109 protein-coding genes, 1 tRNA gene and 1 riboswitch (2 of these 111 only partly in view) are annotated in these 115,343 nt (G+C 69.9%); of the genes, 55 read left to right on the top strand and 55 right to left on the bottom strand.

Features of this window, described 5'->3' with window-relative positions:
- The 8 genes from G406_RS51890 to G406_RS51880 form a co-directional block, all read left to right on the top strand.
- On the top strand, positions 1-1,305 hold the 3' portion of the coding sequence (locus G406_RS51890) for an ABC transporter ATP-binding protein (RefSeq protein ID WP_051343120.1). 474 nt of this gene lie to the left of the window's left edge; only the last 1,305 of its 1,779 coding nucleotides appear in the window; the start codon falls outside the window, past its left edge; the stop codon is at positions 1,303-1,305.
- A gap of 64 nt (positions 1,306-1,369) precedes the next feature.
- Complete coding sequence (locus G406_RS0135230) at positions 1,370-2,602, top strand: cytochrome P450 family protein (protein WP_028937465.1); 1,233 nt, start codon at positions 1,370-1,372, stop codon at positions 2,600-2,602.
- Positions 2,603-3,059: 457 nt separating this feature from the next.
- Positions 3,060-3,608, top strand: a complete 549-nt coding sequence (locus tag G406_RS0135225; protein WP_028937464.1) for a hypothetical protein — start codon at positions 3,060-3,062, stop codon at positions 3,606-3,608.
- 12 nt (positions 3,609-3,620) lie between these two features.
- Positions 3,621-5,510 (top strand): flotillin family protein, encoded by a 1,890-nt coding sequence (locus G406_RS51885; protein WP_169736856.1) that lies wholly within the window; start codon positions 3,621-3,623, stop codon positions 5,508-5,510.
- Positions 5,507-10,336 carry a DNA repair ATPase gene (locus G406_RS0135215; protein WP_028937463.1) on the top strand — a complete coding sequence of 1,610 codons (4,830 nt, stop codon included), beginning with the start codon at positions 5,507-5,509 and terminating at the stop codon, positions 10,334-10,336. Before G406_RS51885 ends, G406_RS0135215 begins: the two co-directional genes overlap by 4 nt.
- 181 nt (positions 10,337-10,517) lie before the next feature.
- A complete protein-coding gene (locus G406_RS0135210) occupies positions 10,518-11,444 on the top strand; it encodes a zinc-binding dehydrogenase (RefSeq protein ID WP_028937462.1) in 927 nt (308 codons plus the stop codon).
- 2 nt (positions 11,445-11,446) lie between these two features.
- Positions 11,447-12,439, top strand: a complete 993-nt coding sequence (locus G406_RS0135205) for a quinone oxidoreductase family protein (RefSeq protein ID WP_037080212.1) — start codon at positions 11,447-11,449, stop codon at positions 12,437-12,439.
- 92 nt (positions 12,440-12,531) lie between these two features.
- On the top strand, positions 12,532-13,266 hold the full coding sequence (locus G406_RS51880; RefSeq protein ID WP_169736855.1) for a curculin domain-containing protein: 735 nt from the start codon (positions 12,532-12,534) through the stop codon (positions 13,264-13,266).
- A gap of 136 nt (positions 13,267-13,402) precedes the next feature.
- Here the strand turns inward: G406_RS51880 and G406_RS0135195 are convergent, their stop codons facing one another.
- From G406_RS0135195 to G406_RS51875, 6 genes are read right to left on the bottom strand one after another with little or no spacing between them, the layout of a single operon-like run.
- Positions 13,403-13,870, bottom strand: coding sequence for a nuclear transport factor 2 family protein (locus tag G406_RS0135195; RefSeq protein WP_028937460.1), 468 nt, complete (start codon positions 13,868-13,870; stop codon positions 13,403-13,405).
- Positions 13,871-13,884: 14 nt separating this feature from the next.
- Positions 13,885-15,528: an FAD-dependent oxidoreductase gene (locus G406_RS0135190; protein ID WP_028937459.1), complete on the bottom strand. Its 1,644-nt coding sequence runs from the start codon at positions 15,526-15,528 to the stop codon at positions 13,885-13,887.
- Position 15,529: 1 nt separating this feature from the next.
- On the bottom strand, positions 15,530-16,375 hold the full coding sequence (locus G406_RS0135185) for a mycofactocin-coupled SDR family oxidoreductase (protein ID WP_028937458.1): 846 nt from the start codon (positions 16,373-16,375) through the stop codon (positions 15,530-15,532).
- A 55-nt stretch (positions 16,376-16,430) separates the two neighbouring features.
- Complete coding sequence (locus tag G406_RS0135180) at positions 16,431-18,269, bottom strand: FAD-dependent oxidoreductase (RefSeq protein ID WP_084216618.1); 1,839 nt, start codon at positions 18,267-18,269, stop codon at positions 16,431-16,433.
- On the bottom strand, positions 18,269-19,168 hold the full coding sequence (locus G406_RS0135175; RefSeq protein ID WP_028937456.1) for an intradiol ring-cleavage dioxygenase: 900 nt from the start codon (positions 19,166-19,168) through the stop codon (positions 18,269-18,271). Before G406_RS0135175 ends, G406_RS0135180 begins: the two co-directional genes overlap by 1 nt.
- 2 nt (positions 19,169-19,170) lie before the next feature.
- Entirely contained in the window at positions 19,171-20,268 is a 1,098-nt protein-coding gene (locus G406_RS51875) for a maleylacetate reductase (protein WP_037080210.1), read from the bottom strand.
- Positions 20,269-20,364: 96 nt separating this feature from the next.
- Between G406_RS51875 and G406_RS51870 the strand changes: the two genes are divergently transcribed.
- Positions 20,365-21,306, top strand: coding sequence for a LysR family transcriptional regulator (locus G406_RS51870; protein ID WP_051343118.1), 942 nt, complete (start codon positions 20,365-20,367; stop codon positions 21,304-21,306).
- A gap of 151 nt (positions 21,307-21,457) precedes the next feature.
- Here G406_RS51870 and G406_RS51865 read toward each other — a convergent pair whose 3' ends face one another.
- Positions 21,458-22,789, bottom strand: a complete 1,332-nt coding sequence (locus tag G406_RS51865) for an MFS transporter (RefSeq protein WP_051343117.1) — start codon at positions 22,787-22,789, stop codon at positions 21,458-21,460.
- A gap of 58 nt (positions 22,790-22,847) precedes the next feature.
- Positions 22,848-24,482 carry an amidohydrolase gene (locus G406_RS0135155; protein ID WP_028937455.1) on the bottom strand — a complete coding sequence of 545 codons (1,635 nt, stop codon included), beginning with the start codon at positions 24,480-24,482 and terminating at the stop codon, positions 22,848-22,850.
- A gap of 180 nt (positions 24,483-24,662) precedes the next feature.
- On the opposite strand from G406_RS0135155, the gene G406_RS51860 reads away from it, so the two are divergent.
- Complete coding sequence (locus tag G406_RS51860) at positions 24,663-25,808, top strand: PucR family transcriptional regulator (RefSeq protein WP_051343116.1); 1,146 nt, start codon at positions 24,663-24,665, stop codon at positions 25,806-25,808.
- Positions 25,809-26,148: 340 nt separating this feature from the next.
- On the opposite strand, the gene G406_RS51855 is transcribed toward G406_RS51860, so the two are convergent.
- The 5 genes from G406_RS51855 to G406_RS0135125 form a co-directional block, all read right to left on the bottom strand.
- A complete protein-coding gene (locus G406_RS51855) occupies positions 26,149-27,132 on the bottom strand; it encodes a right-handed parallel beta-helix repeat-containing protein (RefSeq protein WP_169736854.1) in 984 nt (327 codons plus the stop codon).
- Positions 27,133-27,155: 23 nt separating this feature from the next.
- A complete protein-coding gene (locus tag G406_RS51850; RefSeq protein ID WP_245607325.1) occupies positions 27,156-28,625 on the bottom strand; it encodes an LCP family protein in 1,470 nt (489 codons plus the stop codon).
- A gap of 373 nt (positions 28,626-28,998) precedes the next feature.
- The gene (locus tag G406_RS0135135) at positions 28,999-29,700 is read right to left on the bottom strand and encodes an enoyl-CoA hydratase/isomerase family protein (protein WP_028937453.1); all 702 of its coding nucleotides are present in this window, start codon (positions 29,698-29,700) and stop codon (positions 28,999-29,001) included.
- A 17-nt stretch (positions 29,701-29,717) separates the two neighbouring features.
- Positions 29,718-30,383, bottom strand: coding sequence for a helix-turn-helix domain-containing protein (locus G406_RS0135130; RefSeq protein WP_028937452.1), 666 nt, complete (start codon positions 30,381-30,383; stop codon positions 29,718-29,720).
- The gene (locus G406_RS0135125) at positions 30,380-31,834 is read right to left on the bottom strand and encodes an APC family permease (RefSeq protein ID WP_028937451.1); all 1,455 of its coding nucleotides are present in this window, start codon (positions 31,832-31,834) and stop codon (positions 30,380-30,382) included. The genes G406_RS0135130 and G406_RS0135125 overlap by 4 nt, the downstream gene beginning before the upstream one ends.
- A 132-nt stretch (positions 31,835-31,966) precedes the next feature.
- Here G406_RS0135125 and G406_RS0135120 point away from each other — a divergent pair, with 132 nt between their 5' ends.
- The 3 genes from G406_RS0135120 (at position 31,967) to G406_RS0135110 (ending at position 37,251) form a co-directional block, all read left to right on the top strand.
- Positions 31,967-33,904 carry a primary-amine oxidase gene (locus G406_RS0135120; RefSeq protein ID WP_037080446.1) on the top strand — a complete coding sequence of 646 codons (1,938 nt, stop codon included), beginning with the start codon at positions 31,967-31,969 and terminating at the stop codon, positions 33,902-33,904.
- Positions 33,894-35,420 carry an APC family permease gene (locus G406_RS0135115; protein WP_169736853.1) on the top strand — a complete coding sequence of 509 codons (1,527 nt, stop codon included), beginning with the start codon at positions 33,894-33,896 and terminating at the stop codon, positions 35,418-35,420. Before G406_RS0135120 ends, G406_RS0135115 begins: the two co-directional genes overlap by 11 nt.
- Before the next feature lie 307 nt (positions 35,421-35,727).
- Positions 35,728-37,251: an HNH endonuclease signature motif containing protein gene (locus G406_RS0135110; RefSeq protein ID WP_156935321.1), complete on the top strand. Its 1,524-nt coding sequence runs from the start codon at positions 35,728-35,730 to the stop codon at positions 37,249-37,251.
- A 131-nt stretch (positions 37,252-37,382) separates the two neighbouring features.
- Here G406_RS0135110 and G406_RS0135105 read toward each other — a convergent pair whose 3' ends face one another.
- Complete coding sequence (locus G406_RS0135105) at positions 37,383-37,724, bottom strand: MmcQ/YjbR family DNA-binding protein (protein ID WP_028937447.1); 342 nt, start codon at positions 37,722-37,724, stop codon at positions 37,383-37,385.
- 2 nt (positions 37,725-37,726) lie between these two features.
- On the bottom strand, positions 37,727-38,251 hold the full coding sequence (locus G406_RS0135100) for a DUF309 domain-containing protein (protein ID WP_245607324.1): 525 nt from the start codon (positions 38,249-38,251) through the stop codon (positions 37,727-37,729).
- 49 nt (positions 38,252-38,300) lie between these two features.
- Here G406_RS0135100 and G406_RS0135095 point away from each other — a divergent pair, with 49 nt between their 5' ends.
- Complete coding sequence (locus G406_RS0135095; protein WP_028937445.1) at positions 38,301-39,932, top strand: flavin monoamine oxidase family protein; 1,632 nt, start codon at positions 38,301-38,303, stop codon at positions 39,930-39,932.
- Between the two features lie 9 nt (positions 39,933-39,941).
- Here G406_RS0135095 and G406_RS0135090 read toward each other — a convergent pair whose 3' ends face one another.
- Positions 39,942-40,385 carry a MarR family winged helix-turn-helix transcriptional regulator gene (locus tag G406_RS0135090; RefSeq protein ID WP_028937444.1) on the bottom strand — a complete coding sequence of 148 codons (444 nt, stop codon included), beginning with the start codon at positions 40,383-40,385 and terminating at the stop codon, positions 39,942-39,944.
- Positions 40,386-40,450: 65 nt separating this feature from the next.
- Here G406_RS0135090 and G406_RS0135085 point away from each other — a divergent pair, with 65 nt between their 5' ends.
- The 4 genes from G406_RS0135085 to G406_RS51845 all read left to right on the top strand — a co-directional run bounded on the left by G406_RS0135085 (position 40,451) and on the right by G406_RS51845 (position 43,686).
- A complete protein-coding gene (locus G406_RS0135085; protein WP_028937443.1) occupies positions 40,451-40,849 on the top strand; it encodes a DUF5313 family protein in 399 nt (132 codons plus the stop codon).
- A gap of 40 nt (positions 40,850-40,889) precedes the next feature.
- Positions 40,890-41,702 (top strand): crotonase/enoyl-CoA hydratase family protein, encoded by an 813-nt coding sequence (locus G406_RS0135080; RefSeq protein ID WP_028937442.1) that lies wholly within the window; start codon positions 40,890-40,892, stop codon positions 41,700-41,702.
- A gap of 139 nt (positions 41,703-41,841) precedes the next feature.
- Positions 41,842-42,945, top strand: coding sequence for an NAD(P)-dependent alcohol dehydrogenase (locus tag G406_RS0135075; RefSeq protein WP_028937441.1), 1,104 nt, complete (start codon positions 41,842-41,844; stop codon positions 42,943-42,945).
- Positions 42,946-43,686, top strand: coding sequence for an enoyl-CoA hydratase/isomerase family protein (locus G406_RS51845; RefSeq protein ID WP_051343114.1), 741 nt, complete (start codon positions 42,946-42,948; stop codon positions 43,684-43,686).
- Positions 43,687-43,735: 49 nt separating this feature from the next.
- On the opposite strand, the gene G406_RS51840 is transcribed toward G406_RS51845, so the two are convergent.
- Together G406_RS51840 and G406_RS0135060 are read right to left on the bottom strand one after the other, a co-directional pair.
- Complete coding sequence (locus tag G406_RS51840) at positions 43,736-44,674, bottom strand: hypothetical protein (protein ID WP_051343113.1); 939 nt, start codon at positions 44,672-44,674, stop codon at positions 43,736-43,738.
- Between the two features lie 9 nt (positions 44,675-44,683).
- Entirely contained in the window at positions 44,684-46,099 is a 1,416-nt protein-coding gene (locus G406_RS0135060; protein WP_028937440.1) for an APC family permease, read from the bottom strand.
- Between the two features lie 106 nt (positions 46,100-46,205).
- Between G406_RS0135060 and G406_RS55305 the strand changes: the two genes are divergently transcribed.
- The 3 genes from G406_RS55305 (at position 46,206) to G406_RS0135045 (ending at position 50,821) form a co-directional block, all read left to right on the top strand.
- On the top strand, positions 46,206-48,062 hold the full coding sequence (locus G406_RS55305) for an AAA family ATPase (protein ID WP_064743132.1): 1,857 nt from the start codon (positions 46,206-46,208) through the stop codon (positions 48,060-48,062).
- 442 nt (positions 48,063-48,504) lie between these two features.
- Complete coding sequence (locus G406_RS0135050) at positions 48,505-49,689, top strand: carboxylate--amine ligase (RefSeq protein ID WP_028937439.1); 1,185 nt, start codon at positions 48,505-48,507, stop codon at positions 49,687-49,689.
- A 340-nt stretch (positions 49,690-50,029) separates the two neighbouring features.
- Positions 50,030-50,821, top strand: coding sequence for a metallophosphoesterase family protein (locus G406_RS0135045; RefSeq protein ID WP_084216615.1), 792 nt, complete (start codon positions 50,030-50,032; stop codon positions 50,819-50,821).
- 176 nt (positions 50,822-50,997) lie between these two features.
- Here the strand turns inward: G406_RS0135045 and G406_RS0135040 are convergent, their stop codons facing one another.
- Both G406_RS0135040 and G406_RS0135035 read right to left on the bottom strand, forming a co-directional pair.
- A complete protein-coding gene (locus tag G406_RS0135040) occupies positions 50,998-52,269 on the bottom strand; it encodes a nucleotide sugar dehydrogenase (protein WP_028937437.1) in 1,272 nt (423 codons plus the stop codon).
- Positions 52,270-52,311: 42 nt separating this feature from the next.
- A complete protein-coding gene (locus tag G406_RS0135035) occupies positions 52,312-53,148 on the bottom strand; it encodes a lipid II:glycine glycyltransferase FemX (RefSeq protein ID WP_028937436.1) in 837 nt (278 codons plus the stop codon).
- A 367-nt stretch (positions 53,149-53,515) separates the two neighbouring features.
- On the opposite strand from G406_RS0135035, the gene G406_RS0135025 reads away from it, so the two are divergent.
- On the top strand, positions 53,516-54,598 hold the full coding sequence (locus G406_RS0135025) for a right-handed parallel beta-helix repeat-containing protein (protein WP_028937435.1): 1,083 nt from the start codon (positions 53,516-53,518) through the stop codon (positions 54,596-54,598).
- Here G406_RS0135025 and G406_RS0135020 read toward each other — a convergent pair.
- From G406_RS0135020 to G406_RS51820, 11 genes are all read right to left on the bottom strand, one after another.
- Positions 54,592-54,804 carry a hypothetical protein gene (locus G406_RS0135020; protein WP_028937434.1) on the bottom strand — a complete coding sequence of 71 codons (213 nt, stop codon included), beginning with the start codon at positions 54,802-54,804 and terminating at the stop codon, positions 54,592-54,594. The genes G406_RS0135025 and G406_RS0135020 overlap by 7 nt on opposite strands.
- Positions 54,805-54,908: 104 nt before the next feature.
- On the bottom strand, positions 54,909-56,021 hold the full coding sequence (locus G406_RS0135015; RefSeq protein WP_037080203.1) for a lipid II:glycine glycyltransferase FemX: 1,113 nt from the start codon (positions 56,019-56,021) through the stop codon (positions 54,909-54,911).
- 189 nt (positions 56,022-56,210) lie between these two features.
- Positions 56,211-57,191 (bottom strand): glycosyl transferase family 28, encoded by a 981-nt coding sequence (locus G406_RS0135010; protein ID WP_028937432.1) that lies wholly within the window; start codon positions 57,189-57,191, stop codon positions 56,211-56,213.
- Complete coding sequence (locus G406_RS51830) at positions 57,188-57,850, bottom strand: sugar transferase (protein WP_051343111.1); 663 nt, start codon at positions 57,848-57,850, stop codon at positions 57,188-57,190. The genes G406_RS0135010 and G406_RS51830 overlap by 4 nt, the downstream gene beginning before the upstream one ends.
- Entirely contained in the window at positions 57,831-59,303 is a 1,473-nt protein-coding gene (locus tag G406_RS51825; protein WP_051343110.1) for a hypothetical protein, read from the bottom strand. Before G406_RS51825 ends, G406_RS51830 begins: the two co-directional genes overlap by 20 nt.
- Positions 59,300-60,925, bottom strand: coding sequence for a murein biosynthesis integral membrane protein MurJ (gene murJ, locus G406_RS0134995; protein WP_028937431.1), 1,626 nt, complete (start codon positions 60,923-60,925; stop codon positions 59,300-59,302). Before murJ ends, G406_RS51825 begins: the two co-directional genes overlap by 4 nt.
- A gap of 9 nt (positions 60,926-60,934) precedes the next feature.
- Entirely contained in the window at positions 60,935-61,765 is an 831-nt protein-coding gene (locus G406_RS0134990; protein ID WP_084216613.1) for a polysaccharide deacetylase family protein, read from the bottom strand.
- Between the two features lie 40 nt (positions 61,766-61,805).
- Complete coding sequence (locus G406_RS57485; RefSeq protein WP_156935320.1) at positions 61,806-63,443, bottom strand: YveK family protein; 1,638 nt, start codon at positions 63,441-63,443, stop codon at positions 61,806-61,808.
- A gap of 94 nt (positions 63,444-63,537) precedes the next feature.
- Complete coding sequence (locus G406_RS0134980) at positions 63,538-64,191, bottom strand: YveK family protein (RefSeq protein WP_156935319.1); 654 nt, start codon at positions 64,189-64,191, stop codon at positions 63,538-63,540.
- Between the two features lie 185 nt (positions 64,192-64,376).
- The gene (locus G406_RS0134975) at positions 64,377-65,480 is read right to left on the bottom strand and encodes a DegT/DnrJ/EryC1/StrS family aminotransferase (RefSeq protein WP_028937427.1); all 1,104 of its coding nucleotides are present in this window, start codon (positions 65,478-65,480) and stop codon (positions 64,377-64,379) included.
- Positions 65,477-66,544, bottom strand: coding sequence for a Gfo/Idh/MocA family protein (locus G406_RS51820; RefSeq protein WP_037080197.1), 1,068 nt, complete (start codon positions 66,542-66,544; stop codon positions 65,477-65,479). The genes G406_RS0134975 and G406_RS51820 overlap by 4 nt, the downstream gene beginning before the upstream one ends.
- A 455-nt stretch (positions 66,545-66,999) precedes the next feature.
- Here G406_RS51820 and ctaD point away from each other — a divergent pair, with 455 nt between their 5' ends.
- The 3 genes from ctaD to G406_RS0134955 all read left to right on the top strand — a co-directional run bounded on the left by ctaD (position 67,000) and on the right by G406_RS0134955 (position 70,913).
- On the top strand, positions 67,000-68,757 hold the full coding sequence (gene ctaD, locus G406_RS0134965; RefSeq protein ID WP_028937426.1) for an aa3-type cytochrome oxidase subunit I: 1,758 nt from the start codon (positions 67,000-67,002) through the stop codon (positions 68,755-68,757).
- A gap of 148 nt (positions 68,758-68,905) precedes the next feature.
- Positions 68,906-70,168, top strand: a complete 1,263-nt coding sequence (gene serB, locus G406_RS0134960) for a phosphoserine phosphatase SerB (protein WP_028937425.1) — start codon at positions 68,906-68,908, stop codon at positions 70,166-70,168.
- 55 nt (positions 70,169-70,223) lie between these two features.
- The gene (locus G406_RS0134955) at positions 70,224-70,913 is read left to right on the top strand and encodes a peptidyl-tRNA hydrolase (RefSeq protein ID WP_084216655.1); all 690 of its coding nucleotides are present in this window, start codon (positions 70,224-70,226) and stop codon (positions 70,911-70,913) included.
- A 32-nt stretch (positions 70,914-70,945) separates the two neighbouring features.
- Here G406_RS0134955 and G406_RS0134950 read toward each other — a convergent pair whose 3' ends face one another.
- The 3 genes from G406_RS0134950 to G406_RS0134940 all read right to left on the bottom strand — a co-directional run bounded on the left by G406_RS0134950 (position 70,946) and on the right by G406_RS0134940 (position 75,208).
- On the bottom strand, positions 70,946-73,030 hold the full coding sequence (locus G406_RS0134950) for an ATP-dependent DNA helicase (protein WP_483826428.1): 2,085 nt from the start codon (positions 73,028-73,030) through the stop codon (positions 70,946-70,948).
- Positions 73,031-73,358: 328 nt separating this feature from the next.
- Complete coding sequence (locus G406_RS51815) at positions 73,359-73,910, bottom strand: nicotinamidase (RefSeq protein ID WP_037080194.1); 552 nt, start codon at positions 73,908-73,910, stop codon at positions 73,359-73,361.
- The gene (locus G406_RS0134940; RefSeq protein WP_028937422.1) at positions 73,910-75,208 is read right to left on the bottom strand and encodes a nicotinate phosphoribosyltransferase; all 1,299 of its coding nucleotides are present in this window, start codon (positions 75,206-75,208) and stop codon (positions 73,910-73,912) included. Before G406_RS0134940 ends, G406_RS51815 begins: the two co-directional genes overlap by 1 nt.
- A 97-nt stretch (positions 75,209-75,305) precedes the next feature.
- On the opposite strand from G406_RS0134940, the gene clpS reads away from it, so the two are divergent.
- Both clpS and G406_RS0134930 read left to right on the top strand, forming a co-directional pair.
- Positions 75,306-75,605 (top strand): ATP-dependent Clp protease adapter ClpS, encoded by a 300-nt coding sequence (gene clpS, locus G406_RS0134935; RefSeq protein ID WP_028937421.1) that lies wholly within the window; start codon positions 75,306-75,308, stop codon positions 75,603-75,605.
- A complete protein-coding gene (locus G406_RS0134930; protein WP_028937420.1) occupies positions 75,602-76,153 on the top strand; it encodes a DUF2017 domain-containing protein in 552 nt (183 codons plus the stop codon). The genes clpS and G406_RS0134930 overlap by 4 nt, the downstream gene beginning before the upstream one ends.
- Before the next feature lie 102 nt (positions 76,154-76,255).
- Here G406_RS0134930 and G406_RS51810 read toward each other — a convergent pair whose 3' ends face one another.
- Entirely contained in the window at positions 76,256-76,597 is a 342-nt protein-coding gene (locus G406_RS51810; RefSeq protein WP_051343109.1) for a DUF952 domain-containing protein, read from the bottom strand.
- Between the two features lie 32 nt (positions 76,598-76,629).
- Between G406_RS51810 and G406_RS0134920 the strand changes: the two genes are divergently transcribed.
- The 4 genes from G406_RS0134920 to G406_RS0134905 all read left to right on the top strand — a co-directional run bounded on the left by G406_RS0134920 (position 76,630) and on the right by G406_RS0134905 (position 80,104).
- A complete protein-coding gene (locus G406_RS0134920) occupies positions 76,630-77,694 on the top strand; it encodes a tartrate dehydrogenase (RefSeq protein WP_028937419.1) in 1,065 nt (354 codons plus the stop codon).
- Positions 77,695-77,718: 24 nt separating this feature from the next.
- Positions 77,719-77,788: riboswitch (guanidine-III (ykkC-III) riboswitch) on the top strand.
- Positions 77,755-78,072: a CBU_0592 family membrane protein gene (locus G406_RS0134915; RefSeq protein ID WP_211241366.1), complete on the top strand. Its 318-nt coding sequence runs from the start codon at positions 77,755-77,757 to the stop codon at positions 78,070-78,072. It overlaps the preceding riboswitch by 34 nt.
- 381 nt (positions 78,073-78,453) lie before the next feature.
- Positions 78,454-79,635, top strand: a complete 1,182-nt coding sequence (locus G406_RS0134910) for an MFS transporter (RefSeq protein ID WP_028937417.1) — start codon at positions 78,454-78,456, stop codon at positions 79,633-79,635.
- A gap of 13 nt (positions 79,636-79,648) precedes the next feature.
- Complete coding sequence (locus G406_RS0134905; protein ID WP_028937416.1) at positions 79,649-80,104, top strand: MarR family winged helix-turn-helix transcriptional regulator; 456 nt, start codon at positions 79,649-79,651, stop codon at positions 80,102-80,104.
- A gap of 32 nt (positions 80,105-80,136) precedes the next feature.
- On the opposite strand, the gene G406_RS51805 is transcribed toward G406_RS0134905, so the two are convergent.
- The gene (locus G406_RS51805) at positions 80,137-81,120 is read right to left on the bottom strand and encodes an asparaginase (RefSeq protein WP_051343108.1); all 984 of its coding nucleotides are present in this window, start codon (positions 81,118-81,120) and stop codon (positions 80,137-80,139) included.
- Positions 81,121-81,166: 46 nt separating this feature from the next.
- Positions 81,167-82,117: an NADP-dependent oxidoreductase gene (locus tag G406_RS0134895; protein ID WP_028937415.1), complete on the bottom strand. Its 951-nt coding sequence runs from the start codon at positions 82,115-82,117 to the stop codon at positions 81,167-81,169.
- A 102-nt stretch (positions 82,118-82,219) separates the two neighbouring features.
- On the opposite strand from G406_RS0134895, the gene G406_RS0134890 reads away from it, so the two are divergent.
- The 9 genes from G406_RS0134890 to G406_RS0134850 all read left to right on the top strand — a co-directional run bounded on the left by G406_RS0134890 (position 82,220) and on the right by G406_RS0134850 (position 87,677).
- On the top strand, positions 82,220-82,630 hold the full coding sequence (locus G406_RS0134890) for a winged helix-turn-helix transcriptional regulator (RefSeq protein ID WP_028937414.1): 411 nt from the start codon (positions 82,220-82,222) through the stop codon (positions 82,628-82,630).
- 52 nt (positions 82,631-82,682) lie between these two features.
- On the top strand, positions 82,683-83,147 hold the full coding sequence (locus tag G406_RS0134885; RefSeq protein ID WP_028937413.1) for a M67 family metallopeptidase: 465 nt from the start codon (positions 82,683-82,685) through the stop codon (positions 83,145-83,147).
- 88 nt (positions 83,148-83,235) lie between these two features.
- On the top strand, positions 83,236-83,511 hold the full coding sequence (locus G406_RS0134880; protein ID WP_028937412.1) for a MoaD/ThiS family protein: 276 nt from the start codon (positions 83,236-83,238) through the stop codon (positions 83,509-83,511).
- Between the two features lie 21 nt (positions 83,512-83,532).
- Positions 83,533-84,483: a PLP-dependent cysteine synthase family protein gene (locus tag G406_RS0134875; protein ID WP_028937411.1), complete on the top strand. Its 951-nt coding sequence runs from the start codon at positions 83,533-83,535 to the stop codon at positions 84,481-84,483.
- An 81-nt stretch (positions 84,484-84,564) separates the two neighbouring features.
- A complete protein-coding gene (locus G406_RS0134870; RefSeq protein WP_051343107.1) occupies positions 84,565-85,197 on the top strand; it encodes a rhomboid family intramembrane serine protease in 633 nt (210 codons plus the stop codon).
- Between the two features lie 59 nt (positions 85,198-85,256).
- Entirely contained in the window at positions 85,257-86,069 is an 813-nt protein-coding gene (gene murI / locus G406_RS0134865) for a glutamate racemase (RefSeq protein ID WP_037080426.1), read from the top strand.
- Positions 86,066-86,431, top strand: coding sequence for a hypothetical protein (locus G406_RS0134860; RefSeq protein ID WP_028937408.1), 366 nt, complete (start codon positions 86,066-86,068; stop codon positions 86,429-86,431). Before murI ends, G406_RS0134860 begins: the two co-directional genes overlap by 4 nt.
- Complete coding sequence (locus G406_RS0134855; protein ID WP_028937407.1) at positions 86,424-86,828, top strand: hypothetical protein; 405 nt, start codon at positions 86,424-86,426, stop codon at positions 86,826-86,828. Before G406_RS0134860 ends, G406_RS0134855 begins: the two co-directional genes overlap by 8 nt.
- A gap of 63 nt (positions 86,829-86,891) precedes the next feature.
- Positions 86,892-87,677 (top strand): MBL fold metallo-hydrolase, encoded by a 786-nt coding sequence (locus G406_RS0134850; protein ID WP_028937406.1) that lies wholly within the window; start codon positions 86,892-86,894, stop codon positions 87,675-87,677.
- Positions 87,678-87,756: 79 nt separating this feature from the next.
- Here G406_RS0134850 and G406_RS0134845 read toward each other — a convergent pair whose 3' ends face one another.
- Positions 87,757-88,221 carry a DUF2231 domain-containing protein gene (locus G406_RS0134845; protein WP_028937405.1) on the bottom strand — a complete coding sequence of 155 codons (465 nt, stop codon included), beginning with the start codon at positions 88,219-88,221 and terminating at the stop codon, positions 87,757-87,759.
- A gap of 65 nt (positions 88,222-88,286) precedes the next feature.
- Here G406_RS0134845 and rph point away from each other — a divergent pair, with 65 nt between their 5' ends.
- Together rph and rdgB are read left to right on the top strand one after the other, a co-directional pair.
- Positions 88,287-89,063 carry a ribonuclease PH gene (rph, locus tag G406_RS0134840; protein ID WP_028937404.1) on the top strand — a complete coding sequence of 259 codons (777 nt, stop codon included), beginning with the start codon at positions 88,287-88,289 and terminating at the stop codon, positions 89,061-89,063.
- Positions 89,060-89,659 carry an RdgB/HAM1 family non-canonical purine NTP pyrophosphatase gene (gene rdgB / locus G406_RS0134835; RefSeq protein ID WP_037080186.1) on the top strand — a complete coding sequence of 200 codons (600 nt, stop codon included), beginning with the start codon at positions 89,060-89,062 and terminating at the stop codon, positions 89,657-89,659. The genes rph and rdgB overlap by 4 nt, the downstream gene beginning before the upstream one ends.
- 148 nt (positions 89,660-89,807) lie before the next feature.
- On the opposite strand, the gene G406_RS0134830 is transcribed toward rdgB, so the two are convergent.
- The 3 genes from G406_RS0134830 to G406_RS0134820 form a co-directional block, all read right to left on the bottom strand.
- The gene (locus G406_RS0134830) at positions 89,808-90,179 is read right to left on the bottom strand and encodes a carboxymuconolactone decarboxylase family protein (RefSeq protein WP_028937402.1); all 372 of its coding nucleotides are present in this window, start codon (positions 90,177-90,179) and stop codon (positions 89,808-89,810) included.
- Positions 90,180-90,374: 195 nt separating this feature from the next.
- On the bottom strand, positions 90,375-91,655 hold the full coding sequence (pcaB, locus tag G406_RS0134825; RefSeq protein ID WP_028937401.1) for a 3-carboxy-cis,cis-muconate cycloisomerase: 1,281 nt from the start codon (positions 91,653-91,655) through the stop codon (positions 90,375-90,377).
- Positions 91,656-91,717: 62 nt separating this feature from the next.
- Positions 91,718-92,374 (bottom strand): LysE family translocator, encoded by a 657-nt coding sequence (locus G406_RS0134820; RefSeq protein ID WP_245607323.1) that lies wholly within the window; start codon positions 92,372-92,374, stop codon positions 91,718-91,720.
- A 311-nt stretch (positions 92,375-92,685) separates the two neighbouring features.
- Here G406_RS0134820 and G406_RS57480 point away from each other — a divergent pair, with 311 nt between their 5' ends.
- The gene (locus tag G406_RS57480) at positions 92,686-93,105 is read left to right on the top strand and encodes an HNH endonuclease signature motif containing protein (RefSeq protein WP_156935318.1); all 420 of its coding nucleotides are present in this window, start codon (positions 92,686-92,688) and stop codon (positions 93,103-93,105) included.
- Positions 93,096-93,173: transfer RNA gene (locus G406_RS0134810), tRNA-Leu, on the top strand. The genes G406_RS57480 and G406_RS0134810 overlap by 10 nt, the downstream gene beginning before the upstream one ends.
- Positions 93,174-93,178: 5 nt before the next feature.
- On the opposite strand, the gene bcp is transcribed toward G406_RS0134810, so the two are convergent.
- Both bcp and G406_RS0134800 read right to left on the bottom strand, forming a co-directional pair.
- A complete protein-coding gene (gene bcp / locus G406_RS0134805) occupies positions 93,179-93,646 on the bottom strand; it encodes a thioredoxin-dependent thiol peroxidase (RefSeq protein ID WP_028937399.1) in 468 nt (155 codons plus the stop codon).
- A gap of 26 nt (positions 93,647-93,672) precedes the next feature.
- Entirely contained in the window at positions 93,673-94,020 is a 348-nt protein-coding gene (locus G406_RS0134800; RefSeq protein ID WP_028937398.1) for an antitoxin, read from the bottom strand.
- 72 nt (positions 94,021-94,092) lie between these two features.
- On the opposite strand from G406_RS0134800, the gene G406_RS0134795 reads away from it, so the two are divergent.
- A complete protein-coding gene (locus tag G406_RS0134795; RefSeq protein ID WP_028937397.1) occupies positions 94,093-94,314 on the top strand; it encodes a DUF3618 domain-containing protein in 222 nt (73 codons plus the stop codon).
- Positions 94,315-94,329: 15 nt separating this feature from the next.
- Entirely contained in the window at positions 94,330-95,406 is a 1,077-nt protein-coding gene (locus G406_RS0134790) for an ABC transporter ATP-binding protein (RefSeq protein WP_028937396.1), read from the top strand.
- Between the two features lie 41 nt (positions 95,407-95,447).
- Here G406_RS0134790 and G406_RS0134785 read toward each other — a convergent pair whose 3' ends face one another.
- Positions 95,448-96,008, bottom strand: coding sequence for a hypothetical protein (locus G406_RS0134785; RefSeq protein ID WP_028937395.1), 561 nt, complete (start codon positions 96,006-96,008; stop codon positions 95,448-95,450).
- Between the two features lie 106 nt (positions 96,009-96,114).
- Positions 96,115-96,573, bottom strand: a complete 459-nt coding sequence (locus tag G406_RS0134780) for a limonene-1,2-epoxide hydrolase family protein (RefSeq protein WP_051343105.1) — start codon at positions 96,571-96,573, stop codon at positions 96,115-96,117.
- A 55-nt stretch (positions 96,574-96,628) separates the two neighbouring features.
- On the opposite strand from G406_RS0134780, the gene G406_RS0134775 reads away from it, so the two are divergent.
- Positions 96,629-97,465 (top strand): TrmH family RNA methyltransferase, encoded by an 837-nt coding sequence (locus tag G406_RS0134775; protein ID WP_051343104.1) that lies wholly within the window; start codon positions 96,629-96,631, stop codon positions 97,463-97,465.
- Positions 97,462-98,661, top strand: coding sequence for a DUF445 domain-containing protein (locus tag G406_RS0134770; RefSeq protein WP_028937392.1), 1,200 nt, complete (start codon positions 97,462-97,464; stop codon positions 98,659-98,661). Before G406_RS0134775 ends, G406_RS0134770 begins: the two co-directional genes overlap by 4 nt.
- A 102-nt stretch (positions 98,662-98,763) precedes the next feature.
- Here G406_RS0134770 and G406_RS0134765 read toward each other — a convergent pair whose 3' ends face one another.
- The gene (locus tag G406_RS0134765; protein ID WP_028937391.1) at positions 98,764-99,888 is read right to left on the bottom strand and encodes a methyltransferase; all 1,125 of its coding nucleotides are present in this window, start codon (positions 99,886-99,888) and stop codon (positions 98,764-98,766) included.
- An 801-nt stretch (positions 99,889-100,689) separates the two neighbouring features.
- Between G406_RS0134765 and G406_RS0134760 the strand changes: the two genes are divergently transcribed.
- Both G406_RS0134760 and G406_RS0134755 read left to right on the top strand, forming a co-directional pair.
- Positions 100,690-101,328: a LysE family translocator gene (locus tag G406_RS0134760; protein WP_028937390.1), complete on the top strand. Its 639-nt coding sequence runs from the start codon at positions 100,690-100,692 to the stop codon at positions 101,326-101,328.
- A gap of 59 nt (positions 101,329-101,387) precedes the next feature.
- Positions 101,388-101,933, top strand: a complete 546-nt coding sequence (locus tag G406_RS0134755) for a TetR/AcrR family transcriptional regulator (protein ID WP_342666266.1) — start codon at positions 101,388-101,390, stop codon at positions 101,931-101,933.
- A 57-nt stretch (positions 101,934-101,990) separates the two neighbouring features.
- Here G406_RS0134755 and G406_RS0134750 read toward each other — a convergent pair whose 3' ends face one another.
- From G406_RS0134750 to G406_RS51795, 7 genes are all read right to left on the bottom strand, one after another.
- Entirely contained in the window at positions 101,991-102,725 is a 735-nt protein-coding gene (locus G406_RS0134750; protein WP_211241365.1) for a VWA domain-containing protein, read from the bottom strand.
- Positions 102,726-102,947: 222 nt separating this feature from the next.
- Entirely contained in the window at positions 102,948-103,886 is a 939-nt protein-coding gene (locus tag G406_RS0134745) for an AAA family ATPase (protein WP_028937387.1), read from the bottom strand.
- Between the two features lie 7 nt (positions 103,887-103,893).
- Complete coding sequence (locus tag G406_RS0134740; protein ID WP_028937386.1) at positions 103,894-104,742, bottom strand: mycofactocin-coupled SDR family oxidoreductase; 849 nt, start codon at positions 104,740-104,742, stop codon at positions 103,894-103,896.
- A gap of 120 nt (positions 104,743-104,862) precedes the next feature.
- Positions 104,863-105,369, bottom strand: coding sequence for a LeuD/DmdB family oxidoreductase small subunit (locus tag G406_RS0134735; RefSeq protein ID WP_028937385.1), 507 nt, complete (start codon positions 105,367-105,369; stop codon positions 104,863-104,865).
- Positions 105,369-106,616 (bottom strand): 3-isopropylmalate dehydratase large subunit, encoded by a 1,248-nt coding sequence (locus G406_RS0134730; RefSeq protein WP_028937384.1) that lies wholly within the window; start codon positions 106,614-106,616, stop codon positions 105,369-105,371. The genes G406_RS0134735 and G406_RS0134730 overlap by 1 nt, the downstream gene beginning before the upstream one ends.
- Positions 106,613-107,476 (bottom strand): isocitrate lyase/PEP mutase family protein, encoded by an 864-nt coding sequence (locus G406_RS0134725; RefSeq protein ID WP_028937383.1) that lies wholly within the window; start codon positions 107,474-107,476, stop codon positions 106,613-106,615. Before G406_RS0134725 ends, G406_RS0134730 begins: the two co-directional genes overlap by 4 nt.
- A complete protein-coding gene (locus G406_RS51795) occupies positions 107,473-108,207 on the bottom strand; it encodes an IclR family transcriptional regulator (RefSeq protein WP_051343103.1) in 735 nt (244 codons plus the stop codon). The genes G406_RS0134725 and G406_RS51795 overlap by 4 nt, the downstream gene beginning before the upstream one ends.
- A gap of 291 nt (positions 108,208-108,498) precedes the next feature.
- Here G406_RS51795 and G406_RS54860 point away from each other — a divergent pair, with 291 nt between their 5' ends.
- The 4 genes from G406_RS54860 (at position 108,499) to G406_RS0134700 (ending at position 112,962) form a co-directional block, all read left to right on the top strand.
- A complete protein-coding gene (locus G406_RS54860) occupies positions 108,499-110,298 on the top strand; it encodes a hypothetical protein (protein WP_156935317.1) in 1,800 nt (599 codons plus the stop codon).
- 228 nt (positions 110,299-110,526) lie between these two features.
- Entirely contained in the window at positions 110,527-111,336 is an 810-nt protein-coding gene (gene folP / locus G406_RS0134710; protein WP_051343175.1) for a dihydropteroate synthase, read from the top strand.
- Entirely contained in the window at positions 111,336-112,085 is a 750-nt protein-coding gene (locus G406_RS0134705) for a pyrimidine reductase family protein (protein ID WP_156935316.1), read from the top strand. The genes folP and G406_RS0134705 overlap by 1 nt, the downstream gene beginning before the upstream one ends.
- Before the next feature lie 619 nt (positions 112,086-112,704).
- Positions 112,705-112,962, top strand: a complete 258-nt coding sequence (locus G406_RS0134700; RefSeq protein WP_028937379.1) for a hypothetical protein — start codon at positions 112,705-112,707, stop codon at positions 112,960-112,962.
- A gap of 91 nt (positions 112,963-113,053) precedes the next feature.
- Here the strand turns inward: G406_RS0134700 and G406_RS0134695 are convergent, their stop codons facing one another.
- On the bottom strand, positions 113,054-113,236 hold the full coding sequence (locus G406_RS0134695; RefSeq protein WP_028937378.1) for a hypothetical protein: 183 nt from the start codon (positions 113,234-113,236) through the stop codon (positions 113,054-113,056).
- 66 nt (positions 113,237-113,302) lie between these two features.
- On the bottom strand, positions 113,303-114,673 hold the full coding sequence (locus tag G406_RS0134690; protein ID WP_028937377.1) for a WS/DGAT/MGAT family O-acyltransferase: 1,371 nt from the start codon (positions 114,671-114,673) through the stop codon (positions 113,303-113,305).
- A gap of 415 nt (positions 114,674-115,088) precedes the next feature.
- On the opposite strand from G406_RS0134690, the gene G406_RS51780 reads away from it, so the two are divergent.
- Positions 115,089-115,343, top strand: the 5' end (the start) of a protein-coding gene (locus tag G406_RS51780; RefSeq protein WP_051343101.1) for an HNH endonuclease signature motif containing protein. Its footprint extends 1,041 nt past the window's final position; the window shows 255 of its 1,296 coding nt (coding positions 1-255); its start codon is at positions 115,089-115,091; the stop codon falls past the right edge of the window.

Below are 115,343 nucleotides of genomic sequence, written 5' to 3'. Positions count from 1 at the left end.
GGCACCGCGCTGCTGGTCCTGGACTGGCGGCTGGGGCTGATCGCGGTGCTCGCCGCCGTGCTCCTGACCGTGGTGACCGGCCGGGTCGGCAAGGAGCGGCGGGAGCTGACCCGACAGCGCCAGCGCGGTTACTCCACGCTCGGCGGGCTGATCGAGCAGTCCCTGTCGGCCTCCGCGGTACTGCTGGCCCGCACACTCGGGCGGGACGGCGACCAGCGCGATCGCTTCAGTCATGAGTCCCGCAGGCTGGCCGCGGTGCAGCTGCGGGCCGCGCTGGCCGGTCGGTGGCGGACGGCGGTGCGCGGCGCCGCGCTGATCACCCTGCCGGCGGCGGTCTACCTGGTCGCGGGTGTGCAGGTCGCCGCGGGCGCCACCCTGAGCCTCGGCACGATCGTCGCCTTCGCCACGACGCTCACCAGGGTCATCCGCCCGGTCACCGCCATGCAGAACGCGGGCCAGGGGCTGTCCGGTTCGCTCGCGCTGTTCGAGCGCATCTTCGGCGTCCTGGACATGCCGGCGCCGGTTCCGGTGCGGGCGGGCGCGTCGCGGCTGGTGGTCGGCGACGGTGCGGTCGAGGTCGACGGGGTCACCGTGACCTACGAGGGTGCCGAGCGGCCGGCGCTGGACGACGTGCGGCTGCGCGCCGAGCCCGGCGCGTTGACCGCGATCGTCGGCGCGTCCGGTGCCGGTAAGAGCACGCTCGCCCAGGTCCTGCTGGGGTTGCACCGCCCGGATCGCGGCAGGGTGCTCGTCGACGGTCAGGATCTGGCGCTGGTCGTGCCCGCATCGGTCGTCGACGCCATCGGGCTGGTCGCCCAGGACACCTACCTGTTCCACTCCTCGATCCGGGAGAACCTGCTGTTCGCCCGGCCCGACGCGACCGACGAGGAGCTGGTCGCGGCCTGTCGCGCGGCCAGGATCCACGACCTGATCGACGAGCTCCCGGACCGCTACGACACGGTCGTCGGCGACCGGGGCCACCGCTTCTCCGGCGGCGAACGTCAGCGTCTGTCGCTGGCCCGGCTGCTGCTGCGGGACCCGCCGATCGTCGTGTTGGACGAGGCGACCAGCGCTCTCGACACCCGCACGGAGGCGGCCATCCGCTCGACCCTCGCGCAACGGGCCAGTGCGCGGACCACGATCGTCATCGCGCACCGGCTGTCCACCGTGCGGGGCGCCGGCCAGATCGTGGTGCTGGACCGGGGCCGGATCGTCGAACGTGGCACGCACGACGAGCTGGTCGAGCGGGACGGCTACTACCAGCGGCTGGTGAAGGCGGGGGAGCACGCGTACTCGGAGAGCTGAGAATTCCGCTGCGGCGCCGCGCCGTGACGGCCGTACGGTGGGTTCGGGCGAAGGAGGCCAGCACATGACCGGAAGCGCGGTGCACGACGCCGACCAGGTGATCAGGCTCGACAAGACGTTCATGGCCGACCCGCACGCGGTGTACGAGCTGCTGCGGCGCGAACGCCCGGTCGCCCGCGCGAGGTCGGAGCAGGGACTGCCGGTGTGGCTGATCACCCGCTACGACGACGTACGGGCCGCGCTCGTCGACCCCCGGCTGGCGAAGGACAGCGCCGGCCTCGGCGCGGTGTTCGACCGGGTCGTGCCACCGGACAAACGGATGCCGTTCGGACCGGAGCTCACGGCCCACATGCTCAACTCGGACCCGCCGCAGCACACCCGGCTGCGGGCGCTGGTCAACCGGGGCTTCACCGGCAGGTCGATCGCCCTGATGCGACCCCGGATCGAGGCGATCGCGGCCGAGCTCGCGGAGGCGTTGGCAGCGCGTCTCGCGGCGGGCGAGGAGGTCGACCTGCTCGACGAGTTCGCGTTTCCACTGCCGATGACGGTCATCAGCGAAATCCTCGGGGTGCCGGGCGAACACCGGGACGAGTTCCGGGGGTGGTCGAACCACGCGTTGTCCTCCGCGCCGATCGAGGAGCGCGCGCCCAGCCTCATGGCGATGGCCGAGTTCCTCACCCGGCTGGTGGCGGACAAGCGCGCGCGACCGGGCGAGGACATGCTCTCGGCGGCGGTCGCGGCGAGCGAGGACACCGATCACCTGTCCGACAACGAGGCCGTGGCGATGGCCTTCCTGCTGCTGGTCGCCGGGCACGAGACGACGGTCAACCTGATCAGCAACGGCATGCTGGCCCTGCTGCGCAACCCCGACCAGCTCGTCCAGCTGCGCGCCGACCCGTCCCTCCTGCCCGGCGCGGTAGAGGAATTCTTGCGGTTCGACGGCCCGCTGAACCTGGCCACGATGCGTTTCACGGCAGAACCGGTGACGATCGCCGGCACCGACATCCCCCAGGGCGAGCTGGTGCTGGTCTCGCTGGCCAGCGCCAACCGCGACCCGGACCATTTCGAGCGGCCCGACGAGCTGGACCTGCGCAGAGGTGGCACCAACCTGGCCTTCGGCCACGGCATCCACCATTGCCTGGGCGCCGCCCTTGCCCGCCTGGAGGGCCAGATAGCCTTCCGCGCCCTGCTGGACCAGGTGCCCCCCTTCGAACTGGCCGGGAATCCCGAGGACCTGATCTGGCGGGACAGCACCCTGATCAGAGGCGTGAAGCGCCTGCACATCCGCCGAGCCTGACAACCTCGCAGACCCACACCACCCTCTGCAAAGCGCGACGGCTGTGACTGCTGTGGCGCCTCCCATGATCACCACCGCCTCACGGCGAATTTTCGGGCCAAAAACAGCCCTCACACGGTGGTGATCATGAAAACGGCCCGCGCGCGAGCAGGGGCGCGGCGCAGCCGTGGCCGTGGCCGAAAGGGCCCGCAGACTCCTCCGATCCCCGCGATCCCGACCACGCCAAGACACTCGCTGGCCAGCGGGGACGCCCCGCGCCCCAAACCCCGCGACTCGCGCTGACAAATCTCCCGACTCGCGCTGACGAAAAGCCCGACTCGCGCGGTGGAATCTGGCGACTCGCGCCGGAGGCGAATGGTGGAGGTCGGGGGTATTTCATGTAGCGAAGTTGTCCCGTTCCGCGATAGTAAGATCAGCGCGCGGCGGGAGTCCGCGTCCGGGGTGGGGGAGGGGCGCAGTGGGGGAGTTCGTCGACGCCGCGCTGTCCTTCCCCACGGTCCTGTTCAGCTTTCTGCTGGTCGTCGTCGTCGCGTACTGGCTGGTCGCCGCTTTCGGCGTCCTCGACGTGGACGACGGCGCACAGCTCGACTCCTTCGGCCTGCCGCTCCCGGTGGTCGCGACGGTCCTGATCGTCGTCACCTGGTTCGCCGCGCTGGTCGGCACGGTGCTGACCGGCGCCGGACTCATCCGGTGGGCGGTGCTGGGCAGCGCCGTCCTGATCGGCGTGGGGGCCACCGGGCTCGCGGCCATCCCGCTCCGGAAGCTGCTGAGCGGTGGCCGGCGGTCGACCCGCACCGACTTCGTCGGGCGCACCTGCGTGATCCGCACCGGCACCGTCTCCCAGACCTTCGGCCAGGCCGAGGTCACCGCGGCGGACGGCTCGTCCGCTGTCGTCCAGGTGCGCCAGCCCGGCCGCGACGAGCTGACCAACGGCAGCACCGCGGTCATTTTCGACTACGACAGCGACGGCGAGTTCTTCTGGGTCACGCCGCTCGACATCAAGTGAGGGGACAGTTTCGTGGGTGCCATCTCGGTCGGTCTCGGCGTGGTGATCGCCGTGATCGTGGTCGTCGCGATCGCCGTGGTCTTCATGGTCAGCCGCTTGTTCCACAAGATCGACCAGGGCAAGGCGCTGATCGTGTCGCGCGCCCGCTCGGTCGACGTGACCTTTACCGGGGCCGTGGTGCTGCCGGTGCTGCACCGCGCCGAGGTCATGGACATCTCGGTGAAGACCATCGAGATCGCCCGCGCCGGCCGTGAAGGGCTGATCTGCGCGGACAACATCCGCGCGGACATCCGGATCACCTTCTTCGTGCGGGTCAACAAGACCGTCGAGGACGTCATCAAGGTCGCGCAGGCCATCGGCACCGCGCGGGCCAGCGACGAGACGACGCTGCAGGTGCTGTTCAACGCGAAGTTCTCCGAGGCGCTCAAGACCGTCGGCAAGCAGCTGGACTTCGTCGACCTCTACACCAAACGCGACGAGTTCCGGGACCGGATCATCCGGGTCATCGGCACCGACCTCAACGGCTACAGCCTCGAGGACGCCGCGATCGACTACCTCGAACAGACCCCGATGGCGCAGCTCGACCCCGGCAACATCCTCGACGCGCAGGGCATCCGCAAGATCACCGAGCTGACCGCGATCGAGCACGTGCGCACCAACGAGTACCAGCGCAACGAGGAGAAGGAGACCACCCGGCAGAACGTCGACGCCCGGGAGGCGATCCTGGAGCTGGAACGCCGCCAGGCCGATGCGGAGATCAAGCAGCGCCGGGAGATCGAGACGGTGCGCGCCCGGCACGAGGCGGAGACCGCGAAGGTGCAGGCCGAAGAGCGGCTGCGGGCCAGTGCCGCGAACCTGCGCACCGATGAGCAGCTGGGCATCCAGCAGGAGAACAAGAACCGGGAGATCGCGGTCGCGGAGAAGAACCGCGAGCGGGTCATCGCGATCGAGAGCGAACGCATCGAGAAGGACCGCCAGCTGGAGGTCATCTCGCGTGAGCGGGAGACCGAGCTGCAGCGCATCGCCAAGGACAAGGAGTTGGAAGGTGAGAAGCGGGCCATCGCCGAGGTGATCCGGGAACGCATCGCGGTGGAGAAGACGGTCGCCGAGCAGGAGGAGAACATCAAGCGCCTGCGGATAGTCGAGGAGGCCGAGCGGACCCGCGAGGCCGCCGTGATCATGGCCGAGGGTGAGGCGCAGGAGGCGCTGGTCAAGGACATCAAGGCCGCCGAGGCCGCCGAGCAGGCCGCCAAGCACCGGGCCGGCGAGGCGCTGCTGCTCGCCGAGTCGCGCCAGCAGTCGGCCGAGCTGGACGCCCGCGCGAAGGTCCGGCTCGCCGAAGGCATCCAGGCCGAGGCCGCCGCCGAAGGGCTCGCCAAGGTCCAGGTCCGTGAACGGGACGCCGCCGCGATCGAGAAGGTCGGCCGCGCCGAGGCCGTCGTCGAGCGGGAGAAGGCGCTCGTGGCCGCCGAGTCGATCCGGGAGAAGCTCAAGGGCGAGGCGGAAGGCCTCGAACACAAGGCCAACGCCATGTCCGCGCTCGACGCCGCGACCCGCGAGCACGAGGAGTACCGGCTGCGGGTGGACACCGAGAAGGAGATCCGTCTCGCCGGGATCGACGTGCAGCGGCAGGTCGCCGAGTCGCAGGCCAAGGTGCTGGTTGCCGGGCTGGAGAAGGCGAACATCGACATCATCGGCGGCGAGAGCATGTTCTTCGACCGCATCGTCGGCGCGATCAGCGCGGGCAAGGGTGTGGAGGGCTTCGTGGAGAACACCGAGGCGACCCAAGTGCTCGCCGGCGGCCTGCTGGACAAGCTCGCCGGAGTCCTCGGCCCTCGGGACAACGGCGCCGCGCCCGTTCCGGTCAAGCCGTCGCCGCGCCCGCGCGGCGACCAGGCGTGACCACCACCGCGCCCGCCGAACCGACCAGCTCACTCGACACCGGCACCTACGAGGTACTGCGGCGCAGGCTCGGTGAGCAGGCGGCCGGGCTGGCCAGGGCCGCGGAGGCACTCAACACCCGGCGCCTTGAGGTGTTCGGCAGCAGCGAGCTGGCGCTCATCGGTACCGAGCGCATCCGCACCGAGCACAACTGCGTGCCGCGCGACGTCGTGTCCGTCGGCGGGCTCATGCTGTTCGGCTACAACGTGTTCATCGGGCTCAAGGCCGAGACGTCGGTGGCCGACGTGTTCTCCGCGTACAGCTTCGACCACGACGGGGAGGCGTTCCGGTTCGAACCCGCCGAGGCCGACTTTCTCGCCGACCCGACCTTCCAGCGCGACTTCGCCGAGCTGTACCGCTACTACCGCGACACCCGGCTGCTGCAGCTGCGTACCGTCGAGGGGCGGCTGCTCGCGGTGTTCCAGATCGGCGCGAACACCGAGGACATCCGGGTGCTGCGCTGGGAGGTCCGTACCGACGGTGCGGTGTCCTACCTCGACAACCTCGGTGAACGCGACCACGTCTTCCCGCCGTCGCACGACTTCGAGTGGACCGAGACGACCCGGGAACACCACGTGCTGGGCCGGCATCCGCACATCTCGATCGACGACGAGGTGTTCGTCGAAACGGTCGGCGGCGACCTCACCGTCAAGATCGAGAACAACACCGAGACCGGCGAGGGCATCTACGCCGAACCGGTGGACGCGCCGTCGCAGAGCCTCGCCGACGGCGACATCCACTACGCGCGCATCGGCACGTTGATCCTGCTGCGCATCCGCCCGTACAACGAGCAGGCCTGGCGGTACCTGGTGTTCAACACCCGGACCAGGACCGTCGTGCGGCTCGACGGCATCGGCCACGCGTGCCGGCAGCTGCCCGAGGACCAGGGCATCATCTTCCCCGGCGGGTACTACCTGGCCACCGGTGTGTCCAAGGTGTTCGACGGAGAGGTCGACGGCCTGGAGTTCGAGCGGGCGATCCGTTCGGCCAACGGCGAGGACGTGCTGTACGTCTTCTACTCCCGCGCCGAGGGCCGCACGCTGCTGCTGCCGTACAACGTCATCCGCAAGACCGTCGCCACTCCGCTGAGCTGCTTCGGCTACTCGCTGTTCGACGACGGCACGCTCGTGGTGTCCCGGGCGAACACCGACGAGCCGACCCGGGTGCACCCGATGCAGGTCTGGCGCACGCCGTACCTGTCCGACGCCGCGATCGCCGCCCAGCCGGCGGGCACCGGGCCGCTGGAGCGCATCGGCAACGCCGACCTCGTGCGCGGGGTCTCCGAGTGTCTCTCGGTGGCCGCGATGGTCGAGGAGATGGCACCCTCGGTCCCGGTGTTCGAGGGGCTCATCAGCACCTGTACCCGGGTGTTCGACCAGTTCCACTGGCTCGGCGAGCTCGAGCTGCGCGGACCGCTGTCCGACGTGCGTGCGACCGCCGAGCAGGTGCTCGACGAGTTCGAGACCGTCCAGGAACTCACCGACCAGGCCGCCGCGGCCCTCGAAGAGACCCGCGCGAAGGTCACCTCGCTCATCGGCCAGGCAGCCGGCGAGGCCCCGCGCAACGCCGACGCCTGGGTGCGGCTCCTCGCCGACCTCCGGGCGGCGCAGGGCAGGCTCGTGACGCTGCGCGACCTGCGGTACATGGATCTGGCCGGGGTCGACGATCTCGTCGAACGGCTCGGGGAGAGCCAGACCGACACCGCACGGCGCGCGGTTGCGTTCCTGTCCCGCGAGGACGCGTTCACCGACTACCACCGCGACATCGAAGCGCTCGCGTCCCGGTCGGAGGGCATCCGCACCGCCGCCGAGATGAAGCCGGTACTGGACCAGCTCGCCGAGCAGACCTCCGGGCTGGAGGTGCTCACCGAGGTGGTCAGCTCACTGGACACCGCCGACGCGACCGTGCGCACCGGCATCCTGGAACGCATCGGCGAGGTGCTCGCCGCGATCAACCGGGCCCGCGCCGGCATCGACGCGGCGCGCCGGCAGTTCCTCGCCACCGAGGGCCGCGCCGAGTTCGCCGCCGAGTTCGCACTGTTCGGGCAGGCCGTCACCGGCGCGCTCGCGGTCGCCGACACCCCGGAGAGCTGCGACGACCAGCTCGGACGGTTGATGCTGCGGCTGGAGAACCTCGAGTCCCGGTTCGGCGAGTTCGACGACTTCCTCACCGAGATCGGCGCCAAACGCACCGACGTCTACGAGGCGTTCTCCTCCCGCAAGCAGGCGCTGCTCGACGACCGGGCCCGCCGCGCGGACCGGCTCGTCACCTCGGCGGAACGGACCCTGGCCGGCGTGCGGCGCAGGGTCGCCACGCTCGGTTCGCCCGACGAGATCAACACGTACTTCGCGTCCGACCCGATGGTGGCCAAGGTCCGGTCGGTCGCCGAGGAGCTGCGGGCACTCGGCGACGTGCGCGCCGACGAGCTGGACGGCGCGGTGCTGGCCGCGCGGCAGGAGGCCGGCCGGTCGCTGCGGGACCGGCTCGACCTGTTCGACGGCGACACCATCCGGTTCGGCCGCCACCGCTTCACCGTCACCCAGGAGTCGCTCGACCTGACGTTGGTGCCGAAGAACGGCGAGATGTACTTCTCGCTCACCGGCACCGACTACCTCGACCCGGTGCGTGACTCCGCGTTCGCGCAGGCCCGGCCGTTCTGGGACCAGCTGATCGTGTCCGAGACCGCCGAGGTCTACCGGGCCGAGTACCTCGCGGCGTCGATCCTGGCCGGTCCGGAGCCGCTCGGCAGTGACCTGCTCGCCGTCGTGCGCACGGCCGCCGAGTCACGCTACGACGAGGGCTACGAGCGTGGCGTGCACGATCACGACGCCGCCGCGCTGCTGGACTGCCTGGTGCGGCTGACCGCGAGCGCGGGGGTGCTGCGGTTTCCGGCGTCGACCCGGGCCGCCGCGCAGCTGCACTGGGCCTACCGGCTCGACGACGGCCAGCGGGAGAGCTGGACACGGCGCTGCACGTCGCTGGCGCGGGCCCGGTCGGTCTTCGGACACGGTGTCGGGATCGACGAGGTGTGCGGCGAGCTGGCCTCGGCCGTCGGGGACGAGCTGGCGGGTGAGTACCTGTTCGAGGAGCTGTCCTCCGGTCCGCCAGGGTTCGCGGCGAGCGCCGGTGCCCGCGCTCTGCTCGACCGCTTCCACACCGCGCTCGTCGGACGCACCGAGTACGACGACGACCTGCGTTCCCTCGGTGACGACCTGGCGGCGCGCACACAGCTCGTCGAATCGTGGCTGGGCTCCTACCTGGCGAGCGTCGGTACGACCGAGGAGCAACGGGCGGTGCTGCCGGAGGCGATCGCCGTCGAGCTGTGCCCCGACCTGCCGCGCTACGACCTGTCGGCGACGCTGACCGGCACCGTCGAGGGACTGCTCGGGACGCATCCGCGCATCGTCGACCGGCGCATCGATGTGCGGATCGACGAGTTCCTCGCCAGGACGAGACGGTTCCGTCTCGAGCGGGTGCCGGCGTTCCGCACCTACCAGCGCCAACGGGATGCGCTGCTGACCGCGAAGCGTGATCAGCTGAAGCTGGACGAGTTCCGGCCGAAGGTGATGAGCGCGTTCGTCCGCAACCGGCTGCTCGACGAGGTGTACCTGCCGCTGATCGGTGACAACCTGGCCAAGCAGCTCGGTGCCGCCGGTGACGAGCGGCGCACCGACCAGATGGGTCTGCTGCTGCTGATCTCACCGCCGGGCTACGGCAAGACGACGCTCATGGAGTACGTCGCCAACCGGCTCGGGCTGGTGTTCGTCAAGGTCAACGGCCCGTCGCTCGGCCATGACGTCACGTCGCTGGACCCGGCGGAGGCGCCCAACGCCACCGCGCGCCACGAGGTCGAGAAGATCTCGCTCGCGTTGGAGATGGGCAACAACGTCCTGCTCTACCTGGACGACATCCAGCACACCTCGCCCGAGCTGCTGCAGAAGTTCATCTCGCTGTGCGACGCGCAACGGCGGATCGAGGGCGTGCGAGCGGGTGAGCCGCACACGTTCGACCTGCGCGGCAAACGGTTCGCGGTGTGCATGGCCGGAAACCCCTACACCGAGTCCGGGCAGCGCTTCCGCATCCCGGACATGCTCGCCAACCGTGCGGACGTGTGGAACCTGGGCGACGTGCTGTCCGGCCGGGAGGAGCTGTTTGCGCTCAGCTACATCGAGAACGCGTTGACGTCGAACCCGGTGCTGGCGCCGCTGTCCGGCGGCGACCGGGGTGACATCGAGCTGCTCGTGCGCCTCGCCGCCGGTGACTCCTCCGCGCGCGCCGATCGGCTGAGCAGGCCGTTCTCCGCGGCGGAGCTGGAGCAGCTGTTGTCGGTGCTGCGCAAGGTCCTCACCGTGCAGAAGGTCGTGCTGCGCAACAACCAGGCCTACATCGCCTCGGCCGCGCAGTCCGATGCCGGCCGCACCGAGCCGCCGTTCCTGCTGCAGGGCTCCTACCGCAACATGAACAAGCTGGCCGGGCGGATCGTGCCGGTGATGAACGACGCCGAGCTCGACGGCGTCATCGACGATCACTACCGGGGTGAGGCGCAGACGCTGACCTCCGGCGCGGAGGCCAACCTGCTGAAGCTGGCCGAGCTGCGCGGCCGCCTGACCCCCGAGCAGGCCCGGCGCTGGGCCGAGGTGAAGGCGGCCTTCGTCCGCGCCCAGACCCTCGGCGGCGCCGAGGACGACCCGATGAGCCGAGCCGTGGGCGCGGTGGGCCTCCTGGCCGACCGAGTGAGCACCGCGATCGACCGAGCCGCCGAACACCTGGGCCCCACAAGCTCGTGAGTGGTACGGGCGCCTATAGGCGCCCGTACCACTCACGAGCCACCTGCCCAGGCTGGACGTCCATACAAACTCATAGGAAGCAGCGGGTAGATATAACAGCGGCTCGCGCCTTCATCTCGGTAGCTTCGTCCGGTCACAGCGTCGCGGACCGCGAACAACGGGCGGGCCGAGGAGACACACGATGCGCGCATGGTTACCCACCGGCCGGGCGTCCGATCCGATCGAGCTGGCCGAGATCGACCGCCCCACGCCGGGGCCCGGTGAGCTGCTGGTCGAGGTCAGGGCGTACTCGATCAACCGGGGCGAGACGATCCTGCTGGGCAACCCCCGCCCGGGCTGGCGCCCCGGCAAGGACATCGCCGGCGTCGTCGCGGAGGTCGGATCGGGTGTCGAGGGCTGGCGGATCGGCGACCGGGTCGTCGCGCACCCGGACTCGGCCGGCTGGGCCGAGTTCGCCGTCGTCGCGGTGCACAACGTCGCGGCGCTGCCGGATTCCGTCGACGACCGGACCGCCGCCGCGCTACCGCTGGCCGGGCTGACCGCGCTGCGGCTGCTGCGGGTCGCCGGTCCGATCGCGGGCAAGCGCGTACTGCTCACCGGGGCCTCCGGCGGCCTCGGCCACTACCTCGTCGAGCTGGCCGCCGCGCAGGGCGCGATCATCACAGCCCTGACCTCGACACCCGCGAGGGGCGAACGGCTGCTGGAGCTCGGCGCCCACGAGGTACTCGCTTCGGTCGAGGACACCGAGGGCCACTTCGACGTGGTCTTCGAGTCGGTCGGTGGACCGACGCTCACCCGGGCGTGGGCGCGGTTGGACAAGCGCGGCCTGCTGATCTGGCTGGGGCAGGCCAGCGGTACCCCGATCACGCTGGACTTCTTCAACTGGTCCGGCGCGGAGAGCGGCACCCTGCGCAAGTTCAGCTACCACGACAGCGACATCCCGGACGGCACCGACCTGGCGACCCTGGTCCGCCTCGTGCACGGCGGCCATCTGCATCCGGAGATCGGCGACGTCCGGTCCTGGACCGAGACCCCGAAGGCGCTGCGTGCGCTGCTCGACCGCGCCGTGCGCGGAAACCTGGTGCTCACCGTCGACGAGGAGGTCTAGACATGCGCGCGGTGGTGATGACCGAGCCGTCGGACGGCCCGGACCGTACCGAGGTCCGTGACGTCGACGAACCCAACCCCGACTCCGGTCAGCTGACCGTCGAGGTCGAGCACGCCGGGGTCAACTTCATCGACGTCATGGCCCGGCGCGGCGACCCCGGCTACGCGAGCAGCTGGCCGTACGTCCCGGGCCTGGAGGTCGCCGGCACGGTGCGGGCGCTGGGTGACGACGTCACCGGGTTCTCCGTCGGGCAACGGGTGGCCGCGTTCACCAGGGGCGGCGGTCTCGCCGAGGTGGCGGTCGCGGACTCTCGGCTGGTGGTGCCGCTGCCGGAGCGGGTGGACACGGCGTCGGCCTCGGCGGCGCCGCTCATGCTGGCGACCGCGTACCTGCTGCTCACCGACGCCGGCCGCTTCCGGCCGGGTGACGCCGTGCTGATGTACTCCGCCGGTGGCGGCGTCGGCAGTGCGCTGGCGGCACTGGTACCGGTGCTGGGCGGTGGCCGGCTGATCGGCACCGTCACCCGCGCGGACAAGGTCGACGCGGTACGTCAGCTGGGCTGGGACGTCGTGCTCCCGCTCGAGGCGGACATGACCGACGCGATCCGGGCGGTCGCGCCGGACGGCGTCGACCTGATCCTCGACCCGACCGGCACCCGCATGCTGGACGTCGACCTGGATGTCGCCGCGCCCAGCGGCCGGATCGTGCTGTTCGGCAACGCCGGCGGCGGCACCCCCGACCCGCTGCCACCCGCCGGCAGGCTGATCGGCGGCAACCTGGCCATCGGCGGATTCAGCATGAGCTCGCTGACCGCGGCCGCTCCCGCCCGCGCCGCCTCGGCGCTCGGCACGGTCCTCGGGCTGCTCGCCGAAGGCACCGTGCGGCTGCCGATCACCGAGGTCGGCTCGCTCGACGAGGTGGCGGCGACGCACCAGCTGCTGGCCGAGGGGCGCGGCACAGGGAAGTACGTAGTGTCGGTCCAACGGACGAGGTGATCTCCGACCTAGGTCTGAACTGTGGGTGACTGCATCGATCCACCCGTCACCAGGATGAGCGTCGGTCGGTTAACCCGATTGTGTTCACCAAGTTGCTGATCAGCGCAGCCGTCGTGCTGTCCTCCGTTGTCGTGCCGGGAGTGGCGTCGGCCGCGCCCGCGACCGGCGTGCTCGCCTCCGGCGCGACGCTCACGGCCAACCAGTCCGTGCGCTCCGCGAACGGCCGGTACTCCCTCATCCACCAGTCGGACGGCAACCTGGTCTTCTACGCCGGACCCGGCAAGCCAGTGTGGAGCTCCCAGACGACCGGCAAGGGCGCGCGGACCGTCATGCAGACCGACGGGAACCTGGTCGTCTACTCGGCCGCCAACAAGCCGGTCTACGACACCTCGACCGGCGGCAACCCCGGTGCGACCCTGGCCGTCCAGGACGACGGCAACCTGGTGATCTACTCGGCGTCGAAGAAGGCGCTGTGGTCGCGCTCCCTGTCCATCGGCAAGCTGGCCGCCGGCCGCTCGCTCGGGGTGAACGAGAGCATCCGGTCGGCGAACAACAAGTGCCACCTGGACATGCAGGGTGACGGCAACCTGGTGCTGTACGCCGGTCGTGAGGCGCTGTGGTCCACGAAGACCACCGGCAAGGGCGGTCGGAAGGCCGTCATGCAGACCGACGGCAACCTGGTCGTGGTCAACGCCGCGAACCAGCCGCTGTGGGACACGAAGACCGGTGGCATGAATGGCGCGTGGCTGGCCGTCCAGGACGACTGCAATCTGGTCCTCTACCTGCCCGACAACCGGGTCGTCTGGTCTCCCGGTACCAGTCGCTAGGTGACGGAGGGTCGCGTGCTGGGGGCCTCGTGAGTGCTGAGGCCGCCTATAGCCGGTCTACGCACTCACGACGGAAGAGCTGTCGTGAGTGCGTAGAGCGGCTACGCTTCGCGCCCCTTCGGGGTAGACGGCCTCATCACTCACGAGGGGCGAGCCAGGGGTAGCGGGAGGTGTCGCTGCCGGAGTAGTCGGGGTCGAGGTAGATGAAGCAGCGGTGGATCTGGAAGTCCCGGATCTCGAAGACGTCGCACCAGCGGCCGGCGCCCCAGTCCGGGACGCCCGCGCGCCAGGGGCCGTCCTGGTGCTCGCCGTAGCTGGTGCCCTCCGCGACGATCGTGTCACCGCCGGAGAAGATCCAGTTGAACGTCGCGTAGTCGTGCTTGATCGACTTGAGGGTCGCGCCGACGTCGCCGAACATGCGGCCGATCTCGTCGCGGCCCTCGGCGATGCCCCACTTCGGGAAGTAGACCTGCGCGTCCTCGGCGAACAGGTCGAGGATGCTGCCGCCGGTGCTCGTGGTGCCGGCGTTGTCGAACGCCTTGAGGTACTCCAGCGCGACGGACTTGCGCTGCTCGTCGGTCATGCTCTGCCTGGCCACGGCCATGTGGGTCAGCTCCTTCAGCGGGACTCGGTGTGGGCGGCGTTGGCCGCGCGGTGGGCGAAGGCGATGATCGGGCCGAGCGTTGCACCACCCGCCCAGTAGGCCTGCGCGGAGGCCGACGCGACGCAGTTGCCCACGCCGTACAGGCCGGGGACGGGCGCGCCGGTGTCGTCGAGGACCCGGCCGTCCGGGTCGGTGCGGGGCCCGCCTTTCGTGTCCAGCGTTCCGCCGGTGACCAGCGCCGCGTAGTACGGGCCCTGTTCGGCGAGCGGCCACAGTGTCGGGTTCTCCCGCCCCGGCTCCTCCTTGACTGGACCGTTGAAGATCGCCTGGATGGCGGTCTCACCCCGGTGGAAGTCGGTGTCACGCCCGGCCGCCGCCTGCTCGTTGTAGCGCGCGACTGTGTCCTTGAGCGTCGCGCCGAAGCCCTCGGCCAGCCGCAGCCCGCCGGTCTTCGCGGCGACGGTCGCCAGGCGCTCGGCGATCGCGGTCGACAGCTCCTCGAGCGTCTCGCCCCGGATGACGTGTGAGTCGTCGGTGCCGGGCGGCACGATCAGTCGGCCGTACTCGGTGCTCGCGCTGTGCTCCTGGCTGCGCTGGTCCCAGATCTGGACCAGCACCAGGTTCGGGTACTCGCCCGAGGTGCCGTCCCAGCGGAAGAACGCCTGCGCCAGCTCGTTGTAGGGCAGCTTCTCGTTGACCGCGCGCCGCCCGGTCTTGTCGACGAACAGCATCGAGTCGCCCGCGACGGAGAACATGCCGACCAGGTCCGGCCGCCCGGAGCGCTCCAGGGGGACCGGGCACATCCACGCGTAGTTCATGTTGCGCAGCTGGGCGCCGACCGTCGTGCCGATCCGGACGAAGTCGCCCTCGTTGGTGGCCGCCGCGCAGCCCCGGTACGCGGGCACACCGAGGAAGTTGGTGCGCAGGTCGTCGTCGTGGGTGAACCCGCCGCTGGCGAAGATCACCGCCTTGCGCGCGCCGATCCGGTGGGTGGTGCCGTCCGTCGTCGAAGCCTCCACCCCGACCACCCGGCCGCCTTCGATGATGACCCGCTGCACCCGGTGTCCGGTTCGGACGTCGACGCAGTCGCGGGCGGCGGCGGCGGACAGCGTGCGGACCGCGTTCTCGCCACCGTCGGCCATCGACTCCGACGCATCCACCGGGACCAGCACCCGGCCGTAGGGCGCCTTGTCCTCCGGCAGCTCCGACCAGTAGTCGGGCACGGCGGGGCAGTGCCGGTAGGGCAGCGCGTCACGCGCGGCGAGCAGCTCGGTCGCGTCGCTCGCGCTGTCGTAGATCGCGGAGGCCATCGAGTGCTCCCACTCGCTGAGCCCGAGCGTGGGGCTGTCCGGGTCGTACCGGGTCGGACGCGACAGCCGCGCCACGTAGCGCAGGAAGTCGTCCTTCTCGTCGGTGAGCCCGGCCGCGCGCATCGCCGCGTTGTTCGGCACCCAGTACCAGAACGCGGCCTTCTTCGCGGTGCCGCCCAGCTCGGGGGCCTTCTCCAGCAGGATCACCTCGTTGCCGTGCCATCGGCTGAACAGGGCCGTAGGTAGGCCACCACCACCCCCACCGACCACGACGATGTCGGCCTCGCTGTCGAACGAACCGCCGGTCGCCGGCCGTGCGCTCTCTCGGGCAGCTATCTCTGGGCTCATCTCAGGCTCCCGAGTACTTCATGCTCATGCCGAGGTCGACCGGCAACGCGATTCCGGTGATGTAGCGCGACTCCTCGCAGGCCAGGAACAGCACCGCGTTGGCCACGTCGTCGACGTCCAGGTACGGGACGTCCCACATGTTGATGTTCGCCAGCGCGTCGAGTGAGTCCTCGAACGTCGGGCTCTCCAGGTCGGGGCGGTAGATCTTCGCGCTCGACGGGTTGTCGATCATCGTGGTGCGCACGTTGGTCGGGTGCACCGAGTTGACCCGGATGCGGTGCGGCGACAGCTCGTTGGCGAGTGTCCTGGCGAGGCCGAGCACGCCGTGCTTGGCCGCGTTGTAGTGCGCGATGTTCGGGATGCCGCGTAGGCCGGCCGTCGAGCTGATCAGGATGACCGAGCCGCCGGGGCCGCGTTCGATGAGGTGCGGGACGGCGGCCTTCGTGGCGTGCCAGACCCCGCTCAGGTTGATGTCGATCATGGTCTGCCAGTTGGCCTCGTCGAGCTCCCAGCTGGGCAGGACCGAGTTGATGATCCCGGCGTTGCCGACCAGCACGTCCAGCCCGCCGAGCTCGGCGACACCCTGGTCCAGACCGGCCTTCAGGCTGTCGAAGTCCCGGACGTCCGCGGTGAACGAGACGATGCGCCGGTCCAGCTCCTCGACCGCGCGGACGGTCTCCGCGAGGTCCTCGGGCGTCGCGGGCTCGTAGCTGACCGTGTCGACCGGCCCCGCGAGGTCGGTGGCGATGATGTCCGCGCCCTCGCCGGCCAGCCGGATCGCGTGCGCTCTGCCCTGGCCCCTGGCAGCTCCGGTGATGAAGGCGACTTTGCCTTCCATCCGTCCCATGGATCTCCTTCCCCAAGCCGTGAGTGGCGAGTGGTCCCCTGGGACCACTCGCCACTCACGGGGTTTGACGTGCGAGAACGGTGGTGAGCGCGTGCAGCAGGTCGGCGGCCGGGTCGTCGGACAGCTCGGCGGAGCGCCAGGCGACGTGCGCGTCCGGCCGGACCAGGACGCAGCCCGCCTCGCTCACCTCGCGGGCGCGTGCCCAGTCCTCGTAGACGTCGATGTGCTCGCGGCCCGGACCGATGACGTGGGCGTGCAGCTCGATGCCGAGCTTGTCCGCCACGGCCGGTGCCGCGTCGGCCCAGGCCTCCCCGGAGATGCCGGTCAGTAACGTGAACCGGCCCTTGCCACACAGGTCGTGGGTGCTCACCTTGTGCCCGGCGCGGTCGGCCAGCCAGGCATGCGGCAACCGAGCGCCCGGCCAGGTCGTCGGGTGGTAGTACAGCTCGGGGTCGCGGGTGAACTCCGGCGCCGACGTCCCGTCCGGCACGACCGCGCCGGAGGCGTACCGGTGCCCCAGCTCGACACCGTGCGCGTTGAACTCGTAGTCCTTCAGCTCCAACGCCGCGCGCAGCTCCGCGCGCTGCTGTGCCGCCTCGGGGGTGTTGTCCGAGCGCGCCGCGATCCGCCGACGCATCTCCTCGGGGTCCGAGGTGTCCGTGAGCCCGAGCGCGGCGAAGATCGGACCGAACTCCTCGATGCTCTTGTTGGCGCGCAGCACGATCTGCTTGCCGATCGGCGCGCGCTCGGCGTCGTAGGAGTCCAGCAGCTGCTCACCGGCGGTGCCGCGCAGCACGTAGGCGAGCTTCCAGGCCAGGTTGTAGGCGTCCTGGATCGAGGTGTTCGACCCGAGCCCGTTCGACGGCGGGTGCCGGTGCACGGCGTCGCCCATGCAGAACACCCGGCCGGACCGGTAGCTCGTGGCGTACATCTTGTTGTTGCCCCACAGCGACGTGGAGCGGATCGTCACCGGGATCGAGCTGTCACCGACCAGCTCGTGCACGATCCGGGTGGCCATCTCGTCGTCCATCTCGGGTGGCGGCTGGTTGATGTCGTAACCCCAGACGATCAGCCACTCGTTCCACGGCCGGACCATCCGCACCAGGCCCAGCCCGATGCCGCCGATGTCCGCGCCCGGCTGCAGCACCCAGTACAGGACGCTGGGCCGGTGCTCCACGTACGCCGAGAGGTCGGCGTGGAACACGATGTTCATGCTGCCCGCGACGTCCATCTGCCCCTCGAAGGGCAGCTCGACGTCGGCGGCGACCTGCGAGCGGCCGCCGTCCGCGCCGAGCACGTACTTGGCCCGGATGCGGAACTCCTGGTCGGTGACCCGGTCGCGCACCCGCACGGTCACCCCGGCCTCGTCCTGGGTGAGCCCCAGGTACTCGGTGTCGAACCGGATCCGGCTGCCCCGGGACGCCGCGTGCCCGATGAGGATCGGCTCCAGCATCGTCTGCGGGATGTCGCAGTTCGGCGACGGACTGGCCATCGTGTAGTCGGCCTCGCGCGCCGGGTGGGTGCCCCAGGTGCGGACCCGCCCGATCTCCTCACCCGCGAGGCTGGCGCAGAACACCGTGTCGCCCATGAGCGCGTGCTCGGTGCCCTGGGCCAGCACGTCGTCCTCGATGCCCAGATCGCGGAAGATCTCCACGGTGCGCTGGTTGGTGATGTGCGCCCTCGGCGTGTTCGCGGTCCACCGGTACTTCGTGATCACCAGGTGCGGCACGCCGAGGGTGGCCAGGGTCAGTGCGGCCGCCGCTCCCGCCGGACCGCTGCCGATGACCAGTACGTCGGTCTCCAGGTCACCGTCGGCACTGATGCCAAGGCGTGCCTGCGGTGCGTTGTCCAGGTCGGCGCCACCAGCGGCGTCGATGCCGGCGTCGAGACTCATCAGGGTTCCTCTCGTGCCAGTACCAGGTCGAACTCGACCTGGGTCCAGCGTCCGGTTGGCTGCGAACCATCGGGTGCGGTGCCGCCGTCGTGTTCGACGAAGTGGCCGATCAGGCTCTCCTTGACGCCGAACACGGCGTCTTGGTCCAGGTACTCGTCACCCGCGACGAACACGTGCGTGATCAACGGTTCGAAGCCGGGCGCCTCGACCTTGAAGTGCAGGTGCGCCGGACGCATCGGGCCGCGGCCGGCGGCCTTCATCAGCTCGCCGACCGGGCCGTCGTGCGGGATCGGGTACGCGGTCGGGGTGACCGACCAGAACCGGTATCCGCCGTCGTCGTCGGTCAGCAGCCAGCCCCGACCCGCGGTGACCTTGCCCTCGTACTGCGTGTCGTACAACCCGTCCTCGTCGGCTTCCCACGCGTCGACCCGCACACCGGCCAGCGGCGTGCCGTCGACCGCGCGCACCTGGCCGGAGACGTAGCAGGGGACGCCCTTGGCGCCCTGTGCGAGGTCGCCGCCCAGCTCGATACGGGGCGCGTCCTCCACGAAGAACGGGCCGAACACGGTGGACTCGGTGGCGCCCTCGACGGCCGGGGCGTTGATGCCGACGGTCAGCATGGACAGTCCGAGCACGTCCGACAGCAGGATGAACTCCTGGCGCCGGTCGTCGGAGATCTGCCCGGTACGGGTCAGGAAGTCGACCGCGGCGCTCCATTCCTCCTGGGACAGGCGCACGTCACGGGCGAACGAGTGCAGGTGACGGACCAGGCTCTGCATGACCTCGCGGAACCGGTCCGACTCGGCGAAGTCGAAACTCTCCACCACTTCCTCGGTGACGGCCTTCTCCCGGGCCTGCGTTTCGCGGGTCTCGACGCGCCGGCGCGTGCTGCGAGTCACGATCACTCCTTGCTCGTGGTGGTGGCTGCCAGCACGGCGGTGGTGTCCGTGCCGGCCCACGCGGCACGGATGAGCTCGCGCAGCGTGGCGCGGTCAGTCTTTCGCGGATTGCTCGGCGGCACACTCGTTTCGACCTGAGCAGCAGCCTCGTCGACCTGCTCCTCACGCAGGCCCAGGTCCCGCAGCCCGGCCGGTATGCCCAGGTGAGCGGACATCTCACGCAGCCGGACCACCGGGTCGGCGACACGCAACGCGTGTGCGATCCGGCGCGCCGCATCCGGCGCGTCCGGCGCGTTGAACGCCAACACGTGCGGCAGCACGATCGCATGCGTCTGGGCGTGCGGCAGGTCGAACGCGCCGCCGAGCACGTGACAGATCTTGTGGTGCAGACCGGAACCGGCGACCGCGAAAGCGCTCCCCGCGAGGTAGGCGCCGTAGAGCAGGTCGGAGCGGGCGCTCAGGCACGTCGGCGTGTCGTGGACGACGGGGAGCCCTGCGGCCAGCGCACGGATGCCCTCCTCGGCGGCCAGTGAGGAGATCGGGTTCCTTCCCGGTGCCCAGAACGCCTCGACGCAGTGCGCCATCGCGTTGAGCCCGCTCGCGGCGGACAGGTCGGCGGGCAGTGACAGGGTCAGTTCCGGGTCGTAGATCACCGTGCGCGGCAGAACTCTCGGGTCGACGCCGGTCGTCTTGCGGGCTCGCTCGGTCAGCCCCCACACCGGGGTGACCTCGGAGCCCGCGTAGGTCGTCGGCACCGCGACGATCGGCAGGCCGGTCGTCAGTGCGATCGCTTTCGCGGTGCCGGTGGTGGATCCGCCGCCGATGCTGAGCACCGCGTCCGCCGAGACCGACGTGGCCAGCGCTCGCGCCGCCTCGGCGATCGCGAGCGGCACGTGCTGGCGGACCGAGCTGAACACCGCGACGACCCGGTCACCCAACGGCGCGGCCAGCTCACGGGCGAGCGGCTCCTCTCGCTCGGTGGCGACCAGCAGCACCCGGTGCGCGTCCAGCAGGTCGAACTCGGCCACCAGCTCGCGCCGTGCGACGCCCGCGCCGAACACCACCCGGCCGGGCAACGCGGTGTAGTCGAACTGGAGCACGGGTCCTCCGGTCTCTCCTCGGTGAGCCCCCTTACACTCGTTCGATACCACCCATATGTCCAATACTTGTTTCGACTCTTAGCCATACGCTGAACCATGGATCTGAGGCAGCTGCGGTATTTCATGGTCGTCGCCGAGGAACGTTCGGTGACCCGGGCGGCCGCTCGGCTGCACCTGACCCAGCCGCCGCTGAGTGCGCAGCTCGCCCGGCTGGAGCACGAGCTGGGCGTCACGCTGCTGATCCGTCACCGTCGCGGCGTCGACCTGACCGAGGCCGGCGCGCACCTGCTGGACCAGGCGCGGCGGCTACTGGCCGACGTCGACGCGGCCACCGACTCGGTCCGGCGGCTCGGCGAAGGCAGGGTTGGGCGGTTGACCTGCGCGTTCGTCTCGGCGACCGCGTGGACCGTGCTCGCCCCGCTGCTGCGCCGCTACCACCAGGATCGGCCGGACGTGGCGATCGAGTTCCTGGAGGACCATCCGGACGGCGTCGTCGAACACGTCCGGGCCCGGCGCGCGGACCTCGGCGTCGTGCACCTGCCGCCGCCCGGCGTCGGGGCCTCGCACGATCCGGACCTGGACGTCGCGGTCGTGCACCGCGAACCGCTCGTGGCCGTGCTGCCCGCCCGGTCGGCCGCCGACGGGGTGCCGGACCGGGTCGACCTGGCGCGATGGGCGGGCGAGCCGTTCCTCAGCCCGGCGCGCGCGACCTGGGGTGGGCTGCGGCCGCACCTGCTGAACGCCTGCCGGCTGTCCGGTTTCGAACCGACGGTCTCCGAGGTGCAGCTCGTGCAGACGGTGATGTCGCTGGTCGGCGCCGGGCTCGGGGTGTCGGTGCTGCCTGCCTCGGTGCGTGCGTTGGCGGGGCCGGAGGTAGTCGTGCGGCCGTTGAACCGGCATGTGCCCGTGGTGGAGACCGCCGTACTGCGGCGGGGGGCCGACCAGGTCTCGCCGCAGCTGGCTCATTTCCTGCGGCTGGCGCTGGCCACCCCGGAGCCGGACGTGCTGCAGCCGGAGCATGCTCGTCGTGGCTCCTGAGTTCCCCCTTGCCCGGCTTAGCCCGTGCTCGGCTTAGCCCGTGCCCGGCTTCACGGCATCTCGGCTTCGCCGTCGACTCGTGAGTGGCAAGGGCGCCTATAGGCGCCCGGATCACTCACGACGGAAGAGCTGTCGTGAGTGATCCGAGCGCCTACGCCTTCGGCGCCCCTCCGGGGTAGACGCCCTTGCCACTCACGAGGAGGGACTGGTCCTGGGAGAGGGACAGGCGGGGGGCGAGGAGGCCGCCCAGCAGGGTGATCAGGGCTATCAGGATCAGGAGGGCCGCTGCCGACCAGGAGGCGCCGCCGGTTGCCGCCAGGAGAGCGGTGGCCACCAAGGGGACGAAGCCGCTCATGATTCCGGCGAAGTTCGAGGACAGTGCCAGGCCGCTGTAGCGAAGCCGCGCCGGGAACAGGTCGGCGAGGATGGGCCCGGACACCGCGTAGGAGATGGTCAGGAAGGCCACCCCGAGCGTCACACCCAGCACGACGAGCCCGGCGATCTTCGTGTCGATCAGCCAGAACATCGGGAACGCGACCAGCGCGGTGACCACACCGCCGAACACGGTGATCCGCGCCGGGCCGAACCGCTCGCACAGGCGCCCCGCGACGAGCAGCACCAGGATCTGGCTCGCCGCCGCGACCAGCGTGGCGGTGAGCACGAGCGACTTGGACAGGTGCAGCGTCCCGGTGCCGTAACTGATCACGAACGTCGTCGCCAGGTAGAACCCGCCGACGCCGAGCGAACAGGTGCAGGCGCCGACGAGCAGCTGACGCCACGCCCCGACGATGACCTCGCGCACCGGCGAGCTGGCCCGCTCGTCCTCTTTGAGGAGCTGCTCGAACAGCGGCGACTCACCGACCCGCCGACGAATCCACAGCGCGATGTACAGCAGCGGGAACGCCGCCAGGAACGGCAGCCGCCAACCCCACGAGTTGAAGCTCTCCGGCGGCAGCGTGGCGACCGCGAGGAATGCGCCGTTGGACAGCAGGGTTCCGATGGGGGAGCCGATCTGCGGCATCACCGCGTACCGGCCCCGGCGTTCGATCGGCGCGTGCTCGACGGCCAGCGTCACCGCGCCACCCCATTCGCCGCCGACCGCGACACCCTGCAGCAGCCGCAGCAGCGTCAGCAGGATCGGCGCGGCGAGCCCGATCGACAGGACGTCCGGCAGCAACCCGATCAGCCCGGTGACCACGCCGATCATGGTGACGGTGACGATCAGGCAGCGGCGTCTGCCGATGCGGTCACCGAGGTGACCGAAGATCACCGCGCCGATCGGTCGCGCGGCGAACCCGACCGCGAACGAGGCGAACGCGCCCATCGTCGCCAGCACCGTGTTGCTGCTGGAGAAGAACAGCGTGTTGAACACCAGCGACGCGGCCGTGCCGTAGAGGAAGAAGTCGTACCACTCCAGCGCGGTGCCGACGAACGAGCCGAGCGCGACCTTGCGTGCCTCGGCGTCGGTGACGATGACGGCCACGAGTCCTCCTAGGTCAAACCCCGTGAGTGAGTTCGGCTGCCCTGGCAGCCGAACTCACTCACGGGTTGGTGGTGCCGAAGATGCGGGAACCGGCGATGTAGGTGGCGAGTACCTCGGTGGTGCCGATGCGGTCGGGATCGATCGTGGTGATGTCGTCGCCGAGCAGGACGAAGTCGGCCAGTTTGCCAGGGGTGAGGCTGCCGCGCAGGTTCTCCTCGCCGGCGATCCAGGCCGTATCCAGGGTGTAGGCGCGCAGGGCGGTCCCCGCGTCGACTCGTTCGTCGGGACCCAGCACCGCGCCGCCGCTGGTGAGCCGCTGCACCATGGACTGCATGCCCAGCAGCGGCGCTCCGGCGGCGACCGGGCGGTCCGAGCTGCCCGGCACCCGCAGCCCGGCACGCAGGAACGACGCGTGCCGGTACAGCTCGTCGGCGCGGTCGTGACCGATCGCGGCGGCCATCGTGTCGCCGATCTCGTACAGGAACCGGGGCTGCGGCACCGGGGTGATGCCCAGCGCGGCCATACGCTCGATCTGCCCGGGGCCGGTCACGGCGGCGTGCTCGATGCGGTGCCGGACGTCCGGTCTGGGGCACTGTCGCTGTGCCTCGGCGAACACGTCGAGAGCCAGGTCGATCGCGCGGTCGCCGATGGCGTGCGCCGCGACCCGCCAGCCCGAGGCGTGCGCGTCCAGGATGTGGCCGCGCATCAGCTCCGGGTCGGCCTGCAGGTAACCGCAGCCGTGATGGTCGTGGAACGGCTCGCGCATCGCGGCGGTCCGAGCCACGAGCGAGCCGTCCAGGAAGATCTTGACCGGGCCGATGCGTAGCCGGTCGTCGCCGAAGCCGGTGCGCACACCCAGGTCCAGGCCGAAGCCGGAACGGCCGTCAGGCTGATCGCTCGCGTGTCCGTGCAGCGGGTGCAGGGCATCGACGACCGGCATGAGCTGCACCCGCACGGTGAGCGCACCGGAACCGCGCGCCGCCTGGTACGCGGCGAGCTCGGTGGGGGAACGGCCGATCCAGCCGCCGCCGATGCCGCACTCGGTTACGTGCGTCAGCCCCTCCGACGCGTACACCGCGCTGGCCCGGCCGAGCGCGTCGACCAGCTCCTCGGCGGGGAACGGGACGAGCAGCGTGTTGACCAGGTTCTGCGCCTGCTCCTCCAGCGTGCCGGTGGGATCGCCGTGCTCGTCGCGCACCACGACACCGCCGGGCGGCACCGCCGCGGTCCCGCTCAGCACGCCGAGCAGGTCGAGCACCGGGCTGTTCACCGTGGTCACGTGCTCGGAGCGGTGGGTCAGCACCACGGGACGGCCACCCGAGGCACGGTCGAGCGCGGCGCGGTGCGGATGCCCGCCGATCGCGGTGTCGTCGTAGCCGGCACCGAGGACGAACGCCTCCGGGGGCAGGGTCAGCGCGCGTTCCGCGACCTTCGAGTAGAGCTCGTCGAGGGTGTGCAGCCCGCGCAGGTCCACCGACAGCAGGTTCTGCCCGAAACCGGCCATGTGGTTGTGCGCGTCGCCGAAGCCCGGGACGAGCGTCGCGCCCTCGGCGTCGATCTCCTCACAGCCGCGCAGCCCTGGCTCGTCGAGCGCGAACACCCGGCCGTGGTGCACCGCCAGCGTATGCGCCCTGGGTCGCTGCTCGTCGACCGTGAGGATCGAGGCGTTCCGTACGACCAGATCGACGTCCATAGCCCACCTAACCTCGTGGGTGCGGGCTCCGCTGCCGACGGGCCGCACCCCTCCAGGCCCGTCGGCAGCCGCCGTACCGAACGGGGCGTCGATGGCCGTCCAGCATCCGCACAGCATTCGCCGAAGAGCGGCAGGCTGGTAGCCATATCTGCCACTGAATTACCGGGTTAGATTGTGCATATGCACAGCGCGGAGTGGTGGACTGATCTGCTGACCCAGCTGCGCGACGACGTGGACGGGGTGGTCGACGAGTTCGTCTCCCGGGTCCGTGCGATTCCGCCCTACCAGCGCGGCGCGGTCCCGGTCGACCGGCTGGTGACCGACGCGCGACTGACCTTCGAGTACCTGCTCCGCCGGATCGCGGGCCAGCCCGTCCCGGAGCTGCTCGCCGACATCGGACCGTCGATCGGCAGGGACAGGGCGCGGCGCGGTGTTCCACTCAACGACCTGCTCACCGCCGTGCGCATGGACTTCCGGGTGCTGTGGTCGGCGCTGCGTGAGCAGGTCCAGCCGAGGTTCGAGCCGCTGCTGGTGGAACACGTCGAGGACGTGTGGAACGCGGTCGAGGAGTACACCAACCAGATTCAGCTCAGCTACCAGGTCGAGGCGGCGCTGCTGGCCAGCGAGCGGCAGGGCGAACGCACGATGCTCGTCGCGGAGCTGCTCAACAGTCCGAACCCTGATGCGGACGACGTGCTGCGGGTCGCCACCGCGCTGGGCATCGACACGCACGCCGAGCTGCTCGTCGCCGCGGCGGCGGCCTCGAACGGGCGGATGCTGCGCCGCGCGGCCGACCTGCTGGCCACCGGGGGACGCGTGGTGCACGTGCAGTCCTCGGGGCGCTACAGCGTCCTGATCGCCCGCTGGGACGGCGGCGAGGGTGCACCGGTCCGCGCGGCGCTGGCCGGGGTGCCGTGCGGCGTGGGCCCGCTCGCGCACGGTCTGGCCCAGGTACCGCGCAGTGCCCGTCTGGCCAGGGAGATCGTCGATGCGCTACCGGATGCGGAGGGCCCCAAGGAGCTGGCCGACGCCTGGCTGCCGCTCGCCGGTTCCCGGCTCGCGGACGCCGCCGGTGAGCTGGTCGACTCGGTACTCGGCGGCCTCTCGGACGCTCCCGCCGTCGAGCACGCGAGGCTGCTGGAGACGGTGCGCTGCTACGCGGAATGCGGCTCGGTCGGTGAGGTGGCCACTCGCCTGTACTGCCACCGCAACACGGTCCTCAACCGGCTGCGCCGCTTCACCGAGCTGACCGGCCGAGACGTCACCGTCCCGATGGAATCGGCGACGGTCCTGCTAGCCCTCTCCTGCCGCCCCCCTCGTGAGTGATGAGGGCGTCTACCCCGCAGGGGCCGCGAAGCGGTAGCCGCTCTGGGCACTCACGACAGCTTTATCGTCGTGAGGGTCCAGGGCGGCTATAGGCGCCCTCAGCACTCACGAGAACCCCGAGGCAGCGCAACTCTGTGCACGCGGTCGGGACCAAAGACCCCGTACCCGGCTCCAAGGCATCTCGGCTTCGCCGTCGACTCGTGAGTGGCAAGGGCGCCTATAGGCGCCCGGATCACTCACGACGGAAAAGCTGTCGTGAGTGCTCCGAGCGCCTACGCCTTCGGCGCCCCTTCGGGGTAGACGCCCTTGCCACTCACGAGGGTCACGAGGGTCACGGGGGCTACGGCTTGCCGCCGGGGGGTGGGCCCTGGTAGCCGGGCTTCGACGTGTCGTCGATACCCACCTCGTAGGAGATCTCCGAGTTGAGCTTGTTGTTGCCGATCTGGGCGCCGGTCGTCTTGTTCTGCAGCGCGAACGCATGGTTGATCTTGCCGGCGATGTCGTTGTCGTGGACCTTCAGACCCTGGACGTCGTCGATCTGCAACGCTTCGTCCGCGTGGTTCTGGCAGTAGTTGTTGGTCCAGGTGACGTCGTTGGTCGCGCCGACGCCGCTGCCGTCACCGGCAAGGCTGTTCGGCCCCTCCATGATCAGGCAGGTGTTGGAGATGTCCTCGCACCGGTTGCTGTCGATCAGGATGTGCTGGCTCGCCGGGCTGTCGGAGTCGGTGGCGAAGGTCTGCATGCAGTCGGCGTGGGCCTTGTGTTTGTTGCTGGTGTGCTTGATCGTGTTGTGCCGGATCACGATGTTGCTGCCCCAGAAGCGGATGCCGTCGCCGTCGTCGCCGTGCGGACTGATCGACGTGGAGTTCTCCAGGGTGAGGTCGTTGCCGTGCAGCGAGATGCCCGGCGCGTGCGGCTCCAGCGCGTTGACGCCCGAGATCTGCACGAAGCTCGCGGTCACGTCGATGCCCTTGACGATGGTCTTGCCGTCGCCGACCACGTGGATGGGTGCCTGCGCGGTGCCGGACGTGGTGATCGTCAGGCGGGTGTCCAGATCGCCGAGAACACAGATCGTGGCGCCCGGTTTGGCCGCCGCGAGTGCCTGCTTCGCGGCGTCGGCGTCCTGAGCGGTCGTCGTGCACCCGGTCGGAGCGGCGAGCGGCCGGATGACGCCCCGGCCGTCCGCCGCCGTCTTGTCCGGGAGGTCAGAGTCCTCGTCCGGGCTCGGCTCCTCCGACTCCGAGGGTGCCGCCTGTGAGGTCGGTGGCGGTGGTGGTGGCTCGGCGTGACCGCACCCGGCCACCAGGGATAACAGAAGAACCACCAGCAGCGCTGGTACACCGGTTCTCACTTGACGCATGGAATGCCGCCTCCGTTGATGCTGCTGGCCGGCACCGCGGGAGCGGCCGCATGCGCGGCGCTGCCGGACGCCGAATCGTCCTGGGCGTTGCCGCTCGGATCGGACAGCCCCGCCGGCATGCTGAAGTCCGTCCCGATCACCAGACGCTCGTGCCCCTTGCGGAGCTCCGCGTCCTTCTTGACCGGTATACCACCGAGTAGGGCGGCGACGGCTGTGGCCGAATCGGCCGCGTCCGGAGCGTAGCTCAGCACCGTCTCGGACTCCGTCCGGTGCCGGGTGCTCGCGGTCCCCCTGGTCAGGCCCCGGTCGCCGAGCGCGGCCAGGACGGTGTTCGCCACCCCGTCCCGCCCCGAGGCGTTCACCACGTCCATCGTCGCGGGCGGCAGGGCGACGGGCGGCGCGCCCGGGGCTGCGCCTGCACCATCGCCGAGCAGCGTGCGCACCAACGACCGGATCTGATCGAGATCGACCAGGTTGACGTCCTGGCCGTCGACCTTCCCGAACGACTTGACCGGCAACGTCGTGAACGTGATGTTGCCCGCGACGAGCCCCTGGGACTGCTGCAGCATGCCGAGCAGGTCGAGGTCCTCGTCGATGACGACATCCTTCTTCGCCACGTCGATCAGCCCGCTCAGCCGCGACGGGTCGGTGAGCGTGCCGACGCTGCGCAGCTGGTGGGCGGCCGAGGCGAGGAACGCCTGCTGGCGGCGGGCCCGGTCGAGGTCGGTGAAGTTCAGCTCCGGGTGCACGTAGTCCCTGCGCTGCCGCACGAACGCGAGTGCCTGCGAGGCGTTCAGCTGCTGGTAGCCCTTGACGAACCGGGCGCCCGAGTAGCTGTCCTGCGTGGGTCCGGCAAGACACACGGTGACCGACCCCATCGCCTGCGCCAGGTCGTAGAAGCCGACCAGGGTCACCTCGACGAAGTTGTCGATCGGAACCCCACCCAGGAACTGCTGGACCGTGGCGATCGACTCGTGCCGACCGGCCTCCCTGCCCTGGTGCTCCAGCTCGACGGGATCGGTGACTCCCTGCTCGCGCAGCTCCCGCTCCCGCTGGTCCTTCGCCAGCCCGTAGGCCTGCTTGATCTTCTGCTTGGCGACCCCGTCCGGTCTCCCGGGGAACGACACGTAGTCGTCGCGCGGGATCGAGATCGCGGACGCCTTGCTGCCGTCCCCCGGCACGTGCAGCAGCATCAGCACGTTGGTGTTGTAACCACCGTCACTGCTGTCTCCGGCGTGCAACTGGTCCAGGACGTCCTTGGGCAACGGCCGGCCATCCTGGTCCAGCCGGCTGTCCAACCCCATGATCAGGATGTTCCGTGAGACGCCCGGGGCCGGGGCGCCACTGGTGAGCAGCCCGTCGAGCGCGTGCGACCGATCCAACCCACTGGTCAGCGCGTTGTACTGCCGCCACCCGTACCCGGTGACCACCAGAACCAGCGCGGACAGCAAAGCCACCACTGTCCGCCCGACAGCCCGGTGTCGCACACGCATCCCCCCAGCCTGCCCGCTCACCCCCGAAAGGCTGAAATCAGATCTCTCAGAATCGTTGGGCCTGTTTCGCGCGGAGCTTTTCTGTGACCACCCCGGCTCGCGTAAACGCTCGCTGGGGTACTCCCAGAAAAGCAAGCCTCGTTCCTCGGCCGAGCGCGCGCTTGCTGTCGGCCGGGGAGCCGCCCTGGTCGTTGGCGAGGTTGGTTGCGGACATTCAAGGCGCCGGCCTTCGCCGGAACTCCTTCGGAGACTCGCGGAGCCGGCTTAGCTGTCGCTGGGTTTGGTGTCGCTGGGTTTGGTGTCGCTGGGGTGGCCAGCGGGGACGCAACCCCGAACCTCAGAAGCCCTTCACCGTGGTGGCGTCGGCCTCCAGCGCGGCCAGGGCATCCCGGTGCAGCTCACGCTTGATGGCCTTCACCGCGTGACGCTGCTTGGCGGCGAGAGGCGCCACCAACGCAACCGACCGCGAGAGAACCTCGGCCTCGGCGACGACATGGTCGACCAACCCGAGAGCCAAGGCGTCGGAAGCCGCGAAGCGCTCGCCGAAGACCATCGCCCTAGTCGCGGTCGTGGGCGTCAGCCGACCACGCAGCAGGGCGTTCATGCCACCGGTGAACGGCAGGCCGAGATCCACCTCGGGCAGGCAGACGAACCCTCGATCGGCGCGCATCACCCGGAAGTCGCAGGCCAACGCCAGCATCGCGCCGGCGGCGAACGCGTGCCCGTTGATCGCGGCGACGGTCGCCGTCGGGAAGGCGAGCACCCGGCCGAGCAGTCCGTGGACCCGGCGCAGCACATCGGTGCGGCCATCGTCCGACGCCTCACCCAGCCAGGCGAGATCCAGACCGTTGGAGAAGAACTTGCCGTCACCGGTGATGACGAGCGCGGTCGGCGCCTCGGACTGCTCGACCTCGTCCAACGCGCCCTCGAGCGCGGAGAGGGTGTCCTGGTTGAACCGGTTCTCCCCGGCGGTGAACCGGAGAACCGATACGTCCCCGTCCCGCTCCAGGACGACCGGGCCTTGCACGATGCTGGTCATCCCATGGGTCTAGCAGATCAGGCGAGCAGCGGCGCGAGGCGGGCCGCATGTTCTCCCAGCAGGGAGACCAATTCGGTGTTCGGCTCGGCCACCCGGTTCGCCGGTCCGCTCAGTGCGAGGCCCGCGACCAGCGACGAGTCGCCAGGGGCGCGGATCGGCACGGCCAGACAGCCCAACGCCGGATGCAGCTCGCCGCACTGGCGGGCCAGTGACAGCTCGCCGCCGCGCTGCTCGGCGAGCAGCAGCTTGCCCAGCGCGGACAGCTCCGGGTGCCGGGCCAGCACGTGCGCCGGGCTCGGCGGGTGGTCCGGGTCGGGGTCGACCATCGTGACGTGGCCCGCCGCGTAGGACGCCAGGTGCACGCCCCACCGCACGCGGGTCCGCAGGTGCGCCACGATCGCCTTCGCCGCGGTACTCGGCCGGGGCACCTCCGGAACGCTGAGCCGCCCGGCCCGCGCCCCGAGCGCGAACCCGCGCAGGTCCGGCAGCCGCACCAGATACTCCTCGGCGACCAGCAGGTTCAGCAGCCGATACGTCGTCGCCCGGGGGAGCCGCAACGCCGCGCTGATCTCCTTCGCGGTCACGCCGGGGCCCGCGTCGACGACCTCGGCGAGCACGTCGAGTGCGTTGCGGACCGCGCGTGGTTGACGCCCCGGCACCTGAGGGGGCGGTGGCTGGCTCACAGGCGGGACCGCAGCAGGTCGGCGGCCGAGGTCTCGTCGTACAGCCCGATCGCGCGGATGCGATCCGGGTGACGCAGCCGCAACCACAGATAGCGCGCGACCGCAGCCAGCAGCACAGCGCCCGCGACGACCGGCGTGACCAGCGGCGGGGACGAGGCGGCGAACGCGATCAGTACCGCCAGCAGCACCGGGACGATGATCGACGTGGTGACCACGGCGGTGACGGTCAGCTCACCGATCCGGTGCAGGAAGACCGGCGCCGCGAGACACACCAGCAGGTAGGCGAGCAGATAACCGACGGCGGACGTGGTGAGCATCGTGCTCAGCAAGCGGTTCGGCGCGATCCCGCAGGCCAACAGCACGGCGGGGACCAGCGCGGTGATCGGGACGGTGGCCGCGATCGCCAGGTGCGGCGTGCGGAACCTAGGGTGGGTCCGCCCGAGCCAGGCCGGCACCACCCGTTCCCGCCCCGCGCTGAGCAGCAGCCGCACGAGTGCCGTCGTGGTGGCCAGCGCACACGCGAGGAACGAGGTCCCGACCCCGGCGTCCAGCACGATCGACAGCCATGGCAACTGCTGCGCGGCGGCCAACGTCGGCACCGGGTCCGGTTGCGCCGCGAGCCCACCAGGGACTCCCGCGAAGCCCGCTACCTGCGTGTATGCGGCGAACAGGCTGAGCACACCGGCCAGTGCCGCGGTCCGGGTCACCGCGCGCGGGATCGTCCGGAACGGTCGCCGCGCCTCCACCCCCATCGCGGTGGCCGTCTCGAACCCGATGAACGCGCCCAGCGCGGGCAGCACCCCGACCGCCACCGCGCCCAGGTCGATCGTCGTGGGCAGCAGCTGGCTGCTGTCGAGGATCCTGCCGTGGGAGACCAGCAGCGTACCGAAGACCACCAGCATCAGTCCGATGGACAGCGCCTCGACCAGCAGGATGACCGCGGCGGACAGGCGGACCCCGCGCACCGCGCACGCCGTGACCAGCGCGGCGACCGCGAGGAGGCCGGCGACCATGGTGGGCGTCGTGTACGCCGGTGGGACCCCGAACCGGCCGGCGAGCGTGCCGAGCATCATCGCCGCACCGGTGAACGAGGCCATGGTCAACAGGCCGTACCCGATCAACAGGCCGCTGCCGCACAGCAGCGCCGCGCGTGAGCCGAGGCCTTTCGCGGTGAGGCTGTACAGCGATCCGGCGACAGCCATCCGTTTGGTGAACCGGCCGATGCAGCTGGCGATCAGCAGCGCCAGCCCGATGGCGATGACGATCGACCAGATCGTGGCGACACCCGCGGCCGCCGCGACGATGGCCGGGATGACCGCCATGGCGGCGGCGGGCGCCGCCCCGGAGACCGACTGGGCGAAGACCTGCACCGGCGCCAGCTTGCGCCGGTCCAACCCGGACATCGGCGACTGACCGCGCAGCTGGTCCGCGACCCTCGTCGAGTAGGACACTCGGGAGAACCTCACTAGTGCCGGAGCCGGGCGCAAGATCCTGTCCCGGGTTGTGAGACAGGTTACAGATCGTCCTCTCCTGAGGCGGGAGCCCGGGTTGTCCCAGGCCGTGTGGACACGGACGGTCTTGCGATGACCCTCATCGACGTGACCCAGCACACGGGCACCCACCCACTGGCCATGACCACCGAAGCCGAGGTCGACGCGGTCCGGGAGGTGTTGACCGAGGCCGGCCAGCTGGGCGAACACACCCGCTGGGCGTTCTTCGCCCCCGAGGAACCGGCCAAGTCCGACGTGCTCGCGGGTGCCGCGACCGACCGCCGGTTCCGGGCCGTCCTGCTCGAACTGGACACCGGCCGCTCCCGCGACGTCGTGGTGTCGGTGACCCACCGGCGGGTCGACTCGGTGCACGAGATCGACCCGGCGCGCTCCGGTCAGCCGCCGATCATCGACACCGAGTTCGAGATGATCGAGGCGATCCTTCTGGAGAACGAGGAATGGTGCGCCGCGCTGCGTCGCCGCGACATCGACCCGGCCGCGGTGCGTGCGGTGCCGCTGTCCGCCGGCGTGTACGACTTCCCCGAGGAGGTCGGGCAGCGGGTCGTGCGCGCGTTCGCGTTCCTGCAGGACCACCCGGCCGACCACCCGTGGGCGCACCCGGTCGACGGCCTGGTCTGTTACGTCAATCTCACGACCCGCACGGTGAACAAGGTCATCGACGACCGGGTGTTCCCGGTGCCGACCGAAGCCGGCAACTTCGACGACCCCGCGCAGGTCGGACCGCAACGCACCGGTCTCAAGCCGATCGAGATCACCCAGCCCGAGGGCCCGTCGTTCACCGTCGAGGACAACCGGATCCGCTGGCAGAACTGGGACCTGCGGATCGGGTTCAACGAGCGTGAAGGCCTCACGCTGCACCAGCTGAGCTACGACGACCGGCCGATCATGTACCGGGCGTCGATCGCCGAGATGGTGGTTCCGTACGCGGAGCCGACCCCGGTGCGGTTCTGGCAGAACTACTTCGACTGCGGCGAGTACATGTTCGCCCGCTACGCGAACTCACTCGAGCTCGGCTGCGACTGTCTGGGCGAGATCCATTACCTGGACGCGGTCATCGCCGACGACCTCGGCACGCCCAAGACCATCCGCAACGCGATCTGCCTGCACGAAGAGGACTACGGCATCCTCTGGAAGCACAGCGACATGTTCACCGGCTCCGCCGAGACCCGCAGGCAGCGGCGCATGGTGATCTCCTACTTCACGCCGATCGGCAACTACGACTACGGCTTCTACTGGTACCTCTACCTCGACGGCACCATCCAGTTCGAGGCCAAGGCCACCGGCATCGTGTTCACCTCCGCCTACCCCGGATACGGGGAGGACGGGACGAAGTACTCGTCCGAGGTGGCTCCCGGTCTCGGCGCGCCGTATCACCAGCACCTGTTCTCGGCGCGGCTGGACATGATGCTCGACGGTCCGCGCAACGCGGTCGACGAGGTCGAGGCCGTGGCCGACCCGGTCGGGCCGAACAACCCGTACGGCCACGCGTTCCGCCAGCAGCGCACCCGGCTGACCAGCGAGTCTCATGCTCAGCGGATGGCCGACACCGGCCGAGGCCGTGCCTGGCACATCATCAACCCCGACGTCACCAACCGGCTCGGCAACCCGGTCGGCTACGTCCTCAACCCGGAGGGCAGGCCCGCGATGCTGGCCGACGAGTCCTCGTCGATCCGGGCACGGGCCACGTTCGCCACCAAACACCTGTGGGTCACCCGCTACGACGAGGCGCAGCGCTACCCGGCCGGAGACTTCGTGAACCAGAACCCCGGCGGTGACGGCCTCCCAGCATGGACCGCGCAGGACCGCCCGGTGGACGGCGAGGACATCGTCCTGTGGCACACCTTCGGCACGACCCACTTCCCGCGCCCGGAGGACTGGCCGGTCATGCCGGTCGACTACACCGGCTTCACCCTCAAGCCGGTCGGCTTCTTCGACCGCAACCCCGCCCTCGACGTCCCCGCGAGCACGAACGGACACTGCGCGAATGGACACCAGGGCCATGACAGCTGAGCTGGGTACGACCTCCGCTCAGGCCGGCGGCTTCCGCAAGTCCCTGGGGCTGCCGGACGTCATCGCGCAGAGCCTGTCGGTCATCGCGCCGGCGATGTCCGGCGCGTTCCTCACCTACCTGGCCTCGACGAAGGCGGGCGGCGCGACACCGCTGGCCTACCTGCTCGGCACCCTCGCGATGCTGTGCGTCGGTGCGACCGTGGCGCACTTCGCCAGGTCGCTGTCCTCGGCCGGTTCGATGTACACCTACCTGACCAGGGGAGCGAACCGCTGGATCGGCTTCCTCGGCGGCTGGTGCTACGCGGCGGCGTTCCTCATCCTGGGCGGCGCCGTGCTGTGCGGCTTCGGGTTCTTCGCGTCCACACTGGTGACACTGGTGAGCGGCGCCGAGGTGTCCTGGGCGTGGTTCTCACTGGTCGGCATGGTGATCATCGCGCTGATGAGCCTGTTCAACGTGCAGGCATCGACCCGGTCCCAGCTGGCGATCCTGCTGCTCAGCATGGCCGCGCTGCTGGTCGTCTCGGTCGTGGTGATCGTGCTCGGATCGCCGGCGGTGAGCGTACTCGACCACAAGACCGCGGTCGACTCAGCGGGGGCGAGCATCGACTTCGGCGCGTTCTGGCCGAGTGCCGCCGGGGTGCCGTGGACCGGGGTCCTGTTCGGGCTGAGCTTCGCCATGCTGTCGTTCACCGGGGCGGAAGCCAGCGCCGTGCTGTCCGAGGAGACCCGGGAGCCGCGCAAGGTCATCCCTCGCGCGGTCATCGGGTCGATCGTGCTGGCCGGACTGTTCTACCTGGTCATCACGTACGCGACCGCCATCGGGTTCGGGGTGCGGCAGGCGGCTGTCGACTGGCCGACGTCCGTCGCCGGACTCGCCGCTGTGGCACCGAACCACGTGTTCGCCGGGATCGTCCTCGCCTGTGCCGCTCTGGCCAGCCTGTTCTGCGCTCTCGGGGTGCACATGGCTGTGTCCCGGGTGCTGTTCGCCATGGGGCGGGAACGGGTGCTGCCGCCCTGGCTGGGGCATCTGCATCCTCGGTGGAACACGCCGTGGCGGGCGATCGGGCTGGACATCGTGGTGTGGGTCGTTCTCGCCGCCGGGTCTCTCCTGCTGACCAGTCACGCGACGCAGGTCGCCACGGCCGGTGGGGTCGACAACGCGACCACCGGCGGGGTGTACGTGTTCACCCTGCTCGCCGGGATCGGGGCGCCTCTGGTGATGTTCGTGTACCTGCTGCTCGGGATTGCCGGGACGTTGCAGGGGCGGCGTACCGGGCAGGTCGGGTTTCAGGTCGTCGCCGTTCTGGCCGGGTTGGTGGGGGCCTTGGCTGTGTTCGGGGGGCTCTACTACTCGTTCGTGCCCAGTTCGCCCGGGGCTTCCATTCCGACCGCTGTTGCTGTCGTGCCCTGGGTTTGTCTCCTGGTGGTCGTGGTCGGGCTTGTGATCGCTACCTGGATTCGGCGTACTCGGCCCGCTGCTTGGGCTGATATGGGGACTGTGTTCGACGAAGTTTGATGGGGGAGGGTTCTGTCCCCGCTGGCCATCGAGTGTGCTTGGCGTGGCCGCCCGCTATCAACCCCCGGCTGGCGCCGGCCTCGCGCGGGTTCTTGGTTGTACGTAGTTCGGGGGCGAGGTTTCAGGGTTGACAGCGGGCGGCCACGCCAAGTGCTGGCCAGGATCGCGGGGATGGGGGTGGTGTGCGTGCACGCCGCAGGCGGTTGCGCGGGCTGCTTTGGGTTGGCTTCCTGGCCTGGATATATCACCCTTTTGGCCTAGTCTGTGGGGCCGGTTTTTGTCGGGGGTTGCCCGTAGCGTCTGGGTTATGGCAGCGGCTGGTGTGGTTCCTGAAGGGTTGGCGTCGATGGCGCCAGGCCCGGAACTCGCTGCTGCCCTGGCCCGGGTTGATCGGTCCTCGGTGTCCAACGGTGACCTCGTCGAGGTGCTGAAAGCCCGCTATCGGTTGCAGGCGCATGTGGCTGCTCAGTTGGCGGCGGACATCGCGGCGTTGGGTGGGCGTGATCCGGAGGCTGATCCGTGTGAGGTCGCTCTTGTGACCGAGCCGGGCCGCTATGTGGCGGATGAGTTGCGGGTGGCGTTGTCCTGGACTCGGCGTGAGTCTGATGCGGAGCTGGATTTCTCCTGGCTGCTGCTCTCGCGCCTGCCCCTGGTCTTCGATGCTCTCGACACGGGATGGATCGACCTGCCCAAAGCCCGCATCTTCGCCACCTACCTGGCCGATCTACCCGAGGCCCAGCGCACCGAAATATGCGAAGCGGTGCTGCCCAAGACCCCGCCGTGGACGACCGGGAAGCTGGCCGCTTATCTGCGCAAGCTGGTCATCGGCTCCGACCCCGACCGCGCACAAGACCTGTACGAGAAGGCGTTCGAACGGCGGACCGTGGTCGGGTATCTGAATGAGGACGGCACCGCCACCCTTTCTGCCTCGAACATCGCCCCAGAAGACATGGTCGCCGCCTGCACCAGAGTCAGTGCTCTCGCCCGGGCGATCAAACGGGCTGGGTATCCGGCGCGGGTGGATCAGATTCGCGCGGACGTGTTCTGCGGGCTACTCGACGGCACCCTGCACGGCCTGGACCGCACCGGGATCGTCGCGCACTTCCGGGGCGAGGCATCGGCGGGAAAGCCCCAAGGGATCGAGATCCGCGCCGAACTCGCCACCCTGCTCGACCTCAGCGACCGCCCGGGCGAGCTACCGGGCTGGGGACCGATCCTGGCCGCCAACACCTGCCGCACCGTTCTCCAGCAACGGGGCGGGTCCTGGACGTTCGCCGTGTGCGACGAGCACGGCTACCTCCTGGTGCCCGGGGTCCTGCGTTCCCGTCCGACCCACGCCACCCGTGGGCGTGCCGGTGGCGCGGTGGAGCTGCAGCTCACCGCCGGTTTGTTGGCGGAACTGGTGAACAACCCGCCGCCGGGATGGGAGCGGGTGATCGCCGACATCGCCGCCCAAGTCGCCGCCTGGCCACGGACCCGAACCTCCATCAACTCCCGGCCCGGGCGCCGTTTCCCCGCCGCGGCGCTGCGTCTCTACAGCCAAATCCGCGACCGCAACTGTCTCGGCCCTGGTTGCCGACGCCCAGCCCGAGAGTCCGAGTTCGACCACACCATCGACTTCCACCACGGCGGCCCCACCACCGACACCAACGGCGGCCAACTCTGCGCCCACGACCACGACCTCAAAACCCGAGGCCGATGGCGCCTCCAACAACCCACACCGGGCCAGTTCCGGTGGACCAGCCCGTTCGGCCAGACCCACCGCACCCGGGGCGACCCGGTCATCACCCCACCACCCTCCGCGCCGGGCGACGACGTCCCACCCTTCTGACCTGCTGCCGATGCCGGTCAGAAGGGTGACCGGTCGCATCCCGCCGGACGCTCGTCAGCTGAGGAACCGCCGGTCGATGGTTCTGGCCGTGCGATCAGGTCGGAGGCATGGGACCGGTCCGGCCGCGGGGACTACTCGTCGTGGGCCTTGCGTAGCTTCGCGGACGCCTTGAGCCGCCATGCCTCGGTGAGCAGCTCGCGCAGCTGGTCAGGGTCCGCCTCGGCCAGATCGATGAGGATCGCGCCGTAGCCGTCGTAGTGCGGGGTCGTGTAGTACGCGGAGTCGCCGGAGGCAAGCAGCGCGTCCTTCTCCTCCAGCGAGCACATCACCACCAGCCCGCCCTCGGCCTCGTCCCGGAGCCTGGCGAACGACTTGCCGTTGACCTTCAGCGCGGGCGTCCGGTACGACGTCGATTCCTCGACTTCCGGCAGTGAGAGTCCGATCGCTACTACATCAGGCCAGGTCAACGGCATGGTCAGCTCCGAAGTCTCGGTTGCAGATCGGCTGTGGTCAGGTGGTCCAGCCCGTCTCGCTCGATGCGTGCCGCCAGCGCCGCCCCGTGGGCGACCAAGCCGGGCACGTCGATGCCGTGCGGTGCGTCGGGGCCGAACGGCTCGATTCGTTCCGTACCCCGCAGCAGCAGAGACACGGCGCCGGTTGCGTTGCCGCGCTGGGAGTGGGTCAGGCCGACGGCCAGCTGAGCGAGCCCCTGCCACAGCTGACGCTCAGCTTTCTCAGCGGCCTTCCACGCGCCTTCCAAGATCTCGTGGGCCTGGAACGGCAAGCCTTCGTCCAGGAGCCGTTGGGCCTCCGCGAGTGCTTCATCGGGAGGTAGGACCAGGTCTTCCGGCACTCGGTCCACGCCGGCCTCGCCGCGGGGCAGCGGACGGCCCGACGCATCCCTGGGGCGGGCGTTGCGCGCGCGCCCCGTGGGGTCGCGATCGCGGCCCTCGCTGTGCGATGCGCCTCGGTCCGGGATCGTTTCCTCGTTCATGGTCATCCGTTGATTCCTTGGTAAGGCAGAAGCCAACTCTAGCGGGGGTCTTTGCATGTCGGAGTCCGAAGGATCGGGCGTCACCCGGCGACGTTTCCTGCGTGCGGTCGGGGTCACCGGCGGTGCGGGAGCGATGTTCGCCACGATGGGTGCACTGGACCTCGCGGCGACTGATACGGCGCGGCCGCGGTTCGAAGAGCTGCGTCCGGCGGACTTTCACCTGAGTGGCAGGTCCGCGGCCAAGGTCGTCATCCTCGGTGGTGGGGTCGCCGGCCTCGCCTGTGCGTACGAGCTGGGCAAGGCAGGGTACGACTGCACGATCCTGGAGGCCCAGAACCGGTTCGGTGGCCGCAACTTCACCGTCCGGGGCGGCACGACGCACACCGAGATCGGCGGCATGTCGCAGCGCTCCGCCTTCTCCACCGACCAGTACCTCAACGCGGGGCCGGGCCGGATCGCGCAGTGGATGGTCACCATGGACTACTGCCGCGAGCTGGGTGTGCCGCTGGAGGTGTTCAACAACACCAACATCGACGCCTACATCTACCGGGAGAAGAACGGCGCGAAGCCGGGCTTCCCGGTTCGCCGCCGCGCCGCGAAGGCCGACGTCTACGGCTACGTGTCCGAGCTGCTGGCCAAGGCCACCGACCAGGGCGCGCTCGACAAGCAGCTCAACCCGGAGGACAAGGAGAAGCTGCTCGACTTCCTGCGCGACTGGGGCGACATCGGCAAGAAGGTCCCTGGCAACCCGGAGAAGAGCTGGATCTACGACGGCAGCAATCGGCGCGGGTACACCCAGTGGCCGGGGGCCACCGGCTCGCACGCGGTGCGGTCCGGTCCTGTCCCGACGCTGTCGCAGGTGTTGCATTCCGAGGTCGGGCTCGATCTGTCCTTCGAGAACGAGTACAAGGACGCCATGGTCATGATGCAGCCGGTCGGCGGCATGGACCAGATCCCGCAGGCACTCGCCAAGCGGGTCGGCGCCGACCGCATCAAGCTCGGGTGCGTCGTCACGAAGGTCAGCACCGGCGCGGACCACGTCCAGGTGTCCTACCGTGAGGGCGGCCAGGACAAGATGTTCGAGGCCGATTACTGCATCGCGACCCTGCCACCGAACCTCATGGTCAAGGTCCCGAACAACTTCGCACCCGGTGTGCAGCGCGCACTGAACGCGTACAAGCAGGTCAACGCCGGAAAGATCGGCCTCGAGTACCGCAGCCGCTGGTGGGAGATCACCGACCGGATCTACGGCGGGATCACCGAGACCGACCTGGACCTCGACCACATCTGGTACCCCTCGCACGGGTACCACTCCCCGCGCGGAGTGCTGGTCGGCTACTACAACCTCAACGACCGGGCCGCGAACTACAGCAAACTCACCGCGGCCGCGCGCGAGGCTCGCGCGGTGTCCCAAGGCGCCAAGATCCACGGGCCGAAGTACCGCACCGAGCTCGCCAGCTCGTTCTCCATCGACTGGTCACGCAGCCCGTACATCGAGGGTGCCTGGCAGAAAATCCAGGACGACGATCCCGAGCTGCCGATCTACGCGCCGCTGAGCGACGCGGCGGGCCGGGTGTACTTCTCCGGGGACTGGCTGAGCCACACGGTCTCCTGGCAGCACGGCGCGTTCCTGTCGGCGCAGAAGACCGTCACCCAGATTCACAAGCGGGCGCTGTCCGCCGCCTAGGACGGGGCACTAGCTCGTTGCGGCCGCGATGACCTGGGTCAGGGAGTCGCGGATCGCTTCGAGTTCGCTGATCGGCATGCCGAGGCGGGCGATGATCGCGGGTGGGATCCGTTCGGCCTGCTCGCGTAGCGCCCGGCCCTCGGGGGTCAGGGTGACGGCCAGTGAGCGTTCGTCGGCCGGGTCCCGGCGACGGGTGATGAAGCCACTGGCCTCCAGGCGCTTCAACAGCGGCGTCAGCGTGCCCGGGTCCAGCTGCAGCAGGCCCGCCAGTTCGCGACCGGACCTCGGGTCCTGCTCCCATAGCGCGAGCATGACCAGGTACTGCGGGTGCGTCAGCCCCATCGGCTCCAGCAGCGGGCGATAGAGCGCGATCACCGTGCGCGAGGCGACCGCCAGCGCGAAGCACACCTGCCGGTCGAGTGCGAGCAGGTTCACGTTCGTCTCGGTACTCACGTCAGTTAGTGTACCATCTGTTGGTGTACCAATCATTTGTGTACCTACGTGTGAGGTGAGCTTCGGTGAAGCGTCCTGGACCGTTCCGTTGGCTGTGGTACGCGTACGGCGGTGCACTGCCGGAGCGCAACCGGACCTGGGTCCTGCACGACCTGACCTGCCGCACCTGGCCGCTGCGCCACCTGATCCGCGCGACGGTGCAGGTCGCGCCGGTGATCGTGGTGCTGCTGCTGGTGGTTCCCGGGTCGCTCGCGATCCGGCTCGCCGCGGTCACCGCCGGCCTGCTGCTCGGGCTGTTCTACTCGTGCGCCTACATGCACGAGATCACCGAGCATCGCGCGGCGAAGGCCGGATACCCGGTGGGGACTGCGCGTGAGGTCCAGCTGGAGGCGAGCGCGGTCGAGCGGGAGGCGGACGCCGAGCGGTACGCGCGCATGTGGCGCCACGAACCCGGCGCCGAGTAGTCGTGTTGCCGCTGGGCCGTGACCGTGTTATCCATCGCGGGTGACGAACGAATTCAGCACGCTGACCCTGACCGTGGATGGCGGCGTCGCCGAGCTGCGGATGAACCGCCCGGAGCGGGCCAACTCGCTGAACCGCCCGATGTGGCACGAGCTGCGCGAGGCGGCGAACGCCCTGGACGCCGACCCGCAGGTCCGGGTGGTCGTGCTGAGCGGCAACGGTAAACACTTCTGCTCCGGCATCGACCTGGCGATGCTCGGCGAGTTCGGCGACGGGCCCAGTGACCGGGGCAGGGCGTCCGAAGCCATTCGCCGGACGATCCTCGACCTGCAGGACGTCCTCAGCTCGTTCGAACGGTGCCGGGTCCCGGTGCTGGCGGCGATCCACGGAGCCTGCGTGGGTGCCGGGCTCGACCTGGCCGTCGCCTGCGACCTGCGCTTCGCCTCCGAGGACGCGCAGTTCGTGCTGAAGGAGGTCGACATGGGCCTCGCGGCGGACGTCGGCGTGCTGCAGCGACTACCCCGCATCGTGGGGGAGGGTGTCGCCAGGGAGCTGGCCTACACGTGCCGCCCCGTGTCCGGCCGGGAAGCCGCCGAGCTGAGGCTGGTCAACCGCTGCTTCGCCACGGCCGACGAGATGACGAAGGGCGTGCTCGACCTGGCACGCGAGCTGGCCGCCAAGTCGCCGCTGGCCATGCGGGGGACCAAGCAGGCCATCACCTACGCCAGGGACCACACGATCGCCGACGGTCTCGACCAGATCGCCACCTGGAACGCCGGGATGCTGCTGTCGGTCGACCTCGAGGAGTCGGTCAAGGCGTTCACCGAGAAGCGGCCGGGGAACTACGTCGACTGATTGTCCATTCCGGAGAATAGGCTGGTCGATACCTGCCCGCACGCCCCGATGGGGGCAGATTTGCACCCCGCCAGGGCGATGCGCGGGTCGCATGCCTAGCGGAGACTTGGCCCTCATTTCATCGAAGAAAAGGAACGCCGTGGAGATCACCGCCGCCGTCGCGCACAAGCCGCATGCCGACTTCACCCTGGAGACGCTGACCCTGGACGGGCCCAAGGCGGGCGAGGTCCTGGTGAAGATCGCCTCGGTCGGGCTGTGCCACACCGACCTCGCGGCGCGTGAGGGCATCGTCCCGATCGCGATGCCGGCCGTGCTCGGCCACGAGGGTGCCGGCACCGTCGTCGAGGTCGGCGAAGGCGTGACCAAGGTGAAGGCGGGCGACAAGGTCGCGCTGACGTTCAACAGCTGCGGCCAGTGCCCGAACTGTCAGCGCGGCGAGCGGGCCTACTGCTACCAGTTCCTGCCGTTGAACTACATGGGCACACGGCTGGACGGCAGCGCGCCGATCAACTCGGCGACCGGGCCGGTCAACTCGGTGTTCTTCGGCCAGTCCTCGTTCGCCTCGCACTCGCTCGCCAACGAGCAGAACGTCGTCAAGCTCGCCGACGACGCCCCCCTGGACCTCGTCGGGCCGCTGGGCTGCGGTATCCAGACCGGCGCCGGCGCGGTGATGAACTCGATGGCGGCCCACGAGGGTTCCTCGCTGCTGGTGCTGGGCGGCGGCTCGGTCGGTCTGTCCGGCGTGATGGGCGGTGTCGTCCAGGGCTGCGAGACGATCATCGTGCTCGAACCGCACCAGAGCAGGCGCGAGCTGGCCCTGGAGCTGGGCGCGACGCACGCGCTCGACCCGGCCGCCGGTGACCTCGCGGAGCAGGTCCGCGCGATCGTGCCGACCGGCGTGCAGTACGTCTTCGACACCACCGGCATCCCGGCGGTCATCGAGTCCTCGCTCGGTGCGATGGCCCCGCACGCCTCGCTCGGGCTGGTGGGCGTGCCCACCGACCCCACAGCGGCGATCAACCTCAACCTGATCATGGCGATGACGATCGGGGTCAAGCTCTACGGCATCATCGAGGGCGACGCGGTGCCGGACGAGTTCATCCCGCGTCTGGCCGAGCTGCACAAGGCGGGCCGGTTCCCGTTCGACAAGATGATCACCAAGTACCCGTTCAGCCAGATCAACGAGGCGATCGAGGCGCAGCACAAGGGTGCGGCCGTCAAGATCGTGCTGGTCAACGACTGAGTGAACACACTCCGACTGGACGACAGCAGGCCCGGGGTGGTGCGGCTGACGCTGCACCGCCCCGACCGGCTCAACGCCATGACGGCGGAGATGTTCGTCGAGCTGGCCGAAGCCGCCGAGCGCATCCGGCTCGACGACTCGATCCGTGCCGTGGTGCTGTGCGGCGCCGGCGCGGGTTTCTGCGCCGGGTACGACGTCGAGGCGGCGAAGGACTTCGCGGCGACCAGCACCGCCCAGCTGCTCGACCTGCAGGACTCGGCGTGGCGCGCACTGCACGCGATCTATTCGCTGCCGAAGCCGGTCATCGCGGCCGTGCACGGGGCAGCGGTCGGCGGTGGGTTCAGCCTGTCGCTGGCCGCGGACATCCGGCTCGCCGGTGCGTCGGCGCGCTTCCAGGCGATCTTCATCCGGCGCGGCCTGTCCGGCGCGGACCTCGGCACGTCCTGGTTCCTGCCCCGGATGGTGGGGACCGGTCTCGCGGCGGAGCTGCTGTACACCGGGCGTCCGGTGTACGCGGAGGAAGCCGTGCGTATCGGCATCGCCAACCGGACGGTCGCCGACGAGGTACTGCTCGACGAGGCCGACGAGCTGGCCGGACGGATAGCCGAGCACGCACCGCTCGCCGTGGCACTGACGAAGCGGTCGCTGCGGGCCAACGTCGACGCACCGTCGCTGCTCACCGCGCTGGAGCTGGAGAGCCGCGCGCAGGTCTCACTGATGCACCAGCAGCTGAACTTCTAGTGAAACTCGGTCGCGGGTCCCCCGACGAGACCCGCGACCGAAGCCTGGCTCAGCTACCGGGCGGCGCCCACTCGCTCTCCGGGAGCGGACGCGCGCCGCTCTGGCTGTTCGGGTCGACCGTGAACTTGGCGATCCGCTGGTAGCCGTTCTTGTTCTGCAGCCCGCTCTTGCGGTAGGCGGCGGTCAGCCCGACCTTGGCCCAGAACGCGGCGCCGCTCGTCGCGGTCGAGCGCGGCGTCCAGCCGTACTGACGGAGCAGGCCGTTGCCGTAGTTCATCGCGTAGGTGCGACGGATGTCCGGCGTCCAGTGCTCGGTGGTCAGCGACACCGACAGCTCGTTGAAATTCTCGATCCGATGCGGACCGTTGAGCTGCCAGTGCAGCGCCTGCCCGGGCTCCAGGTCGTGCGGCGTGCCGTGCTCGTCGAACCAGGGCTGGTAGGACGCGACACCGTAGGTCGCCGAGCGGACCGCGTCCTCCAGCTCGGTCTGCTTCAGGAACGGCTCGGTGCTGGGGTAGATGATGAAACGCTTGCGCCCGCGCACCTGCCAGATCGCCTGGCCGGGGATGTCGACGTGGTAGTGCACCGTCGCCTTCGGCGAGGAGATCAGCACGCCGACCTTGCGCTTGACGATGTTCAGGCCGGGAACCTGCTGCTCGAACTCGGCGAAGATCTGGTCCGCCAGCTCGGCGAAGCGCGAGTCCCACTCGCTGATGCCGACCAGGTTCACCCAGAGCATGCCGTTCCGCACGGCGTCGAGCACCTGGGTGCCGGAGGCGTTACCCCGGGAGACGGACGGCCAGTTCGACGGGTCGGTGCCGCCCTCGGCGTGGATGGCGAGGCTGCGCGGGGCGGCCGTCTCGATCATCTTGGCGAGGTAGTCGTCGGAGAACAGGTCCAGACTGGGCAGGTTGTGCCGCAGGGTGATGGTCTGGTGACCCCACAGCTCGCGTTGTTTGGCTTCAAGAGGCTCGACGATGCGCTGCACCGGGAGACTCTACGACGGCTCACCTGAGGACTCGTCACCGACGCCGGACAGTCTCGGCGTACGTCCGGTGGCGGTGAACGCGACCAGGACGACCACCCCGACGGCCAGCCACGCGAAGCCAAGGACCTGCGCCGCGACCTTCGCGTTGATCACCACGTACAGCAGGATCGCGAAGCCCAGCACCGGGCAGACGAGGTGGCGGAACCAGTCGCGGCTGCGCTGTCGCACGACGAAGTGCACCACGACCGAGACGTGCAGGACCAGGAACGCGGTCATCGCGCCGAAGTTGACCAGGCTGCTCATCAGCGTGATGCCGTCGTCCCGGGTGGTCAGGTAGGCGCCGAGCACCAGCGAGACGACCGCGACCAGCAGCGTCGCGTTGACCGGCACCCGCCGGGTCGGGTGCACGACGGCCAGGAAGCGGGGCAGCTGACGGTCCCTGGCCATCGCGTACAGCAGCCGCGAGGTCGCCGCCTGCGCGACGAGCGAGTTGGCGAAACCCCAGGCGATCGCGGTGGTCAACGCGGTGAGCCCAGCCAGCCAGCCGCCGCCCGCGACACGCGCGGCGTCGTAGAACGCGGTACCCGCCGGGTCGCCGTCCTTGCGCAGGACCGCCGGGTCGGGGACCAGCAGCGACGCCACCCAGGTCTGGACGATGAACAGCAGCCCGGCCAGCAGCAGCGCCGCGATCATCGCCTTGCCGAGCGACCGCACCGACCCCTGGTTCTCCTCGGCCAGCATCGAGATGCCGTCGAACCCCAGGAAGGACAGCACCGCGATGGACACCGCGCCGAACACGACCGGCCAGGAGAAGGTGCCCGCGTTGAACAGCGGCGTCCAGTCGAACCCTCGGCCCCTGCCCTGGGCCAGCGCAACGATCCCGACCACGAGGAAGATCGCCAGCACGATCAGCTCACCGACGAGCATGACCTTGTTGACCCGCGCGGTCATCTCGATGCCCAGGTAGTTGACGACCGTGTTGAGCACGATGAACAGGACCAGCCACACCCACACCGGCACTGCCGGGACCAGCAGGTTCATCGCCACGCCCGCCACCAGGTAGAGCAGCGCGGGCACCAGGACGTAGTCCAGGATGATCACCCAGCCGGCCAGGAACCCGACCGGCGCCGCGATACCCCGGCCCGCGTAGGTGTACACCGAACCGGCCATCGGGAAGGCGCGCGACATCTGGGCGTAGGAGTTGGCGGTGAACATCATCGCCACCATGCCCACCAGGTAGGCCAGCGCGACCATGCCGCCGGACCCGGCGAAGACACTGCCGAAGATGCCGAACGGCGCGATCGGCACCATGAAGATCAGGCCGTAGACGAGCAGGTCACCGAATCGCAGCGAGCGTTTGAGCTCCTGCCGGTACCCGAACCGCTCGACCCCGTCCACCGAGCTCTCCGCCGCCGACTCAGTCATGTGCTCTCCCTCACCCGCAGAGAAATGAGGGTACTTAACAGCGCGTTGATAGTCTCTAATCAGTCTTAAATATGCTGGCTGTCCGACGACGTCGTTGGAGGGGTTCGTGGGTTCCGCACCACCCATCATCGGGTTGCGCCGGGAGCGCGAGGTGCTGACCGTGGCGCTCGCCACCGGGCGGCACGTCGTCATCGAGGGGCCGCCGGGTACCGGCAAGTCCACCCTGCTGCGCTCCATCGCCCGCGACGCCGGACAGGACGTGGTGTTCGTCGAGGGCAACGCGGAGCTCACCCCGGCTCGGCTCATCGGCGCGTTCGACCCGTCCCAGGTGCTCGCCGAGGGCTACGACCCGGCCAGTTTCATGGACGGTCCGCTGCTCACCGCGATGCGCGGCGGCGGCCTGCTGTACCTGGAGGAGCTGAACCGGGTTCCCGAGGAGACACTCAACGTCCTGATCACCGTGCTCACCGAGGGTGAGATCGCGGTCCCTCGGCTGGGCACCGTGTACGCGGGCAAGCGGTTCCGGCTGATCGCGGCGATGAACCCGTTCGACGCGGTGGGCACGGCCAGGGTCAGCCAGGCGATCGCGGACCGCATGTGCCGGGTGGTCCTCGGTTACCAGGACGAGCCGGCCGAGCGGTCCATCACGACCGCGATGACCGGTGTGAACGGCTCCGTCGTCGAGCTGTCCGTGGGGCTGACCAGGGCCACCAGGGAACACCGCGACGTGCGCATGGGCTCCTCGGTGCGTGGTGCCATCGACCTCGTTCACCTCATCACCGGGCTGCGTGAGCTGCGCGAGGAGCCGAAGCTGGCCCGCGACACCGCCAGGGACGCGGCCTATGCGGCGCTGTCCGGGCGCATCCGGGTGGCCGACGGCGTCGACCGTACCGCCGAGTCGATCATCGACGAGCTGCTCGACGGACTGTGGCCCTCGGACGCCGACGAGCTCCCGGACAGCGAGGACTCCCCGGACCGGGACGAGCAACCCTCGGGCGGCCAGGGAAAAGGTGACGGCCTGCCTCCCGGCGCCCCGGAGGCAGGCTCGCAGCCCAGATCGCGGCCGAAGCGCGACCAGTCAGCCCGTACCCACAGCAGGGTCGAGCTGGCCTCCCGGCACGAGGCGTTCGACCAGGTCTCGCCGGAGGCCGGACAGCTCGACGAGGACGCGTTCGCGGCCGCGATGGCGCGGGACCAGGACGCCGCCGCGGCTCTGCTGGCCGACCTGGCCAGGGCGAGCGACCGGGAACTGCGGGCAGCCGCCCGGCGACTCGCCGGACGGGTGTTCATCCAGCTGGGCCGGACCGGACCGGCACGGTCGCGGGGAACACGCAAGATCGGGCCGCGCCGAGGTGGGGAAGGCGACCTCGACCTGGACCGCACGTTGGACCGCTGGTCGGGTGGCTGGCCGCCGAGGGGTGAAGACCTCGTGGTCTCGTCGTGGACGGCGCACCGCAGGGCCGTCTGCCTGCTGGTGGACAGCAGCGGTTCGATGAGCGGGCTCGCCGTGGCGCTGGCCGCGGTCGCGGCGGCGGGTGTCGTGCTGGCCGCCGACCGGCGGCTCGAACCGAGCGTGCTCGCGTTCGGTGAGGACGTCCAGGTGCTCGGACCGCAGGGGGTGCACCGGCCCGCCGAAGACCTGGTGGCCGACCTCGTGGGTCTGCGCGGGCACGGCAGGACCGACATCGCGGCGGCGCTGCGCGAGGCGGGGCGTCAGCTCGCCGGCGCGGCCGCCGACGAACGCATCGTGGTGCTGCTGAGCGACTGCCTGCACACGTCCGGACCGGAACCCGCGACGGCGCTGGCCGGGATCGACCGACTGCACGTCCTGTGCCCGCTGCCCTCGGACGAGGCCACCCGAACGGCCAGCGCGCTGGCCACCGCCGGAGGCGGGCAGTACCAGCCGGTGCACCGGCTGACCGACATCGCGCCGGCGCTGAGCCGAGTCCTGGCGATGAGCTGATTATCACCCACGGTAGTCAACTGTGGGTGAGGTGAACCCTACGATCGTGGTGTTTGCCGCTCAGCTGCCGTCACACCGTGGATTGAGAACTACACGCGTGTCATTTCCTGAGAGAAACATGGGGCCGATCGGGTCTTTTGCGTGCGAGTGCAACTATTTCTGCTGGTCGGAGGCGCTTCCACCTGAGAGGCGAGCCGGGCACTCCGATGTGTGCACGCCACTCCGGGTGGGTCCATGCAGGTCAGCCGTGCGGGTGGTCCCTACGGGCCGATCAAGCCCCCCGGTCCCGTCCATCAGGGTGTCGCTGCGTAACGTCATGGGCTCCGCACGCGGGTAACGGTATGGAGACATTTGCCGGTCGTATGGGCGCATCCGACCGGCGGACGGGGGCAAGTTCGTGGTTCTTGGTCGCACCGCAGCCGAGGCGAGTAGTCGCACCGAGGTGGCTGCTGACCAATCGGCACCGACCGCCCTGGTGCTGGGCGGTGGAGCTGTCGAGGTCATCCGTTCGCTGCAGCTCGCCGGTATCCCGACCGCCGTCGTCTCGACCCCGAGCGACCCGTCGAAGCACTCGACCTATGCCCGGTCGATCTTCACCTGGGACTGGTCCCAGGAGCTCGACAAGCATGACGAAGCACTCGCCGACCGGCTCGTCGCCTGGGCACTGACCCAGCCGAAGGCGCCCGTCATCTTCTACAGCTCCGACCAGGCGCTGATCTTCGTCTCCCGGCACCGCGACCGCCTGTCCAGGGGATTCCGGTTCGCCATCCCCGACGCCGACCTCGTCGAAGCCATGGTCGACAAGGGCCTGTTCGCCAACCTCGCGGACCGGATGTCCCTGCCGGTCCCGGCCACCAAGCTCATCTCGCCGGAGCAGGCGGCCGCCGGCGTGCCCGACCTCTCCGACCTCGGCTACCCGCTCATCATCAAGCCGGAACGCCGCGACCGGTCCTGGCGGGACATCAAGGACACCGACGAGATCAAGGTCAAGGCACTGGTCGTCGAGTCGGCGGAGCGGCTGCGCGAGATGTGGCCGACCGTCGCCACCCTCGGGCACACCCTCGTCGCACAGCAGTACGTCCTCGGCGCGGAGAGCGAGATCGAGAGCTACCACGTCTACGCCGACGAGACCGGCGAGATCATCGCCGAGTTCACCGGCAAGAAGATCCGGACCTACCCGGTGTCCTGCGGTTTCACCACCGCGCTCGCCATCACCGACGTTCCCGACGTGCTCAACATGGGCCGCAAGCTGACCGAGCAGCTCGACCTGCGCGGCATCGCCAAGTTCGACTTCAAACGATCACCGGACGGCGAGCTGCTGCTGTTCGAGATCAACGCACGGACCAGCCTGTGGAACCACCCCGGCGCACGGGCCGGGGTCAACATCCCCGCCGTCGTGTACGCCGACCTGACCGGACGCCCCCGCCCGGTCATGGCCGCGCATCCCCGTCCGGTCACCTGGGTGCACCCCAAGGACATCCTCGCCGCCAGGGCGAGCGGCGAGTCGATGCGCAGCTGGGCGTGGTTCGCGCTGCGCTCCCAGGCCAAGGCGTTCTGGAACTGGCGCGACCCGGGCCCCTTCCTGGGCATGGCGATCTCCCGAGCGCGCAGCGGCGACTTCACCTGATTGTCTGGCTGTTTTTTTTGGGCCTGTTTCGCGCGGAGTTTTTCTGTGACCACCCCGGCTCGCGTAAACGCTCGCTGGGGTACTCCCAGAAAAACAAGCCGACTTCGTCGGCCGAGCGCGCGCTTGGGGCCGGCTGGGGAGCCGCCGATTAAGTCGGCGACATTGGTTGCGGACAATCACTGCCCGGCCTTCGCCGGAGCTTCTTCGGAGACTCGCGGAGCGGGCTTTGCTGTTGTTGGGCTGTGCTGCCTTCGCCGGAGCTTCTTCGGAGACTCGCGGAGCGGGCTTTGCTGTTGCTGGGTTGTGCGGTGTGCGCCGGTGAGGAGAGGGGTCATGTCCTGTGCGGTATGGGGTGCTGTCGGATGTTCATGGAAATCTTCCGGCTCTTCGGGCGGCTGTGGCGCGGCTTCGCTTCGAGGGGGTTGACCGGTGGTTGTGTGCCGGTGACATCGTCGACTACGGGCCGCAGCCCAACGAGTGTGTTGCCGAGATCGCCGCTCTTGACCCGGTGTGTATCGCGGGCAACCACGAGCTGGTGGCGCTCGACGAGCTGCCCAGCGATCGGTTCAGCTGGCGGGCCCGTCAGGCGTTGGAGTGGACCCGCACCGCGCTGAGCGAGGACTCCCGCCGGTATCTCACTGCTCTGCCCCGGATCGCATCGCTGCCGGGGCTCGTGATGGCGCACGGGTCGCTCGCCGATCCTGAGGAGTACATCCGGACCGAGGCGCACGCCCAGGCGCAGCTGGAGCAGCTGGGGCGCGAGCACGCTGATGCACGCGTGCTGGTCCTGGGCCACACGCACCGCTCCTTGTTGTACGGCTCCACCTCAGGACTGTTGGACGTGTCCTACACCGAGGCCATGCCGTTCGCGGCGGGGGAGCGCTACGTCGTCAACCCGGGCTCGGTGGGCCAGTCCCGGGACCGGGAACGGCAGCCGCGTGCCAGGTTCGCGCTGCTGGAGCTCCCGGACGATGGCCCGGGCAGCGTGCGGTTCTTCGCCGAGCACTACGACCACGGCGCGGTGACCGAAGCGCTGCGCGCGGCCCGGCTGCCCAAGGACAGCGTGCACGTCCGGCCGGGCAAGGTGGCCAGCATCCGCCGCAGGATCCGCCGCCTCCTCACCCCAGGCTGAGACCTGCCCGCGAGTCGGGATTCTCAGCACCCCGAGTCGGGCGTTCCAGCACACCGATCGCTAGGACGAGGTGTGCTGACGTCCCCGACTCGCTGTGCTCAGACGCCCGACTCGCGGAAGTGGCGGGCGCACACTCCGTGCGAGTCGGGCACGCCGGGCGAGTGGAGCCTCGCGGCTTAGAGCCGGTCCACGTCCTTGGACTTCAGGCGGTTGCGGGTGTCCAGGACCTTGCCCGCGTGGCGCTCCAGCAGGTCCCAGTCGACCGTGTCGTGGTCGGTCAGCACGATGACCAGGTCGGCGTCGGTGACCTCGGCCTCGGAGCCTTCGACGATCTGGATACCGGCCGGCACGTGGTCGGCGGGGATCAGCGGGTCGACCGCGCGCAGGTTCGCGCCAAGGTCGGCCAGCCGGTTGGCCACCGCGATCGCGGGGGACTCACGGGCGTCGCCCGAGTTCGGCTTGTACGCCAGCCCGATCAGCAGGATCGACGCGCCGTTGACGGCCTTGCGTGCCTTGTTCAGGTTCGAGGTGACGCGCGTGACCACGTAGTCGGGCATGTGGTCGTTGACGTCGTTGGCGATCTCGACGAACCGGAAGTTACGCCCCAGGGTGCGGCGCACCTGCCAGGACAGGTACGACGGGTCGATCGGCAGGCAGTGCCCGCCGACGCCGGGACCGGGGGTGAACTTCATGAAACCGAACGGCTTGCTCGCGGCCGCGTCGATGACCGACCACACGTCGATGCCGAGTCCGTCGCAGTACATCGCCAGCTCGTTGACCAGCGCGATGTTGACGTGCCGGAACGTGTTCTCCAGCAGCTTCGCCAGCTCCGCCTCGCGCGTGCCGCTCACCGGGACGACCTTGTCGACCAGTGCCGCGAAGAACTCCGACACCGCGTCCAACGACGCCTCGTCGATACCGGAGACGATCTTCGGGGTGTTCTGCAGGCCGTACACCGGGTCGCCCGGGTTGATCCGCTCCGGGCTGAAGCCGACCTTGAAGTCGGTGCCGGCGCGCAGCGAGCTACCCGCCTCCAGGCGGGGCACCACGACCTCCTCGGTCGTGCCAGGGTAGGTCGTCGACTCGAGGATCACACAGCAGCCGGGCCGCACGTGCGGAGCCAGCGTGTCGGAGGCCTTCTCGATGTAGGACAGGTCCGGCGCGCCGTCCCGCAGCGGCGTGGGCACCGAGATGACCGCGACGTCGAAGCCGGCCAGGTCCTCCGGGGCGTAGGTCGCGGTGTACCGGCCGGTGGCCAGCGCCGAGGCGATCTCGTCGTCGGTGATGTCGTCGATGAAGGTCTTACCGCTGCGCAGCCGCTCGACCTTGTCCTTGGCCACGTCGAAACCGACGACGTCGAAGCCGACCTGCACGGCGCGCATCGCGACCGGCAACCCGACGTAGCCCTGGCCGAGGATGACCACCCGGCCGCGTCCGTCCTGCGTCATTGATGGAACCCCTCTGGTCTGTGAGCTGGAATCAGGTGTGTGTCAGCAGAAATGCCGGTAGAGCAGCGCGCCGGCCTGCGTGCTGATGTCGTCCGGTACCGATTCCTCGGTGAACAACCTGGTCAGCTCGCCGAGCATGGCACCGACCTCGGTCTTCGGGATCGGGTCCGGGCCGCCGCGCAGGGTGACCACCCGGCGCTCCACGCTGGCCCATTTGCGCTTGAAGGACACCAGCCCGGGCTGGTCGAGGTCCGAGATGCCCAGGTCGATGCTGGTCAGACCCCTGGACAGCGCAAGCTTGCACGCGGCCCAGTACAACGCGTCGTTCGGCCGCATCGGCAGGTACTCCGACAGCGAGGCACCGAACTTGTAGTACAGCGTGTCGCCCCACACCAGGTACATGGCGCCCGCGACGACCTCGCCGTCGACCTCCGCGAGCAGCGTGACGACCGCGTCGTCGGCGGAGAACTGCTGCCAGATCCGCTCGAAGAACTCGCGGGGCTGGGCGAGCAGCCGGTACTTGTTCTTCCGTAGCCCCACGTGGAGCTTGTGGAACGCGTGCACCGCGTCGATCTCGGTGCTCGCCACGACCTGGACCTTGTTGCGGTCCGCCGCCTTCAGGTTGCGCCGTGACGTCGAGCTGATGCGTTTGTACAGCTCCTCCTCGGTGCAGTCGAGGGGGATGCCGTGCCACGCGGCCTCACCGACCTGGCGCAGCCGAGGGTCGCTGACCGCAGCGTTGTCCGAGAAACACCGCCCGGTGAACGGCGTGTTCGTGGCCAGCATGTCGTCGATCAGCCCGTCCCACCCGCCCGGTGCGGTCACGATCGGATCCGCCCGGTCGCAGAACGGCAGGCTGGAGATGCGCTCGCCGCGCATGTCCGAGATGGTGATCCAGGAGAATCCGCCGACCGGCTCGCCGTCGTCGGAAACGGAGATCCTCGCCTCGGGGGTGAAGTCGTAGCTTTCGCAGACGGCTCGGATCCACGGCGGAGAGGTGAACAGGCCACCGGCGGGCCCACTGGCCAGCTGGTGCCACCTCGAATCCGTGCGGGGATCGACCGGGTGAATCGCGTTGACGGTGCTCTCCTGAAGTCGGCTCTGGTGACGGACCGCTCACCGGGGCGGAATCGGGGCCGATAACAGCCGTGAGCAGCTCTCTCCCACGATACCTCGCGTCGAAACAGCGCTACTGTCGCGGGCGCGAGGAGCAGGTTCGAGTGATCGGTGAGGCGGTGTCGCGCGGGTGATCCGGAAGGTCGGACTGGTAGTGGTGCTGGTGAGCGTGCTGTCCGGGTGCGCGGGCACGGTGGAGAGCGGCGCGGCGGATCCCGGAGGCGGGGTCTCGGGGCCGCGCCCGATCCCACCCGCGCAGAACGCCCTGCCACCGGGCGGCTGCGCCACCACCGTCGGTGACCCGGCGGCCGCCCAGCACGCCCTCGACGCGGCTCGGCCCGGCGACCAGGTCTGTCTGAGCGGTCCGGAGCTGTCCTCCGCCGCGCTGAAGGTCACCAGAGGCGGCACACCGGCCGCGCCGGTGCGGGTGCTGTCCGACGGTGCGTCGGTCCTGGGCATCGACGTGCGCGCCGACCACGTCGTCGTGGCGGGGTTCACCATCCGCGACGGTGAGGGGCTGACCCTCAACGGGGCGGCGCTCAACGCGCACCACAACAACGTGCTGAACGCTCGGATGAACGGCATCAGCTGCATGTGTTCCGACACGGTCATCGACTCGAACGTGGTGGACGGCACGGACGGCACGGGCATCCGGGTCGAGGGCGACCGGATCACCATCGCGCACAACCAGGTCAGCGGGTCGGTGCGGCGCGCGGCGTCGGATGCCGACGGCGTGCGGTTCTTCGGCACCGACATCCGGATCAACGACAACACCGTACGGGACATCTCCGGGAAGGGCTATCCGGCCGACGGGGCGCCGCACACCGACTGCTTCCAGACCTACGACTCGGACGTCCCGCCGACCTACGGCGTCGTCATCTCCGGCAACCGGTGCCAGCAGGTCGACCAGCAGTGTCTGATCGCCACCGGCGAGCGGGCCAACCCCGGTGTGCCGGACGGCGTGCGGGCGATCGTCTTCGAGAACAACCTGTGTGACGTCGGCGGGTCACGGGCGATCGCCGTCGAGAACTATCCGCACGTCGAGATCCGGGGCAACACGATCAGCGGGCCGAACCTGCAGCGGGGTATCCAGCTGTCCTCCGGATCGGTCGACAGCGCCGTGCTGGACAACGTACTGGTGGGGGACAAGGCGGTCGTCGAGGCCGATCAGGTCTCACAGCCGGTGACCGCGAGCGGCAACCGCAATCAGTAGCTGTCCGGAGTGGTGCGCTGCGCCGGGACCATCGCCGCGACCGGGGTCAGCTGCCGGGGAGCGAAGTCGCCGAGGATCGCGTCGAGCGAACCGAGCTGTTCGGATGTCGAGGGCTGACGGGCGGACGCCACGGGGCGCCACGCGTCCAACCTCAGCTCACTGATCGCCGAGGCAGTCCGGGATGTCGTCGGGCCGTGTTGGAACATGGTCGACCACCTCCGTTTCGAGTGCGGCGACCCTTGCGGCCGCCGACATACCTCTTATCGTTCGTTTACCGTTCGGCGTTTCATCCGGCCCGCTCGGCGTCGATTCAAGCCCGCTTGGCGTGCCCGGTCCGCAGCACGGCCTTGGCGAGCTCGAGCGCGCGCCGGCCGGCAGGCCAGCGGCGGGACACGTCGTACAGTGCGCGCACCAGCCGCGAGGAGATGATCTCGACGGCGGGAGGGTAGTGGTACAGCTCGCCGCCGAAGCTGGCCTTGAACCGGTCGACGCCGCGAACCTCACCGCGTCCGCCGCCGCCCGACAGCACGGCGGCCGCCTCGGCGCCGACGCCGCCGAAGTCGAACCAGCGCACGCCGCTGTTCTTCGCCCAGTTGATGGCGTGCCACTGCACCGCGGCGGGCACGTTGCACTTCGAGGCCGCGTCGTCGCGGTTCATCCCGGCGAAACGCAGCTTCAGGACACCGGCGCAGCGGGTGAACAGGGCAGCGGCCACCGCGACGCCGTCCAGCTCGCCGACGAACAGCACGGCGTCGTCGCCGAGCTCGCGGTACAGCGTCTCCAGGTAGCCGAGGCCGACGGCGGCGAACCCCTGGTGCTCACCGGTGTCGGCGACCAGCTCGGCCAGCAGCGGCAGGTCGGCCCCGGTGCCGGTGCGGACGGTGACCCCACGCGCCTCCCACCGGTTAGTCCAGGTACGCAGGCGCTTGCTCAACCCGCCGCGCAGGGTGGCGACGTCCTGGCTCAGGTCCAGGCGCAGGGTCCTGCCGGGGGCGATGTCCGCATCGGAGGTGCGGAATCCTCTCGCAAGGAGGGCGCCGCTGACCTGTTCCGCGCCCGAAGGCGGCTGGATGAACAGCATCCGCAGCCGGCCGCCGAGTTCGGTGAGCGCATCGACGAGGGCCGTACGGACGCCTGAGTGGTCGGTGTAGGGCTCCGCGAGCAGCGGGCCGCACGGAATGTAGCCAACCGTCCCGAAGAGCGGCAGCGACCGCTCCAGGACCTGCGCGCCGCCCGCCAGCTCGCCGCCGACGTAGACCTGGACGTAATGCGCGGTGAAACCCACGGTGCCGCGCAGCGTCGCCCAGGCGGGCAACTGCGCCACGTCGCCGCCGATCGAGCTGGAGACGAGGTCGGCCCATGCCGGGTCCGGGGTGTCGCCGACGTGCACGGAGACGGCCGGTGCGATAGCTGAGAGGTTCACAGCACCAAGGCTAGGAACGCTACCTATGCGTTCCCTATGTACGGGATATCGAGAGTGGTGTTCCCGGTGGGCACTGTGCGCACCTTCGTGCTGCGTCGCACATGTCCGGACGTGTGCGACGCAGCACGTACGTGTGCAGAGTCGCCGGCGGCGCCCCATCGGACTCAGCCGTCACGGCTCGTAGTGCCGCTAGAAGAGCTCGAAGGGGGGTGGCGTGTCCGTTTTGACCACGTTTGTGTCCAACGTGGCGAGCAGGTCCTCGACCGTCAGGTCGGCTGGGTCGGGGATCGTTGCCGCCAGGCCCCTGCGGACCAGCTCGGCCGCCAGGTCCTGCTGGTGGTCGTCGCCCGCCTCGCCGAAGCGTTCCTTGCGCAGGGCCATCAGTGGGAAGCGGCCGCCGTCGAGCACGGCCATCGCCGAGCCGGTGCCCGCGTGGGCGACCACGAAGTCGGCCTCGGCCAGTGCCGCGTTCAGCTCGGCGGCGGGCAGGAACGGGCGCGGGGTGATGTCCAGGCCGTCGACCGGTGTGCAGCCGGTCTGCCACAGGACCTCCACCGGACGTTCGGTGGCCTTGCTGAGCGGGCCGTCCTCCGCGAACAGCGCCGCGAGTGGCTCGATCAGGCGACGGAACGGGAACTCGGCGGCGGTACCCACGGTAACCACAACCTTCACCACGTCACCGAGCGTGCGCGGCTCGCCGTGGCGCTCCGGGCGGTACACGTCGAAGCTGCTGCCGCCGTAGTGCCAGCCCGGGTCGTCCCAGTGCGGGTACTGCGTGTGGGTGTGCACGCCGGGGACCTTGCGCAGCAGCTTGCCGGTCGACGACGCGCCGGTCACCCTCGCCGCGCTCTCGATGTAGTGGCACTCGACGCCGCGCGCCGCCAGGTACGGCAGGTAGGCCAGCGCGATGCCGGAACCGGTCGAGATGGCGCGGGTGATCTTGCGCTGGGAGTACAGCTTGTGCGCGTGTGGCACGGCCTTCAACACCCCGGGAACGGAGTGGAAGCCGATGTACGGCACGTACTCGACGTCCCGGCCGGCGAGCAGCGAGGTGCTCTGTTCGTTGGAGTGCGTGACCCAGACCGAGTCGGGATCCTGCGGAATGCGTCGGGAGAGGCCGTCGAGCTGGGCCAGATGGCCACCGGTGGTGGCCACGAACAGGGTGGTCATCGAGCTCCGTTATCGCGCAGCATGGAGGGCACGGTGCGCGCCAGAATGGAAATGTCACTGAAGATGTTACGGGTCCGCACGTAGGTCAGGTCGAGGTGCAGCATCTCCAGCGTGCTCATCGTGGAGCGGCCGCTGACCTGCCACAGACCGGTCAGGCCGGGACGGACCTCGAAGCGGGCCTGGAACTCGGCCGGGAACATCCGGGCCTCCCACTCCAGGCACGGGCGCGGACCCACGAGCGACATGTCGCCGAACAGCACGTTGATCAGCTGCGGGAGCTCGTCGAGACTGGTCTTGCGCAGGAACGCCCCGATCGGCGTGACCCGAGGGTCGCCGTCGAGCTTGTAGCTGCCGTCCACCGAGGTGTCCTCGCCGCGCAGCTCCGCCGCGATCAGCTCCCGCAACATCTCGTCACCGACGCCGGTGCGCATGGTGCGGAACTTGTACATCGTGAACGACCTGCCGCCGTAGCCCACCCGCTGTTGCTGGAACAGGGCCGGGCCCACGCTGGTCCACCGGATCATCAAGCCGATGACGATCATCGGGATGGCCAGGACCAACAGTCCGAGGCCGGACGCCACAAGGTCCAGAGCGCGTCGGGCGACCGACTCCCATGTGGCTGCCTCAGGCAGCGCAGAGTCAAGTCCGACGTCGGGCATCGATCCCTCCAACGGTGATCGCCAGCAACGTGAAGATCAAATCTCCGGTGCCGCGCAGCTGAAGATGCGGGTCAATAAGAGTAAGAACGAGCAAGAAGAGCCAAACGATTTCCAAACTTGACGCACACGCACCGAAGGCACCCGGATGGCGGATTGCGGGGCGTACTGTGCGTAACACCCTGAGAGAAAGCCAAATGAACGCCGCGAGCAGCGGAATGCCGCCGGTCCAGAGGAACCAGAGGATCCCGGACTCCAGGTAGATGATCTCCCGCCAGACCTCGTGCGCCTCGACCACGGTGTTCGGCGAGACCCCCAGGAACAGGGTCGTCCAGTCGAAGTGCGGCAGGTACATGTAGGCGAGGTTGTCTATTCGGCCCAGCCAGCTCTCCGGCAGGATGCCGCCGAACTCACCCAGGCTCTCGAACCGCCCCAGGAACGCCGGGGCGCCGATCACCAGCGCCACCCCGCCCAGCGGCGCGAAGCGCTTCGCCTGGCGTCTCAGGTCCGGGAACCGCCAGGCGAGCAGCACCAGCCCGACGACGGCCGCGATCCAGGTGGAGAACTGCCCGGCGGCGAACACCCCGGTGCCGAGGATCATCGCCAGGATGAGCCGTTCACGGCGACCGAGCAGACCCCTGGCCACGCAGCACATCACCAGGATCAGGCTGATCATGATGACGTCGCCGGCCGCGATGGGGGAGCCGAGCGTCGCGCTGCCCCGCTCGGACAGTTCACTGGCCGACTCGAGGCTGGCGCCCTCCTCGCCGTTCCAGAACGTCTCCAGCAGCGCGATGACCGGGCTGAACTTCAACGTCTGCAGCGTGGCGATCAGCGCGACCGCGGCACCCGGCCAGACGATCAGCCGGATCACCCGCAGCGTCTCGTCCTCGGTCTTGACCGTGTAGCGGACCAGGAAGTAGACCGCGACGAGCTTCGGGAACGGCAGCGTCGCGGCGTACTCGGCGCCGGTCGGGACCTGACCGCGCAGCAGGAGCGAGGCCAGCGGCCACACGGTCGCCATCAGCAGGAAGACGGCGAGCGGGATGTCCACGGCCGGCATGAACCGGGGCCGGATGTCGTCGTTGCGGACGAACCGCAGGAACGCGCCGATGACCGCGCCGGCGACCACCACGGCGAGCAGCGCCTCGTTCGGCCGGATCAGCGGGATCACGGTGTCCCGGTCGATGCCGGCGATGATCGGCAGCGTGCCCAGGTACAGGTAGACGGCGAAGATCGGGTAGAGCCCGGAGAGCACCCCGACCAGGAGCCCGAGCAGACCACCGACGAAGCCGTAGGCGATGGCCGGACCGATGGCGGCGCCGAGGACCGACGCGGCGACCGTGCCCATCACGGCCAGCGCGATGATCCGGTTCGAGTCCCTGGTCTCCTTGGCCTTACGCGCGGCCTCTGCCGAGGCGACTCGTACGGCGGCCGGCGAGGCCGTCTGGGTCATACCTGCTCCGCGGTGACTTTGAGCCCGATGTAGCGCACAACCACAAAGAACACTCCGAGGGTCACCGCACCGCAGCCCAGTAGCAAGACCATTTCCATCAGGCGCTCAGGATCGAGCAGCCGCAGCAGCCAGTGACCGACCGCGATGACCGGCAGCATCGACACCGTCGCCAGCCCGAGGGTCAGCAGGTGACGGGACGTGGTGAACGCCTCCGGGCGGATGGACGCGCGGACGCGCACCATGACGGTGATCGCCGAGGCCGCCTCACCGGCGAGGACCGCCACCAGCAGACCGGCGAGCCGGGTGCCGTCCGGTGGCAGCAGCAGCGTGCTGAACGCCACCACGATGCCGACGAACAGGCCGATGAAGCTGGCGATCCTCGGGCCGTGGTCGTCGAGGCGGGAGAACAGCGCCTGTCTGCCGAAGTCGTGGATACCGCCGGCGAGCTGGGCGAACGCGGTGACCGCGAGGCAACCGGCGAGCTCGGCGATCAGGTTGGCCTCGCGCAGCTCGCCGTTGGCGAGCAGGTTCGCCGTCGGCGAGGCGAACGCGGCGAGCAGGCACAGCGCGGGCAGCCCGGCGAGCATGGCGAAGAACAGGCCCTGGCGCCAGGCGATGCCGAACCGGCGGGTGTCACCGGACGCCGAGGCCTCGGCCAGCCGGGGCAGCGCCGCCATGGACACCGCACGGGTGCCGAGGAAGGACAGCGCGTAGTAGACCTGGTAGGCCAGCTGCACCACCCAGACGCCACCGCCGCCGGCCGTGACGGCGATCGCGGTCAGCGTGTAGTTCGTCACCGAGGGGCACGCCGCGACCGGGATGGACCGCAGCACCCTGCGCACACCGTCACGGGCCTCCGGGTCCTGCTTCCAGCCGCGCCCCGGCATCGTCAGCAGGCCGACCTTGTGCACCCCGTACATCTGCAGCGCCAGGTGGAACAGGACCGAGATCGTCGTGCCGGCACCGAGCATGATCATCATGCCGATCGGTGCGTTGTCGACCTCGAGGCCGGTGCCGTAGATCCAGCAGGTCAGCAGAACAGTGATGATCGTGCCGACGTTCTCGGCGGCGGGCGCGGCGGCGGCGAGGCCGAACCGGCCGTTCGCCTGCTGCGCCGCGACGCCGAGCGCGCACGCCCCGTAGAGGACGACCTGCGGCGCGACGAACAGGATCAGGATGATCGTCAGGATCCAGGCCCGGTGCCGCAGCGGCTCGGGAATGCCGGCGGTGAAGCTCCAGGCCACCAGCGGTGACAGCAGCATCAGCGTGCCCGCGCCGGTCGCCGCGACCCCGAGGATCCGGCCGCCCATGCGGCTGAGCACTTCCTTGGCCCGGTCGACCCCGACGTGGTCCAGCGCGCGGACGATGGTCGGGATCAGCACCATCGCCAGGATCGGGCCGGCGATCGTGGAGTGGATCGTGTTCGGCAGTACGTAGCCGGCCTGGAAGATGTCCGCGAAGTGCGTCGGTCCCATCAGGGCGCCGATCACCAGCACGCGCAGCAGCCCGGCGACCCGGCTCAGCAGGGTCCAGACCACCACGGTGAGCGAGTTCTTCGCGGTGTTCTCCCGGCCGGCCCGGACAGCCTCCGCGTCGTGCGGTGCATGGGTCGGTTCGGCCATTGGGGGAGGTTACCCGCCCTTCTGGGAGACCTGACGGTCCGTACTCGGCTGCCGGACGCCCTTCACGAGCTGCAACACTGCGCGCACCTTGTGGCGCAGCCACGGCGTGCGGCCGCCGACCCGGGACGCGGCGCGATACGCCAGGCTCAGCTTGAACTGGAACATCGCCAGTGAGTCGTGGCTCTTGACGAAGATGCGGTCGACGGCGAAGCGGCCGTGTTCCCTGGCCACGGCGAAGCTGACCGCGTACCCGGCGTCGGCCATGGCGCGCCGGGCCGTGGCGTCGTGTGTCCCGAACGGGTAGGCGAACGACCGGGCCGGGTAGCCCATCATCTTCGCCACCTCGTCGCGGGCCCGGACCACGTGCAGGTCCAGCTCCTCGGTGTCCATGCCGAACATCCGGCTGTGGTCCCAGCTGTGGACCCCGACCTCCATGAGCGAGCCGGCGAGCGTGGCGATCTCGTCCTTGCTCGACAGCTGCTCGGCGGCGTACACCGGGTTCCAGGTGATCGGGCCGCCCAGCACCGAGGGCGGCACGAACAGCACCGAGGGGATCCCGGCCTCCTCGAGGATCGGCGCCGCGGTGCGCAGCACCGACTCGTGACCGTCGTCGATCGTGACCAGGTAGGACTTCCTCGGAGCCGGTGCGCCGTCCAGGGTCGCCAGGAACTCGTCGAGGGTCAGGGCCCGCCAGCCACGTCTGCGCAGTAACGCCAGCTGATCCCGGAACATCTGCTCGGTGATGAACAGGCTCTCCGGGTCTCCGGCGGCTGGTGCCTCGCCGAAGTTGTGGTACATCAGCACCCTGGGCATCCGCCAGGACATGCGCCGTTCTGTCATGTGTGGGTACTCAGCTCCGGGTCTCAGTGGTCGTGACCACTTAGCTGCGGGTCCAGCGTCGGGTCAGGGTCACCGCGGTCATCAGGGCGATCAGCAGGCCACACACGCCACCGGTGAAACCGGCCAGCGAGACGTTCGGGAACGCCGGAGCGTCCAGCGAGTACGCCTGGCTCAGCACGGTCGACTGGTTGGCGGTGATGTTCATGCCGTCCAGCTGGGCCTGCAGCGCGGCGGCACGGGCCGCGAGCGCGGCGGTGTCGGCCGGCGTTGCTCCAGGCTGCGGCGTGGCCTGCTGCTTCTTCACCGCATCCAGCTGGGTCTGGACGTAGCCCTTCGGGCTACTCGCGTTCGACACCGTCAGGTACTGCTTGGCGATGGCGTTCGCCAGGTTGACCCCGCCTTCGCGGGTGTCGTCCCTGACCTCGAGCTGGATGATGCTGCTCTTGTCCGGGTTGGTGACCGAGACCTTCTTGGCGAGGCTCTCGACCGTGATGCCGTTCGCGTCGGCCACCGGTTGCAGCACGTTGCGGCTGGTCAGCAGCACCTGCTGGGTGGTGAGGTTGCGATCGGTCTTCAGGAAGTCGCCGGTGTTCTGGTTGGCGATGTTGTACTGGATCGTGACCCGGGCCGCGTACTGCGTCGGCAGCACGAGCGCGACCAGGTAGCCCAGTGCGGCACCCAGCAGGAGCAGGACGACGAACAGCGACACGAGCTTGCTGCGCTGGCCGGCGGACAGCTGCTTCCTCGGCGGGGGCAGCGGGGCGTAGCGCGGACCGGCCGGCATGGGCGGGCCGGGCATCCGCATGCCGGGCGGGGGGCCGGGCAGCGGCTGACGGCCTCGCGGTGGCGCGCTGGCCGGCGTCGAGGTCCGAGGGGCCGGCGCCGAGCTGGACGAGGAGCCCGACGTCGCGGGCTTGCTGCTGCTGGACGCGAACTTGTTGCTCGTCGCGGGCTTGCTGCTGCTCGCGGGCTTGGCGCTGGTGGAGGGGGCGGCCGAGGACGCAGCGGGGGAGCCGCTGTCCTTGGAGCTGGGGGAACCGCTGGAGCTGCCGGAACCGCCCGACGACGAACCCGCCGAGCCGCTGGAGCCGGAGCTCTTCGTGGCCGGCCTGCTCGGCGCGGACGAACCACCCGAGCCCGAGCCGCTCGAACCGGAGCTGCCCGAACTCGGACCGCTCGAACTCGGACCGCTCGAACTCGGACCGCTCGAACTCGGACCGCTCGTGGCCGGCCTGCTCGCGGGCGGGGTGCTGGTGCCCGAGCCGCCGGTGGCGGGCCTGCTGGGTGAAGGGGTCCCGGAGCCGGACCCCGAGCCGCCGGTAGCGGGCCTGCTGGGGGCGGATGAGCTGCCGGAGCCGAAGTCCCCGGAACCCGAGCCGCCGGTGGACGACCTGCTGGGAGCGGGCCCGCCGGCGCCGGAGCCGCCGGTCGCCGGCCTGCTGGGGGTGGCGGGACCACCGGAGCCGGCGCCGTTGGGGCCTGCCGTGCTGGGCCTGTTGGGCGGTGTCGAGGGCCTGCCGGAGCTGCTTCCGCCCTGTGTGGGGGCGGGCGGCGGCGGGGTCTGCGGACGCCTCACCGGCAGCGGACCCGCGACGTTGCTCGGCGGCGGGTTCTTCGCGGGCCGCTGTTTGTCCGACGCTCGGTCGGTGTTGCGGGCCGCGTCTGAGGCGCGCGTCATGCTGAACTCCCTGGACGGACGGCACGGGCTTGCGGTCCATGGTGCCTGTCCGAGTGTGTTGCTGTCCCGTTCTGGTTGTCCGGCGCCATCGTCATCAACTCCGCGTCCAACGTCGGGACAGCCAGATGGCCACCAGTGCGGCGAGCACGATGCCACACAGGGCACCGGTGGCCGCGGTGAAGGCCGGGTTCGGGAAGACACGGTCGGTGACCGAGTAGGCCGGAGTCAGGATGCTCGCCTGGGTCCCCGCGATCGCCTCGGTGTCCAGCTGGCCCTGCAGCGACATGACGCGGGCCTGGATGCCCGCCGATGTCGCCGCGGTGGCGGTCGTGAGCTGCTTCTTCGCGTCGTCGAGCTGGCCCTGCAGGTACGTGGTGGGGCTGCCGGCCTGGACGACCTTCAGGTACTGCTTGCCGATCGCGTCGGCTAGCTGGACACCGGTCTCCCTGACCGGGTGGATCACGTCGACCTGGATGACACCGCTGGGCTGGACGTCCGGCCCGCCGTCACCGACGAGCGTCGCCTTGGTGTCCTTGGTCAGGTCGTCGACCGAGATGCCGTTCGCGTCGGCGACCGGACCGAGCACCGCGCGGCTGGTCACCACGACCAGCTGGGTGCTCAGGTCGCGGTTGGTCTTGAGGTTGTCGCTGGCGTCCTCGGCGGACACCTGGTAGAGCAGCTGCGTGCGCGCCGCGTAGAGCGACTGCATCGGCAGCGTCACGGCCATACCGGCGGCCGTGCCCAACATGATGATCACCAACGCGATCAGCCCCAGACGCGACCCCTGCGCCGGCGTCAGACTCCGCCTGGGCGGCGGCGGTGGCGCAAAGCGAGGGCCGGGCGGCCGGATCGGCGGACCGGGCCGAGCGCCGCTCTGAACGGAACTCGGGGAGCTACCGCTCCCCGAGTTCCGTGTCGCGTCTGAGGGACGCGTCATCCCGTGACACCTCTGAGTACCTCACACACCCGGCTGACCTGCTGCTCGGTCATGTTGGGCGACATCGGCAGCGACAGGATGCGCTCGGCGGCCGCCTCGACGACCGGGAGGCTCTCGGTGAACTGGGTGTACGCCGAGTCGAGGTGACACGGGGTCTTGTAGTGCAGACCCCAGCCGACCCCGGCCTCGTCCAACGCGGTGCAGACCTTGTCGCGGTTCTCCACCTCGACGACGGCCACGTGGTGCACGGCAGCCGCCTTGGGGTGCGTGGACACCGGGCGCACCGCGCTCGGCAGCTCCTCGACGTACTGCTTCCAGGCGCGCAGCCGTCCCGCGTTGGCCTTGTCCAGCCCGCGCAGCTTGATCGACAGACCGGCCGCGAGGACCGAGTCCATCCGGCTGTTCCGGCCCACCAGGTCGTGCAGGAACCGGCTCTCGGCGGATCGGCCGTGGTCGGCGATCCGACGGATCTTGTCGGCCAGCTCGGTGTCCTGGGTGACCACGGCACCGGCGTCGCCGAGCGCGCCGAGGTTCTTGCCCGGGTAGAAGCTGAACCCGGTCGCCACGCCCTGGCTGCCGGCGCGCTTGCCGTCGAACTCGGCGCCCTGGGCCTGCGCGGCGTCCTCGATGAACGCGATGCCGTGCCGGCGGGTCACCTCGAGCACGCGGTCGATGTCGACCATCTGCCCGAACAGGTGCACACCGATGACCGCGGCGGTGTTCTTGTTCACCGCGGCGTTGGCGGCGTCCGGGTCGATCAGCAGCGTGTCCGGCAGCACATCGACGAACCGGGGGCGAGCGCCCACGTAGAGCACGGCCTCGACGGTAGCGATGAACGTGTTCGCCGGCACGATGACCTCGTCGCCGGGGCCGATGCCCAGGCCCTTGAGGATCAGCTCCAGCGCGTCGGTGCCGTTGCCGCAGCCGACGGCCGCGCGGGCCTGGCAGTACTCGGCGAACTCGGCCTCGAACTTGCCGACCTCGGGACCGCCGATGAACTTGCCGTGGCCGAGCACGGTGCTGAACGCGGCCTCGTACTCCGCGCGCAGGTCACCGTTGACCGACGCCAGGTCGAGGAACGGGACGGGCTGCTCGCTCATGACCGCACCATCCGGTGGCCGTTGCCGACGGAGGCGAGGTCGAGGTTGCCCGACAGGTGCGCCGGTGCCCCGGTCGCGCCCGCGACGTCGGTCGCGGCCAGCACCTTGACGATGTCCAGACCGCGCTGGCCCGGCGTGCGGGGCTCGGCGCCGGTGCGGACGCACTCGATGAAGTGGCTGTCCTGGACCAGCAGCGGCTCCTGGAACGGCACGAACGGCGAGACGATGTCGCCGGTCCGGTAGCTGACCGGGAAGCCGTGCGAGGCGTCGTCGTCGACCTTCTTCGGGTCGACACCGACGTCGTAGATCCGGATCCGCTCGTTGTCGGACATGTCGTTGTAGACGGCCATCTTCTTCTCGCCGACCACGGTGACCCGGCGGGTCTTCTCCGGGTGCAGCCAGGAGAGGTGCACGAACGCCGGTGCGCCGGACTTCTCGAACTCCAGCTTCAGGTACGCGACGTCGGCGTGCTCGGTGCCGATGTTGTGCTGCGCCCAGACCGACACGGTCTGCGGCACCTCGTCCAGCAGGTACGACACGATCGAGATGTCGTGCGGCGCCAGGTCCCAGATGACGTTGCAGTCGGTCTGGTAGCGGCCCAGGCTCAGCCGGGCGGCGTCGATGTAGAGGACGCGCCCGAGCTCACCGGAGCTGATGATCTCCTTCAGCTTCCAGACGGCCGGGTTGTACTCGAAGGTGTGCCCCACCATCAGGCGGGCGCCGGACTTCTCCGAGGCGGCGACGAGCGCCTCGGCCTCCTCGATGGAGTTGGCCAGCGGCTTCTCGATCAGCGTGTGCAGGCCGGCTTCCAGTGCCTGGAGCCCGACGTTCGCGTGGATACCCGGCGGGGTCGCCACGACGACGGCGTCCTGCGACTCGAGTTCCTCGGAGAGGTCGGTTGCGATCCGGCACGACGGGAAGCTGGCCATCGCCTCGCGCAGCCGTTGCTGGTCGTTGTCGATCACGGTGACCTCGACATCGGGCAGGCTGTTGAGCACACGTACGTGCTTCGAACCCCAGTACCCGTAACCGACCACCCCGACGCGCGTGGGTGTGCGACCCATCAATTGACCTCCGTTGCTTCAGTCTCTGGTCGGGTGTTCCTCGTAACCCGGACCAGACCGGATCTCCGTGACCCCCCGCGATGCCCCCGATATGTTCTCGGTGCGTTTCCGCGGGTCGTTACGGGCTCCATCTTCAGTAGGTTCGGATGTAGCGTCAAAGTCATAGGCGTCATAACGGCGCCCGGCCTTACGGGGCCGTAGGCCTTGCTCGTCGGGTCAGACCCCGTCAACGACCGTACCCGCGTCCTCAGGAACGCCCGCGGGTGCACCCTCGGGTGATCTCAGAATGCTGTCAGACGCACCCGGGCCCGAGTGGGCATCACCACATCGCCGGCACGCGTCGGCTGGTCGGGGCCACATGACGTGCCCGTCCGGGTACCGCCGCTTAGGCCGAGTGGGCGGCCGCGGTTAGGATTCCGCCAGGCCAACCCAGCGCCGGAGTGCAGGAGGCAGTCGTGACCGCCGTTAGTCCCACGCCGATTTCGCCGCAGCCGTATCCGGCGCGGCGTGCGGTCAAGGGCACGTCCCTGGTGCGTTTCTTGCACACCACGGACCCGAAGGACATCGGGATTCTCTACCTGGTGACCTCGTTCGCCTTCTTCATGGCGGGCGGAGCGATGGCGCTGCTGATGCGCGCCGAGCTCGCTCGACCGGGTACCCAGTTCCTCTCGCCAGAGCAGTTCAACCAGCTGTTCACCATGCACGGCACGATCATGCTGCTGCTGTACGCGACGCCGATCCTGTTCGGTTTCGCGAACTACATCATGCCGTTGCAGATCGGCTCGCCGGACGTGGCTTTCCCCCGGTTGAACGCCTTCTCCTACTGGCTGTTCCTGTTCGGTGGCATCACCGTGCTGTCCGGGTTCCTGACCCCCGGTGGTGCCGCGGACTTCGGCTGGTTCGCCTACACCCCGCTGTCGAACGCGACGCACTCCCCGGGTGTCGGCGCGGACCTGTGGATCATGGGTCTGGTCGTCGCCGGTCTGGGCACGATCCTGGGTGGGGTGAACATGCTCACCACCGTGATCTGCCTGCGCGCACCCGGTATGACCATGTTCCGGATGCCGGTGTTCACCTGGAACATCTTCATCACCACGATCCTGATCCTGATCGCGTTCCCGGTGCTGACCGCCGCGCTGCTGGGGCTGGAGGTCGACCGCCACCTCGGTGGCCACGTGTTCGACCCGGCCAACGGTGGCGTGATCCTGTGGCAGCACCTGTTCTGGTTCTTCGGCCACCCCGAGGTCTACATCGTCGCCCTGCCGTTCTTCGGCATCGTGACCGAGGTCTTCCCGGTGTTCAGCCGTAAGCCGCTGTTCGGCTACAAGGCCCTGGTCTACGCGACGATCTCGATCGCGGCGCTGTCCGTGGCGGTGTGGGCGCACCACATGTACGCCACCGGCGCGGTGCTGCTCGCGTTCTTCTCGTTCACCACGTTCCTGATCGCCATCCCGACCGGCATCAAGTTCTTCAACTGGATCGGCACCATGTGGAAGGGGCAGCTGACCTTCGAGACGCCGATGCTGTTCGCGGTCGGCTTCCTGGTCACGTTCCTGTTCGGTGGTCTGACCGGCATTCTGCTGGCCTCGCCGCCGGTCGACTTCCACGTGTCGGACACGTACTTCGTGGTGGCGCACTTCCACTACGTGCTGTTCGGCACGATCGTGTTCGCCACCTACTCCGGCATCTACTTCTGGTTCCCGAAGATGACCGGCCGGATGATGGACGAGACGCTGGGCAAGGTGCACTTCTGGCTCACCTTCTTCGGCTTCCACGCCACCTTCCTGGTCCAGCACTGGGTCGGCGCCGAAGGCATGCCCCGCCGCTACATCGACTACCTGCCCTCCGACGGGTTCACCACGCTGAACACGATCTCCTCGATCGGCGCGTTCATCCTGGGCACCTCGACCCTGCCGTTCATCTGGAACGTCTTCCGCAGCTACCGCTACGGGCGCGTGGTCACGGTCGACGACCCGTGGGGCTACGGCAACTCGCTGGAGTGGGCGACCACCTGCCCGCCGCCCCGGCACAACTTCACCGAGCTGCCCCGCATCCGCTCCGAGCGCCCCGCGTTCGAGCTGCACTACCCGCACCTGGTCCAGCGGCTGCGCGACGAGGCGCACACCGGCAAGAAGCACGCCACGCCGTCGGAGCTGGCCTCGGCGAAGACCGGGCCGGAGATTTTGCCCAACGGCGACCCGAAGGACAACTGAGTCCTCCCTCTGTGAGGGGTAAGTGGTTCTACCCCGAAGGGGCGCCGAAGGCGTAGCGCCACTCAGCACTCACGACACGTTCTTCGTCGTGAGTGCTGAGTGGCGCTATAGGACCACTTACCACTCACAGGTTTGTCGAGGAGGCTGCGTGAGCGGCGATGTCACGGTCCTGATCACTGTCACCGGGCCGGACCGGCCCGGGGTGAGCTCGGTGCTGTTCACCGCGCTGACCCGCCATGGGGTCGAGCTGCTCGACGTCGAGCAGGTGGTGATCCAGGGGCGGCTGACCCTGGGAACCCTGGTCGCGACCGACCGGGACCCGGAGGGTCTGCAGGAAGCGATCGAGCAGTCGATGGCGACCGTCGGGATGAGCGTGCACATCACCGTGCAGCGGGCCTCGCAGGCGGACCGGGAATCGGAGCTGCGGCGCGCCTCCACCCACGTCGTCGTGGTGCTCGGACAGCCCATCACGGCGCGTGCGTTCGGTGAGGTGGCCCGTGCGCTCGCCGAGGTCGGCGCCAACATCGACTCCATCCGCCGGGTCGCCGACTACCCGGTCACCGGCCTGGAGCTGATGGTCTCGCCGGACCCGAACGACCACGTCGACTACCCGCACGGCGCTCTGCGCGCGAAGCTCGTCGAGGTCGCGGCCTCCGTGGGTGTCGACGTGGCGGTGGAACGGGTCGGTCTCGCCCGCCGCAGCAAGCGGCTGATCGTGTTCGACGTCGACTCGACGCTCATCACCGGTGAGGTCATCGAGATGCTCGCGGCGAAGGCCGGTGACGAGGCGCAGGAGGAGGTCCGCGCGGTCACCGAGGCCGCGATGCGCGGCGAGCTGGACTTCACCGAGTCACTGCGCCGCCGGGTGTCGGTGCTGGCCGGGCTGCCGGTGTCGGTGCTCGACGAGGTCGCGGACAGCCTCGAGCTCACCCCCGGCGCGCGCACCACGATCCGGACGCTCAAGCGGCTGGGTTACCGGTGCGGCGTCGTGTCCGGTGGTTTCACCACGGTCGTGCGGCGGCTCGTGGACGAGCTGGGCCTGGACTTCTGCGCGGCGAACGAGCTGGAAGTGGTCGACGGGAAGCTGACCGGCCAGGTGGTCGGCTCGGACGGCGAGATCATCGACCGCGCAGGCAAGGCGGTCGCGCTGCGCCGGTTCGCCCAGGAGTACGACATCCCGCTGGAGCAGTGCGTCGCGGTCGGTGACGGCGCGAACGACATCGACATGCTGTCCACCGCCGGGCTGGGTGTGGCGTTCAACGCCAAGCCCGCGCTGCGTGAGGTGGCCGACACCGCGCTGTCGGTGCCCTACCTCGACGTCGTGCTGTTCGTGCTGGGCATCACCCGCGACGAGGTCGAGGTGGCGGACGCCGCCGAGGGTCTGCTGCGGCGGGTTCCGCTTGTCCCGTGACCTGCTGGCGCCGCTGGCCGCGCGCTACGTGCACTGGTTGCGGCTGCCCGAGGAGATGACCTCGGACACCTCCGACGAGGACCCGGCGCTGGTCCGTGCAATGCCGATGGTCCTGCGCATCGAACGTGCCGAGCCGCCGTCACGGACCGCGCTGCTGGAAGCGGCCGCCGCGTCAGCGCTGGCGGTGTGCCTCGACGAGCGTGCCGCGCCCGGTGGGGAGTGGCACCCGGACGTGTCGACCTGGGTGGCCGGGCGCATCCGGAAGGTGTCCCGGCGGGCCAGGGGAGCGCACTGGGCGGCCGTGCAGGAGCTTCCCGGGGTGACCGTGACGGTCGACGGGGCCTCGGTGCGTTCGCTGGTGCCCGGGCTGGTCACGGAGCTTCCGCGTGAGGTGTCCCGGCTGCAGATCTCCGGCACCGAGCTGCCGGCGGACTCACCGGGCGTGCCGGCTCCCGGGCTCCCGATGGTGTGGCTGAACCCCGGCGTCGAACTGACGGTCGGCAAGGCCGCCGCGCAGGTCGGTCACGCGACGATGATCCTGGCCGCCGCCCTGCCGCCCGAGGCGTTGGACTCCTGGCGGGCGAACGGTCTGCGCACCGCGGTCCGTACCGCGTCCCCCGGGCAGTGGTCCGAGCTGATGGCCGCGGGTTCAGGCGCGGACCGCTCGACGGTCCTGGTCCGCGACGCGGGCTTCACCGAGGTCACCCCCGGCACCGTCACCTGCGCGGCCCACTTCCCCTCGTGAGTGTTGAGTGTGGCTATAGCCACACTCAACACTCACGAGGGTTTGGTGGCCAGACGGCGGAGGGCGGCCCTGACGACCTCGGGATCGGTGGTCGGCCAGAACGGCGGCAGTGACGCGCGCAGGAAGCCGCCGTAGCGGGCCGTCGCCAGGCGCGGATCCAGGATCGCCACCACGCCCCGGTCGTCCATGCCGCGCAGCAGACGGCCGGCGCCCTGCGCCAGCAAGAGTGCGGCGTGGGTGGCCGACACGGTCAGGAAGCCGTTACCTCCACGGGAGTCGACCGCGCGCTGCCTCGCCGACACCAGCGGGTCGTCCGGGCGCGGGAACGGGATGCGGTCGATCAGCACCAGCCGCAGTGACCGGCCCGGCACGTCGACGCCCTGCCACAGCGACAGTGTGCCGAACAGACACGTCGCGTCGTCCTCGGCGAACCGCTTCACCAGCAGCCCGGTCGAGTCGTCGCCCTGGCACAGGATCGGCTGCTCCAGGCGGGGCCGCAGCGCCTCGGTCGCCTGCTTCGCCGCGCGCATCGAGGAGAACAGGCCCAGCGTGCCGCCCTCGGCGGCGGTGACCAGCTCGGCGATCTCGTCCAGGTACGCCTTGGGCAGCCCGTCGCGGCCCGGGGTTGGCAGGTGTTTGGCGACGTACAGGATGCCGGCGCGCTCGTGCTGGAACGGCGAGCCGACGTCCAGCCCCGACCACTTCGGCACGTCGGCGTCCGCGATCGGGTCGACTTCCTCCTTGCCGTCCTTCAGCTCGGCGCCCTCCGGCTTCGGCTTCTCCGCCGGTAGACCCCACTGGCGGGCCAGCGCGTCGAACGAGCCGCCGAGGGTCAGCGTCGCCGACGTCAGCACCACGGTGCGCGGGCCGAACAGCCGCTCCCGCAGCAACCCACCGACCGACAGCGGCGCGACCCGCAGCACCCGGCCCCTGGAGGCGTCCGGACCCTGCTCGGCCAGCCACACGACGTCGTAGCGCTTGGCCGGGTCCTCCTCGACGAACGCCGCCAACAGCCGCGCCGACGTCTCGTTGACCTCGTCGAGCAGCGCCAGCGCCAGCTTGCGGGAAGTCGCGTGGTCCGGGTCCTCCTTGCGCTCAGGGCCCAGCCCCGTGCGGCACGCCGACGTGGCATCCCTGACCGCGGTCAACGCACCGGCGACCGGCGCGGGCAGCGTCGACTCCCACCGGCCCAGCGGGGCGTCGGTGAGCACCATGTCCAAGCCCTCGGACGCCTCTTCGAGACGGTCCGCGACGGCCTGGTCGATGAGCTTGCCGCAGCGCCGGGCCGCCGTGGCGACCATCGCGGAGGTCAGCTCGGCGGTGGCGACCCCGGTGACCCGGTCGACCAGATCGTGCGCCTCGTCGACGACGACCACGTCGTGCTCGGGCAGGATCGTGCTGTTCTCCAACGCGTCGATCGCCAGCAGCGCGTGGTTCGTGACCACGATGTCCGCCCGCCCGGCCTCGTGGCGGGCCCGCTCGGCGAAACAGTCCGTGCCGACCGGGCAGCGCGACACCCCGAGGCACTCCCGCGCGGTCACCGACACCTGCCGCCACGCCGAGTCCGGAACCCCCGGCACCAGCTCGTCCCGATCGCCCGTGTCGGTGTCCGACGACCACTCGTGCAACCGCTTCACGTGCCGCCCCATCGCGGAGATGGCAAACGGGTCGAACAGCTGGTCGGCATCGTCCACCGGGTCCGGACCGCTCAACCGGTGCAGACACAGGTAGTTGCGCCGCCCCTTGAGGATGGCGAACGTGGGCTTGCGGCCCAGCACCGGCTTGAGCGCCTCGGCCAGCCGAGGCAGGTCCCGGTCGACCAGCTGACGCTGCAACGCGATGGTCGCGGTCGAGATCACCACGGTCGTGTCGTTGGCGATCGCGTGCCGGATCGACGGAACCAGGTAGGCCAGCGACTTGCCGGTGCCGGTGCCGGCCTGAACGGCCAGGTGCCGGCCCTTGACCAGCGAGTCACGGACCGCGCGCACCATCTGCTGCTGCCCCTCCCGGGGCGCGCCCCCGACGGCGTCCACCGCGGCGCTGAGCAGCTCATCCACTCCCGGCAGATCGATGCCGCTGGGAGTGGGTGGGGTGAGTTTCGCGGTAACGCTCGGCACGCCGAGTGACGCTACTAGGCGGCACCGACAGCCTGGCCCTTCGGGCCTGCTGTGTCTCCGGCGGCTTCCGCGCGGAGTTTTTCTGTGACCACCCCGGCTCGCGCGAGCGCTCGCTGGGGTACTCCCAGAAAAACAAGCTCCTTCGTCGCCGGGCGCGCGCTTGTGCCCACCTGGGGAGCCGCCCTGGCAGTTGGCGACATTGGTTGCCGACATTCACTACGCCGGCCTTCGCCGGAACTCCTTCGGAGCTCTCGCGGAGCCAACTTTCACCGCGCCGCTGCCTCTGGCTCATACCTTGCGGTGTCACCAGGGGGACTAGCTCGCACGCTCAGACCACCGCGACTCCGTTGGTCTCCAGGTCGGTCAGGGTTGCGCGGGTGGACTCGGGGGCCACGCCGGCGGTCAGGTCGGTCAGGACCGTCGTGGTGAAACCTTCCCTGGCCGCGTCCAGGGCGGTGGCCCTGACGCAGTAGTCCGTGGCTATGCCGACCACGTCCACCTCGGTGATGTTCCTGGTCCGCAGCCAGTCGGCCAAGCCGGTTCCGCCGGGTTCGGCGCCCTCGAAACCCGAGTAGGCGGCGGTGTACTCGCCCTTGGAGAACACCGCGCGGATCGGGGCCACGTCGAGCGCCGGATGGAACGCGGCACCGGGGGTTCCGGCACGGCAGTGGACCGGCCACGAGTTCACGTAGTCGGGCGTCTCGCTGAAGTGGTCACCGGGATCGACGTGGTAGTCCCTCGTGGCCACCACCTGGTCGTAGCCGCCGCCGAGAGCGTGGGCGTTGATCCGCTCGGCGACCGAGGCGCCGCCCCGCACCGCCAGCGAGCCGCCTTCGCAGAAGTCGATCTGCACGTCGACGATGATCAGCGCCCGGCCCATCAGCGGCCGCCCTGGTCGAAGACGGTCGGGATCGCCGGTTCACCCCGGGACAGCTTGAGGCCCTCCCACGGCACCGAGATCAAGGCCGCGCGCAGGCGCTCGCGGGACTGTTCGAGAGTCTCCAGCCCGTCAACCGGGTCGCCGCCGACCACCAGCGGCACCGGCAGCACCCGGTCGTGCTGGCCGGGAGTGATCGGGTCGGCCGTCTGGAACACGTGCTCCTCCAGCGCGGTGCCCGTCGGCTTGAAACGGCGCAGCGCCGACTTGCGCCCGCCCCGCGACTCCTTCGCCGAGCTGCGCTTGGCCACCGGGCGGCCGTCCACCTCGACGAGCTTGTAGACCATGCCCGCTGTCGGCGCGCCGGAACCGGTCACCAGCGAGGTCCCCACCCCGTAGGCGTCGACCGGCTCGGCGCGCAGCGCGGCGATCGCGTACTCGTCCAGGTCGCCGGACAGCACGACCCTGGTGGCCTTCGCGCCGAGTGAGTCGAGCTGCTCGCGGGCCTGGCGGGCCAGCTCACCGAGGTCGCCGGAGTCGATCCGGATGGCGCCCAGCTCCGTCCCGGCCGCCGCGACCGCCCGCTCGATGCCGGCGGTGATGTCGTAGGTGTCCACCAGCAGCGTCGTCTTGACCCCCGCGCTGGCGATCTGGCTGGTGAACGCCTGCTGCTCGTCGTCGTGCAGCAACACGTAGGCGTGAGCGGCCGTGCCGGTGGTCGGGATGCCGTAACGCCTGCCCGCCTCCAGGTTGGAGGTGCTGGCGAAACCGGCCAGGTAGGCGGCCCGCGCGGCGGCCACCGCGCTCTCCTCGTGGGTGCGCCGGGAACCCATCTCGATCAACGGCCGGCCGGCGGCCGCCGCGACCATCCTGGCCGCCGCCGACGCGATCGCGCAGTCGTGGTTGAAGATCGACAGTGCCAGCGTCTCGAGGATCACGGCCTCGCCGAACGTCCCGGTGACGGTCAGGACCGGGGAGCCGGGGAAGTACAGCTCACCCTCGCGGTAGCCGTGGACGTCCCCGGTGAACCGGTAGTCGGCCAGCCAGTCGAGCGTCTCCCTGCTGATCGCGCCGGACTCGGCGAGCGAGTCCAGCTCGGCGTCACCGAAGCGGAACCGGGAGATGGCCTCCAGCAGCCGCGCCGTCCCGGCGACGACGCCGTAGCGGCGGCCGTCCGGCAGACGTCGCGCGAACAACTCGAACGTGCACCGTCGAGACGCCGTGCCGTCGGCCAGCGCGGCGGCCAGCATGGTCAGCTCGTAGCGGTCGGTGAGCAGCCCGGTGCTGCCGTCGAAGCTCATAACAGCAGAGGGTAGGCGACGCACCGCGCGTGTCGGTCAGGTTTCGGATGGTGACCGGGCGTGCGCGACACTTGTCGGTGATGTCACCATAGGGGTCATGGCAGCCGCACCACTTCCCTCGCCGACCCAAGAGGTCGAGCAGGTCGCGGACGAGACCACCGCCGTCGAGGTGCCGTGGCAGACGATCGTGTGGAACGACCCGGTCAACCTGATGTCCTACGTGACGCTGGTTTTCCAGAAGCTGTTCGGCTACGACAGGGCCAAGGCGACGAAGCTCATGCTCGACGTGCACCAGCTCGGCCGGGCCACCGTGTCCTCGGGCAGCCGGGAGAAGGTCGAGGGTGACGTGGCGAAGCTGCACGCCGCCGGCCTCTGGGCCACCATGCAGCGCTCGTGAACGGTTGGCGCAAACACGGCCGCGGCACGAAGGTGCGGCTGGTCGGGCTCTTCGACGAGAACGAGGCACGCCTGCTGCGCGGCCTCATCACGCAGGTCCGCGACATGCTGCAGGAACGCCACGGCGAGGTCCCGCAGGACGAGCTCGCGCTGCTGACCGGCATTTCCTCGGGCCACTCCAGCCCACCGGAGGACGCGGTGCTGGCCCGGTTGCTCCCGGACTTCCACCGGGAGGACTCCGAGATGGCCAGCATGCTGCGTTCGGTGCGTGAGCCGGAGCTGATCCAGGCCAAGACCGAGGCCGCCGAGACGATTCTGGAGACCTGCCCGCCCGAGGGCGGCAAGGTGGAGCTGACCGTCGACCAGGCCGACTCGTGGCTCGCGGCGCTCAACGACATCCGTCTGGCACTGGGCACCACGCTGGGTGTGACCGAGGACATGCCGGAAGAACCGCCCGAGGACGAGTCGGCGGCGGCCCACCTCGGCGTATACCAGTGGCTGACGTTCGTCCAGGACGCCCTGGTCCAGACACGCGCGGTCCTGCTCTAGCCACTCCGCCGGTTCCAGACACTCCGCGAGTCGGGGTTCTCAGCACACCGAGCCGGTGGTTTCGGCACATGTGGGTGTGCCGAAACGCCCGACTCGGTGTGCTCACACGCCCGACTCGCGGGTTGGCGGAGGCGCCAGCGGGCGGGTGTGGACGACCGCGCCGGTGTTCAGGGGGCCGTAGATGTGCGGGAAGAGTTCGTCGGTACCGGGGGCGGGTTCGTACTTGATCTCCGGCTCCACCAGGTCCTCGTCGATCTCCAGGACGATCAGGCCCGGCTCGCCCGCGTAGAAACGGCTGGCGGTCCCCGCTACCTGGGCAGCGGTGCTGGCGTGGATGAAGCCCTGCTCGGCGAGCGTCACACCGCGCGTCGACATCGTGTAGCTACCGGCGGCGAGAGCCTTGTCCCACTCCGTCGCGTAGGTGATGTGGTAGATCAGTCCCACGGATGCTCCAGGTGTTTGGTCTGATGTAGGGCATGGCTACCACGCATCGCATCGCGCTGATCCCCGGGGACGGGATCGGCAAGGAGGTACTGCCCGCCGCCCGTGAGGTCCTGGACGTCGTCGGGCGCAGGCACGGCCTGACCCTGGCCTACGACGAGTTCGACTGGTCCTGCGAACGCTACGCACGCGAAGGCGCGATGATGCCGGAGGACGGCGTCGAGCAGGTCCGAGGCCATGACGCGATCTTCCTCGGCGCCGTCGGGTTCCCCGGCGTCCCGGACCACATCTCGCTGTGGGGGCTGCTGATCCCGTTCCGCCGCGCGTTCCAGCAGTACGTGAACCTGCGGCCGATCCGCGTGTTCGAGGGCGTGCCCAGCCCGTTGCGCAATGCCACCCCCGCCGATGTGGACCTCGTCGTCGTGCGGGAGAACGTCGAAGGCGAGTACAGCGAGGTCGGCGGCCGGTTCGCGCGCGGGTTCCCGGAGGAGATGGCGGTCCAGGAGGCCGTGTTCACCCGCGCCGGTGTGACCCGCATCGCCGACTACGCGTTCGACCTCGCCACCCGCCGTGGCGGTGGCCTGACCTCGGCGACCAAGTCCAACGGCATCGTGCACACCATGCCGTTCTGGGACCAGGTCGTCGCGGAACGAGCCGCCGAGCACCCGAGCGTCACCTGGAACTCCGAACACATCGACGCACTGTGCGCGAAGCTCGTGCTCGACCCGGCACGGTTCGACGTCATCGTCGCCTCCAACCTGTTCGGCGACATCCTCAGCGACCTGGCGGCGGCCCTGGCCGGCAGCATCGGCATGGCGCCCGCGGGCAACATCAACCCCGAGCACGACCACCCCTCGATGTTCGAGCCGGTGCACGGCTCCGCACCGGACATCGCGGGCAAGGGCATCGCCAACCCGATCGGTGCGATCTGGACCGGCGCCATGATGCTGGAGCATCTCGGTCACCCCGAAGCCGCGCGGGAGGTCCTTGCCGCCGTCACCCGGGTGCTCGCCGAGACCGAGGCCCGTACCGCCGACCTCGGCGGCAAGGCGACCACCTCGGAGTTCACCGCACAGGTGACGGAGTTCATCGGCCGCTGATGAATCTTCAGATATAATAGCGAACGGTGGGCGCGTTCTGTGCCCGCTCCGGACGAGAGCGTGACCGTACCCGGCCTGGACAAGACGGCGCGCGACTACGCCATGACTCTTGTTGATCTCATCGAAATCGGCGGCTCACTGCTCGTGCTCGCCGCCTTCGCCGCAGCGCAGCTGAACCGGCTGGACTCGCACTCGCTGGTCTACCTGGTGCTGAACCTCGTCGGTTCGGCTGTGCTGGCCACCATCGCGCTGATGCAGTCTTCCTGGGGCTTCCTGCTGCTGGAAGGCACGTGGGCGATCGTGTCGGCGATCTCTCTCCTGTTGGGCCTGTTCCGCGCTCACAATCCTCAAGAGGCCCCCTCCGGGGGCCGTCTTTAGGATTTTCGGCTGTCTTGTCGGGCCTGTTCCGCGCGGAGTTTTTCTGTGACCACCCCCTCGGCTTCGCCGTCGGGGGTACTCCCAGAAAAACAAGCCGACTTCGTCGGCCGGGCGCGCGCTTGTTGTCGCCTGGGGAGCCGCCCTGGTAGCGGGGTGGGGTGTTGCGGACATTCAGTACGCCGGCCTTCGCCGGAACTCCTTCGGAGACTCGCGGAGCCGACTTAGCTGTGGCTGGGTTCGCTCTGGCCGGCTTGGCTGTGGCTGGCTTCGGGCGGGGTGTGGTTCAGGTCTCTTGGACTGTGCTTGCGCGGGTATGCCGCGTCTGCAATCGTTGCAGACGCGGGATAAATGCGTGTGCATCTTCAGGGAGGTGTGAGTGACATGCCGGTAGGTCTCATCGCGCTGGCACTGGGTGGGTTCGGTATCGGGTTGACCGAGTTCGTGATCATGGGGTTGCTGCCTGAGATCGCGGCGGACTTCGCGGTCAGTGAGCCGGTCGCCGGTTACCTGATCTCCGGGTACGCGCTCGCCGTCGCGGTCGGCGGTATCGGGCTGACCGCGGCGGTCACCCGGTTCGACCGCAAACGCGTACTGATGGCCCTCATGGGGTTGTTCATCGCGGGCAACCTGCTCTCGGCGCTCGCGCCGTCCTACGCGCTGCTCATGACCGGACGCATCGTCGCGGCGCTGTGTCACGGGGCGTTCTTCGGCGTCGGCGCGGTCGTCGCGGCCGATATGGTCGACAGCAACAAGCGGGCCGGCGCCATCGCCATGATGTTCACCGGGCTCACCCTGGCCAACGTGCTCGGTGTGCCGTTCGGCACGTTCCTCGGTCAGCAGCTCGGCTGGCGCTCCACGTTCTGGGCGATCACCGTGATCGGCGTGATCGCGCTCGCCGGCATCAGGTTCCTGGTGCCGACCACACCGGCGGCGGAAGGTGCGAGCCTGCGCGCCGAGATGCGGGTCTTCCGTCGTCCCCAGGTCTGGGCGTCGATCGTGGTGACCGTGCTGGGCTTCGGCGGCATGTTCGGCGGCTTCACCTACATCGCGTTCACCCTGACCAGGGTCAGCGGGTTCGCCGACAGCACCGTGCCGTGGCTGCTCATTCTGTTCGGCGTCGGCCTGTTCGTCGGTAACGTCGTCGGCGGCAAGGCCGCCGACCGGGCGCTGACCGGGTCGCTGGTGGTCATCCTGGCGCTGCTCACCGTGGTGCTCGTGGTGTTCTCGCTGACGGCGCACAGTCAGGTCATGACGGTCATCTCGTTGCTGCTGATGGGTGCGACCGGCTTCGCCACCGTGCCCGGTCTGCAGCTGCGGATCATGGGGTACGCCCAGGACGCCCCGACCATGGCCTCGGGCAGCAACATCGCCGCGTTCAACATCGGCAACGCGCTCGGCGCGTGGCTCGGTGGGCTCGCCATCGCCGCTGGTCTGGGGTTCGCCGCTCCGCTGTGGGTCGGTGCGATCGTCACCGTCGCCGGCCTCGTCGTGCTGATCGTCGCGTCGGTGGCTGCTCGTCGTCACCCGTCCGAGCGGGATACCGTGATGGCGGGGACGGTCTGAGAGAGGTGGACTCGTGTCGCTGGCGGATGACGAGGTCGAGGCCCAGGTACACGGCTGGCGGCTGCTCGCGGTCCTGCACGCCCGGATCGAGTCGCGGCTGGAGCGCGTCCTCGGCGCCGAGCACGACCTGAGCGTCAGTGAGTACGGCGTGCTGGAGCTGCTGTCCCGGCAGGAGGAGCACCACCTGCGGATGAACCAGCTGGCCACCGCGATGGCGCTGAGCCAGAGCGCCACCACCCGGCTGGTGAACCGCCTGGAGGACCGGGGGCTGCTGGCCCGCTACCTGTGTCCGACCGACCGGCGCGGCATCTACAGCGAGGTCACGGCGGCCGGTTTCGAGCTGCTGACGCTGGCCCGGCCGACGCACAACGCGACCCTGGCCGCCGAGCTGGCCGAGGCGTCCCAGAATCCCGAGATGGCCCACCTGGTCGCCGCGATCGGCGTCGTCGAGGGCGCGGTCACCTCGTGAGTGGTACGGGCGCCTCCAGGCGCCCGTACCACTCACGAGAGCTGTTCGAACGTATCGGCGAAGGTTGCCCGGTCCGCGCCTGAGGCCAGCAACAGGTGCAGCAGGACGCGGGACTTGTAGGGGTCGAGCGAGCCCGCGCTGATCAGGCCACGCCGGGCCAGGTCGCGGTCCGAGCCGGGGAAGCTGTAGGTGGTGCGCAGGATCGGGCCCGCGCCGGTGCGTGAGGCGATCACGACCGGCATCCGGGCGGTCAGCCGGTCTATCCGGTCCAGCAGCGGCCCCGGCACGTGCCCGCCGCCCAGCCCCGCGATGACCAGGCCCTGGTAGCGCTCGTCGATCGCGTCGAGCACACCGCCGTCGTCGCCGAGGTAGGTCGTCACCACGGCGACGTTGGCGGGCGGAGTGGGGGTGACCGGCCGGATCGTCGGCGCGGGGGACAGACGCCGGTGCAATCGGACGACGTTCTCCGACACCCGCCCCAGTGGCCCGGCGTCCGGCGAGACGAACGCGGCGGTGCTGGTGGTGTGGGCCTTGCGGACCGAGCGGGCGGCGTGGATCTCGTCGTTGAAGACCACCAGCGCGCCCAGGCCCCTGGCCTGCTCGTTCGTGGCGACCTGGATCGCGGCGAGCAGGTTGGCGGGTCCGTCGGGGCCGGCGAGGGTCGGGTTGCGCATCGCGCCGGTCAACACGAGCGGCACCGCCGGATCGGTGACCAGGTCCAGGTAGAACGAGCTCTCCTCGAGCGTGTCGGTCCCCTGGGTGATCACGATCCCGTCGTGGCGCGGTGCTTCGGCGGCGATCAGGTCGCTGAGCTGGGCCAGGTCGTCGAGGGTCAGCGACGCGCTGGACACCGAGCGGAACGTGCTGGCCGAGACCTCGACGCCGGAGCTGTCGAGCCCGGGGACGGCGGCCAGCAGCGTGGCGGCGTCGAGGTTCGGCAGTACGCCGCCCTTGCCGTCGCTCGCCGATGCGATGGTTCCGCCGAGCGCGAGTACACAAACGGTTGGGTTGGCCACCCGTCGACGTTAACAGTGCGGCGGTTCGTCGACGGATGGCCGCCGGTCACGGGACGAGGACCAGGCGCCCGCGCAGGCCGCCCTCGGCGAACCTCTGGTGCGCCAGGACGGCTTTGTCCAGCGGGAACGTCTCGGCGACCCTCGGGGTCAGCCGCCCGGCCTCGGCGTGGGCGACCAGCTCGGCGAGCTGGCGCCCGTCCGCGTCGACGTACTGGTGACGGACCGTCGTGCCGCGCAGCGGGAACACGGTCGCGGCCGCGACGACCGTGACGAACGAGCCACCGTTGCGCAGTGCGTCGTGCGCTGCCATGTCCAGTACCGCGGCGTCGAGGACACCGTCCACGCCGCCCGGGACCAGCGCGCGGACCGCCTGGCCGAGTGCCACGCCTGCGTCGGTCTCCTCACGGGGGACGAACCATTCCGCGCCGAAGCCCCGGACGAGCTCCTCGTCGGCGGCGGCGGCGGTGCCCACCACCCGCAGCCCTCGGATGACCGCCAGCTCGACGGCGTAGCCGCCCACCGCGCCCGCCGCCCCGGTGACCAGCACCGTCGCCCCGGCGTCCAGGTCGAGCAGATCGAGTGCCTGAACGGCGGTGAGTGCGTTGAGCGGCAGGGTCGCCGCCTGCTCCGGTGACAGTCCGCGTGGCGCGACGGCCACCGCCCGGGTGTCCAGCACGATCTGCTCGGCGTAACCGGAGGTCGGTAGGTTCAGGCGGTCCGACAGCCCGATCACCGCATCACCGGGCGCGAGCTCGGTGACGCCGGCGCCGACCTCCTCGACGACCCCGGCCACGTCCCAGCCGATGCCGATCGAGCCGCGGCTCGGGGTCATGCCGATCTGGGCCGCGCCTCCGCTACGTACGAACCCGTCGACCGGGTTCACTCCCGCCGCCCGCACCCTGATGCGCACCTGACCCGGCCCGGGCGTCGGTACGGGAACGTCGACGATCTCCAGGGCCTCGGGGCCACCCGGGTTGCGTACCACCACTGCTCGCATGTCCATCTCCTCCTCGGGAACTCGCGGAGGTCACCGTATGAACTGCTACTCTCCATCAGGAAGTAGGCACCTGGAAGTGCGTAGGTCACCTGAAGGAGAGTCATGGCGACCCAGACGGCCGTGCAGCGACGCCAGCTCGACGCAGTCGCCTACAACGCCTTCCTGCGGGACTGCCCCACGCAGAAGCTGCTCGACCGGATCAGTGACAAGTGGGTGAGCCTCGTGCTGGTGGCGCTCGCCGGCGGGTCCCAGCGCTACAGCGAGCTGCTGCGCACGATGCCCGGGGTGAGCCAGAAGATGCTCACCCAGACACTGCGCAGCCTGGAACGGGACGGTCTGGTCTCGCGCCGGGTCACCGCGAGCGTGCCGGTTCGGGTCGACTACGAGCTGACCGAGCTGGGCACCACGCTGCTGCCGGTGATGCGCGCGATCAAGGACTGGGCCGAGTGCTACATCGAGGACGTGGACGCCGCGCGGGAACGCTACGACTCCCAGGTCAACGCTTCGGTGTGAGAAGTACCGACATTAGATGCGCACCGTCAGAAGCAGCCCGTAGGCTGTAGCGGTGCTGGTGATCCGAAAAGATCTCGTGGACGAGATCGTTGCGCATGCTCGGCGGGATCATCCCGACGAGTGCTGCGGTGTGATCGCTGGACCGGAAGGCACGGACCGCCCCGAGCGGTTCATCCCGATGATCAACGCTGCTCGGTCACCGACGTTCTACGAGTTCGAGTCCGGTGACCTGCTCCGGCTGTATCGGGAGATGGACGCCAATGACGAGGTGCCCGTGGTGATCTACCACTCGCACACCGCCACCCAGGCGTACCCGTCGCGCACCGATGTGTCCTACGCGTCCGAACCGGAGGCGCACTACGTGCTGGTCTCCACGCGGGACGACCAGGACACCGAGGAGCCCGAGTTCCGGTCCTATCGCATCGTGGACGGTGAGATTTCCGAAGAGTCGGTCGAGGTGGTCGAGAGCTACATGTTCTCCCACACCGGCGCCGACGACGTCCCTGATTGTCGCTGAGCTCCGCCGCGCGGGCGGAATCATCCGATCCGTCGCGATGTTTTCCCACTAGACAATTCCCGGCTCGGCCGCACCATCAGGAGGACACATGGCCGTCACTGTCTCGATTCCCACCATCCTGCGCACGCACACCGGCGGCGAGAAGTCCGTCCAGGCGAACGGCAGCACCGTCGACGAGGTCATCACCGACCTGGACAACAACCACGGCGGCATCAAGGCCCGCCTGGTCAAGGACGGTTCACTGCACCGCTTCGTGAACATCTACGTCAACGACGAGGACGTCCGTTTCTCCGGTGGCCTCGAGGCTCCCGTTGCCGACGGCGACTCGCTGACCATCCTGCCGGCGGTAGCCGGCGGGGTCTGATCCGGCGGGGGAGGACGACCAGTGGCTCGCTATGACTCCCTGCTGCACGCGGTAGGGGACACCCCGCTGGTCGGACTGCCGTCCTTCTCGTCCGCCGAGCACGTACGGCTGTGGGCGAAGCTGGAGGATCGCAACCCGACCGGTTCGATCAAGGATCGCCCCGCGCTCGCCATGATCGAGGCGGCCGAAGCGGACGGGCGGCTGCGTCCCGGCTGCACGGTGCTGGAGCCGACCTCGGGCAACACCGGCATCTCGCTGGCGATGGCCGCGAAGCTCAAGGGCTACAAGCTGGTCTGCGTCATGCCGGAGAACACCTCGGAGGAGCGGCGCCAGCTGCTCACCATGTACGGCGCGCGGATCATCTCCTCGCCCGCCGCCGGTGGTTCCAACCAGGCGGTGGCGGTGGCCAAGAAACTGGCCGCCGAGAACCCCGACTGGGTGATGCTCTACCAGTACGGCAACCCGGAGAACGCCCGCGCGCACTACCGCACGACCGGGCCGGAGATCCTGCGTGACCTGCCGAGCGTCACGCACTTCGTCGCCGGGCTGGGCACGACCGGCACGCTCGTCGGCACCGGCCGGTTCCTGCGTGAGCACAAGCCGGACGTGCAGATCATCGCCGCCGAGCCGCGCTACGGCGAGCTCGTGTACGGGCTGCGCAACCTCGACGAGGGTTTCGTGCCCGAGCTGTACGACCCCTCGGTGCTGACCGGCCGCTACTCGGTCGGCAGTTTCGACGCGCTGCGGCGCACCCGCGAGCTGGTGGAGAAGGAAGGCATCTTCGCCGGCATCTCCACCGGTGGCGTCCTGCACGCCGCGCTGGCGCTGGCCGAGAAGGCGGCGGGCAGCGCGGAACCGGCCGACATCGTGCTCGTGGTGGCCGACGCGGGCTGGAAGTACCTCTCGACGGGCGCCTACGCGGGCGACCTGGAGGAGAGCGCCGAAGCCCTCGACGGCCAACTCTGGGCCTAACTGACCCGTGAGTGTTTTGGGCTGCCATGGCAACCCAAAACACTCACGGGCTCTGACGTGGGCTCGCGTAATGTCGAAGGCATGGTGACTCCCGCCCGGCCCAGGTCGGCAGCCAGGGTTCTGCCGGTGCGGCCGTTCAGCGCCGCCGCGACGATGTTGCTGTTCACCTTCGCGCTGTACGTGATCGAGGCCTACGACGTCAGCACCGGGCTGCGGCTCGACGCGGAGGACGGGATCGTCGCGGGCGACCCGGACCACCTGGTGGGCGTGCTGTGGGCGCCGCTGCTGCACGCCGGATGGCTGCACCTGTGGTCGAACACGCTGCCCTTCCTGATCTTCGGGTTCCTCGCGATGGCGGGTGGTCTCCGGCAGTTCCTGTTCGTCACCGCGGTCATCTGGGTGATCAGCGGCCTGGGGGTCTGGCTGCTGTCGCCGCAGGGCTCGGTGACGGTCGGCGCGTCCGGGGTGATCTTCGGCTGGCTGATGTTCCTGCTGTTCCGCGGTTTCTTCGCCGGCAGCGTGAAGCAGATCCTGCTGGCCGTGGTGTTGTTCTTCTTCTGGGGCGGTGTGCTGTTCGGGGTGATCCCCGGTCAGCCGGGCATCTCCTGGCAGGCGCATCTGTTCGGCGCGCTGGCCGGGATACTGTGCGCTCGGATGGTGGCTCGCGCCGACCGGCAACGGCGGCTCTCGCAGGAACCGGTGATGCCTCGGTGAAACCCTGGGTTCGTACGTCCGACAGCTTTCGCGGGCTGCCGGTGGATGCGCCGATCGGCATGTTCGACTCCGGTGTCGGCGGGCTGACCGTGGCCCGCGCGGTCATCGACCAGCTGCCGGCCGAGAAACTGATCTACGTCGGCGACACCGCGCACAGCCCGTACGGGCCGAAGTCGACCGCCGAGGTGCGGCGCCACGCCTTGGACATGGCCGACGACCTGGTCGAACGCGGCGTGAAGATGCTCGTCATCGCGTGCAACTCGGCGTCCTCGGCGTGCCTGGTCGACGCCCGCGAGCGCTACCCGGTTCCGGTCGTCGAGGTGATCCGCCCCGCGGTGCGCCGCGCGGTGGCCGCCACCCGCAACGGACGGATCGGGGTACTCGCCACCGAGGTCACCATCCGTTCCGGCGCCTACACCGACACGTTCGCCGCCGCGCGGGACGTCGAGGTGGTCCCGGTCGCCTGCCCGAGGTTCGTCGACTTCGTGGAACGCGGCATGACCAGCGGCCGGCAGGTCCTCGGGCTGGCGCAGAGCTACCTCGAACCGTTGCAGCGCGCGCAGGTCGACACGGTGATCCTGGGTTGCACGCACTACCCGCTGCTGTCCGGCGTCCTGCAGCTCGCGCTCGGTCCCGAGGTCATGCTGGTGTCCAGCGCCGAGGAGACCGCAAAGGACGTGCTGAGGGTCCTCTCCGAGCTGGACCTGCTGCGCGAGCCGCTCACGGCCGACGCGCCGCCCGTCCGGCACGAGTTCCTGGCGACCGGTGAGCCGGAGCCGTTCCGCAAGCTCGGCCGCCGTTTCCTCGGCCCCGAGATCGAGTCGGTGGCGTCCCTGCCGCTCCCGGCGCAGGCGGTATCGTCCGGCAGGTGATCCACGGGCTGGCTGTACTGCTGCTGGTGCTGACCGGTGTGCTGGCGATCTTCGGGATCGTCACCACCCTGCTGAAGCGCCCCGTCGAGCAGCCGATGGTGCGCGCGGTCGGCGTGGTCGAGGTGCTGCTGATCGTGCAGGCGGTGATCGGCGCGGCGCGCGTGTTCGGTGGGATGCGGCCGGTCGAGACGTCCACGTTCCTGATCTACCTGCTGGTCTCGGTCGGGGTCCTGCCGATCGGGCTGCAGTTCGCCCGCGCCGAACCGAGCCGCTGGGGCGGCACGGTCGTCGCCGTGGCCTCGGTCGCCGTGGGTGTCGCGGTGCTGCGGCTGCTCCTGCTGTGGGGCAACACCGGTGCCTGAGGAGACTCGACCGACCGCGACCGGTCCCGGCCGGGTCCTGATCGCTGTCTACGCGGTGTTCGCGCTCTCGGCGACCGCACGCGCGGGTGTCCAGCTGGTCACCCGCTTCCACGAGGCGCCGATCGCCTACCTGCTGTCCGCGTTCGCCGGGGTGGTGTACATCCTGGCGACCGTCGGGCTCGCGATGACCGGGCCGGGCGCCCGCCGGCTCGCGTGGATCGCGGTGTCGATCGAGCTGACCGGCGTGCTCGTCGTCGGCACGCTGAGCCTCGCCGACCGCGCGGCGTTCCCGAAGGCGACGGTGTGGTCGGACTACGGCTCCGGTTACGGCTGGGTGCCGCTGGTGTTGCCGATCATCGGGATGGTGTGGCTGTACCGAACCGGCCGACGGAACTGATTCAGCTCCTGAAATATGCCGCTTGACCCGGCCGAACAGCGTTAAAAAAGGCAAGATGTCGCCATGGAACTCACGGTGCTGGGGTGCTCGGGCAGCGGACCAGGGCCGAATTCACCGTCATCGGGTTACCTGGTCCGGATCGGCGACCGCACCCTGGCCCTGGATCTCGGCAACGGCGTCCTGGGCGCGATGCACCGTGAGCTGGACCCGTTCGACCTGGACGGGCTGTTCCTGTCGCACCTGCACCCCGACCACTGCTCGGACGTCTCGTCGCTCGTGGTCTACCGGCGCTACCACCCGGCGCCGCCGTACCCGCCCGCCAGCAGGCGGCTGCCGGTCTACGGTCCCGCCGAGACGGCGGACCGGCTGGTCGCCCAGTACGGCACCTGCGCGTACGAGCGGGACACCGAGGACCTCACCGACGTCCTGGACATCCGAAGCGTCGGCGATGGCGATCGGATCGACTTCGCCGGTGCGGTTCTGCGTACGCGCCGCGTCGTGCACCCCTGCGAGTCCTACGCGATCCGGGTCGAGTACGAGGGCCGCAGCCTGGTCTACAGCGGCGACACCGCGGCAAGCCCCGCGCTGGTCGAGCTGTCCCGGGGCGCCGACGTGATGCTGTGCGAGGCGACCTGGCCGCACACCGGGCCGAACGGCGAGTTACCCCCGCCCGGAATCCACCTGTCCGGAACCGAGGCGGGCGAACACGCGGCAGCGGCCGGAGTGGGGCGCCTGCTGATCACCCACGTGGCGGTCTGGCACGACGCGGCGATCCTCCTGGCCGAGGCGAAAGCGACGTTCAACGGCCCCGTGGAACTGGTGTCAGCGGGCGCCCACTACAAAATCTGAGCTCGCACAGAGGTTCTGCACGCCGCGCAGAGGCTCCGGCCTCTGTGTGGCGTACGGAAGGTCTGTGCGAGCTACGCGGTTACTGGCCGGTGCCCTCCCAGACCGCTAGAGCGCCCGCGTGGCCGATCCAGATCACCAGGTACGTCACCACCAGGCCCAGGATCGCCGCCAGCACCGCCACACCGACGGTCACCTTGGTCAGGACCCCGGGAGACCGGTCCGCGCGCCGGCCCAGCAGCAGCGCGGCCAGCAGCACCACGGCGTACAGGACGACGAACGGCAGCAGCTTGTCGGCGCGGCCCTCGTGGACCTCGACCAGCGGACCGCCGCCGCCCATGGCCTCCTTGAGCTGGTCACCGGTCGTCGTGGCGAGTGGCACGGCGAGCGTGCCGACCAGGGCGATCAGGAAGACCCACGGGCCCAGGGTCCGCCGCCACACGGGACGTGCCGCGACCAGCAGTGTGCCCAGCGCCGCCAGCGGAAGCAGGACCACGACCGCGTGAATGATCAGAGGGTGAGCCGGTAGGCCACCGAAGGTAATCATGGCCGTATTTCTAGTCGGTCCAACCACCGGCGGTACCGGCACGGGGGTGGTCGTAGGGTGGCCCGGTGACGCGAGGAGACGGCAGGGCGGACGATGAACTCCGCCCGGTGGAGATCGCCAGGGGGTTCCAGCGGCATCCGGCAGGGTCGGTGCTGGTGTCCTACGGACAGACCAAGGTGCTGTGCGCCGCGAGCGTGACGGCGGGCGTGCCCCGGTGGCGCAAGGGTTCCGGGCTCGGGTGGGTGACCGCCGAGTACGCGATGCTGCCGTCGGCGACGCACACCCGCAGCGACCGCGAGTCGGTCAAGGGACGGGTCGGAGGTAGGACGCACGAGATCAGCAGGCTGGTCGGCCGTTCGCTGCGTGCCTGCATCGACCTCGCCGCGATCGGTGAGAACACCATCGCGATCGACTGCGACGTGCTGCAGGCCGACGGTGGCACCCGTACCGCCGCGATCACCGGCGCCTACGTGGCGCTCGCCGATGCCATCACCTGGCTGGGCGCCGCCGGCAGGCTGAACGACCCCAAGCCGCTGTCGTGCCAGATCGTCGCGGTGAGCGTCGGCGTCGTCGACGGGCGGGTCCGGCTGGACCTGCCCTATGACGAGGACTCCCGCGCCGAGGTCGACATGAACGTGGTCGCCACCGACGTGGGCACCCTGGTCGAGGTGCAGGGCACCGCCGAGGGCGCCACGTTCCCGCGCTCCACGCTCGACTCGATGCTGGACATGGCGCTCGCCGGGTGCGCCCAGCTCGCCGAGGCACAGACCGCCGCGCTGGCCGCGCCGTACCCGTACGAGCTGCCGAGCAAGTCGGGCGGCAAATCGGGCGGCAAGGAGTGAAGCTCCTGCTCGCCACCCGCAACCCGGGCAAGCTCGCCGAGCTGCGCCGGATCGTCTCCGAGCTGGACGCCGGCATCGAGGTGCTCGGCCTTGCCGACGTCGCCGAGTACCCTGAAGCACCCGAGACCGGCGCGACCTTCGCGGAGAACGCGCTGGCCAAGGCCAGGGACGCGGTCGCGGCGACCGGGCTGGCCTCGGTCGCCGACGACTCGGGTATCGCGGTGGACGCGCTCAACGGAATGCCCGGGGTGCTGTCCGCGCGCTGGATCGGCCGCCACGGCGACGACCAGGGCAACCTCGACCTCGTGCTCGGTCAGCTGGCCGACACCCCCGACGAACGCAGAGGAGCCGCGTTCGTGTGCGCCGCCGCGCTCGTCACCCCGGACGGAACCGAGACCGTCGAGCACGGCGAATGGCGCGGCCGGCTGATCCGCGCGCCGCGCGGCACGAACGGCTTCGGCTACGACCCGATCTTCGTTCCCGAGGGCGAGCAGCGCACGTCGGCCGAGCTGTCGCCGGAGGAGAAGGACGCCGCGTCGCACCGCGGCCTAGCCTTCCGCGCGCTCGCTCCCGCGCTGCGCGCACTCGTTTCCTGAGCAGAGGGAACCGGACGGGCCCGGCGTGCGTCTGTACTCGGTAACCGGGCAGCGACATCGAACCGGTTGATGGCGTCCGGCGGGCACGAGCCGGAGGACCATCGCGTGCGGCTCGGCCCCGTGGGCGCGGGGCCGGGCCGTACGCTCGTCAGCCGGTCTCCTCCGCGATCACCTTCTGCGCGACCGCGAACGCCGAGTTCGCGGCGGGCACCCCGCAGTAGATCGCGGTCTGCATCAGCACCTCGGCGATCTCCTCCGCGCTCAGCCCGTTGCGCAGCGCGCCCCGAACGTGCGCGGCCAGCTCGCCGTGATGCCCGCCGGCCACCAGCGCGGTCAACGTGATCGCGCTGCGCATCCGCCGGTCCAGGCCGGGCCGGGTCCAGATACCGCCCCACGCGTAGCGGGTGATCATCTCCTGGAACTCGCCGGTGAACTCGTCCGCGCGCTCCAGCGCCGCGTCCACGTACTCACTGCCCAGCACCTCACGCCGTACCGCGATGCCGTCGGGGTCGAGATTCATGTTCTCCGGCCTGTCCTCGCGCTCAAAATCCCAAAGGGGCACCCTCCGGGCGCCGCCTTTGAGATTTTCGGCCTTCGGCCCCGGGCGCGCTTGTTGTCACCCTGAGAGCCGCCCCTCGGCTACGAGGGTTCTTGTTGACATTCACTACGCCGGCCTTCGCCGGAACTCCCTGCGGGAGACTTGCGGAGCCAGTTTTCACGATAGTCGCTCGTTCGGCGGAGTCGTAGCCAACACCCGATCGACGAAGGCAGGCGCGGACCCCAGATAGCCCGCGGGATCGGCGATGCCGTGCTCGGCGAGCAGCTCGGGCAGCCGTCCGGCGAAAGCGGCCTCCCGGACCGCCGCCGCTGCCCCCGTGCCCAGCTCGGCGCGCAGCACCCCGGACAGGCGCTCGGCCAGCAGCGACGGGTCGACCGCGGTGGCCGCCATCGCCTCGACGTCCGGCTGTAGGTCGGTGAGCAGCCGTCCGGTTGCCTCGGCCGCGCCACCCGCCACCCGCAGCAGGGTGCGCCACGGTTGCCACTCCGCGTGCCAGGCGCCGGAGGGACGCTCGTTCTCGGCGAGCAGACCGAGGTGCAGCGCGCTCGCCTCACCGGGCGCCTGCCGCGCGGCCGCGACGATCAACGCGGCCGTCACCGGGTTGCGTTTCTGCGGCATCGCGGACGACTCGCCGCCCGCGTCGCCCAGGACCTCACCCAGCTCGGTCTGGGCCAGCACCGTGACGTCCAGCGCGGCCTTGCCGCAGGCCCCGGCACTTAGCGCCAGCGCGGCGCCCAGCTCGGCGACCGGGGTGCGCACGGTGTGCCACGGCGACGGCCGTGCGGCGAGACCGCACTCGGCGGCGAACGCGTCCGCGACGGCGACACCGTCGGTGCCCAGCGCGGCGAGGGTGCCGGCCGCGCCGCCCAGCTGCGCGGGCAGCTCACGCCGGACCTGGCCGCACCGGCGCCCGGCGTCGGCGAGGCCGGACAGCCAGCCGGCGACCTTGACGCCGAACGTCGTGGGCACGGCGTGCTGGCTCAACGTCCGGCCCGCCATCGGCGTGCTCCGATGCTCGCGCGCCAACCGAGCCGCCGCTGTACTCGCCACGGACAGCCCGGCGAGCACGGAGGAGTCCAACACCCGCGCGCTGACGAGCATCAACGCGGTGTCGAGGACATCCTGGCTCGTCGTTCCCCGGTGAACCCATTCGGCCGAGCCCTCGCTCACCGCCGCGCGCAGCTGCTTGACCAGCGGGATCACCGGGTTGCCACCGCTGCGCGCTGCCAGCGCCAGTGCGCGGACGTCGACGGTGAGCTCCGCGCACACCTCGGTGACCTCGCGCGCCGCTGCCTCGGGCGCCAGGCCGACGGCCGCCAGCGCGCGGCTCAGCGCCGCCTCGGCGTCGAGCATCGCGCGGACCACGGCCGCGTCTCCGGTCAGCTCCTCGGCGACACTTCCGGCCCACCCGGGCGCGAGCAGTCCCTGATCGAACACGGACTCACTCTAGGAGGGTGCTGGGCAACTCCGGCGGTAGGCCCGAGTCGCGCAGGACCCTCCTAGGAGCGTTCGAGCGCGACCCGCAGACCGAGCCCGATCAGCACCACGCCGGTCACCCGTTCCAGCACGAGACCCACCCGGGGGCGGGCGAGCAGACCGGCGAGACCGCCGACCGCGAGCGAGAACAACCGCCACCACAGGACCGCGATGGCCAGGAACAGCACGGCCAGCACCGCCGACGTGGCGGTGCGCGGTTCGCCCGCCGCCACGAACTGCGGCAGCAGGGTGAGGAACAGCAGCGCGATCTTCGGGTTCAGCAGGTTCGTCAGCAGTCCCTGGCGGTAGCAGCCGCGCCTGGTGAGCTCGGCGGTCGCCGCACCCGGGCCTTGCCGGGCGGTGTCCTCGGCGGGACGGACACTCTTGCGGCTGTGCCACAGTGCGGTGATCCCGAGCCACGCCAGATAGGCCGCACCGACGAGCTTCACCACGGTGAACGCCACCGCCGACGCCGCGAGCAGCGCGGACAGCCCCACTACGGCGGCCGTCGCGTGCACGGCGATGCCGCTGCAGCACCCGAGGCCGGTGTACCAGGCGAGCCGCGAGCCGCCGCGCGCGCCGTTGCGCAGGACCAGCGCCATGTCAGGGCCCGGCGTGACGGTCAGTACCGCGACCACGAGGAGGAACGGCACCAGCAGGCTCGGCACGACGATGCTCACGGAGAACAGGCTAAGGGATATGTCGTGATATCGAATATATGTTCGAGTAGGATGAGTGCATGCCTCGCACTCCTCGATGGACCGACGAGCAGCTCACCGCCGCGGTCGCGGAGAGCACCTCGCTGGCTCAGGTGTGTCGCAAGCTCGGCCTGGTCCCGGGCCGCTACGACACCTTGCGCCGGCACATCGCGAGACTGGAGCTCGACATCTCTCACTTACCAGTGGCGTCGCCTTCGGCGCCGCCACGGCCGGGGGGACGGCGTGGGTGGAGGGTGTCAGAGCACCAGCTGGCGCAAGCAGTACGAGAGAACGTGACGGTCTCCGATGTGCTTCGCAGCCTTGGTTATGAGCCGAATGGCGGCATGCACCGGATGATCGTCAAGAAGATCAGGACTCGCGGGTTGGACACCGGTCACTTCCTTGGGCAAGGCTGGTCGCGGGGGCAGAAACGACCGCCGAAGCCAAGGATTCCGTTGGAGAAGATCCTCGTGGAGGACTCGCCTTATCAGAGTACGGGCCATCTTCGGCGCAGGCTGATCGCGGCTGGGCTGAAGCAACCCGAGTGCGAGGAGTGTGGCCTGCGAGAGTGGCGTGGCAAGCCACTCCCGCTGGCGCTTGATCACATCAACGGCAACCACTCGGACAACCGGTTGGAGAACCTGCGTATTCTGTGTCCGAACTGCCACGCGTTGACGGACACCTGGTGTGTCAGCAACCGGAAGCCGGCGTAGCCCAACTGGCAGGAGGCATGATCTTTAGGTGGTCAACAGTGCGGGTTCGAATCCCGTCGCCGGCACCAGCTAGCTAGACCTTGATGTCCTTGCGGAGCTTGGCCACGTGGCCGGTGGCGCGCACGTTGTACTGGGCCACCTCGATCTTGCCGTCCGCGTCGATGACGAACGTCGAGCGGATCACGCCGGTCACGGTCTTGCCGTACATCTGCTTCTCGCCGAACGCGCCGTACTCGGTGAGCACGGCCTTGTCCGGGTCGGACACCAGCGGGAACGTGAGGCCCTCGGCGTCGCGGAACTTGGCGAGCTTGGCCGGCTTGTCGGGGGAGATCCCGATGACGTCGATCCCGGCGCCGCCCAGCTCGGCGAGGCTGTCGCGGAAGTCGCAGGCTTGCTTGGTGCAGCCGGGCGTGCTGGCGGCCGGGTAGGCGTAGAGGATCACCCGACGGCCCCGGTAGTCGGCGAGCGATACCGGGTTGCCGTCGGCGTCGGGCAGTGTGAAGTCGGGGGCCGGGTCACCGGGCTCGAGGCGCGAGGTCATGGGCGTGACGGTACCGGCCCCGCTGGTCAGGCGGTCGGCGGCTCCGGGGTGTCCGTCCGGTTGCCGGGTGGCGGAGGGGTGGAGTTGCCGGGCGGGGGCGGCGTGGAGTTGCCCGGGGGCGGCGGCGTCGAGTTGCCGGGCGTGTCCTCGGTGCGGTTGGCGCCCGCGAGCTGGTCGACGCCCTGCTCGACGTAGCCCGCGACCTTGCCGACCTGGTCCGCGTACTTGCCGCCGGTCTTGTCGTTGACGAAGCCGACGACCTTGCCGAGTACGCCCTTGATCTGCTCCTCGTGTTGGGCGGCCTGTTCGCTCGCGCCGTCGCGGAGCTTGCCGGCGAGCGCTTTGCCTTGCTTGATGATGTCCTCGGAGTCCATTACCCAAGCGTATCGCTGTGAGCGAGTCGTCTACGGTTTCGCGCAGGAGCTGTCCCTATCAGAGGAGGACCCGTGGCGCGCGACCCGGACACCATTCAGCGTGAGATCGAGCAGGCACAGCAGGCACTGGCCGACACGGTCAACGTGCTCGCCGAGCGGGCGAACCCGAAGAAGCTGGTCGACGGCGGTAAGGCGTCCATCCAGGACAAGCTCGCCGAGCCGAAGGTCAAGTACACCCTGATCGGGGTGGGCGCGATCGTGGCGGTGCTGTTGGTCCGGAAGCTGCTGCGCTGACCTTCGGGGTATCACGTGGCTGAGGTGAGCTTTGCGGGGGCATCGCGGCTGTTCCCCGGGACGCCGCCGGTGCGCGCGGTCGACAAGCTCGACCTGCGGGTCGCCGACGGCGAGTTCCTGGTGCTGGTCGGCCCGTCCGGTTCGGGCAAGTCGACCGCGCTGCGCATGCTCGCCGGGTTGGAGGACGTCGACGAGGGGTCGGTCCTGATCGGCGGCAGGGACGTCACGACGGAGGCCCCCAAGGACCGGGACATCGCGATGGTGTTCCAGTCCTACGCGCTGTACCCGCACATGACGGTCGCCGAGAACATGGGCTTCGCGCTGAAGCTGCAGCGGTTGCCGAAGGCTCGGATCGCCGAGCGGGTCGCCGAGGCGGCGCGGCTGCTCGACCTGACGCCCTACCTTGACCGGCGGCCCCGCGCCTTGTCCGGTGGCCAGCGCCAGCGGGTGGCGATGGGGCGGGCGATCGTGCGTGAACCGTCGGTGTTCCTGATGGACGAGCCGCTGTCGAACCTGGATGCCAAGCTGCGGGTGGAGACCAGGGCGAACATCACCGCGCTGCAGTCCCGCCTCGGCACCACGACGCTCTACGTGACGCACGACCAGGTCGAGGCGATGACGATGGGGCACCGGGTCGCGGTGCTGCGGGACGGGGTGTTGCAGCAGTGCGCGACGCCCCGGGAGCTGTACGACCGGCCGGGCAACACGTTCGTGGCGGGTTTCATCGGGTCGCCCGCGATGAACCTGGTGACCGTGACGGTCGGGGACGACGGTGCCCTGCTGGCCGACGACCTGGTGGTTCCGCTGCCCAGGGGTGCCGTGAGCGGCCCGGAGGTCGTGCTGGGCGTGCGCCCCGAGGGGTTACGGCTGGTGGGCGAGGGTGGGCTGGCGATGACCGTCCAGCTCGTCGAGGAGCTGGGCGCGGATGCCTTCGTCTACGGCGAGGCGATGATCAACGGCGCCGCGAAGCGGATCGTCGTGCGCGTCTCCGACGGTGCGCTGCCGGCGTTCGGTGAGACGGTCCGGGTCGCGCTGCGCGAGCCCCACCGCGTCCACCTGTTCGACCCGGCCACCGGCGTACGCAACCCGTGAGTGCCGCGGCCACCTATAGGCGGCCGCGGCACTCACGGGTTCTAGGCGGTGGCTCCGGTCTGGGTGGCGGCGGTGGGCTCGGCGGAGCCGTTGCGGCCGATCGAGCGGGTCGCCCAGCGGGCGGGGCCGGACAGCGCGCGGCTGGCCAGGCCGTTGCTCGGCTGGCCCTGCGCCTCCGGCGACTCCGCCGCGGCCGGATCGACGGGTGTGGGCTGCCGCGCGGCGTGCGCGGCCAGGTCCCGGTCCTTCTCCCTGCGCAGCAGGTCGGCGAGCACCGCGCGGTCGTACTTGGCCTCCGCCACCTCGGCGCGCCTGCGTGCCTCGGTGTGGTCCTGGCGGGCGTCCTTGCGCGCGGACCGCAGCTTCGTGCGTCGCTTCTCGGCGGACTTGATCGCCTTCTTCAGCTCGGCGATGCGGATCAGGGCCTCGCTGAGGCTCGCCTCGTCGTCACGCTTCCGCTGCGAGGTGGCTCGCAGCTCCTCCTCCAGCGTGCTCAGCTTCGTGGCGGACTCGTCGGCCGCGCTCGTCCTGGCCAGCAGGGTCTCGCGGCGGCGGTCCAGGGTCGAGGCGGCGTTCTTACCGGACTTGGTCTTACGGGACATCGTGATTCCTCTTCGTCGGCACACCGGGTGCCCAGGGGGAGCGGCGCACCCGCGCGGTGGTCAACTATTCGTTGACCTTCCCCCTCAACCTAGCAGCCGGTGTCCGTCACTTGCGTCGCAGGTTCCTCGCCATCCCGACCAGCGCCTTTCCCGCGCCCTTCGCCGCCGCGCCCAGCAGGTTGGCCCAGTCGAAGTAGTCGCGCCACAGCACGATCCGGCCGTCGCGGACCTCGAACGTGCCGCACACCCAGAACTCCGAGCGAATCTTGCCGACCTCGATGATGTCGGTCCGCTCGGTCAGCACGGTGTTCCCGTCGCCGACGATGCGGTGGTTGATCGCCTCGAACGCGGTGCAGTACTTGCCCATCAGCGCGAGCTGCTTGGCCACCGCCTCCTTGCCCTGTGCCTTCGGCAGCGAGACGTTCTGGTAGACGATGTCCTCGGCGAGCAGCGCGAGCGCGGCGTCGATGTCGAGGCGGCCGAGCGCGTCGAGGAACGCGGTGACGAGATCCGACGCTGCGATCGAGTCCGTCGTCGCGGTGAGGTCGGTGCCGGGCTTGGTCATGACGTCCTCCGGAGTGGCTACGGGACATGGGTTTACCCGACAGTAGATTGCACGCGTGACACAAGCCAACGAGGTGATCACCAGCGCGGCCAATCCGCTGGTCAAACGCATTCGATCGTTGGCGGACCGCAAACATCGGCGCCGCGAGGGCGCGTTCGTCGTCGAGGGCGTTCAGCCGGTGTGGCGCGCGGTCGAGGCGGGCTGGACGGTCGAGACGCTGGTGGTGGCCTCGGAGCTGCTGCCCGACTCGGCCGCCGACATGGTGACGGCACAGCGTGCGCGGGGAGTGCGGGTCGCCGAGGTGAGCGCCGAGCTGGCCGGACGGCTGACCGAGCGCGACCGCTCGCCGGGGCTGTTCGCGGTGGTGCGGATCAGGACGACCGCCTCGGACTCGCTGGACGTGCCGGCGGACGGGGTGTTCGTTGCGCTGCACGACGTGGCCAACCCGGGCAACCTCGGCACGATCATCCGCACCGCGGACGCGGCCGGGGCAGCGGGTGTCCTCCTGGTCGGCGACACCGCCGACCAGTTCGCGCCCTCGGCGGTGAAGGCGAGCATGGGTTCACTGTTCGCTGTGCCCGTCGTGCGCCTGCCCGACCTGCCCACGTTCTTCGGCTGGGCGCGAGACCGTTCGGTCTCGGTGGTCGCCACCTCGGGGTATGCCGAGCGGGAGTACTGGTCGGGCGAGCAGTCGACCCCGTCGGCGATCCTGCTGGGCAGCGAGGGCGACGGGCTGCCGGACGTTGCGCTGGAAGGCGCCGACCGGGTGGTCCGGATTCCGATGGTCGGTACGGCCGAGTCGCTGAACCTCGCGGTCGCGGCCGGCCTGATGCTCTACGAGGCGCGACGGCACCGGATCGGGAGCCCGGACTCCAGGGGTACAGCCGAATGAGCTGGCTGACCTACCTGTCGATGCCGCTGTTAGCGGCGTTCATCGGATACACGACGAAGCTGGTCGCCATCGAGATGATGTTCCGGCCGATCGAGTTCGTCGGCAAACCGCCGCTGCTCGGCTGGCAGGGCATCATCCCCCGGCACGCGGGCCGGATGGGCAGCATCTCGATGAGCCTGTTGCTCGGCCGTCTGATCGACGTGAACCAGATTCTCGGCCGGCTCGACCCGAAGGCGCTCGGGGAGCACCTGCGGGAGCCGATGACGAAGGCGGTCACCGAGATCGGCACCGAGCTGATGGCGAAGTACCAACCGCAGCTGTGGGAGATGCTCCCGGAGGAAGCGCAGCGGCGGATTCTGGCGCAGATCGCCGCGCGGGCGCCGAAGGCGGTCGAGGAGCTGATCGCCGACCTGTCCCGCAACCCGGACGCCTACCTGGACGTGTGGGACATGGCGCTGCGCAACCTGATCGCCGACCGGGGCGCGCTGAACCGGCTGTTCCGCGACATCGGTGCGCCGGAGCTGAAGTTCATCGCGCGCAGCGGTCTGTACTTCGGGCTGGTGATCGGTCTGTTGCAGGCCGGCGTGTGGGCGCTGACGCACAACCCGCTGGTGATGCCGGTCTTCGGTGCGATCGTCGGGCTGACCACCGACTGGATCGCCCTGAAGATGATCTTCTTTCCGCGTGAGGAACGCCGCTACCTGGGGATTCGCTGGCAGGGCATGTTCCAGCGTCGGCGCCACGAGGTCATGGGCGACTACGCCAAGATGGTCGCCGACGAGGTGCTGACCGTGCCCGCGATGATGGACGCACTGCTGACCGGTCCGAAGTCGGACCGCTTGATCGGGCTGGTGCAGCGGCACGTGTCGGAGGTGGTGGACCGCCAGGTCGGCGTGGCGAGGCCGCTCGTCATGCTCTCCATCGGGACCCGCCGGTACCAGGAGTTCAAGGACGAGGTGGTCGCCAGGGCGATCGCCACCGCGCCGTCCACGATGGCGCCGGTCATGGCGTACGCGAAGGACGCGCTGGCGATCGAGCAGACCATCGTCGGCGCGATGCGCGCGATGACCCCGCTGGAGTTCGAGTCCGTCCTGCGCCCCGCCTTCAAGCAGGATGAGTGGAAACTGATCCTGGTGGGCGGCATCCTGGGCGCGATCGTCGGTGAGCTCCAGGTCCTCCTCCTGATCGGCCACTAGCGACCGCTGACCCGCACTGAGCTCAACTTCGCAGAGCCCCACGTCGCGTCGCAGACGCTGCGGCATCTGCGACGCAACACGACGCTCTGCGAGGTGAGAGGGTCAGGCGGCAGTCAGCCGGTAGAGGGAGATCTGTTCGGCTGACCTTGCCGCGTGCAGGGGATCCCGGGGGTCGGCCGCTCGGGAGTGCGCGGGGGTGGTGTCCGTTCGGGCGATCACCCGCAGGCCCGCCGCGTGGATCGCCAGCGTGAGCTCGTCGGCCCGGCGCAGGCCCAGCCGTTCCGCCAGATCCGACAGGACCAGCCAGCCCTCACCGGCCGGCTCGAGGTGCGCGGCGAGCCCGTGCAGGAAACCGGTCAGCATCCGGCTTCCCGGGTCGTAGACCGCGCGGTCCAGGTCGGTGCGGGCCGCGGCGGGCAGCCACGGCGGGTTGCACACGACGAGAGGGGCGCGCCCGGTCGGGAACAGGTCGGTGAGCTGCACCTCCACGCGTGCGCTGAGCCCGAGGTCGCGCATGTTGTCGGTGGCGCAGGCGACGGCCGACGCGGTGATGTCGGTGGCCACGATCCGCGCGACACCACGTGTGGCGAGCAACGCGGCGAGCACGCCGGTGCCGGTGCCGACGTCGATCGCCCGGCTGCGGCAGGGCAGCGGGGCGGCGGCGACGAGGTCGATGTACTCGTTGCGGGTGGGCGCGAACACCCCGTGACGTGGACGAATCCGGACCGGCGCGCCGTCCGGTCCGGTCCCGAGCGCGACGACCGGGACGCCGGCCGTGCGCCACTCGTGCGCGCCGATCACGCCGAGCAGCTCACGCAGCGCGATGACCGAGGGGCCGTCGAGCTCCGGGTACACCTCGGCGCAGGCCCGGGTGACGTCGGGTGCGTTCCGCAGCGGGATGACGAACCCGGGCTCGATCGGGACCAGCAGCATGCCCAGCCTGCCGGCTCGACGGGCCTGGTTGCGCCGCTGCTCGCGGAACGCCTCGGCCAGATCGGTGCCGTGCCGTCCCGGGGTGACCGGGATCCGTCTGCCGAGCGCGGTCAACAGCTGACGGGCGCCCCGATAGTCGCCGCGCCACACCATCCCGGTGCGCTGCCCGGCGAGCCGGGCCGCCCGGTCGGCCGTGAGCCGGTCGTCGGCGGCGACCAGCCGCCGAGGTGTGGTGCCGCCGGTGGCGGAAATCCAGCGAAGGGAATCGCCATGAAGAGAGAGCAAGCTGGTCATGAGACCTGTCCTGTGCGTGATGCGCGCACGTCGAAGAGCGCGCTGACCGGGTGAACTCCGATAGGTTCGACGCAGGTCAGCGCACGACGGCGGCATGCACAGGCGTTGCCATGAGACACAGACTAGCCCCCAAGCCACGCTGGTCCGCAGCGCAGCAAGGAGGGCCCGTCGAGTCGAGGGAGCTCCGGCACTGGCAGCCAGCCCGAGCGGCGGCTAGGTCGGCTGCGGGAGTCTCCGGAGGGGTTCCGGTGCTGGCAGCCTGGCTGGGCGACGGCTGAGTTGGCTCCGCGAGCCTCCGAGGGAGTTCCGGCGCTGGCGGCCTCGCTGAGCGGCGGCTAGGTTGGCTCCGCGAGTCTCCGAGGGAGTTCCGGCGCTGGCGGCCTGGCTGAGCGGCGGCTAGGTTGGCTCCGCGAGTCTCCGAGGGAGTTCCGGCGCTGGCGGCCTGGCTGAGCGGCGGCTAGGTGGGCTCCGCGAGTCTCCGAGAAAGTTCCGGCGCTGGCGGCCCGGCTGAGCGATGGCTAAGTCGGCTCCGCGAGTCTCCGAAGGAGTTCCGGCGAAGGCCGGCGCGGTGAATGTCCGCAACCAGACTCCCAACCCGAGTCGCGGCTCTCAAGGCTTACACAAGCGCGCGCCAGGGCCGAAGGCCGAAAATCCTAAAGGGGCGGGTCCGAAGGACCTGCCTGTTTAGGATTTTGAGCGCGGAACAGGCGAGAACAAGCCAGTACAGGCGAGAACAAGCCAGTACAGGCGAGAACAAGCCAGTACAGGCGAGAACAAGCCAGTACAGGCGAGAATAACGCAGTGCCGAGCCTGTCGACCTTGCTGTTCTTCGTTCTCGCCGTGTCTGTCCTGGTGGCGATTCCCGGGCCGAACCACATCTACATCGTGACCAGGGGGATCAGCCAGGGGCGCATCGCCGGGCTTGCTTCGGCGGCGGGGGTCGAGACGGGCACGCTGGTGTACTCCGTCGCCGCCGCCGGTGGGCTGGCCGCGCTGATTGCGTCCTCGGCGCTCGCCTACGACGCGGTGCGCTACCTCGGCGCCGCCTACCTGATCTTCCTGGGGTTGCGCGCGCTGCTGCGCTACACGCCGCCGAGTGCTCCCGGCGCGGTCGCGGCGGTGCCGCTGCGCCGGGTCTATCTCGAAGGCGTGCTGGTCAACGTCCTCAACCCCAAGGTGGCGTTGTTCTTCGTGGCGTTCCTGCCGCAGTTCGTGGAACCGGCCCGAGGTCCGGTGGCGCTCCAGGTCGTCGTGCTGGGCCTGATCATGGCGACGGTCGGGATGGTGAGCGACGTCGCCTACGCGCTGACGGCGGGCACACTGGGCGACCGGATGCGCAGCCGTCCGTCGTTGGCGCGCGGTCAGCGCTGGGTCACCGGCATCACGTATCTGGCGCTGGGGATCCTCGCCGCGCTCACCGGTCGCCCTGCCCGAACCTGAGCTCGACGGGCTACTGTTGAGAACAGACGTTCTCGGGTGGTGGACTCATGGATCAAGGCGTGGCACAGACTCAGCTGCTCGACGCGGCCGAGGAGCTCTTCTACGGGCGCGGCATCCAGTCGGTCGGGATGGACGACATCCGGTCGGCGTCGGGCCTGTCGCTCAAGCGGGTCTACCAGCTCTTCCCGGCCAAGGACCAGCTGGTGGTGGCCTATCTCGACCGCCGGGACATTCGGTGGCGGGGGCGGCTCACCGACCATGTGCTCGCGTCGGGCACGGACCCTCGGCAACGGATCCTGGCCGTGTTCGACTGGCTCGGGCAGTGGTTCGCCGAGCCGGACTTCCGGGGCTGCGCCTGGATCAACTGCTACGGGGAGCTGGGCGCGGTGTCCGAACAGGTCGCCGAGCTGGCCAGGACGCACAAGAGCGCGTTCCGCGGCTACCTGGGCACCCTGGTGGCCGACGCCGGTCTGCCCGAGGACACCGCCGAGCACCTGTACCTGCTGGCAGAGGGCGCGATGGTGACCGCGGGCATCTTCGGCACCCCGGCCTCGGCCGACCACGCACGCACCGCGGCCGCGGCCCTGCTCTCGGCCCACCCATGACACGAATGTGGCTTTAGGGACGTTCAACGTCCCTAAAGCCACATTCGTGCCGTGCGGTCAGAGCATGGTGTTGAGCGCGGGGGCCACCTGGCGGTGGTTGCTGATCGGGGCCAGCCTGCCCCGGCCCGCTCGGGCCAGTTGCGCGGCCAGGTCGGCGTCGTGTTCACCGTCCGTTTCGAGCAGCACGTGCAGCTCGGGGAACCGGGCCGCCACCGGTCGTGGGTCGGGTCCCGCGTTGTGCACCGAGTCGGACAGCAGGATCGCGCCGCGCCGCCGTGCCCTGGCCAGACCGAGCTGCGCCAGCCCGGTGGACAGCGCGAAGTGCACGTTCGTCAGTCCCTTCGCCGGGATGCTGAGCAGGTCGTCGAGCAACCCGACTCCGGTGGGGGCGGGCCCCATCGGCCGCACGATCGCCGCGTCCTTCCAGAACGCGACGACCGCCAGCTCGGCGGCGCCGCCACTCGCCAGCTCCCCGGCCACCGCGCCGACCGTGGCCGCCGCGATCTTGGTCTTCTCGCCGCGCATCGACCCGGACACGTCGATGATCAGGACGATCGCGCGCGGCACCTGCACCCGCTCACGCACCACGATGTCGGTGTCCTCGGGCAGCGGCCGCTCGGTGAGCACCTCCAGCGTGCGGTCCAGGTCGATGTCGTCGGAGTTGTACCGGTACGGCACGCTCGCCAGCCGCCCGCTGCCACCGCTGGTCGTCGCGCGGTCGCGGCCCCGGTGGGTGGCGCTCAGCCGGGATGCGATGCGCCTGGCCAGCGCACGCACGTCCGCGCCGAGCACACCGTCCTCCCGTACGTCGGCCAGCGTGCGCCGCTCACCCGCTTCGGTCGTCGCGACCCAGCCCTGCGCGGGCGGAGCCGTGCCCTCGCCGGTGCCCCGGTCGGGCCCCGAGCTCTCCGCGACGACACCGCCCTTGCCGGGGCGGAACGTCAGCGGCGTGGTGTCCAGCTGCTTCGGTTTACGACGCAGCGGGGTGCGCGGCGCGCGGCCGGTGTCGGTCAGTCAAGTCGGCTCCGGCACCCGGACCGCGTTCGTCCCGGGCGCCGCGCGCGCCGGCTCCAGCACGAAGTGCGACTCCCACAGCTCCCGGATGATCTGCTCGGGACCGACCTCGGCGATCTCGTCGACGATGATCCGCCCGGACAGCGCCAGCAGCGCCGCGTCCAGCACGATTCCCCGGTAGCCGTCGGTGCTGGTGACGTCGGTCGTGTGCTGCCGGATCTCGGTCAACGGGCCCGCCACGGACACCAGGTCGATCGCGCCGCGCACGCTCGACCCGTGCCGCACGTCGGGGCGCGAGCGGGTGGCCCTGGTGAGCGCGACCGCGTCGGCTACCAGTGCCTCGTGCAGGCATCCGGTGCGCAGCCGCACGATCTCCCGGTCCTCCTCCGCCGACTGGTAGCCGACGGCGAGCCGGCACATTCGGTCGTAGACGCTCGTGCTGATGCGCGTGGTGCCGATGTTGTCGAACGGGTTCATCGATGCGACCAGCCGGAAGCTCGCGGCCGCCGAGATGCGTCCCACCCGGGGCACGTTGACCTCGCGTTCGGCCATCGCGGTCAGCAGCGTGTTGAGCGTGTCCTCCGGTGCGCGGTTGAACTCCTCGACGTACAGGAACCCGCCCTCGCGCATGGCCGCGACCAGCGGTCCGGGCACGAAGTTGTCCGCGTGATAGTCCTCGCGCAGCACCCGCGCCGGGTTGTGGTGCCCGACGAGCTTGGCCGGGGTCAGCTCCGCGTTGCCCTCGACGAAGTGCAGCGGGATGCCCCAGCTCGCGGTGATCGCGCGCAGGATCGTGGACTTGGACGTGCCGGGCGGGCCCTCCAGCAGGAGGTCCCGCCCGGCCACGACGGCGGCCAGGATCAGGTCGAGCTCGTGGTCGCGCCCGACGACGGTCCTGGCGAGCTCGGCCCGCCTGGCCGCGAGGTTCAGATCCGACATCCGGCGATCAGACGTTCGGGTACTTGTAGGGCATGGTGCCGCCCGCCTCGATCGGCAGCTGCACACCTGTGACATAACGCCCCTCGTCGGAGGCGAGGAACAGCACCGCGTTGCTGATGTCGACCGACTCGACCCACGGGATGGGCAGCGCGTTCATCGCCTTCATCAGCTCTCGCGCCTGCTCCTTCGACGGGTTCTGCACCTGCGGGACGAACAGCGACCGCACCGCCGGGTTGTCGATCATCGGGGTGTCGACGGTCGTCGGGTGCACCGTGTTGACCCGGATGCGGTGCTGCGCGAGCTCGACGGCGAGGACCTTCATCAGGCCGACGACACCGTGCTTGGCGGCGGTGTAGTGCGCGAGGTTGCCGAACGCGACCAGACCGGCGGTCGAGCTGGTGAGCACGATCGACCCGCCGGTGCCCTGCTCGATCATCTGGGGGATGACGGCCTTGGTCGTCTTCCAGACGCCGGTGAGGTTGACGTCGAGCATCTCCTGCCAGACCTCGTCGGTGATCTCCCAGGACGGGGCGAAGCTCGCGATGCCCGCGTTGGCGCACACGATGTCGATGTGGCCGAACTCCGCGACCGCCTCGTCGACGACCGCTTTCAGCGCCGCCGAGTCACGGACGTCTGCCTGGCGGGCGATGATACGCCGGTCCAGGTCCTCGACCATCCGGGTCGTCGTGGCCAGGTCGTCGCTCGTGGCGCCCGGGTAGGGCACCGTGTCGAGGTCGGAGCAGATGTCGATCGCGACGATCTCCGCGCCCTCCTCGGCCAGCCGTAGTGCGTGTGAGCGTCCCTGCCCGCGTGCCGCTCCGGTGATCAGGGCGACTTTGCCCTCGACCCGTCCCATGCGTGCTCCCTCGTGTCGACTACACCGTGCCGGATTGATGATCCCGGTCACATGACACTAAAGATTCGTGTCGCGGCGACGATGTCGCAATTCGAGGTTGTGCGCGACGCACAAGAACGATCAGGCTTCGGCGGGGAGGTAGCCCTCGCGGGCGAGCTTGGGTAGCAGGCCGCCCGCGTCGAGGATGTCCACCACGAACTCGGGGAGCGGCTCGACCGTCACCCGGGTGCCCGACGCACGGTTCTCGCACCAGCCCTCGGTGAGGTGCAGCCGGGCGGTGTCGCCGTCGGCGAACAGCTCGGTCGCATCGGGGACGGTCAGCGCGGGTAGGCCGTAGTTGATGCAGTTGCGCAGGAACAGCGAGTTGAACTCCTCCGCGATCAGCGCCCGCACCCCGAGCTGGCGGAACAGCGCGGCGACCGGACGCGACGAGCCCAGCCCGAAGTTGCGGCCCGCGACCACCATGTCGCCCGGTTCGACCTCGTCGGTCCATCCGGGGCGCAGCTCGTAGAACACGTGCCTCGCCGCCTCCTCGAGGGGCAGCTTCATGGCGAAACCGGGGTACATCGCATCGGTCGTCACCGAGTCGCCGACGACCCACACCCGGCCTTCCAGCTGCTCGTCCATCAGCGCTGCTCCGTTCGCGGGTCGACGATGTGACCGGCCAGCGCGGACGCCGCGACGGTGGCCGGGGAGGCCATGTAGATGTCGGCGTCCGGGCTGCCCATGCGGCCCCGGAAGTTGCGGGTGCTCGCGGTCAGGCACACCTCGCCCGCGCCGACCACTCCCAGGTGGTAGCCGAAGCACGCGCCGCACGTCGAGTTGGTGATGACCGCGCCCGCGTCCGCGAGGGTCTCCAGGTAGCCGGCGCGCAGCGCGTCGCGGTACACCTGCTGCGACGCCGGGGTGATCAGCAGCCGGACGCCCGGCGCGACCTGCCGGCCGCGCACCATGTCGGCGGCGATCCGCAGGTCCTCCAGCTGTCCGTTCGCGCAGGAGCCGATGAAGCACTGGTCGACCGCGCGGTGCTCCAGCTCGCCGACCGGGACCGAGTTGTTGCTGACCGTGCCCGGCCGGGCGACGTAGGGTTCCAGCGCGGACAGGTCGATCTCGCGCACGTCCGCGTAGGAGGCGTCCGGGTCGGCGTCGGCCGGGGTGTACGGCCGGTCGGTGTGCTCGTCGAGCCAGGCACGCAGGACGTCGTCGACCCCGAACGTGGAGAAGTCGGCGGACACCTCGGCGCCCTGGGTGGCGATCGTGCGCCGGTCGTTCATCGGCACCGACGCCAGGCCGGGGCCACCGAACTCCAGGTTGTGGTTGGTCGCGTCCCCGTAGCGTCCGGCGAGGTGCAGGAAGATGTCCTTGCCGCTCACCACGTCGGGTTTCTCGCCGACCAGCTCGTAGCGGATCGTCGGTGCCACGGTGAACCACGTCTTGCCGGTGCACAGGATCGAGAACACCTCGGCGGGCCCGAGGCCGCGTGCCGCGGTGTTGTAGGCGCCGCCCGCACACGTGTGCGAGTCGGTGCACGCCAGGATCTCGCCGGGGCGGGCGAGTCCGTTCTCGGCGATGACCTGGTGGCAGATGCCGTGCCGGCCCACGTCGTAGAACCGGCTGATGCCGAAGTCGCCGGCGAACCGCCGTGCCCTCGGTCCGCCCTCGGCGTCCTGGACGGTCGGCGCCGGCACCGCGTGGTCCATGACGACCGCGACCTTGTCCGGGTCGTGGATCCGCAGCGGCTGGACCCAGGCGGTGGCGAACTGAAGATCGATCATGACGGTCATGTCGACGTCACACACGACGGTCTGGCCGACACGCACCTCGTCGAGCCCGGCCGACCGCGCCAGGATCTTCTCGATCATGGTCATGCTCATGTCCGTGCTCCGAGGTGGCGCTCGCCGATCTCGGCCCATTCACGCAGTCCGACCAGTTCGAAGAACTCCCGGGGACCGCTCGGCCGCAGCGGCGCGGGATCGATGCCGCGCATCCCGGCCAGCGTGTCGATCATCGCGCCGGTCGCCGGGCCCAGCGTCGCGAACGGGTGGATCGCGACCCGGTAGCCCAGCTCGGCGAGCCGTTCGGCGGGCAGGTTCGGCGTGAGCCCGCCGGTGACCAGGTTGACCAGCAGCGGAGCGGACACCTCGCGGGCGATCCGGACCAGCTCGTCCTCGCTCCTCGGCGCCTCGACGAAGATCAGGTCGGCGCCGGCCTCGGCGTACCGGTTGGCCCGTTCGATCGCGGCGTCCAGGCCGAGCGGTCCCCGCGCGTCGGTCCGCGCGATGATCACCAGATCCGGGTCGACGCGCGCGTCCAGGGCCGCGCCCAGCACGGCGAGGAAGTCCTCGACGCTGACCAGCTCCTTGTCCGGCAGGTGACCGCAGCGCTTGGGGAACGCCTGGTCCTCCAGGTGCAGCCCGGCCACCCCGGCTCGCTCGTACTCACGCACCGTGCGCACGACGTTGAGCGGCGCCCCGTAGCCGGTGTCCGCGTCGGCGATGAGCGGGACGTCGCCCAGCACGCCGGCGACCATGCGGACGCGCTCGACCATCTCGGTCTGGCTGACCAGCCCGATGTCCGGCAGCCCGAACGCGGCCGCGGCCACCCCGGCCCCGGTCAGGTAGGCGGCCGCGAAGCCGGTACGGGCGACCAGCGAGGCGGACACCCCGTCGAACACTCCGGGCGCGGTGATCAGTTCCTCTCCGGCGAGCAGCTCGCGGAATCGTCGTCGGGTCATGTCGGGCCTCCGGCCAGTTGGGTACAGGTGGCGAGCAACGGTTCGGCGAATGTGCGCAGGTGGTGTTCGGTGCAGCGGGTGGCCGGGCCGGAGACGGCGACCGAGAGCTGTCTGTTGGGCACCGGGGCGGCGATGCCGTGCACGCCGGGGTGGTTGTCGCCGAAGGACAGCGTGTAGCCGGCTTCGCGCAGGGCGGCCAGCTCGGTCCGCAGCGACTCGGGGTCCTCGGCGGTTCTGGTGATCGGCTCCGCCTCGGCCCGGTCCAGAGCGGCGAGGATCGCTCGGCCGCTGCAGCCGCGGCCGAGCCAGGTCGACTCGCCGACGGTCGCCGCGCGCCGGAGCTGTTCGCTGCTCTCCACGCCAAGGACCAGCACCGCGCGGTCGCCGCTGCGCACATGCAGGGTCACCGTCTCACCGGTGACCGCGGCCAGTACCTGGAGCGCGGGGCGGGCCGCCGCGTACACGTCCACGTCGGACAGGACCGACGCGGCGAGCCCGACCAGCCGGGGGCCCGCGCGGTACCCGCCCGAGCCGGCCCGGTCGAGGTACCGCTCGTCCTGCAGGACCCTGGCCAGCCGGTAACAGGTGCTCTTCGACAGCTCCACGGCCCCGGCGAGGTCGGCCAGTGCGAGCGGGGCGTCCGCCGCGACGACCGCCTCGACGACCCGCAGCGCGCGGCGCGCGGTCTCGGCGCCCTCGGTCCTCGCGGGTGCCTTCTCAGCGACAGCCATCTGGTTTCACAATATGAAGTGCTGATCTCATAGTGAGAAACTCTAGAAAGGGAATGCGTTGTTCGTCAAGCGGAGGGTGCGACTGCTCCGACCGGCCGAGGCTGGGTGCGACCGAACCGCCGAGCACTTCCATGATCACGACGAGCGGTAGGTTCAGTGGTCACTCACCGTCGGTGAACGGCAACTAGCCCGGATGGGCGGTCGCGTTGAGCGGTTGAATGGCTATTGGCTTACCCGGCTACGGTCAGTAGAACTAGCGGTCTCTGTTCACCCTTGGGAGGGACCACGATCGTGTCAGACATCGCAGCGCAGCGCGGTGCTCCAGCTGTTCCCGCCGTGATCACCGTGGCCGAGCTTCTCGGCAGGCGTCCCCGCTCGACGCATTCCCCGGGGCAACGCACCGCGGTCTCGGTGAGCACCCTGCTCCGGCGAGAAGGCCACGCGCCGCGCATCGTGGACGGCCATGTACGAGGGAAGCTGGACCTCGATTTCCGCGTGTTGTCCAGTACTCCTCGCCGAAGACTCGTCAGCACGGCCGGCGCACTGGTGGCGGCGGGTTCGCTCGCCGCGACCAGCATCCTGTTCGGTCCGGACGCCTCCGGCCCGGACGGAACGAGTGCGATCGCGGGCGGCAGACCCGGGTTCGGCCTCGGGGAGTACGGCCTGCGACATCCCGGCGGTCCGCTGGGCGGGCCGACCGCGCTCGGTGAGAACCCCAGCGTGGCGCTGCCGTACACCCCGACGGCGTTCGGTGCGCCCTCCGCGCCGGAGTCCGGCGCGATTCCCCCGGCACTGGCCGCGGTCGGTCACGGCGGCGCCACACCGCCAGGGACCTCGTTGCCACCCGGCGGCCCGCCGATCGTGACACCGCCCGGCGGCGGAACCACCCCACCCGCTGGCGGTACCCCGGGTGGTGGCACCCCAGGTGGGGGCACCCCGGGCGGCGGCACGCCGGGTGGTGGCACTCCCGGCGGCGGGACCCCTGGCGGCGGGAACCCCGGAGGCGGCTCCACCCCGGCGGGCGGAGTGGTCGGCGGCGCCGCCGACGGGCTGGTCGGTGGCGCGGGCGGTGCCGTCGGCGGGCTGGTCTCCGGTGTGGGTGGAAGCCTGGGCGCGCTCGGGCAGCCGGTCGAGGCACTGGGGGGTGTCGTCACCGACACGACCAAGGTGCTCGGCAAGACGCTGGACACCACCGTCGGCGCGGTCGGCGGCGTCGCTCAGACGACCGTGCACACGGTGAGCGGCGTGGTCGACGGCGTCGGCGGCGCCCTCGGTGACACGGTCTCCGGTGTCGGACGCGCGGTGCCGTTGCCGGTCGTCGGGCCGGTGGTCGAAGGACTCGGCGCCACGGTCTCGAAGACCACCGAAGGCCTCGCGGGAACGGTGGACGGCCTGGTCGGCGGCCTCGCGGGCGGGCTGCTCGGCGGGGCGAAGAAGACCGCGGCGGCGGCAACCGAGACCGCCCGGTCCTCGGTCGAGTCGGCCACCGGTTCGTCCGGGTCGTCGACGGCGGGCAGCACGAAGAGCGCCGGTTCGTCCGCGACGGTCCTCACCGCCGCGAGCGCACCGGCGGCCGACACCCAGGAGACAGCCACGAGCGAGTCGGCCACCAAGAGTGCGTCGACCAGCGAGAACAAGACGGGCCAGAACCAGACGGGCCAGAACAAGACGGGCCAGAACGAGACGGGCCAGAACAAGACGGGCCAGAACGAGACGGGTGACAACAGGACGGGCGCCGTCACGAGTGACTCCACCTCGCGTGCCTCGGGTGAGCGGAGCTCGGACAGTGCTCGTTCGTCGAGGACCGGCTCCGACAGCGGCGGGTCCGGCTCCGCGAAGTCCGGCTCCACCAAGTCTGAGCGGACCAGCGGCGACAGGTCCGAGAGGTCCAGCGGCAGGTCCGGCGGCGACCGGTCCGACCGGGGCGGTTCGGACAGCGGCCGCTCGGAGCGCTCCAGCTCGTCGAGCAGGTCCTCGAGCTCGTCGGACCACGGTTCCTCGAAGTCCGGCGGCTCGTCCTCGCACTCCGGATCCCATTCCGGCGGCGGATCGGGCGGCCACTCCGGCTCGGGCGGTGGTGGCAAGCACTGACCGGAAGCGCACGGCCAGCACCCTCGGCGGTCCCCCGACGCCGGGGGTGCTGTGTGTGAGCCTCGGTTCGGCGCCGCGCCCTCGACCGGTTCGCTCTCTACTATCGAATTGCGGGACCAGGGCGGACGATGAGGCTAGGGAAGGTAGGGCGCGGTGCCAGTAGCAGGCTCGGGAGGACAGGACCTGGTGATCCGAGGTCGCCGGCTGGTTCGGGATCGGGCGCTGATCATGGCGATCGTGAACCGGACGCCGGACTCGTTCTACGACCGGGGCTCGACGTTCGCTGACGAGCCCGCGAAGGCAGCGATCAGCAAGGCGGTCGCCGAGGGCGCCGACATGATCGACATCGGAGGCGTGGCCGCGAGCCCCGGCGACGACGTGACGGTCGAGGAGGAGATCCGGCGGGTCGTACCGACCGTCGAGTGGATTCGGGAGAACCATCCGGACGTCGTGATCAGCATCGACACCTGGCGGCACGAGGTCGGTGCCGCGGCGTGCGCCGCCGGGGCCGGGCTGCTCAACGACGCGTGGAACGCGGCGGACCCGGAGCTGATCGACGTGGCGGCCGAGTTCGGCGCCGGCTATGTGTGCGTCCACACCGGCGGCCGTGAGCCGAGGTCGGAGCCGGTGCGCCCGGAGTACGTCGATGTGGCGAAGACCGTGCTCGAGGAGACCCTGCGCCTGGCCGACCTCGCCGAGTCCAAGGGGGTGCCGCGCGATGCCATCCTGATCGACGCGACCGGGTTCGGCAAGAACACCCTCGATCATCTGGAGCTGCTGCGCCACATCCCGGAGTTCGTCGAGACGGGCTGGCCGGTGCTGATGGCGCTGTCGAACAAGACGTTCGTGGGGGAGACCCTCGGGGTGGGCCTGGAGGACCGGCTGGCCGGGACACTGGCCGCGACCACCGTCGCCGCGCACGCGGGCGCGCAGGTCTTCCGGGTCCACGAGGTCGAACCGACCCGGCACACGCTGGAGATGGTCGCCAGCATCGCGGGCACCCGCCCGCCGGCACGGGCGCAGGAGTGGATTTCCTGATGCGTCGAATCTGGCCGCCCGAGGAGGTCACCGACCTCGACGAGCAGGCACTGGAGACGCTGTACCGCTATCCGTCGCCGAACTGGCTGGTCGTGAACTTCGTGGCCAGCGTCGACGGCGCGGTGTCGGTGAACGGCAGGGCGGGCAGCCTGTCGGACGAGCCGGACCGGCGAGTGCTGAAGCTGGGCAGCGACCTCGCCGACGTGCTGCTGGTCGGCGCCACGACCGCGATGGTCGAGGAGTTCCGCGGCTACCACCCGGACGACGAGACGCGGGCGCGCCGCAATGCGCACGGGCTCGCGCCGGTGCCGCCGACCGCGGTCGTCACCACCGGGCGCAGCCTGCCCTCGGACGCACCGGTCATCACCGAGGCCGAGGTGCCGAGCTTCGTGATCACCCCGTCCTCGACGCCCGAGAAGCAGCGTGCGGCGTGGGCCGAGGCCGGTGCGACGGTCCTGACGTGTGGCACGGACACGGTGGACCTCGCCGAGGCCGTGCGCGAGCTGGCCGGCAGGGGCCTGGGACGGATCGACTCGGAGGGCGGGCCGCACCTGTTCGGCGCGCTGCTGGCCCAGGGGCTCGTCGATGAACTGAGAGTGACCGCCTCGCCGGTGCTGGTCTCCGGGGCGGCCGGGCGCATCGTGGCCGGGGTGGAGATCGAACCGGCCTCGCTGGAGCTGGCATCGGTGGTCGCCGAGAACGACACCCTGCTGATGCGCTACCTCGTCCGGCATCTAGGAGCGCACTGAACAACTCGGGCCTACCGCGCGGCGCCCAGGCGGCGTCCTCGCCGCGTTGCGAGGCAGGGCCGATACAACAGCGGTATCGGCCCTGCCTCGCGCCTTGCGATGACGTCACCTGGCCGCCGCGCGCTACGGCCGGAGTTGTTCAGCACACTCCCAGCGCGAGTCGGGCGTCGCCGCGGATGGATCGCGGCGACGCCCGAGAGTTCGCATCATCGGGCTGCCAAGCGTGCACATAGCGCCGTGCTGGGTGGACTCGGCGGCAGGGACCGGTTGTCGGCCGCTGGCGCAGTCCCACGGCGTACTGCCTAGTCGCGGCGTGCTCCGCGCGGGGTGCCCGTGCCCGAACTCGGGGAGCTCCGGCTGGGAGAGCGAGCCTTCTCTTCTGACTCGACCTTGGCCTTCCGGTGTTCCCGTGCTTCCAGTTCTACTCCTGCCCGGCCGCCGCGACAAGACCGTTCGTCTACCAGTGCAAACTCACCCGGCGAGTCGCGCACTTTCGGCTTAAACGGCACGTCCGGGTGATTCCGCTGAGTAACCGATGTGCTCGGTGGGGTGCGTGTGGTGACATCAGTTGCCACAAGAACCACACCGTTTCCCGGTGTTAGTGAGAAGGGCTGTACTCATGTCACTCCCCGTGCGCGCACTCTCGGTTGCCGCCGCTGCCGCGGCCGTCGCGGCTCTGGCCGTCACCGGCCTCGCGCTGCCCACCTCGTCCGCCACGGTGCTGCCGACGGCGAACACCACGGTGCTCGCGGGTGGTTGCCACTGCCACGACAACGACCGTGATTGGGACGGCGACCACAACCGCCGTGACCACAACCGCTACGACCACAACGACAGTGGCGATGTCGGCCTGATCGTCCTGCACGACATCCTCTGACCCCGGGAAACTCCTCCAGCGACAAGGCCGCCCCGCCCGGAGCACTCCGGGCGGGGCGGTGTCGTGTCTTGGGCGGTCGTGCCCGAGTGGCTCAGTCGGACGTGTACGAGTAGCCGCCGGGCAGATCCACCGACTTCTTCTTCGTGCGGCTGTTCCAGCTGACGCCGAACAGCTTCACCGTCCAGGACACCGTCTTGCCGTTCCCCGAGCGCGAGACGTTGCGCCAGATCGGCAGCGGTCCGAGCTTCGTGCGACCCCGGTATTTGAGACCCACAGGTCCTCCCCACATCGTGTCGTGAGGTCGGGTACCCGGGATTCGCCGAGCGTAATCCGCGTCGGGTCAGGCTCGCTCGAGCTCGGTGAGGGCGTCGGCGAGATGGTCCGCGAGAGACTTCAGGTTCGGGACCGCGCGAGGACATCCGGTCAGACCGAACGACAACCGGCCCGCGTAGGAGACGAGCGTGATGTTGAGTGCCTGCCCGTCGGTCACCACGGAGACGGGGTAGGCGTCGGTCAGCTCGGCGCCGTTCAGGTAGAGCGTCGTCGAGAGCGCCGGGATGTTCGAGATGACCAGGTTGAACGGCGGCCGGGGCGGCAACGGAACGCCGGGTAGTGCGTTCAGCGCGGCGCCGCTCAGGACCGTTGCGCTGACCGCGGCCGCGCTCACCGGATCCAGGCGGGACAGGAACCTCTTGGTCCGCCGCATCGAGTCGCTGATGTCGTGCAGGCGTCTCGGGCCCGAGCTGTGGTCGGTCCGGAGGTTGCACAGCGCGGCCGCCCAGGAGTTACCTTCGCGGGCCTTGTCCCTCGGGTCGGTCGAGGTGAGCGACACCGGGACCATCGCGATCAGCGGGGCGGCGGGCAGGGCGTCCTGCGCGAGCAGATAGGACCGCAGCGCGCCGCCGCACAGGGCGAGCGCGACATCGTTGAGCGTCGTGTCGGTCCGCTTGGCGATCGCGCGGAGCCTCGCCACCGGCCACGAACGACCGGTGGCCGTGCGTGCCGTGCCGACCCGTTCGTTCAAGATCGTGTGCGGAGCGCTGTACGGCAGGGGTGCACCCGCGCCCCGGACCGAGTCGACCGCGTTCTCGGCGAGCGCACCGGCGGTCCCGGCGATCTGGCCCGCGACGGTCACACTCTCGCGCAGCGTCGAGAGAATGCCCGGCCGGTCCGCGCGGGCCCGGCGGGTGCCTGACTGGGTGGGACGCATCCACGGGGCGGTCCCGGTACGTGCCGTCGGGTCGGGGGAGAGCCCACCCAGGACGTGCCGGCCCATGTTGACGCCGTCGAACGACGCGTGATGCATCTTCGTGCAGAGCGCGAACCGGCCACCCTTCAGACCCTCGACCAGGTGCGCCTGCCACAGCGGCCGGTCGCGCGGCAGCGGCGACGAGTGGAAGTCCGCAACGTGCTCCCACAGCTGCTCGACGTCACCGCCGTCCAACTCGACGCGACTGACGTGCTTCGTGAGGTCGATGTCGTCGTCGATGGCCCACGCGTACTGGCCGCCGGTGCCTGGCGAGCGATAGGGGCGGCGGCGGAACGCCTGTTTGAGGGTCGTCTGGTCGGTCATCGACCGGTGGAGGTCGTCGATCAGGTTCCTCGGTGGTTCCTTCGGCGGTTGGAAGACCTGGAGGGCTACTACGTGTGCGGGGCTTCGGGGTGTCTCGGCCCATAGGTAGAGCGAGTCGGCGATGGGGACTAGGCCCATGACGTGGCTCCCAGATCGTGGGGTTCCGGCGTCTCCATACCATAATCTCGGTTATGTTTTGGAGGGCGATTTTGTGGCGCGGTTCATTTCCCGCTGGCTTCGTGTGGGGTGCATCCTCGCTGGCTTCGTTTGGGGGTCATCCCCGCTGGCCGTTGAGTGTCTTAGCGCGGCCGGGCGCTATCAATCCCGCTTCGCGCCTCGACGGTCGTCTCGTGGTGCAGTCGCAGCGGGGTCGAGGTTTCAGGATTGACAGCGCCCGGCCGCGCTAAGTGCGGGCCAGGATCGCGGGGATGGGGGTGGTGTGCGCGGATGCTGGGGGTTGCGGGGGTGCTGGGGATTGCGGGGGGCTTGTTTCTTTTCGTACAAGGTCTGTTTTCTTGTGTGAATTGTCGGTGTTATCTGGGATAATGGTGGTATGTCCGAAGTCTTGGTGCGTGAGTTGCGTGCGGAAGCTGTCTCGGTGATGGCTCGGCTTCGTGATGCGGAAAAGGTTTTGTCTGATCAGGTGTTGATTGAGTCGATTCAGTTTCATGATCGGTTGCAGCGGCAGTCGAGGCAGGATGTGTTGCGGTCTATTTCTCGCCTGGATTCTGAGGGTGGGTTCGTCGAGCGTGGGGTGCGGGCGAAGTCGGCGGTGGCGGATTTGTTGGGGGTGAGGCCGTCGGAGGCG

It is taken from the genome of Actinospineispora spinosispora DSM 44797 (assembly GCF_000429025.1).
Lineage (GTDB): Bacteria > Actinomycetota > Actinomycetes > Mycobacteriales > Pseudonocardiaceae > Pseudonocardia > Pseudonocardia spinosispora.
The sequence above is the reverse complement of the archived record's forward strand: the minus strand, read 5'-3'. Positions and strand labels throughout refer to the sequence as shown.

Bases quoted from the DNA above. Each gene is read 5' to 3' on its own strand.
- G406_RS0135230 (WP_028937465.1), top strand. From the start codon at position 1,370: ATGACCGGAAGCGCGGTGCACGACGCCGACCAGGTGATCAGGCTCGAC.
- G406_RS0135210 (WP_028937462.1), top strand. From the start codon at position 10,518: ATGCGCGCATGGTTACCCACCGGCCGGGCGTCCGATCCGATCGAGCTG.
- G406_RS0135205 (WP_037080212.1), top strand. From the start codon at position 11,447: ATGCGCGCGGTGGTGATGACCGAGCCGTCGGACGGCCCGGACCGTACC.
- G406_RS0135195 (WP_028937460.1), bottom strand. From the start codon at position 13,870: ATGGCCGTGGCCAGGCAGAGCATGACCGACGAGCAGCGCAAGTCCGTC.
- G406_RS0135190 (WP_028937459.1), bottom strand. From the start codon at position 15,528: ATGAGCCCAGAGATAGCTGCCCGAGAGAGCGCACGGCCGGCGACCGGC.
- G406_RS0135185 (WP_028937458.1), bottom strand. From the start codon at position 16,375: ATGGGACGGATGGAAGGCAAAGTCGCCTTCATCACCGGAGCTGCCAGG.
- G406_RS0135180 (WP_084216618.1), bottom strand. From the start codon at position 18,269: ATGAGTCTCGACGCCGGCATCGACGCCGCTGGTGGCGCCGACCTGGAC.
- G406_RS51870 (WP_051343118.1), top strand. From the start codon at position 20,365: ATGGATCTGAGGCAGCTGCGGTATTTCATGGTCGTCGCCGAGGAACGT.
- G406_RS0135155 (WP_028937455.1), bottom strand. From the start codon at position 24,482: ATGGACGTCGATCTGGTCGTACGGAACGCCTCGATCCTCACGGTCGAC.
- G406_RS51860 (WP_051343116.1), top strand. From the start codon at position 24,663: ATGCACAGCGCGGAGTGGTGGACTGATCTGCTGACCCAGCTGCGCGAC.
- G406_RS0135135 (WP_028937453.1), bottom strand. From the start codon at position 29,700: ATGACCAGCATCGTGCAAGGCCCGGTCGTCCTGGAGCGGGACGGGGAC.
- G406_RS0135120 (WP_037080446.1), top strand. From the start codon at position 31,967: ATGACCCTCATCGACGTGACCCAGCACACGGGCACCCACCCACTGGCC.
- G406_RS0135115 (WP_169736853.1), top strand. From the start codon at position 33,894: ATGACAGCTGAGCTGGGTACGACCTCCGCTCAGGCCGGCGGCTTCCGC.
- G406_RS0135110 (WP_156935321.1), top strand. From the start codon at position 35,728: ATGGCAGCGGCTGGTGTGGTTCCTGAAGGGTTGGCGTCGATGGCGCCA.
- G406_RS0135105 (WP_028937447.1), bottom strand. From the start codon at position 37,724: ATGCCGTTGACCTGGCCTGATGTAGTAGCGATCGGACTCTCACTGCCG.
- G406_RS0135100 (WP_245607324.1), bottom strand. From the start codon at position 38,251: ATGACCATGAACGAGGAAACGATCCCGGACCGAGGCGCATCGCACAGC.
- G406_RS0135095 (WP_028937445.1), top strand. From the start codon at position 38,301: ATGTCGGAGTCCGAAGGATCGGGCGTCACCCGGCGACGTTTCCTGCGT.
- G406_RS0135060 (WP_028937440.1), bottom strand. From the start codon at position 46,099: ATGACTGAGTCGGCGGCGGAGAGCTCGGTGGACGGGGTCGAGCGGTTC.
- G406_RS0135040 (WP_028937437.1), bottom strand. From the start codon at position 52,269: ATGACGCAGGACGGACGCGGCCGGGTGGTCATCCTCGGCCAGGGCTAC.
- G406_RS0135035 (WP_028937436.1), bottom strand. From the start codon at position 53,148: ATGCGCGGCGAGCGCATCTCCAGCCTGCCGTTCTGCGACCGGGCGGAT.
- G406_RS0135020 (WP_028937434.1), bottom strand. From the start codon at position 54,804: ATGTTCCAACACGGCCCGACGACATCCCGGACTGCCTCGGCGATCAGT.
- G406_RS0135010 (WP_028937432.1), bottom strand. From the start codon at position 57,191: ATGACCACCCTGTTCGTGGCCACCACCGGTGGCCATCTGGCCCAGCTC.
- G406_RS51830 (WP_051343111.1), bottom strand. From the start codon at position 57,850: ATGCCCGACGTCGGACTTGACTCTGCGCTGCCTGAGGCAGCCACATGG.
- G406_RS51825 (WP_051343110.1), bottom strand. From the start codon at position 59,303: ATGACCCAGACGGCCTCGCCGGCCGCCGTACGAGTCGCCTCGGCAGAG.
- murJ (WP_028937431.1), bottom strand. From the start codon at position 60,925: ATGGCCGAACCGACCCATGCACCGCACGACGCGGAGGCTGTCCGGGCC.
- G406_RS0134990 (WP_084216613.1), bottom strand. From the start codon at position 61,765: ATGACAGAACGGCGCATGTCCTGGCGGATGCCCAGGGTGCTGATGTAC.
- G406_RS57485 (WP_156935320.1), bottom strand. From the start codon at position 63,443: ATGACGCGCGCCTCAGACGCGGCCCGCAACACCGACCGAGCGTCGGAC.
- G406_RS0134980 (WP_156935319.1), bottom strand. From the start codon at position 64,191: ATGTTGGGCACGGCCGCCGGTATGGCCGTGACGCTGCCGATGCAGTCG.
- G406_RS0134975 (WP_028937427.1), bottom strand. From the start codon at position 65,480: ATGAGCGAGCAGCCCGTCCCGTTCCTCGACCTGGCGTCGGTCAACGGT.
- G406_RS51820 (WP_037080197.1), bottom strand. From the start codon at position 66,544: ATGGGTCGCACACCCACGCGCGTCGGGGTGGTCGGTTACGGGTACTGG.
- G406_RS0134955 (WP_084216655.1), top strand. From the start codon at position 70,224: ATGACCTCGGACACCTCCGACGAGGACCCGGCGCTGGTCCGTGCAATG.
- G406_RS51815 (WP_037080194.1), bottom strand. From the start codon at position 73,910: ATGGGCCGGGCGCTGATCATCGTCGACGTGCAGATCGACTTCTGCGAA.
- G406_RS0134940 (WP_028937422.1), bottom strand. From the start codon at position 75,208: ATGAGCTTCGACGGCAGCACCGGGCTGCTCACCGACCGCTACGAGCTG.
- clpS (WP_028937421.1), top strand. From the start codon at position 75,306: ATGGCAGCCGCACCACTTCCCTCGCCGACCCAAGAGGTCGAGCAGGTC.
- G406_RS0134920 (WP_028937419.1), top strand. From the start codon at position 76,630: ATGGCTACCACGCATCGCATCGCGCTGATCCCCGGGGACGGGATCGGC.
- G406_RS0134910 (WP_028937417.1), top strand. From the start codon at position 78,454: ATGCCGGTAGGTCTCATCGCGCTGGCACTGGGTGGGTTCGGTATCGGG.
- G406_RS0134895 (WP_028937415.1), bottom strand. From the start codon at position 82,117: ATGCGAGCAGTGGTGGTACGCAACCCGGGTGGCCCCGAGGCCCTGGAG.
- G406_RS0134890 (WP_028937414.1), top strand. From the start codon at position 82,220: ATGGCGACCCAGACGGCCGTGCAGCGACGCCAGCTCGACGCAGTCGCC.
- G406_RS0134880 (WP_028937412.1), top strand. From the start codon at position 83,236: ATGGCCGTCACTGTCTCGATTCCCACCATCCTGCGCACGCACACCGGC.
- G406_RS0134870 (WP_051343107.1), top strand. From the start codon at position 84,565: ATGGTGACTCCCGCCCGGCCCAGGTCGGCAGCCAGGGTTCTGCCGGTG.
- murI (WP_037080426.1), top strand. From the start codon at position 85,257: ATGTTCGACTCCGGTGTCGGCGGGCTGACCGTGGCCCGCGCGGTCATC.
- G406_RS0134850 (WP_028937406.1), top strand. From the start codon at position 86,892: ATGGAACTCACGGTGCTGGGGTGCTCGGGCAGCGGACCAGGGCCGAAT.
- G406_RS0134845 (WP_028937405.1), bottom strand. From the start codon at position 88,221: ATGATTACCTTCGGTGGCCTACCGGCTCACCCTCTGATCATTCACGCG.
- G406_RS0134830 (WP_028937402.1), bottom strand. From the start codon at position 90,179: ATGAATCTCGACCCCGACGGCATCGCGGTACGGCGTGAGGTGCTGGGC.
- bcp (WP_028937399.1), bottom strand. From the start codon at position 93,646: ATGACCTCGCGCCTCGAGCCCGGTGACCCGGCCCCCGACTTCACACTG.
- G406_RS0134800 (WP_028937398.1), bottom strand. From the start codon at position 94,020: ATGGACTCCGAGGACATCATCAAGCAAGGCAAAGCGCTCGCCGGCAAG.
- G406_RS0134785 (WP_028937395.1), bottom strand. From the start codon at position 96,008: ATGTCCCGTAAGACCAAGTCCGGTAAGAACGCCGCCTCGACCCTGGAC.
- G406_RS0134780 (WP_051343105.1), bottom strand. From the start codon at position 96,573: ATGACCAAGCCCGGCACCGACCTCACCGCGACGACGGACTCGATCGCA.
- G406_RS0134770 (WP_028937392.1), top strand. From the start codon at position 97,462: ATGAGCTGGCTGACCTACCTGTCGATGCCGCTGTTAGCGGCGTTCATC.
- G406_RS0134765 (WP_028937391.1), bottom strand. From the start codon at position 99,888: ATGACCAGCTTGCTCTCTCTTCATGGCGATTCCCTTCGCTGGATTTCC.
- G406_RS0134745 (WP_028937387.1), bottom strand. From the start codon at position 103,886: ATGTCGGATCTGAACCTCGCGGCCAGGCGGGCCGAGCTCGCCAGGACC.
- G406_RS0134740 (WP_028937386.1), bottom strand. From the start codon at position 104,742: ATGGGACGGGTCGAGGGCAAAGTCGCCCTGATCACCGGAGCGGCACGC.
- G406_RS0134735 (WP_028937385.1), bottom strand. From the start codon at position 105,369: ATGGACGAGCAGCTGGAAGGCCGGGTGTGGGTCGTCGGCGACTCGGTG.
- G406_RS0134730 (WP_028937384.1), bottom strand. From the start codon at position 106,616: ATGAGCATGACCATGATCGAGAAGATCCTGGCGCGGTCGGCCGGGCTC.
- G406_RS0134725 (WP_028937383.1), bottom strand. From the start codon at position 107,476: ATGACCCGACGACGATTCCGCGAGCTGCTCGCCGGAGAGGAACTGATC.
- G406_RS51795 (WP_051343103.1), bottom strand. From the start codon at position 108,207: ATGGCTGTCGCTGAGAAGGCACCCGCGAGGACCGAGGGCGCCGAGACC.
- folP (WP_051343175.1), top strand. From the start codon at position 110,527: ATGGCGATCGTGAACCGGACGCCGGACTCGTTCTACGACCGGGGCTCG.
- G406_RS0134705 (WP_156935316.1), top strand. From the start codon at position 111,336: ATGCGTCGAATCTGGCCGCCCGAGGAGGTCACCGACCTCGACGAGCAG.
- G406_RS0134700 (WP_028937379.1), top strand. From the start codon at position 112,705: ATGTCACTCCCCGTGCGCGCACTCTCGGTTGCCGCCGCTGCCGCGGCC.
- G406_RS0134690 (WP_028937377.1), bottom strand. From the start codon at position 114,673: ATGGGCCTAGTCCCCATCGCCGACTCGCTCTACCTATGGGCCGAGACA.